The sequence below is a fragment of the Dokdonia sp. Asnod2-E02 genome, from assembly GCF_045063915.1.
GTDB lineage: Bacteria > Bacteroidota > Bacteroidia > Flavobacteriales > Flavobacteriaceae > Dokdonia.
The window spans coordinates 1,540,304-1,655,414 of sequence record NZ_JBEFNX010000005.1 but is presented as its reverse complement, the minus strand read 5'-3'; the positions used below and the strand labels follow the sequence as shown (position 1 = coordinate 1,655,414).

The following is a 115,111-nucleotide window of genomic DNA, read 5'->3' as shown; positions in this document are numbered from 1 at the left end:
AAATGCTACCGTAAGAGCCATCTTTGAGGGAGAGGTAACTTCTATACAAGACGCAAAGGGAGCAAACATTGCTATTATCATAAGGCACGGTGATTATCTTACCACCTATTTTAATCTTAAAAATATTAAAGTAAAACTGGGTCAAAAAGTAACTCTTAAACAGCTACTAGGTGAAGTCTCTCGTAATGCATTTACAGGCAAGAGCATTCTTAAATTTAGGGTAAGTAAAAACCAGACCAAGCTCAACCCTACACAATGGATAAGTAGACGATAGCTGCTGGTTTACGCTTTCGCGAAAGCGTACTTCTAAGTATCATTTGGCATTTCATTTATAATTTTTTGTAATAAGCTTAACACAAGCGAGTTACATAAGTTTTAAATTTAGGGCTATGAAACATCTTATCCTCTTGCTCTTAATTTTATTCGCTTCAATTATTAGTGCTCAAAACACCACAACCACGGCAGAACCTCGTTTTTCTCTAAACGCAATAGGTGCGCTACCTAGTAATGTAGGAGAACCCAATAAAGAATTTTATGATCAAACACGCACGCTACTTGTGGGGACATCTTTAGGTTATAAGTCTAGCTTACAGGGTGGGATATCAAGGTCACGTGTAGGTAATGACGAGGTGGTCGAGTTTCCTCTTATTTTTAGATATCAAGCCACAAAGGGTATAAGTGCATACCTGGGTGTACAAGGGCAAGTAGTGAGAGGGCTTGACACCAGCGGGCTTATGTTTACAGAGTTTGCCCCTACTATGGGAATAGATGTGCAATTTACACCAGAGTGGGATGCAGGTATTCAGTTTATGGCACCCGTATATCAAAATAGTGCTGCGCCTGCAGTAAGCTACGAGCTATCGCACCCTATTAGATTAAGAACAGGTATAAAATTTTAGTGTTTTCTAGGCTTGTAAACTTTAGCACAACCATAACACTTTTTAATACAGTCTTATTACAATAGACATCTCATTGTGAGTAAATTAGTGGTGAACTTAAAAAGAAAGATTATGAACTCGACAGAATTAGAAGGAAAGTGGAATCAAGTAAAAGGAGATTTCAAACAGAAATATGGTAAGCATTTTGATAATGATGAGACCTTTGCAGATGGAAAGATGGATGAGGTTCTAGGCCGTATTCAAGAAAAAACAGGAAAAACAAAAGAGGCTATTAAAGAAGAAATAGAAAAGTGGTAATAGCCCATAGATACAAATAAAAAAAGCCTCCATTATGGAGGCTTTTTTATGTTATATAAATAATGCTTTGAGCTCTGTTGCTTCTGCAGGTTTCATCTTGCCTGCAAGCACAAGTGATAGTTGTTTACGGCGTAAGGCTGCATCATAACGCTGTTTCTCAAGATCAGATTCTGGTACAACTTGAGGTACTGGTACAGGCTGTCCTTGCTCATCTACTGCCACAAAGGTGTAAATCGCCTCGTTTGCTTGCGTTTTAAGGCCGCTCTCGCGATCTTCTATCCATACATCTATAATGACTTCCATAGATGTTTTAAATGCTCTAGAAATCTTTGCTTCTACAGTAACAACGCTCCCTAGAGCAATCATTCTATTAAAAGCTACGTGATTTACAGATGCTGTAACAACGATACGACGTGAGTGACGTCTTGCAGCAATACTAGCTGCTCTATCCATACGAGCAAGTAGCTCACCTCCAAAAAGATTACCCAGTGGGTTAGTCTCACTTGGCAGTACAAGATCTGTAAGTATTGTTTTTGAGTCGCTTGGTGTGCGTGAATCCATAGATATTCAATTTTGGCGCAAAGGTACACCAAAGTAGAAAAGGGAAACAGTAAAATGTATAAAGAGTATTAATCGATACTTTGTACAAGTAACCAAGCATCTTGATTATCTGTCTTGCGTATTGCTCTAAGTTCTGAAAGTGCTTCTTGAGAGTCTGTAAAGCTTCCGTATACTACTTGATGCAGTCCATACTTGTTAGTCCCTATGGTACGAGCTTTATATCCTTTTTCTGTAAGCTGGTCTACACGCTTCTGGGCATTTTCTTCCATACGGAAGGCGCCCGCTACAATGTGATAATTACCTGCAGGCTTTGTAAGTGACAGCTGTATAGCTGGTAAAGGATTAGGGATAACAAAAGTCGCTTCTTGTATCTTATCTTCTAGCTGCTCTCTTGCTTGCTCTTGTGCCACATAGTTATGCTCTTTTACATCTTGAACATAGTTAAAGCTAGCCGCTCCAAGAACGCCAAAGGCGATAACCGCTGCTGCTGCATACTTAAGCCAAGAGTTACTTGCCTTACGTTCTGGTGTAAAAGCAATAGGTGTTGTCTCCTCAAGTGCAGTAACTTCTTCTTTATAAACTTCTCGCATAATCTCTGGCGAGGTAAAAGAAGATAGACCAAAAGAATCTGTAAGATAGTTGAGGTGATATGATGGCTCAAACTGTAATCTACTCTCTGTGTCTAGAGATAGTGTACCTATGTTTGTAAGCGTTTGTGACTCTCCCTTATGCAGGTTGTCATAAAGAAAGCGCACGTAGGTTTTAATACGATTACTCGCCTCACTATGAGGAATCATCTCTGTCTTTGCAATATAGTTTGCCAGTAAACCATCACTGTCTGTAAGTTGTGCATTAAATGACAATTTCTTTTTAGGCGGATAAAAAGCGTGTGTAGTGGCGTGTATTTGCGCACTTTGGATTTGAGTCAAAAAAGCCCCAAAACCTGGTAAAATTACACACTCATATCTGTATAAAAGGTCACTTATGTATTGGTCTAACTGCATAACTCAAAAATAGTCAAAATGTCTAGTCACGCAACAAGGCGAGATATATTTTATTAACAGATATAATAGTTGTTACTTAGTAGCCTCAATTTCAAGCATTAATGACAGAAAAAGAATTACTCGCACTTCTTACCTTACAATACACACCAAATCTGGGTGATGGTTCTATAAAAAAACTGCTTCAGCACTTTGGTTCGGCTACGGCGGTTTTAGAACAGAAAAAGAGCACATTGCTTAAGATAGATGGCATAGGTGAGCATAAACTTAAAGCTTTTGGTAATGAGGAGTATCACGCTTTCGCGAAAGCGGAATTAAAATTCATACAAGATAACAACATAAACGTCTGTGCATTTACAGATGAGCAATACCCACAACGCCTTAAACACTGTCTAGATGGACCAGTGCTGCTATTTTCTAGAGGAAACATAAACTGGAATAATAGAAGAATTATAAGCATTGTAGGGACTAGAAAGATTACCACCTATGGGGAGCATTTTATAAAAAAGCTCATTAAAGATTTGGCTCCCTTAAATCCGCTTATTATCTCTGGCTTTGCTTATGGGGTAGATATTACCACACATAAAGCGTGTATTGAGCACGGATTGCAAAATGTAGGTGTACTGGCTCACGGGCTTAATCAAATTTACCCCAAGGTGCACGCTAAGTATATGAGCGATGTAGAGGCAAATGGTGGTTTTGTTACAGACTTCTGGAGTAAGAGCAGTTTTGTACATACTAACTTCTTACAGCGCAACCGTATTATTGCTGGGCTGTCTGAGGCGACTATCGTTATAGAATCTGCAGAGAAAGGAGGTTCTCTTGTGACTGCAGACTTTGCAAATGGATATAATCGAGACGTGTTTGCGGTACCGGGCAGGGCAGAAGATAAGCAGAGCTTAGGTTGTAATAATCTCATAAAACAGCAGCGAGCAAATCTTATGACTAGTGCTGCAGATCTTATTTATATACTGGGCTGGAAACTAGAGCAAGAACAAGCTCCCGTGATCCAAAAACAACTTTTTGTAGAACTTACAGATGAAGAAAAACTGGTATGGCGCTTCTTAAAAGACAATGGCAAAGAGCTTATGGACATCATCGCTCTTAATTGTAAATTGCCCACTTACAAGATTGCAAGCATCTTATTACAAATGGAATTAAAAGCAGTAATAAGGCCTCTCCCTGGGAAACTCTTTGAAATTATCTAGTAACATAATATATTTAAGTAGCTGATTTTGAGTTAATTGAATTTTTGGCACGTGGTTTGAATACTGTTAAGGGAATCCAAAAACAAACAGTATGAAAACGATCAAACATTTTATTGCAGTAGCGCTCGTCGCCATTTTGTTTACTTCGTGTTATACAGAGGCGATTGTAGAAGTAGATCCATATGTAGAGGTTAATAATGGACCTACACTTAATCAAGTATTAACAGATTATGAGATTTGGTATGTAGATATAGATGCCTCATCTGGAAATATAGTTGTACCATTTTTACAAAAGGCATTTACAGTTTCTTTTAGAGGAGGAAATATTTTTGCAAATAATAACCTTTCTGGTTTAGGGTACAATGGAGCCGGGTTTGGGATAGATGTAGGTAGCTATGATACCTTTGGTTTTGAGCTAGATGCTTATCACGATTTAGATGGAGACTACAGCTTTGACGTACGCCAGTTATCTGGTAATGAGATAGAATTATATCACCCGTCTACAGGAGCGAGATATATACTGGTAGGTTACCAGCGCAACACCTTTGACTATGACTTAGTGTTTTACAATAACATACACTACTTCTTACAAGAGTTTGAGGCTTGGGAAAAAATATATACGAGTCAAGAAGGTGAGATTAATCCTTTTGATAATGAGAACTACTTACAGTTTTTACCAGCAGGGGTTTCTGGCAACTTTAGAAGCTCTGAAGATGGTAATGGTACACCAGTAAATAATATATACTGGGACTATGATGGGATTTATGATGTAGATGATGTACCTGGTGATTTTTACCTAAAAACTTTAACACTAGATTATAATTTTCCAGACAATGAGTTCTTTGACCTTACCGTTATAGATGACGAGACCATAGAGTTATATCAAGTAACTACAGGTACTACCTATCAGTTTAGAGGTAGAGGGTATATAGAGTTTAGAACCTCAGAAGATGGGAAGTCTAAAACCTTACCTAAGTTACGTAAGAAGACATCAGAAATTAAAAAAGAAATAGAAGCGCTCAAGGCGAAAAAAGCAAAAGCGTTAAAATAAAAAGGAGCACTGTACAACCACAGTGTGACGCATAAAGATTTTTTGGTTGGTTATTTAGTTGGAAAACCCTTACCTAAGTGTTACTTAGCGTAAGGGTTTTCTGTTTTAAGAAAGCATTATTTCTATAGATATAATGCATAAAAATGAAGACTAATGTACTAGAAGATTATTATTGCCAAACTCCTCTTAACAATACCGTATAAACACCTACTTTTTTGTAAATTGACTACACAATAAAAACACTAACTAAAAATTATAATTATGGGATTATTTTCATTTATTAAAAATGCCGGAGCAAAAGTATTCGGAATAGGAAAAACAGAAGAAGAAGAGGCGGCAGAAGCAGCAGCGGTAGCTGAAGAAAAGATTGCAATGGAAAATGCAAAAGCAGCAAGTAATATGGCAGAAACTATTAGTGACCTTGGTCTAGATGTAGATGATCTAGATATATCTATAGATGGTGATGTAGCTGTTGTTGCAGGTAGTGCACACGACCAAGCTACTAAAGAAAAGGTAATCCTTGTAGTAGGAAACTCTACAGGTATTGCAACGGTAGACGATAGACTTACTGTAGAGAACCCAGAGCCAGAAGCTCGTTTTTATACTGTAGAAAAAGGAGATTCTTTAAGTAAGATCTCAAAAGCGATGTACGGAGACCCAATGAAGTACCCACAAATTTTTGAAGCAAATAAGCCTATGCTTAAAGACGTAGATTTAATTTATCCAGGTCAAGTATTACGTATTCCTCACTTAGAGAAATAAAAGAAAGCGCTCAAGCGCGATTATAGACTAATTAAAAGAACAAATATGAAGGGCGATAGTCTGGAATGTTTGTTCTTTTTTTATGTAATAAATTCATCTAGTTTAATGAACCAAAAATGTTCAGAACCTCTTTGCTCATATTCATTAAGACTAACACCCAGAATACCACAGCGAGCCCTGCAAAGAATTTTGCTTTACCCAGGTGAGCATTATGAGGTTCTTTTCGAGCCTTGACGTACTTTATAATTGTAAAGACACTGGAAACAATAAATATTGCCGTGGCAAAACCTGTTAAAAAATCAGGTAAGTCATTACTTGATTTAATAACTCTGTTTAATATAAAATATACTAGGAAAGACACAACCATCATAAGCCCGTAGTAAGTGGCTTCTTTTGCATTTTGGTCGGTGAGATCTCTTTTAGGCATCAGGATTATCTATAAAAACTCATCTCGTCTATGAAGGTGTAAACTTCTGGAGGAAGTAGTGGTCGTATGTTTTTATCCTCCTTAATCGCCTTACGTATCATTGTAGATGAAATCTCCATTATAGGAGCGTCTACTTTGTGAATCTTTGGGTGATTATCAAACTGTGTTTCAACCGTACCTTCAGAGATTCTAGGGTATACATAGATGTCGTGACGCTCAAGAATAACTTCATAATTTTTCCACTTATGAAGGCTTTTAAGGTTGTCCTCACCCATTATTAAACAAAACTCGTGCTGAGGATACTTTTCTTCTAGATGAGCTAGCGTGAATACCGTATAGTTAGGCTGTGGTAAGTCAAACTCAATATTACTTGGCTCGATTTTATCATAATGCTCTACAGCCTCCATTACCATCTGGTAACGATGGTGATTGTTAAGAAGACTACTCTTCTTCTTAAAAGGGTTGTGAGGCGTGATAACCATCCAGATTTTATCTAGATCACTATACTCTGCCATATGATTTGCAATAGCAAGATGCCCTATGTGTATAGGGTTAAAAGTTCCAAAGTATAGACCTATTTTCAAGGGATAGTAAGTTTTGAGTTATTTCTTTTGGAGCGGGTTTGTGTCAAAGGCAATTCCGTCCCAACCGTATTTGATAAAATTTCTAATATTTTGGTGATCTGTACCCTTTGGGTTTTGTAACACATCTTCTCTGTAATATGCGCCAAAACATTGTAGCGTATCGCTTTTACTTAGTCCTTGCTCTTGTGCAAATGCAAAGAGCTTACAAGAGCCATTGTTCTCACCTGCGTCATTATGAATGTCACCATTCTTAAAAGAGCTAGGCGTAAAAGTATATAGCGCTTCTATAACAGCTATTGTATCTGTAAACTCAATCTCAGTAGGTGAGGTAGCAAGTTTGGTCTTAAAATCTTGTAATGTCATTGCGCTATTATTTTACAAAATCGGTAACAAGTGTAACCGCCTCTTTGAGAGCTTTTTCTAGATTATCATTGAGAATAATATGATCAAATTGTGGTGCCGTAGCAAGCTCAACAGAGGCTTTTGCAACACGCATATTGATTTTATCTTCACTTTCTGTACTACGTTTTTTAAGACGTATTTTAAGCTCATCTACACTAGGTGGTTTTACAAAAACGGCAAGTGTCTTATCTGGAAATTTTTTCTTTATGCGTAAACCGCCTACTACGTCTATATCAAATATAACGTGCTTACCCATCGCCCAGATACGTTGTACTTCTTTCCAGAGTGTACCGTAAAAGTTGTCACGATAGACCTCTTCCCATTCTAGAAAGTCGTCTGCTTTGATATGGTTTTTAAACTCCTTAAGAGAGATAAAGTAATAATCTGTGCCGTGTACTTCTGTGCCACGAGGTTCTCTACTAGTTGCAGAGATACTAAACTCTAGATTGAGCTCTGGTTGACCCAAGAGATGTCTTACAATTGTTGTTTTACCACTACCAGAAGGCGCCGAAAAAACAATGAGTTTCCCCGTGTGATTTAGTTCTTGTGCGTCAGGTTGTTTTCCCATTAGAGTACGTTTAATACTTGCTCTTTTATTTTTTCTAGCTCATCCTTCATTTGCACCACTAGCTGTTGCATAGGTGCATAATTAGATTTTGAGCCTATGGTATTAATCTCACGACCTATTTCTTGACCTATAAAGCCCAGTTTTTTACCGTTAGAGTTATCAGATTCTAGTGCTTCTGTAAAGTAATCTAGGTGATTTTTAAGACGTACCTTTTCTTCTGTGATATCGTATTTCTCTAGGTAATAAATAAGCTCTTGCTCAAACCTATTTTCGTCAAGATTAACCTTGAGATCTGCAACGGCTTTCTCCAGACGTACCTTTACATCTGCAAGACGATCTTTATCAAGAGTGATAACTTCATCTAGTAAACGCTGTAGATTTTTAATGCGCAGTTCAAACTCAGTCTTGAGAGAGTTACCCTCATCTAGTCTGTAAGCGTTTATCTCTTTAAGCGCACCTTCTAGATTAGTAACAATGGCTTTGTACTCATTTTCATCCAGTTCTTCACGTTCAGTTTTGAGAGCATCTGGAAGTCTCACAGCCATTTTAAGTAGCTCTATCTCGCTAGGCTCACCAGCAACAGCGTTTGACAGCTGTTTCATATAGGTGTTTACAACAGATTCATTAATCGCTGTATTGGTGTTTTCGCCAGTGCTTTCTATGTAGAGACCTACATCTATCTTACCACGTTCTAGAGCTTTTGCCACCATATTGCGTAGTGCGAGTTCCTTCTCACGATATGTAGAAGGGATACGTGCATTGAGATCAAGGTTTTTGCTGTTAAGCGATTTGATCTCGATAGTAATCTTTTTTCCGGGAAGCTGTACGACACTCTTCCCAAAACCAGTCATTGATTTTATCATAGCGCAAAGATAATGGTTCAGTAAGTAATGAAAAATTAAGAATGACTGTGGTTTTTTACGCTTTCGCGAAAGCGTAATCACACCCTATTTTACTTTTTCTTGCATATAAGAGCGCACCTGGTAGTTAGCCAGCACAACATATGCTACTAATGCTATATAACCACCGTATGCGGCATAAGGGCTTTCTAAAAAGAGAAGACAGCTACAAATTGCAAAAAGTGCAATGGTGCCTATCCCGTACTTTTGAGCAAGAAAGGAGTATGCTTTATCCCAAGTGGCCTGATCTCTCATCCACCATTCTGGAGCTTTTGATAAAAAAGGATTACCCAGCGATGGCGGAAAGTAACGTGTATTTATAAATAATGCCAGACTTATGAGTGCTGGGGCAAATGTTGTAAGGAGTGCAGGGAAGTTCATTAATCTAATTTACGTAACCAAATATTTCTATACCCTACACCACTCATATCGCCGTGATCTTGCAGTACAATTGGGCCGTCACCGTGAGCATTGTTTTTTGGAAAACCTATGTACTCTGTACTTCCTTTGATCTCGTAGTGATCTTGGATGAGTACACCATTTAAAAATACGGTGATTGTAGCAGCTTTTGTTTTTTTACCTGCAGCATTAAACGCTGGCGCGTGAAAAACAATGTCATAGCTGTTCCACTCTCCAGTAGGCTTTGCAGCCATAACGTCTGGAGCTTTTTGCTTATAAATAGAGCCTACCATACCGTTTACATAGGTGTCATTATCATTGTTGTTTAAGATTTGTACTTCGTATAAGCCTTGAAAAAACACACCACTATTACTTCTGTTTTGGTTAGTCTGTGTGTTGTTTGGGTCACTGCGCCATTCTAGGTGTAATTGCACACTCCCGAAGTCTTCTTTGGTCACAATATCTCCCGTTTTATCTTTTACGGTCATACTGCCGTCTTGATTAATCGTCCACTTAGGAGCGCCGCCGTCGTTTTTACTTTTCCAAGCGTTGAGGTTTGTGCCGTCAAACAATACTACAGCATCACTAGGGATACCGGTCTGCCCGTTTATAGCAACCTTTGCAGGTTTTGGACCCCATACTTCTGTTTGTTCTGGTTTTGTAGGTTCGTCACCCACATTTCCTGAGCCACACGATGTAATGGTTAGTGCTGTTGCGATAATTCCTAAATGGTATAATTTCATAATCTATAATTCTTTTATTGTAATGTTGCGGTACCATACTTTATCTCCGTGATCTTGGAGACCTATGTGACCTTCTTGATATTTACCAAAGCCTTTCCAGTCTGCAAACTTAGTCTTTGCAACCATAGCATCCCACTCTTCGCCATTTACGGGGAAGGTATATGCTTCTTTACCGTTAAGGCTTACTTTACCTAGATTGCTATCGTGATTGATATAAAGCGTCACTTTGTTCCACTCGCCAGCGGGATTGATCATACCGTCTGCAGGTTTTATCATATCATAAAGAGATCCTGCTTTGTGCGTTCCATTTGCCACCTTTGCATCTGGGTGACGCTCGTCATCTAGCACTTGTATCTCTGGGCCAGTTTCATACGCTTCTTTAAACTCTGGTGATTCTTTTACACCCCAAAAGATGCCACTGTTACCACCTTCAGAAACTTTCCACTCTAGATTGAGTTCAAAGTTTTTATAGGTGTTTTTTGTAATGATGTTTTTACCACCTTCTTCACCCGGTGCAAATGCCATTGCTCCATCTTCTATGGTCCAGTTGTCGTGCATACCGTCTGTACCATATCCTTTCCAAGCGTTGAGGTTAGAGCCGTCAAAAAGAACAACTTTATCACTAGGCTCTGCAATTTTTTTGCCGCCTATGGAGAAGGTGTTGCCTTCTCCGCTCCTAATGTCTACAACCGTGGTTTTAGTTTTGTTTTTACAAGCAAGTGTAATTAAAGCTATTGCTGCGATATAGATTGTTCTTTTCATAATAGTGTTTTAAAGTCCAAGTATCTTCTTCAACTGCTCTTTGTCGATATCCTCACCTGCAAAATCATCAAAGCGTTTTTGTGTAGCCTCAATAATATGTGAAGCGATAAAAGGTGCGCCTTCTCTAGCTCCTTGCTCAGGACTTTTTACACAACATTCCCACTCCATCACTGCCCAAACGTCACAACCGTATTCTGTGAGTTTTGTAAAAATAGTTTTAAAGTCTATCTGTCCATCTCCCGGAGAGCGGTAACGCCCAGCGCGATCTTGCCAGTCACTATAACCGCCAAAAGTACCACGCTTCCCATCTGGTTTAAACTCAGAATCTTTTACGTGAAAGGCCTTTATAAACTCGTGATAGTGGTCTATGTATGCGATATAATCGAGTTGCTGTAGTACAAAGTGACTTGGATCATATAAAATATTACAACGCTTGTGATTACCTGTAGCTTCTAGAAAACGCTCAAAAGTCACTCCGTCGTGAAGATCTTCACCGGGATGAATCTCATAAGCCACATCTACACCACACTCATCATAAGTATTGAGTATAGGTAACCAGCGTTTGGCTAGTTCTTCAAACCCCATCTCAACAAGTCCAGCAGGACGTTGTGGCCAAGGGTGCATTGTATGCCAAAGCAGCGAACCACTAAACGTCGCACTCACATCAAGACCTAGATGTTTACTTGCGTGTGCTGCGCTTATTACTTGCTTGCGAGCCCACTCAGTACGCTTCTTTGGATTGTTTTTACAATCGTCTGGAGCAAAATTATCAAACATCAAGTCATAAGCAGGATGTACTGCAACCAGTTGCCCTTGTAGGTGTGTAGAGAGCTCTGTAATCTCAAGCCCATAGTCATTTACTTTACCCTTAAGCTCATCACAGTAAGTTTTACTCTCTCCAGCTGTGGTGAGGTCAATTAATCGGTTTTCCCAAGTTGGTATTTGTATTCCTTTATACCCAAGGTCTGCTGCCCATTTACACAATCCGTCTAGTGAATTAAATGGTGCTTTGTCATCCATAAACTGGGCGAGAAATACTGCGGGTCCTTTTATTGTTTTCATTGGATATATTTTTTTCATTCTCGCAAAGGCGAGAATCTTTTTAGTTGTTGTTTTTTACGCTTTCGCGAAAGCGCACTTATACTACTCTAGGTCTACCCACACATTCCCATCACGATGAGATTGTACGGCTTTCTCTATAAAATTCATTCCTCGTACACCATCTGTCATCCCCGGAAACTCGCCCGAATTGTAGTCTTCTCCACGTATTGCCTTTGCAACACCTTTATAGATATTACCCATCGCGTCAAAAATTCCTTCTGGGTGTCCCGGAGGTAATTTTGTGCCGTCTAGCGATAGCGCACTGTTATAAGCGTGGCCTGGTTTAAGCACGCGCATAGGTTGTCCATCTTCTAGTAAATAGAGATAGTTAGGGTTTTCTTGCTCCCACTTGAGACCTGCTTTTGTACCATAAACAGCTACGGTAAAGTTGTTCTCCTCACCTGTTGCTATTTGACTAGATCGCAATACACCTTTTGTGTATTCATCTAGCCGTAGTAATACGGTGCCGTCTATATCCATCTCATTATCTGCATACAGATGGTTGAGGTCTGCAAGTACAGATTTAATTTTTTTGCCAGTTACAAACTCTAGCATCTGGTAAGCGTGAACGCCTATATCGCCAAGACAGCAAGAAATTCCCGATTTTTCAGGCATCAAACGCCAGGTGCTATTGCGTTGCTCTTTGTCGTGTATGAGGTTATTAATCCAGCCTTGATAATACTGCGCGTCTACTTTTTGTATCTCGCCTAGTTCTCCATTTGCTATCATTTCCCTCATTTGGCGAACCATAGGGTAGCCTGTGTAGGTATGCGTAAGTCCAAAGACGTTGCCATTCTTCTTTTGAATAGCCTCAAGCTCTAGCGCCTCTGCGTGCGTCATTGTCATAGGCTTCTCACAAATCACGTTAAAGCCAGCTTCTAGAAGCTGTTTTGCCATCGGGAAGTGTAAAAAGTTAGGCGTTAGTATAGATACTACTCGCATACGCTGGTCTGCTGGGAGTGCTGTTTCCTTTTCTACAAGCTCCGTTAGATCTTTATAAATACGATCTGTCGGGATGCCTATTTGAGTAGCAAATTCTTTGCTTACCTCAATATCTGGGTTAAAAGAACCACCTACTAGCTGGTATGCGTCAAACATACTTGCCGCTACGCGGTGTAACACACCTATTAAACTATCTCCGCCGCCACCTAAGACGCCCCATCTTATTTTATTGCTCATTGTGTTGTGTTTTTATTTTTTAATTATATCAAGTAAATATGCTTTTCTAAGAAAAGTCCGCCCTTTAGGGTAGGGGAAAGACTTTTTAAGACTTTGCTACTACTCCGTATATTCAATTTTCTCACTCTTAAATAACAGTGCAAAAATCACAAATACTGCTGCTGCAAAAATCGCTGGGAATACCCATACTGAGTTCCAGTCGTGACCTTCACCTATAATGTTTGCGTCTGTGATCTGACCAGCAATGTAAAAGCCTATTAACATCCCTACACCGTAAGTAGCAAGTGTGATAAGTCCTTGAGCGGCACTTTTAATTTTTGGTCCAGCTTTGCTGTCTGTATAAATTTGTCCAGACACAAAGAAAAAGTCATAACAAATTCCGTGTAAAACAATACCTGTAATAACCATAAAGAATAAATCTCCCGTGTTACCATAAGCGAACAGTAAGTAGCGCAATGTCCAGGCGAGCATCCCTACAAGGATGGTTTTCTTAAACCCAAATTTCTTAAAGAAAAATGGTAGCAAGAGCATAAATATTATTTCAGATGCTTGACCTAAGCCGGTAAATGCTGTCGAATCATCTACGCCAGATTCTAATAGAAATGGGCTTAAATTTTGATAATAAAAAGCAAGCGGGATACAGATCAGTACTGAAGAAATAAAGAAGACTAAAAAATTTCTGTCTTTCAAGAGACCTATAGCTTGTAAGCCTAGTATGTCAGATATTGAAGCCTTTTCTCCTTTACTACTTGGCGGAGTTTTAGGAAGTGTGAAACTAAAAACTCCTAGTACTGCAGAAGCAATAGCAGTCATAATAAATGTGTTAGAAAGCATACCATTTGCAGCATTTACGGGCGAATCCCAAGAAAAAGCAAAACTGATTAACGATGTTGCTAGAATCCATCCCACAGTTCCCCATACGCGAATGAATGGAAAGTCCTTTGATGGGTCTTTCATCTGGTTAAATGCAACCGAGTTTACTAGCGCCAGTGTAGGCATATAAGCAATCATATACCCTAAAACATATGGATAGAAAACAGCCGAGTCTGTTGCTTGTGACATCAAATACATAAGTACGGCACCTATAATATGTAATACTCCCAGAATGCGCTCTGCATTAAAAAATCGATCTGCAATAAGACCTATAATAAATGGTGCTATAATGGCTCCCCAAGATTGTGTGGAAAAGGCTTGAGCTATCTCAGCCCCTTCAGCTTTCAGGTTATTCCCCATAAAAGAACCTAAGGTTACAAACCAGCCTCCCCAGATAAAAAACTCGAGAAACATCATTAGGGATAATTGAAACTTAGTCGTTGATTTCATATTGCTTATTTAAGATTGTCTATTGATTTTTGAACTAGTGCTTTAGTAAGAGCGATACCTTCTTTTGGATCTTCTAGTGGTCCTTCATATTCTGTACCCACATATCCTTCAAAACCACTATCGGCAACGATTTGCATTAATCGTTGATAGTCTAATTTTGTCTCATTACCATTTTCATCAAAGTTATATGACTTTGCAGACACTCCTTTTGCATAAGGCATCATTTCTTCTATTCCTTTATAAGTGTCATATTCTAAAACACAAGGCGCACCCCAACGTTCTCCACCTTCACGTTTTACACAAAAGTTTCCAAAATCTGGTAAGACACCTACTGTTTCCATATTAACCTCTTTCATCACAGCAACAAGCTTTTCTCCATCACTAGACCATCCTCCGTGGTTTTCTATAATTACGTTTACGCCTACTTCTTTACCGTAAGCTCCTAGTTCTTTAAGAGATGCTACAGATAGTGCGTGCCATTTTACAGGATCTAGCTCTCCAAAGAGATTTGCCCTTACCGAGTGTGCTCCCATAAGTTTTGCAGCATCCATCCATATTTTGTGATTTGCAATAGCTTCTTCTAGTTTTTTAGGATCTGGATCTGCTAGTTCACCAGCGTGATCCACCATAATAAGAACGTTATCCATTCCTGCAGCATTTGCCTTAGTATTAAGGTCGTTTGCAAGTTTCATTACACGTTCTTTGTAATCTGTCCCTACTTCAGCAACAGATGGATATAATTGTGTCACATATTCTACTCCGGTAAAACCAAGATCTTTGGCAATTTGCGGGAATTCCATCGGGTCCATAGTACCGTCTTGAAACGGTTTGTGAAGAGACCATTGAGCGAGGGAATGTTTGTAAGAGGGCATATTTTCTTTAGAAACTTCTTTTTCCGCTTTCGCGAAAGCGGAATTCTCCTCTTTTTTTACCTCTTCTTTACAAGAAATAAGTACAAAAGCGCATAAAAAAGCGCCTAACAAATAATTTTTCATAAGATGAATTTTAAATAAGACTAGAACTATAACGTTTTCGCCTGTCATTTACTGTTAAATCTAGTGTTTGACTAAGGTAGTCTTTTTTAGATATTCACAAAAAACAACTTAAAATTTATATATTTGGTAACCTATATCCCAATAAATTTTCATTAATACATTTTATGGTGAATACAGCTAACGAAAACGAAATGTACGACGCAATCGTCGTAGGCTCAGGAATCTCCGGAGGATGGGCAGCAAAAGAATTATGTGAAAACGGTATGAAAACACTCATTTTAGAGCGTGGTCGTATGGTAAAGCACATTGATGATTATCCTACAATGCACAACGACCCTTGGGACAATAAATTTAAGGGTAGTAATCCTCGCGATATTGAAGCTCGTTATGAGAAACAAGCGCGCACAGGTTACGTACATCAGGCAGATAGTCGTCACTTTTTTGTAGATGACGTAGATCACCCGTACAATGAGACAAAACGTTTTGACTGGATACGTGGGTACCACGTAGGAGGGCGTTCTATTATGTGGGGAAGACAGAGTTATAGACTGTCTGATATAGATTTTGAAGCAAATAAAAAAGAAGGCATAGCTGTAGACTGGCCAGTACGTTACAAAGATATCTCACCTTGGTATGATAAGGTAGAGGAGTATATCTCTGTATCTGGAGAAAAACTAGGTCTTGATGTATTACCAGACGGAAAGTTTTCTCCTCCTATGGAGCTTAACTGTGTAGAAGAGGTTCTTAAAAAGAATATGGCCGAAAATTATAAAGACGGTCGTCTTCTTACTATAGGTCGTGTGGCGCATATCACAGGTTCAAAAACCTATGATGGTCGTTCTGCTTGCCAGTTTAGAAATCGCTGTATGAGAGGATGTCCTTTTGGAGGATATTTCTCAAGTAACTCATCTACACTTCCAGCTGCAGAGCGTACAGGAAATATGACATTACGTCCATTTTCTATCGTAACAGAAGTTATATATGATGATGCTACCGGTAAGGCTACCGGAGTTAAGGTGATTGATCAAGAAACAAATGAAAAGTTAGAGTTTAAATCTAAAGTCGTTTTCCTTTGTGCATCTGCTATAGCATCTGCAAGTATACTTATGCAATCTAAGAGTGACCGTTTCCCTAATGGTATGGGTAATGACTCTGGAGAGCTAGGGCACAACTTAATGGATCACCACTTTAAAGCGGGAGCTACTGCAAAGTGGGATGGAGATCTAGATAAATATTATAAAGGACGTCGCCCTAACGGGATTTACATACCTCGTTTTAGAAATATAGGAGGAGTAACAGACCAAAAAACCTTTAAGCGTGGTTACGGTTATCAAGGGGGTGCTGGTCGTGGTGATTATCAACCTCAAATTGCAGAGGCAGGATATGGCGCAGGACTTAAAAAAGCAATTCAAGAACCAGGAGGATGGACAATAGGTCTTATGGGCTTTGGAGAGTGTCTTCCTTACCACGAGAATAAAATGACCCTAGATTATAATGATCTTGATAAATGGGGATTACCTAAGGTAAACTTTGATGCAGAGTGGAAAGAAAACGAGTGGGAAATGCGTAAGGATATGATTGCAAGTGCAAAAGATATGCTTAAAAATGCCGGCTTTAAAGATATCCAGACTATGGATGACCCAAGTGCACCAGGTAACGGAATACACGAGATGGGAACCGCACGTATGGGTCGTGACCCAAAAACATCTGTTTGTAACGGTAATAACCAGCTACACGCAGTACCTAATGTATATGTGACAGATGGAGCGTTTATGACCTCTGCAAGTTGTGTAAACCCATCACTTACTTATATGGCTTTTAGTGCACGTGCTGCAAATCACGCTGCCGCTCAAATTAAAAAAGAAGCATAAGATGAAAAGAAGACAATTAATAAAAAACTTAGGATTAGGTGGAGTGGCGCTCGTTGCAACACCTACAGTATTAAGCCTATTACAAAGCTGTAAAGCAGACGGGCCAGTTTTTGAACCTGTGTTTATTAATAACTCACAAGGTAAAGCGCTTCGTCATATTGTAGATCTTATCATCCCGTCAGACCAGGCGATACCAGGAGCTGTAGATGTAGGTGTGCATAAATTTATAGATAGCTACTGGAATGAAGTAATTACTTTAGAAAATCAAGCCCAACTTAAAGGAGGTTTTGATGCGCTAGAAAATAGATTGCAAGATGCAACTGGTAAAACTTTTGAAGATGCAGAGGCCGAAGATTATGACAAGCTACTAGCCAAATATCTAAATGCTTCAAAAGAACAAGAAGAGGTCTTTAATAAAAGTCTAGGAGAGTATTACCAAGCATACCAGAGAGACAAGACGGTAAAGGTAGATCCAGATGCTGGTGCTTTTAGTTTACTACAAAACGTAAGAGGTATGACTATCTGGGGGTGGAAAACTTCAGAAGAGATAGGAGAAAATGTACTTGCTTATGAACCTATACCAGGACAGCAAATAGGTTGCTTGCCAGTAGAGGAAGCAACAGGAGGAAAAGCATACTCACTGTAATTATATGGACAGAAGAAAATTTATACAAAAAGGAGCTCTTACGGGTTCCTTTTTAGGTTTAGGGACCGTAGGTATACACGCTATGGATGCGGTTGTGAGTGATATCGCTTTCGCGAAAGCGGAAAAAGAACCCCACACTTTTAATCTTAATTATGCCCCGCACATAGGGATGTTTAAAGAGCTCGCTGGCGAAAATGTTATTGATCAGCTCAACTTTATGGCAGATCAAGGCTTTACCGCCTTTGAAGATAATGAGATGCGCAATCGCCCCATTGCCGAACAAGAAGCAATAGCAGAGGTGATGCGTAGGCGTGGTCTTACTATGGGCGTTTTTGTGGCTCATAAAATACACTGGACAAAGCCAAACCTAGCGAGCGGAAAACAAGAATGGCGTGACGAGTTTCTGGCAGATATTAAGAGCTCTATTGAGGTAGCAAAACGTGTAAATGCAAAATGGATGACCGTGGTACCTGGTCACGTAGACTTGCGTCAGAATATTGATTTTCAAACTGCAAACGTAGTAGAGAGCCTTAGACAAGCAAGCGCCTTACTAGAACCACACGGCATTGTGATGGTGCTAGAGCCACTCAATTTTAGAAATCACCCAGGACTCTTTTTATCTAAGTCACCACAAGCATATCAAATTTGTAAAGCTGTAAACAGTCCGTCGTGCAAGATTCTTTTTGACATCTACCATCAGCAAATTCAAGAAGGAAACTTAATCCCAAACATTGAGCAGTGCTGGGACGAGATTGCTTATTTCCAGATAGGGGATAACCCAGGACGTAATGAGCCTACCTCTGGTGAGATTAACTACAAAAATGTATTTAAATACATACACAGTCGTGGTTTCAAAGGAGTTTTAGGAATGGAACACGGTAACAGTAAAGAAGGAAAAGAGGGCGAGCAGCGTGTAATAGATGCGTATGTGGAGAGTGATGGGTTTTTGTAAATCTGTATATTTAATAATAATACAATCAGAATCTCTTCGTTTGATAACGGAGTGTGTAGGATTTACTACTTTTACTCAAAACCCTAGCAAATGAGTTCATCTTTTGAAAAATACCAGAAAAGACGATTAATTACCTCCTATTTTTCGGTGGTGATTAGTATTGCTTTGGTTCTTTTTCTGTTGGGAATTTTGGGGTTACTAGTCCTTAATACCAAGAAGGTAGCAGATTATTTTAAAGAGACTATTGCCGTAGGTGTTTACTTTAAAGACACTGCAAAAGATGTGGAGATGAAACAGCTAGAGAAAACACTTTCTCTTGCAGCGTACACAAAATCTATAAAATTTGTTTCAAAGGAAGAGGCTGCGGCAGCTCATAGTGAAGCCTTGGGAGAAAACTTTGTAGATTACCTTGGGGAGAACCCGCTTCAAAATAGTATAGACTTATACCTTAATGCAGATTATGTATCTGCAGAGAAGGTAGAAGAAATAGCAAACGAGATTGCATCAAAAGACTTTGTAGAAGAAGTAACTTATGATAAACCTCTCATATCATTACTTAACGATAATATCAAAAAAATAAGCCTGTGGATACTTATTATCTCTGGCATATTTACGTTTATCGCTGTGCTACTTATCAATAGCTCTATACGACTATCTGTGTATGCAAAGCGTTTTACAATAAAGACAATGCAAATGGTAGGTGCGACAAAACGTTTTATAAGACGTCCCTTTGTATGGAAGAGTGTGCGCCTCGGGATTATAGGCGCGCTTATCGCTATAGCAGGTATGGCAGGAGTGCTGTATTATGCAAATAAGGCATTCCCGCAACTCACATTACTAGATGACCCGCTCATACTAGGAGCATTATTTGGAGGTGTGTTTTTAATGGGAATACTCATTACTTGGTTTAGTACCTTTCTGGCAACACAACGTTTCTTAAATTTGCGCACAGACGAGCTATACTACTAGCCGAATTACTAGATGTATTATGGGAGAACAAAAACGTAAAGAAGTATCAAAACAAACTACCGAATTTATATTTGGGAAAAAAAATTTTACGTGGATGCTTATAGGCCTTGGAGTTATAGCCTTAGGTTTTATACTTATGTCTGGAGGAGGTAGTGATGACCCTAATGTGTTTAACCCAGAGATTTACTCTTGGAGACGCATACGTCTTGCCCCAGCAGTAATACTTATAGGTTTTGGTATAGAAGTATATGCCATCTTATTAAATCCTAATAAAGGTAAGTAACACTTGCCGCTTGTAACTACAGTTTTATCTTTGCCCTATGAATAATCTTGACGCATTTATCCTTGGTGTCATTCAAGGACTCACTGAGTTTTTACCTGTTTCATCTAGTGGGCACCTCGAGCTAGGTAAAGCTATACTAGGAGATACTTCTGTACCAGAAGAGAGCCTTATGTTTACCGTAGTGGTACATTTTGCAACAGCACTTTCTACCATTGTAGTCTTTAGAAAAGATATCATAGAAATTTTAAGCGGATTGTTTTCATTCAAGTGGAATGAAGAAACACAATTTTCGGCAAAAATCGTTTTGTCTATGATACCTGCAGTTATTGTAGGGCTCTTTTTTGAGGAGCAACTAGAAGCACTTTTTGGTGGAAATATTATGCTTGTAGGCTGTATGCTGCTTGTGACAGCTGTACTACTATACTTTGCAGATAGAGCAAAAGACACTCAAAAGAATGTAACTTTTTCTAATGCATTTATAATTGGCGTTTCTCAAGCAGTTGCTATGATACCTGGTATCTCACGAAGTGGAGCGACTATATCTACCTCTGTATTACTGGGTAATGATAAGAGTAAGGCAGCACGTTTTTCATTTTTAATGGTGATTCCACTTATTTTTGGAAAAATTGCAAAGGACCTTATGGACGGAGCAATTACGACTCAAACGGGTAATGTCTCTGTACTAGTGATAGGTTTTATATCTGCCTTTGTTGCAGGACTTATAGCTTGCACCTGGATGATAAAACTTGTGAAGAAAAGTAAACTCTCTTGGTTTGCTATATACTGCCTCATTGTAGGAGTTATTGCGATAGGTTTCTCACTTTATAACTAAGTCTATGTCTAAGATAACGAACCTTACAGATCAAGATTTTAGAGATGGCCAAGTGCTTATTTTTGACAAGCCTCTTGAGTGGACCTCCTTCCAGCTAGTAAACAAAGTGCGCTGGCTTATACGTAAGAACCGAAACATAAAAAAAATCAAAGTAGGGCACGCAGGCACACTAGACCCGCTCGCTACAGGTCTTATGATTATCTGTACAGGTAAGTTTACAAAGCGTCTACACGAGTTTATGGGTCAGGAGAAGGAATATACTGGCACCATCATTCTAGGTGGCACCACGCCTAGTTATGACCTGGAGACAGCCATAGATAAAGAATACCCTACCGAGCATATCACTGAGGAGGATATATACGCTTTCGCGAAAGCGTACCAAGGAAAAATAATGCAACGTCCACCTGTATTTTCTGCACTAAAAAAAGAAGGGAAGCGTCTGTATGAATTTGCAAGAGCAGGTGAGGAAGTAGAAATCCCGAAGCGAGAGATACACATCTCATCTTTTGAAATTACGCGTATTGAAATGCCCGAAGTAGATTTTAAAGTAAGCTGCAGTAAAGGTACTTATATACGATCACTGGCGTTTGATTTTGGAGAAGGACTTAAAAGTGGTGCCCATCTTACGGCGCTTAGAAGAACCAAAATAGGCGATTATAGCGTAGATAATGCACACCTACTAGATGACTTTATAAGAGAGATTACGCAAAGCACTCCTGCCGATATCTAGAGGCGCGTCACCTACGAGCCATAACTTATGGCTTATTTTTTGTAACTTTTAAATACCTATGAAATTATCCCCATCTGATAAGGCACTACTTATTACCGTTTTTGGAGCGAGTTTTCTAGTGCTTGTATTTTTCTTTTTGGGAGTAAAACCGTATCAGGGTGAGATAGCAGAGGAGTTTATAGAAATACCGGTTATTACTCAAAATCCAGAAGAACCGGAGGAAGAAACCAAAACACCTGTACAGCAAAGAACTCGTCTGTCTAATCAAGCACACAACTCAAGTGAATTATCTAAAGCGCTGCAAGAAGAGGACGAGATAAGAAAGGCAATTGCACAGCGCCAGCAAAGCAGTGTTGAAAATCTTAATGAGCGCACAAATAATCAACTCAATGCCCTGCAAGAGGCTAGAGAAGCTGCTCTAGAAGAAAAGAAGAAAGAAGTACAAGCTGCAATAGAGGCAAGGGAGGATGCTAGAGGTATTAAGAAAAAGAGCGCTTACAGACAGAGTACTGTTTCTTATAACTTAGTAGGTCGTACAGCTATTGCTTTACCTAATCCCGTGTATACTTGTGACGCTTTTGGCAAGGTGGTCATAAATATTACTGTAAATGATAAGGGGGTTATTGTAAAGAAAACTTTTAATAAAAATGCTTCTTCAAGTGCAAATGGATGCCTTATAGACCAGGCTATGAAATATTTAAACAGAGCGTACTTTGATAAAGGAACAAAAGCCACACAGCTAGGCAGTGTGACTTTTGATTTTCAAGGATAAGCTTATAATCTATTTTAATAGATGAAGTAAATCTTCTACCGTGTTCTGGCCTTTGTCTTTATTATACCACACTTGTAAATCTTGTTTAAACTCTGGTGTGAGTTTACCGTGAGCTTCTTTATAATCATTTACCATTTTTGTAGCTTCAGATGGACGTGGTCCCCAGTCTCCAAGTACTTCTTGAGTTTCATTGTCAAAGGCAATAAGTCTTGGGATAGACCGACCACCGTTGTATAAAAAGCGATCCATAAGCTCAAGATTTTCATCTCTTAGAATGACCTTAAAATCAATGTTAGGGTTGAGGTCTGCAAACTTTTGCATTACGGGCATTGTTTGAGCCGCGTCACCACACCAGCTTTCTGTTAGTACAAGCCAAGTAGTTTTATTGTCATATTGCTTTATTGCGTTTTGAGCCTCTTCAGACAGTTTTATAGTCTTATCTAGACGCTTCATACGTTTGTGATTGAGCATTGTATAGTTGTGCAATGCCTCTGTGACTTCTGGACCTGTATTTGTACCTTCTAGGGCGTGAGTTTCTGTAAGTACTCTATAATCTTGGTAAGAGATTGCCTCAGAGAGACTTTCTGTTACTAGTTGTGCTGTTGTTTTTTGCATAGTTTCCATAGCCATTATGTCGCAGGCTTTACTACAAACTTACTATCTTTCGAGTTAGAAAAACAAATTGTAACCGTATGGAAAAACATAGATGTGGCTGGTGTGTGGGTGATGACCTATATGAGGCTTATCACGATAACGAGTGGGGAACTCCGCTTAGAGATGAAGATTTACTGTTTGAGTTTTTGGTTCTTGAGACTTTTCAAGCGGGATTGAGCTGGATTACAATTTTAAAAAAGAGAGAAAACTTTAGAGTTGCCTTTGATAATTTTGACTACAAGCGTATTGCCGCTTATAAGGAAGATAAAATACAATCACTCTTGCAAGATGCTGGCATAATAAGAAACAAGCTAAAAGTACGTGGTACGGTTACAAATGCAAGGCAGTTTATGGAGATCCAAAAGGAATACGGCAGTTTTTCAAAATACCTATGGGATTATGTAAATAATACACCCATACAAAATCACAGGAATGATTATAAAGAATGCCCAGCAAATACGCCTCTAAGTGATAAAATATCTAAAGATCTAAAAAAGCGAGGCTTCAAGTTTGTGGGAAGTACCATTATCTATGCCTTTATGCAGGCCATAGGGATGGTAAATGATCACGATGTAAACTGTTTTAGGTACGAGATGGTACAAGAGTAGTAAAACAACTATTTAAGATATTCTAAAAAGGTTTCTCTAGGTATTTCGGCGGCGCCTAGGCTTGCGAGGTGGTCTGTGTACATCTGGCAGTCTATGAGCTTGTATCCGTTTTTAGTAAGCTTTCGCGAAAGCGTAATAAATCCCACTTTACTAGCATTACTCACAGTGGCAAACATACTTTCGCCACAAAAAACACCCTTATCTTGCAAGTCTATGCCGTACAGACCTCCTACGAGTTTGTCTTCATACCAGACTTCTACAGAGATGGCATAGCCTAGCTGGTGAAGTCTTAGGTAAGCCTCTACGACGTCATTTGTAATCCAGGTTCCTTGCTGTCCATCTCTTTTAATGCGTTTACAGGCGAGTATAACTTCTAGAAAATTTTGATTATAAGTAACTTTAAAAGGGTTGTCGCGCAGTAGTTTGCGCATAGATTTTGATACGTGTACATCTTGCGGAGCCACTACCATTCTAGGGTCTGGTGTCCACCATAAAATGGGTTGCCCCTCATTATACCAAGGAAAAATACCAGATCTATAGGCAAGTAATAACCAGTCTGGGGTAAGATCACCACCTACCATAAGGAGACCCTCTTCGTCTGCCAGATTGTGGTCTGGAAACCAAGGTTCATTAGAAAACATATGGTGATCTGGTAGTGGTAGCACAATCTAATTTAATAGGTAGGGCAAAGATAACTATGCCTTATTACTATTAAACGCTTGTATGTGGTCAAAATTCTTTCTAGTGTATAAAATATATAAAAGTGCAGGGATGGTGTATATAATTGCAACGAGCGCTACTTGTGTGAGATTTTCTAGTAAAAGATAGCTTGTAACAAGCATTAGGCATCCCGTAATTGCTGCTTCTATAATGGCGCTTGAGACACGTTTTGGAGTACTGGCACGTTCACACGACTTGCATATGGGTTTATTTAACTCATTTACAGGGTGTTTACTGCTAGTGTTACTAGCTGTAAAATTCTTATAGCAATTTTGACACAGGTGATAGACTTTCATAGCTTTAAAGTAAAAAACCCAAATCAATTGAGTTGATTTGGGTTTTAAATTGTTGCTAGTAAGCACTTTATCGGCCTAAAATGGTAGATCGTCGTGGTCGTCGCTATTAAGATTTGTTGCAGGTTCAAAAGAGTCTGCAGGAGGCATAGGAGGTAATGGTTGTCCTCCACCAGCATTTGCTGCTGCAAGATTCTCTATGCGCCATCCTTGTATTGAGTTAAAATATTTTGTTTCTCCCTGTGGGTTTACCCACTCACGACCTCTTAGGTTAATGCTTATTTTTACATTTTGACCTACAGAGTAGTTATTAAGTAAGTCTGTTTTATCTTGTACAAACTCCACCATTATGTGCTGTGGATACTGCTCTTCTGTTGTGACAACAATCTCTCTCTTTCTAAACCCATTACTCCCAAAAGTTTGAGTCTCACCTATCATTTTTACTTTTCCTTGTACTTCCATCGTGTTCAATTATTAGGGTGTAAATCTATGAAAATTCTAACGTTTTGCGAGTAGAATCTTCCACGCGTTATTCACATTTTTTTGAGCCAATAATTCTTGCGCTTTTTTGTGTATCACAAGGTCATCGCCTGTTTTTACTAGTTCCTTTATATGTGCATCACTTGCTATAAATGTGTCTATTTGTGCCTGGGTAGGGAGTTGCTCTACATTACCCAGCATCCCGAGGTCATTACCAGTAAGTATGTCGCTCAGGCGTATGTTTTCTGGAATTTGATCTACGCCTATTCCTGTTTTTGCAATAGGTTTTGGCACTTCAAAAAGCCCTTCTTTTGCACGGCTATACCAGTTTGCGCCCATACGTGATACTTGATCTATTTTAAGTGGGTCTATGGCACCAGCGTCTGTAAGAATGGTTTTATCTATATGCATTTTAAGAATCTCGCATATCACGAGGTTACCGGCACCACCTTGATCACCCAGCGCTTTTACCTCGATTACCTTACACTCAAACTGCACTGGAGATTCTGCCACGCGAGGAGGTGTTACCGTTTCTGAGGCAAGCTCTGTAAGACCAGCTTTTACAAATTCATTTACGCCCTTTGCATAAGCTGTACTTGCGAGCGACATTTGCTGTACCATTGCATAGTTTACCATATTTACCGTACACTCTGCAACCTCTAGCACGTTATCTAGCGTATTTTTTGTGGTATTATCTCTCCCACTACGAGAAGGAGAGTACACAAGTATGGGAGGATTTGCCCCAAAGACATTAAAAAAACTAAAAGGAGCCAGATTTACTTTACCATCCTTATCTATAGTACTTGCAAATGCTATGGGACGTGGCCCCACGGTCCCTGTAAGGTGACCAAATAACTCAGAAACAGGAATATCTTTTGGATCTATAGTAAGCATATAATTTCTTTTAAAATGTAAGGTTCAAAAATACCAAATCTTATAGGGTCTATTACGCTTTCGCGAAAGCTTAACACAAAACAATAGATACGAACTAATCATAAGTGGCGAATAATGCACCCGTAGGATTAGGGGTAAAAACCCTAAGTAATATGCGCCATTATAGCTACATACTAATCTGTTTATGGTTGCATATTTGTGCTGTAGTAATCATTAAATAAAAACAATTATGAAATCGCAAACAGAAGAATGGGGACTTCTAGAGCAAATATGCCAAGATGAAGAATTTGACGTGTCATTTTTTTCTATTGAGTTTCCAGATGGTAGCTCCTATGAGTATCAGAATTAGAAAATCAAAAAATCTTAAGTTTGAATTAGCCTTTGCTTAGGCACTTTAAAACCGGCTATTGTTTGGGGGAACAATAGCCGGTTTTTTGTAACATTTTGTATCTTCAAGCCACCAATAGTTAAAACAACACAACCTATGGATATTTTTAGCAAGATTAAAGAGAAGCTCAGCAACGAGTTTATAGATATTGTAGAGTGGCTAGACTACACAGATGACACGATTGCACACCGTTTTGAACGTTATCAAAACGAGATTAAAAACGGTGCAAAGCTCATTGTACGTGAAGGACAGACAGCTGTATTTGTAAACGAGGGCCAACTTGCAGATGTTTTTACACCAGGTACATATGACCTTACAACGCAAAACTTACCCATTCTTTCAACCCTAAAAGGGTGGAAATATGGCTTTAACTCTCCATTTAAAGCAGAAGTTTATTTTGTAAACACACACTTATTTACAGATGAGAAGTGGGGGACTAAAAACCCTATAACATTAAGTGATGACCGTTTTGGACTAGTTGAGATTCGCGCTTTTGGAACTTATGCCTTTAAAATTGCAGATGCTGGGAAGTTTATTGTAGACATCGTAGGGACAGATAATAACTTTACAAATTTTGAAATTAATGAGCATCTTAAAAGTCTCATTGCTACTAGATTTACAGATACGGTAGGAGAAGCAAATCTCCCTATAGAGCTCTATGCGGCAAATACTTCAGAGCTTTCTGAGACGTGCCAAGAGGTGATGAAGCCAGAGTTTATGTCTGTGGGTATTTCTCTTGAGAAGTTTTACATCGAGAATGTATCGATGCCAGAAGACCTCAAGAAAGAAATATTTGAATATAGCCGTTTGGATAAAATAGACCTAGATAAACTTACTAAGTTCAAAACTGCCAAAGCTATAGAAGCTGCAGCAGCAAATGAAGGCGGTACAGCAGGTGCAGGAATGGGAATGGGAATGGGCTTTGTACTCGCACAACAAATGGGAGGAATGATGTCTCCACAAATGGGAGGACAACAACAAGCACAACCACAAATGAATCAAGGTGGAATGATGCCGCCACCTATGCCAGCAGCAGTACAATATTTTTATGCAGTAAACGGTGCACAACAAGGACCCGTAGGTATAGATCAGCTCAAGGCTTTATTTGCAAACCGCACTATCAATAAAGAGAGCCTTGTATGGAAGCAAGGTATGGCTGGATGGACAGCATTGCAGGAGGTAGAGGAGCTTAAGTCGTTTTTAGGAGGTAACACACCGCCGCCACTGCCGGTTTAAAAATTTTACAATGTAATAGCCTATGTGCGCTTTCGCGAAAGCGTAATTACTCTATGCCTATATGGAAGAAAACCCCATACATAAAACCGAACTCAAAAAGGCCTGCATAAATTGCGGGGCAGAGCTCAAGTATAAGCCAGGTACCACAGCCATCACTTGTGAGTATTGCGGTCATAAAGAAGAGATATCACTAGCCACGAGCAAGTTTGAAGAGCTAGAGCTGTATCCATACCTAGAAAGTATGGGTGATCAAAAAAACAGCGAAGAGATCTCTATGTTGCATTGCAAAAACTGTGGAGCAAACCAGCACGTAGAAGAAAACTATAAATCCCTACACTGCGTGTATTGCAGTATGCCACTCATACTTGAAGATGCCCGCAAGGAAGACTGGATATTACCAGGAGCTGTATTGCCATTTCAGATAGATCAGAGTGCCTCTTTTACTATTTTTAAAAAGTGGGTAAACGGTCTCTGGTGGGCGCCTAATAAACTTAAGAAAGCCTCACTAGATCCTCAGTTTACAAAGGGGCTGTACTTGCCTTATTGGACCTTTGATGCACAGCTTGCTGCAAACTATACGGGACAGCGTGGTGAGTATTATTATGAGACACAAACCTATCGCGATAGTGATGGTAATAGAAAGAGCAGGCAGGTGCGTAAAACAAGATGGTATCCCGCCTCTGGTCACGTGTCTGGATTTGTAGATGACACGCTCATAAAAGCATCAAAACAACGCGCTGGTAGAGTTCCCTCTAAAATTGCACGCTGGGATCTTAAAAAGCTACAACCCTTCAATAGCGGATTTTTATCTGGTTTTGTGACAGAAAAGTATACTATTCCTCTTAAAGATGGTCATACCAAGTCACGTGAGACGGCAAAGCAAATCGCCACAAGCTGGGCTGCTGGAGATATAGGAGGCGACACGCAGCGAGTAACTTCTATAAATATGAAGCTGGCAGAGGAAACCTTTAAGCACATTTTATTACCCGTTTATGTGAGCTCATATCGTTACAATGGTAAGGAGTATAACTTCTTTGTAAACGGTGAGACAGGCGCGCTTTCTGGTAAAAGACCTTATTCGTTCTGGAAAATATTTTTTGCCATACTTGCTGCACTTATTATTATAGGTATGATTGTGGTTTTTGCTCAGGGAGCGGGATAGTTTTTGTGTTGTAAATCTTTGTTAAACGCAATGTTATAAGGTGTTAATGCCGCTTTCGCGAAAGCGGAATACTTATATCTTTAAATAAAAAAGGACAATGAAATTTACAAGAAGCGCAAGCGCACACTGGGAAGGAAGCGGAAAAGAAGGAAAAGGAACAATCTCTACCGAAAGTACGGTACTAGATAAAGCACAATATGCCTTTGGGACTCGATTTGAAGACGGAGTGGGTACAAATCCAGAGGAACTTATAGGAGCAGCACATTCTGGATGTTATACAATGCAACTTAGTTTTTTACTCAATGAAGAAGACTACGTGGCAGATGCTCTAGATACAAGTGCAGAAGTAACTTTTGAAGATGGGGAGATTACAAAAATTCACCTCACCACAAAAGGTAAGGTTCCAAATATCTCAACCGAAGAATTTGAAAAAATAGCAACTAAGGCAAAAGAAGTGTGCCCGTTATCTAAGCTTATGAAAGCCGAGATTACCCTAGATGCAACACTAGAGTAACAAATATTTTATAAATGTAAAAGCCCTCAAAACCTAAGGTTTTGAGGGCTTTTTTTATGGTGGTTGTTTGAGTATGTATTCCTTCCATTATAAAATAGCAGTCTACATTCGCTTTTAAGAAAACCCCAAGGTATTATTTGGCAGTTATTTAAAAAAAATAATGCTACTACATAGTGTTTGAAACAACTCACAAGATTGTTAGTTTTGAACATACTAATCACATAATTAAATAGAATGATCAAAAAACGAATTACTTTACTATTAATGCTTGTAACTGCTATGAATTTACTTGCACAAGATGTCTATGAGCTAGCAGATGTGTCACAGGCAGATTTTGAAAACTTTACCCTTTCATCCTTAGAGTTTGCAGATGTTGATAATGACTCAGACGTAGACTTACTCATAATGGGTAGAAATGTAGACTTTATAAACGTCGCAAATCTCTATATTAATGATGGAGAAGGAAATTACTCCTTAGACCAGGGGTCAAATATAGAAGGGCTGTCATCTGGCGACCTATCTTTTGGTGATATTGATAATGACAATGATCTAGATTTAATTGTTACGGGAAGAAATACAAATATGACAAGAAGAACAGAGTTATATCTCAATGATGGGAGTGGAGTTTTTACTGTTCAAAGTCAAGTACAATTTGAATCTGTCGCAGGTTCTAAAGTTGAGTTAGGAGATTTAAATAACGACGGTCTTTTAGATGTTGTATTAATAGGTTTTACTGGTTCAGAAGCCCAAACCAATGTTTATTTGAATACTGGAAACGCTACATTTACAGAAGTCTCAACTATTTTTGAAGATGTTTTTTTAGGTGATATTGCCATTTTTGATGCAGATAATGATACAGATAATGATGTACTCATTACAGGAAGCGGAAATAGTAATAATAGAGTGTCTGAGTTATATCTTAATAATGGAGATGGCACCTTTATTGAGTCTTCAAATTCTCTAACAGGATCTATATCCTCTTCTGTGGCAGTAGCAGACATTGATAGTGATAATGACTTTGATATTATCATATCTGGTTTATCATTAGTAAATGGCTTGCAGGAGCCATCTACTACCTTATATATAAATAATGGGATGGGTGAATACACTGCCTCTACTCAATCATTTATAAATGTAGGTAGAGGAAATGTTGTTTTTGAAGATATTGATAACGATCAAGATCTAGATATCTTTATATCTGGAGTTGACGAAGATGATGCAATTATTTATAGTTTTTACCTTAATGATGGTCTAGGGGTTTATGCGCCGTTTGTAGATTCTAATATACTAGCAGTAAGAGAGGGTTCTTTAGATTTTGCAGATGTAAATGGTGATGGAACACAAGATATAGCAATTACGGGGAAATCAAGTGAAGATATAGAAAGCTCAAGGCTTTACATAAATCAGGAAATGCTAGGGGTCACTAATGTCGAAAGTAATGCGTTATCTGTTTATCCAAACCCAAGCAATGGGCGATTTACAATTAATATAGACAAACCTGTAGGACAGATTGAAATCTTTGAAATTTCTGGAAAGCTTATGCTTCGAGATAATGAAGTCAATGATAAGTTTTTGAATGTAAATCTAGCCTCTGGTATTTACCTTATAAAAGCTATGACAATTGATGGTGAGCAATATGTTTCAAAAATTATTATAGAGTAAATTTTATTTTTTCGCGTAATTTAAAATTTGACATTGTAACATAAAAAGAGCCACTTCAGTAATGAAGTGGCTCTTTTAGTAGTGGTTTTATAAAAAGCTTTGTCTATTATAATTAAGCTTTACCGTAATCGTGCTCGTCTTGCCATTTTTTAAGCTCTGCCCACTTTCCTAGAGCGGCCATTTCGGCTTGCATAGGCCAGGTGCCTGGACGATGTATTTCAAAGCGTTTACCACCAGAGTTAAGAACCTCTTGACACTTCTCTACAGAAGTGCTTGCAAGTGCTGCCCACGTTTTGATATCGTGATTGTGAAAGAGCTCAGATATTTTTGGACCTATTCCTTCTACAATAGTAAGATCATCTTCTTTTATTCTTTTCTTACCATACACACCTTTTGCCGCTGCTGCATCAAATGGTACACCTATGATACCTATAGACGGTGATGGTGCACTCGTATTTGTATTTGCAATAACGGTCTCGCTTGTCGCTGCACCAGCTGCAAATGAGCTTGCCATACTTGCAGTGGTACTGGCTGCTGCTGGAGCCGCTGGTGGAGGTGTAGCCTTAAGCTTTGTTCTACACGCCTCAAGGTCTGCTTCTAGTGAAGCTGTTTTCTTTCTACACGCCTCAAGATCTGCCTTGTAATCGTGCGTGTTAATAGTAGTTTGTTGTTCATTTTCATTACTAGTCCATTTACGTAAATAGTAACCTAGTAGTCCGCATACTACTCCGGCTATAAGTGGCCAGATCCAGCAATCTATAATTGAAAAATCCATATGTATATTTTTTATGAGTTAGTTTATAGTTATTACGGCGCGTCTGTTTTGAGCGCGACCTTCTTCTGTATCATTTGTTGCAATAGGGTTACGTTCTCCCTTTGAAACAGTTTTGATTTTTGTGCCTGCAATCCCATTGTTTTGAAGGTATTGCTTACCAAATTCTGCACGCTCAAGTCCTAGTCTATCATTTGTAGCCATACTACCTTGACTGTCTGTGTGCCCTTCTACCGTAATGCTAGATCCTTCTACCTTATCAAGATAACGTGTAATGTCTCCTAGTTTTTTACGCTGTTGCGCGTTGAGGTTTACAGAAGCCTCTGAGTAGTCAAAATAAATTACTAGCGGGTCTGCCTTAATAGCTTCAGCCATATTTGCAAGGTCTTCTTGCGCTTTGGCCTCATCTTCGGCGGCTTGTGCGTAGAGATTGTATGAAACAGGTCCTCTATAAATATCTCCATCTGGAACTAATTCTTCGCGTAACTCACCATAGGTGTTAATGCGACTTGAAGAGATACCTTGATCTACAAAGTAATTTTTTACAGCAGTGGCACGTGCAAGACCTAGGTTTGCATAAGCCGAGTTGTTTACTTCATCACTGTCATAATAGCCTGTAATATTGACCATTTTATTGTCATTACCTTCTGCATCAAAATAGCCTTTAAGCTTTGCAATACCATTGTTTACATCTCCTGTTACAGGAGTAATGATGGCAAAGTCTGAACTATTAAAATTAAAATTGTCGTTGCTTGTAAAAGCAAAGTTTCCGTCTGTGCCTCTTAAATTGAAGCCCATTGAGGTGGCCGCTGTGGCAGCAGCTACTGCGTTTTGATCATCTACTGTTGTTTCTTGCTTATCTGTAGTAGAAGCAGCGCTTGCGCCGGCTCCACAACAAAAAATCCAAGCCAAAATCATACAAATGATAATCGTAAGTAGCATACCAAGTAGGTATCCTGATTTCTTACTCATATTGGTTAGGTTTAAATGGTTCGTGTGACTTAAAGTTAGTTAAAATTTTAACATAACAGCATTTTATGCATTGATTGTTAGAGATTTATGTATTTCCTCGACGATTTTAATGGGTTTGTCGAGCATTTTTAGGAGTTCAATCCTTGTAAAACACATTGTTTAGTGTGTTTTGCTGATTTTCAAATGTTTACAAAAATATAACGTCATAGGCTGTAAGTGGCAAGCCCTTATCTTAGTAAAATTACGGTGGAATGAGATTACGCTTTCGCGAAAGCGTAAAAAGAAAGAATTATCTACTTCTCATAGCTAGAAGCCCAAAAACGGGACCTATAGCGAGAAGTGGTAAGACATACATAAGAGGTATAAAGGTCTGTAATAACACAAGTGTCTGTATACTTATGATGGTAATAGCAAACCCTATACAATTTACCATTGTTAAAGCGGTACCTTTTACAGATGGGGCTGCTCGCTGGGCTACGAGTGTAGAAAAAAGCGGCGAGTCTGCAATGACGACCATACCCCAAAAAATGAGAAACGCAATGACAACTGGGTAATATGACGTGCTTAATAACAACGGCGCTATAAGGCAGCACATACCAGACAAGAGTAAAAAGAGTTTTGCCATTTTTTGAACTCCTACTTTTTGTGATAGATATCCACCAGCTATACAAGCAATGGAGCCGGCACCTATAATTATAAATGAATACAAGCTTACAGATAAGCTCGTTTCTGGATGTTGTTTTAGATAGATGATGAGAATGGCAGGAACCAGGGTCCAGAAGGTGTATAATTCCCACATATGACCTATATATCCTAGTGCGGCCTTATTAAAATTAGGATCTTTAAATATATCTTTTAGCTGTTTAAAGCTTAAGGCGCTTCCGGCCTTTCTGTATGGTCCGTCTGGCACCAGTAATTGTAATAAAACCCCGCCAAATACTGCAGTACAAGAGGTAATAATCATCACGGTTTGCCAAGAGATGCTAGATAGCACATCGCCCAGCAGGTGAGGAAAAGCGGTACCTAGCACAAGAGCACCTACTAGATATCCCAGCGAGCGACCCAGTCCTTTGTCAAAATAATCTGCTGCTATTTTCATCCCTACAGGATATATTCCGGCTAGAAAAAAACCGGTGAGAAATCGAAATAAGAGCAGTGTAGAGAGCGTGTTACCTTGCCAAATCATAGCAAGGTTAAATAAAGCGCCCGTGGTCGCACAAACTAGAAATACTCTAGAAGGAGAGAATCTGTCTGCAATGGCAAAAATGGCAAATAGAAGCGTACCTACTATAAACCCTAGCTGTACAGCAGTTGTAAGATGTGCTACGGCATTTTGATTAAGATAAAAATCACTTATGAGCCCAGGCATCACCGCATTACCAGAAAACCATAATGACGTCCCACAAAATTGTGCAAAAACAATGGTAGGTAAAATATGTCGTGCCGGCTTCAAATGTGATCTCGTAATTAATGTGGTAGAAAGATAGCTTTTTTGTGCGGGTGACGCTTTCGCGAAAGCATAAAAAAACCGCTCCTATAAAAGAAACGGTTTTTAATAATTATAAAGAGTATAATCTATAAATCAAACTTGATACCCTGTGCAAGCGGAAGCTCTGTGGTATAGTTTATTGTGTTAGTTTGTCTTCTCATATATACTTTCCAAGCATCAGATCCAGACTCGCGTCCTCCACCTGTATCTTTCTCACCTCCAAAGGCTCCACCTATCTCTGCACCAGAAGTACCTATATTTACATTTGCAATACCACAGTCTGATCCTGCCGCGCTTAAGAAACGCTCTGCCTCACGTAAGTTATTAGTCATAATTGCAGAAGATAGACCTTGTGCTACACCATTTTGTAACTCTAGTGCATCTATAACGTCTCCAGTATATTTTAATAAGTATAAAACAGGAGCAAATGTCTCGTGCTGTACAATCTCATACTCATTACTAGCCTCTGCTATTGCTGGTTTTACATAGCAACCGCTCTCATAACCTTCACCTGTAAGAACACCACCTTCTACAATGATGTTACCACCTTCTGCTACCACACGCTCTAGGGCGTTATTATAATTTGCAACAGCATCTGTATCTATAAGTGGCCCTACGTGGTTGTTTTCATCTAGTGGGTTACCTATGCGTAGTTGCCCATATGCTTTTACAATAGCATCTTTTACCGTATCATACACACTCTCGTGTATGATAAGACGACGTGTAGATGTACATCTTTGTCCTGCAGTACCTACCGCTCCAAAAACGGCACCTATAACGGTCATCTTAATATCTGCGTCTGGTGTCACAATGATAGCATTGTTACCTCCTAGTTCAAGTAGCGATGTACCAAGACGCTCTCCTACAGTAGCAGATACAATCTTACCCATACGTGTAGATCCAGTAGCAGATACTAGAGGTACACGCTTATCTGTAGTCATCATTTCTCCTACTTTGTAATCTCCATTTATAAGACAAGAGATACCTTCTGGCATATCATTTGCCTTGAGCACCTCTGCGATAATGTTTTGACAAGCAACACCACAAAGCGGTGTTTTTTCTGATGGTTTCCATACACATACATCACCACATACCCAAGCAAGAGCCGTGTTCCAAGCCCATACTGCTACAGGAAAGTTAAAGGCAGATATAATACCTACCACACCTAGTGGGTGGTATTGCTCATACATTCTGTGACCTGGTCTTTCTGAGTGCATTGTAAGACCGTGTAACTGGCGTGATAGCCCCACCGCAAAGTCACAGATGTCTATCATCTCTTGTACTTCACCTAGACCTTCTTGATATGATTTACCCATCTCATAAGAAACAAGTTTTCCTAATGGTTCTTTTACCTCACGTAGCTTGTTACCAAACTGACGTACAAGTTCTCCACGAGCAGGAGCGGGCATTGTTCTAAAATCTTTAAACGCCGCTGTAGCTGCACTCATTACGGTCTCATAATCTTCTTTTGTAGTGGTTTTTACTTTACCTATAAGTTGACCATCTACTGGTGAGTGTGATTCAATAATCTCACCGTTACCAAAGTTTTTTTGACCCGTTGAGGTTCCTTCGTTTATGGCAGAAAGTCCGAGGATTTTCATCGCTTCGTCCATTCCAAAATCTTTTGCTACTGTGCTCATCGTTTTTTTATGAATAACTGAGATAAGAAAACCAGTAAAGTTGCCTTACTCAAGGGTTAATTTCTATTTATACTTCTCAAACATATATGAGAAGTCTATGTGAGTCAAATCTAAGAATAATTCAAAGGTTTCCATAAAAAAGGGTGTATAATTAAATACACCCTAAAAATTATTCTGTTTTTTTATCAATCTGCTGTAAAACGTTCATCTACTTCCATCGCCGTACCGCAGTTGTTGCACGTTCTAAGCTCTTCACTATTATAGAAGTCCTTAAAATGTGACTGGAAGTCTTTTTCTACATCGTGAAGTTTAAAGTATACCTCGTGTAGTTTGTTATTACAATTATCACAGTACCATAAAAGACCATCTGTTCCTTCTAGGTCTAGTCTTTTACGTTCTACTACGAGTCCTATTGAGTTGTCGTGGCGCACTGGCGAGTGCGGTACCCCGGCTGGGTGTAAGTACATATCACCCGGACCTAGTTTCATCGTGCGCTTTACACCTTCGTCTTGTACGTGTACCTCAATGTGTCCTTCTAGTTGAAAAAAAAGTTCTTCGGTCTCATTATAATGATAGTCTTTTCTGGCATTTGGTCCACCTACAATCATAACAATGTAGTCACCAGCATCTTTGTAAAGATTTTTATTACCTACGGGTGGTTTAAGAAGATCTCTATTTTCTTCTATCCATTTATTTAAATTAAAGGGAGGTGCTATGGCCATATGTTTCTTATTTATTTACTATAAAAGTACAAAAAGTAGTACGCTTTCGCGAAAGCGTAAAAAAAACATCCCCACCTACTATAGCAGGTGGGGATGATAATCAAAACAGATTTGGGGATTGTTTGGTTATCTAAAGAATAGTTGTGTGTAATAAGGTACACCCATTTCATTTTTTACGATACCTATACCTGTATGTGTGTAGTCACCTTCTAGTGCTTGTTTGTGTGATGGACTTCCTAACCAACCTTGTACAACAGACTCTGCATCCATATATCCATAAGCGACATTCTCACTTACTATATGTGCACCGTTATTTTGTAAACTCGCCGAACGTGCATAAAAATTATCGTGGCTAGGCTCGCTCTGTATAACCATATAGTTAGAGTGACCTAAAGCAAGATCTTCAGAGTAGTTGTGCCATTGCAACTCACTAAGGCCTAATGTTGCCCTATGTGCATTTAAGACAGCTAGCACTTCGAGCGCTAGTTCGGTGTCGTTTTCAACCTCGATTGGTGCTTCAAGGTTTGTTGTGAGTTCTTCTGACTCATTAATTGGATCGGTACTGCAAGAGCAGATAAGTAGCATAGCTGCAATAAAGCAGAGACTTTGGTTAATCAGTTTCATAATTTGGGGTTATGATTTATGACTGCAAGATAATAACTTTTTGCACTTAATCGTACACTTTGTGTATTTAATCGATGAAATACACAAAAAATGTAGTTTTTTTAAAATTTTACAAGTAGGAAGTATCTGTATTGTTCGCTTTTGGTACGTTCAAATGCTTCTTTCTCCTTATATTAGACCTATATATTTTAAGTAAAACCTTATGAAAAAGTTAGTTACGCTTGTTATGTTGTCTTTAATTGTATGTTCTTGCGATATGCCTGTTAAAGAAAAAGAAGATAAGATTAGTGCATCATCTATACCTGCAGATCAAAAGTTTGGTCTTGTTATACACGGAGGTGCGGGTACTATTCTTAAAAAAAATATGACAGACTCTCTTGAAAGTGCATATCGAGCAAAACTTGATGAAGCCACAAGAGCTGGTCATAAGGTGCTCTCAGATGGAGGCACGAGTATGGAGGCGGTGACGGCAGCTATTAATATTATGGAAGATAGCCCACTTTTTAACGCAGGAAAGGGTGCTGTATTTACACACGATGGTACAAATGAGCTAGATGCTAGCGTTATGGATGGTAATACCCTTAATGCGGGAGCCATCTCTGGTGTGACTACTGTAAAAAACCCCATTGACCTTGCGGTAGCAGTAATGAACAAGTCTGAGCACGTGATGCTTAGTGCAAAAGGAGCAGAGCAGTTTGCAGCAGAGCAAGGACTTGAGATAGTAGACCCTTCTTATTTTTATACAGAGAGAAGGTATAAATCGCTTCAAAAAATAATAGATAAAGAAAAAACGCAACTCGATCACGATCTAGATAAAAAGGTGACTTATATGGATCCTTTTATAAAGGATAGTAAATATGGAACTGTAGGTTGTGCAGCACTAGATAAGTATGGTAATCTCGCAGCAGGTACCTCTACAGGAGGAATGACTAATAAAAGGTATAACCGCATAGGAGATGCACCTATTATAGGAGCAGGTACATATGCAAATAATGCAAGTTGTGCGGTAAGTAGTACTGGATGGGGAGAGTTCTTTATGCGTGGTATGGTAGCACACGATATTGCTGCTATTATGGAGTATAAGGAAGTTACATTACAAGAAGCGGCAGAAGAGGTAATCCAGAAAAAGCTCACAGATCTAGGCGGTACGGGAGGAATTGTCTCTATAGATCGAGACGGCAATGTGGCAATGGAGTTTAATACAGCAGGTATGTACCGTGCACATATGAATGCCGCAGGAGAGATAGATATAAAAATTTATAAGAACAACTAGTATGGATAGAACGTGTCCAGAATGTGGAGATAAAATTATAGGTAGAGCAGATAAGAAGTATTGTAGTTCTTCTTGTCGCAACGCTCGTAACAACAGCCAGAATAAGGACTCAAAAAATATGATGCGCAACATAAATAACCGGTTGCGCAAAAACTATCGTATACTAGAAAAACTCAACCCTGAGGAAAAGACAAAAACCACTAAGGCAAAACTAAACGCAGCGGGTTTTGACTTTAATTATTTTACAAGTATCTACACGACTAAAGCAGGTACTGTATACTACTTTATATATGACCAGGGATATTTACCGCTAGATGGCGACTTTTATGCACTCGTAAAAAGAAAGAATTAATATGAAAATCTACGCCGAAACTAAGAACCTAATCCTTAGGGAGATTGTCATAGAAGATACGGGGGATATGTATCGCTTAGATAGCGACCCCCTTGTACATAAATATCTAGGTAATAAACCTATAAGCTGTATGGGTAAAGCAAGAGCATATGTAGATTACATACGTATGCAGTATGAAACTTACGGCATAGGCCGCTGGGCTGCTATAGAAAAATCTACAGGTGACTGGATAGGGTGGACCGGCTTAAAAATGAATTTTGAAAACGAGATGAACGGTCATACAGATTTTTATGACATAGGTTATCGCTTTATGCCACAATACTGGGGCAAGGGCTATGCAACAGAGTCATCTATCGCCGCTAGAGATTACTTTTTTGAAAACTTCACTGGCAAAAAACTGTGCGGTATGGCAGAGCTGGGCAACGGTGCTTCTTGCCGTGTACTAGAAAAAATAGGACTAGAGCGCAAAGATAATTTTATCTACGAGCCAGAAAATATAGAGCTGGCCTGGTTTGAAAAAACAATGTAATCTATTTCCAAGTCTGACCATTAAGTTCTAAAGCAGCTTTAAGGACATCCTTCTGGCTTATCTGGCCTACTAGTTTACCATTTTCTACTATAGGGAAGCGTCTATGTTTTGATTCCAAAAATTTATTTGCCGCATCAAAAACATTCATATTACCATCTATAGTATCTACATTAGATACCATATGATTGCTTACTTTCATATTATCCATAGGCATATTATAATATCTACTCTCTGAGATTTGTTTCATACAGTCGCCTTCAGAAATTATCCCTAGCAGTTCATTTTGTTCATTTACCACGGGACCACCAGATATTTTATGCTTTATAAGACTATTCATTACCTCAAGAACAGATTGATCTGGAGAGAAGGTAATGAGTTTACGGCTCATATAATCACTTACTTTTATATCTGTTGAGGTGCTCTTTACCTCTTTTGCACGTTTACCTATAAAACTTTTAATCGCCATAACTATCTGATTTTGTTGTCTTAAAGTTAGTGATTTATATTTAATAAGTTGTTTTACGCTTTCGCGAAAGCGTACTCCAAACCTATAAATTTGTATTTTACAACCACCAAACCAAAAGCAAATGAAACGCCTTAAACATTTCTTCTCATTTTTTGTACTTCTTTTTTTAGTGTGGTTTAGTTTTAAATCGCTTATACCAGACACCGCTTCTTCTGGAGATGTCCCGCTTTCTGAGTTCTCTACAGAACGTGCAATGAGCCAACTTAAAGTAATCTCTCAAAAACCACATTATGTAGGGTCACCTGCACACGCAGAAGTGCGTGGGTATATTATAGACGAGCTTGAGAAATTAGGTCTTGAGCCTGCTGTGCAAGAGGGATATGTACTAGACTCTTGGTGGGGGTCGAGTACCTTAGTAAAGCCAAAAAATATAGTGGCACGTTATAAAGGAAACGGTACGGGTAAGGCAGTATTGTTAATGTCCCATTACGATAGTGCTCCCCATAGTAAGTCTCACGGGGCGAGCGATGCAGGGTCTGGAGTGGTGACTGTGTTAGAAAGTTTAAGAGCCTATCTAGCAGCTGGAGTTGAGCCAGAAAATGATATTATCGTGCTATTTACAGACTCTGAAGAGTTAGGTCTAGACGGCGCTACGCTATTTGTAAAAGAACACCCTTGGGCAAAAGACGTGGGTATTGCCTTAAACTTTGAAGCTAGAGGCTCTTCTGGGCCTTCTAATATGATTGTGGAGACTAATGGGGGTAATGAAAATCTCATTAAAGAGTTTGAGAAGGCTGGACTTGAGTATCCCGTAGCTACATCATTAATGTATAGTATATATAAAATGCTACCTAATGATACAGATTCTACAGTGTTGCGTGAAGATGGTGATATACCAGGTTTTTTCTTTGCTTTTATAGACAGTCATTATAATTATCATACGGTAAATGATACTGTAGATAATCTTGACCCGCGCACACTTGAGCATCAAGGACAGTACTTACTGCCGCTTATTAAGCATTTTGCTCAAGTAGATTTATCGACCATAAAATCTACTCAAGATCGAGTTTACTTTGATACACCTTTATTCACTTTTGCATCCTATCCTTTTGCGTGGGTGTTACCTATGTCTATCATCGCACTCGTAATTTTCATACTCTTACTTTTTAAAGGTTTTAGAGATAAGAAATTAAGTGGTAGGGCTGTAGGACGAGGATTTTTAGCACTTATTATTTCTTTGGGCTGTTCATTATTGTCATTGCAAATTTTTGCTTGGTTAATGCCGTCATTATATCCTCAGTATAATGATATGTTACCGGTGTTTATATATAACGGTCACTGGTATACCATTGCTTTTGTAGTAATGTCTCTTGCGTTTAGTTTTGGTTTTTACAGTCGCTTATGTAAGCTAGAACACACCCCAAGTACCTACGTTGCACCACTTACATTGTGGGTGATTATCAATATTCTTGTTGCTGTATATTTAAAAGGAGCAGGCTTTTTTGTTATTCCATTATTATTTGGTCTTGTTGCCTTTTTTGTAATGATTAAGCAAAAGAAACCAAGCGTTATTTTAATGCTTCTTTTAGTCGCACCAGGAGTATTTGTTTTTTCACCATTAGTACAATTCTTTCCAGTAGGTTTAGGACCATCTGCATACTGGATCTCTATACTTTTTACAGTATTAGTATTTGGTTTATCATTACCAGTAATAGGCTATTATAAGAGCAAGCGCTTTTTAGGGTATATAGGTTTAATACTTACGTTTGTATTTTTAGGAGTAGCACACGCAAAGTCTGATTACACAGAAGATAGGCAAAAACCTAATAGTTTATTGTATTACCATAAGGAGGGTGATGCAAAGGCATACTGGGTAACGTATGACGATTATATAGACAGTTGGGTAGAAGGCTATCTAGGTAACGCGCCTAACGCTGCTAGTGATTATATAGCAAATGCTTCTGGTAGTAAGTACAATACCTCTTTTAGCTATGCAAAGGAAACCTCTGTTATAAATCTTGAAGAAACTATCATTATCAAAGAAAAGGATGAGGTTGTAGATGGGAATAGAGAGGTAACACTGAGCATAAGACCACAGAGAGCGATAAATAGAATACGCCTCTTTGCAGATAAGGATACACCTTTTAAAATGCTATCTTATAATAAGAAGGTGTACAAGCCAGATAGCACAGAGACCTTATATAAAAAACGTAGAACAAATGCGCTGTTAAGTTATTATATGGGTGAAGGTGAAGAGCTAGAATTTAGCTTTACAATACCAGCAGGAGTAGATCCAAAAATAAGTTTTAGAGAATACTCTTTTGACTTACTTGAGCATCCTAAATTTACTGTCTCAACAAGACCAAAGACAATGATGCCAAAACCCTTTGTAGTAAACGATGCAATTATACAAGAACGCGTCATAAACGTAGATGAACTAGCCTTTGCTACTCCTCAAAACGACACATTGCAACTACAAGAATAATAAGTGCCTTTTAATACAACCTCTCTATATATGAGGAAAGCTTATGAATAAAAGAATAACAATAGCAGGACTAGGGTGGTTAGGACAACCGCTTGCATCTCGTCTCAAACTTTTTGGATATCAAGTAAAAGGTAGCGTCACAGATACAGAGAAGGCAAAAGCACTTACAAAAAGTGGCATTACAGCTTATCCAGTCGTTATAGCAGAGGCTGGTGTGTCTGGACTTGTAGACACCTTGCTGGTTGACACGGATGTGCTTATGATAATGATTCCGCCGGGACTGCGTAGAAATACTGGAGCAAATTATGCGCTTAAAATGGCTCACTTTTTACATCAAGTAGAGCAATCACAAATAGAAAAAGTCATCCTAGTAAGCAGTACCTCTGTATATGATGACTCACAGGGTGTAGTTACAGAAAAAATCGCGCCTAGACCTGAGACTAACGCCGGTAAGCAATTACACGATGTAGAGCAAATTTTCTTTAATAACAGTGCATTTAAGACTACAGTCGTGCGCTTTGGAGGGCTTTTTGGAGGTAACAGGAATCCTGTTAAGTTTCTCGCTGGTCGTAAGGGGCTTACTAATGGTAAGGCTCCCGTAAATATGATTCATAGAGATGATTGTATAGGTATTTTAATGGCTATTGTAAAGCAAGACGCCTTTGGCCATATTATAAATGCCGTTGCGCCTAGCCACCCATCAAAAAAGGCATACTATACACAGCAAGCACAAGAACTAGGCCTTGAGCCTCCAGAATACATAGAGGAGGATACAGCTACTTTTAAAGAGGTAAATAGTGTGGTTGTAAAACCTCTTTTGAACTATGAGTTTCAAGTTGAGTTATAAGTTTTTGTAGCCATTAAATAGTTTAAGTACGCTTTCGCGAAAGCATAAAAAAAACCGTCCCTATTTGAGACGGTTTTTTAAGTTTATAAAGCGTTTAGATTACCAAATACGCACTCTATCTTCTGGAGCTAGGTAATTTGCATCTCCTTCTTTTATATCAAATGCTTCATAAAAAGCATCTACATTAAGTAAAGGTTGTACAGCACGTACCATACCTGGAGAGTGTGGGTCTGTCTTGATTTGTGTTCTTAAAGCTTCATCACGACTCTTAGTTCTCCATACGGTTGCCCAAGACATAAAGAAACGTTGTTCTGGCGTAAAGCCGTCTATGTTTTCTGGACGTCCATTTTCTGCATAGTATTTCTGAAGACCATCATAAGCACCTAGTACGCCTCCTAGATCACCTATATTTTCACCTAGTGTAAACTTACCGTTTACAAAAACACTGTCTAGTACTTCTACATTGCTATATTGTTCTGCAAGTGCATTACCACGTTTTGTGAATGCCTCAAGATCTGACTCTGTCCACCAGTTTTTAAGATTACCCTCTGCATCAAAACGTGCTCCACTATCATCAAAAGCGTGTGAGATTTCGTGACCTATTACGGCACCTATACCTCCATAATTTACAGCCTCATCTGCCGTGTAATTGTAAAATGGTGGCTGTAATATTGCGGCAGGAAAAACAATCTCGTTGTTAAGTGGGTTAAAGTATGCATTAACCGTTTGTGGTGACATTCCCCACTTAGATTTATCTACAGGTTCACCTATATCTTCATAATTTTTAAGCTGCCCCCATTTACCTACGGCTGTCATATTTTCAAAATACGTCTTATCTGCAGATACTTCCATTGTAGAGTAATCTTCCCACTTGTCTGGATATGCGATTTTAACGGTGAATTTGTCAAGCTTCTCGATTGCTTTTTCTTTAGTTTCTGCTCCCATCCAGTCTAGATTTTGGATACGATTTTTATAAGCATCAATAACGTTTGCAATCATTGTTTCTGCCTTTGCTTTTGCCTCTGGCGGAAACTTTGCATCTACATATAGCTGCCCTAGAGCTTCTCCTACAGTACCGTTTACAGTTGCAAGCGCACGCTCATCTGCTGGGCGTTGCTTTTTTGCACCGCTTAAATATTTACTGTAAAACTCCCAGTTTGCTTTTTCAATATCCGTGCTTAGTCTACCAGATGCACTATTAAAGGTATCCCAGCGCACAAGCGTTTTTATATCTTCAATAGATGTGTTATTTAAAAACTTGTCTAAGGCAGTAGTATACTTAAGCTGTGTTACCGTAAGCGTGTCAAATTCTTTTTTGATACCTAGGTCTTTAATCATCTTTTTAAGATCTACAGATGTAAGCATTGCATCTGCCTCATCTACAGAACGTGGATTGTTAAAGTTACGAGCATCGCGACTTTCTACCTTGTCTAGTCGTGGTATTGCTAGTGCAGTTTCCATCTTAAGGATTTTTTCTGCGGCTGCTGTAGCATCTGCTTCAGAGTCACCTAGCTTTTGTAACATTCTTGCGATGTGCTTTTTGTACTCTACACGTATTTCTTTAGACTTACTGTCTTCTAAGATGTAATAATCACGGTCTGGAAGTCCTAAACCATTTGCGCCTAGATAAACAGTGTTCATAGAACTGTCATTAAGATCTGCTCCTGCGCCTATACTTAAAAATGGAGAAGATACTGCAGGGTTTGTAGCAAGTACGGTTTGTAACTCTGCGAGGTTTGTTACAGCGGCAATATCATCTAGTGCTGGTTGTAATGGTTTTAATCCGGCTTCATTTCGCGCAAGCGTATCTAACTTTGTATTAAAGATTGCGAGAGCTTTTGCTTGATCTGTACCTGCAGTGTACTTTCCACTTTTTTCTGCTTCATCAAGTATAGCAAGAACATCTGCATCTGTAGATTTACGTAGTACAGAAAAGCCTCCCCAGCTTGTACGATCATCAGGTATCTCTGTGTTTTTCATCCAAGACCCGTTTACGTACTTGTAAAAGTCTTGATTAGGAGTTACAGAGGTATCCATATTTTCAAGTACAATACCTGGGATTTCTTCTGTTTTGGCTTCATCTTTTGAGCCATCTGTTTTACAACTTGCCATAGCAAGTGCGCAAGAGGCTACAATTGCAGCCGATTTATAAAGTTTCATAGTGTTATGAGTGTTTGAAATTATATTTGAATAAGACGTTATTAATTTTAGATTGTTACAAAGTTAATAAAACAAAAAGCCCTCTTTTGAAGAGGGCTTGATTAATTAGTTGCGTATCAGCTTTTTGGTTATTTGCTTTGTGCCTGTATTGAGTTTTAGTAAATATAAACCGGTGGCAAATGAGCTCATATCTAATGGATAGGCAGTCTCACCTGCAGCGGTTGTAATAGGTTTTACAACTACCTTACCTAAGATGTCATAAACTTCTATAGTAAGCGGAGTTCCTTGAGACCAATTAATATTAAAAATACCGTTAGATGGGTTTGGGTGTATACTAAGCCCTGAAACCGTTACCTCATCTATAGCAAGTGGGTCAAGACCTATATGTAAATCATCTAAGAGTACCCCTTCTCTCACAGTGTTTTGATCAGAGTGGAAAACAAATCTAAAGATCATACTGGTCTCTGCGGCAAAGGCGGTAAGGTCATAGCTATACTCGTTAAGAGAGGTGTCATTGTCACCTGTCCACTGTGCTCCTGGGCAGTTAAAGCAATTGTTACCAGGTAATGTGTCACTGTTATACCAGTTAGAATCATTTGCAGTTCCTAATATATTCCAAGTAACGCCATTATCTACGGTATACTCCATATACATTATATCCCAATCATTTTCTAGCTCAAAAGCCATTTTGAAAGAGATTTGAGGAACGTCTAGTGCAGAAATATCATAACATTTAGTAGTTAAAAACTCTTTGATATTATCACCGTGATCACCGCTTAGATTAGTAGCATATACATTCTCTCCAGATGCTGCTTGGTTTAGAGCTGGGCCTGTAGGGATTCCTCTTTGCCAAGTTGTACTTGATGTATCACAATTACCTCCGTTGCTGTTTTCAGTTAGTATAAGAAGGGTGTCTTCTTCTGATTCAAAATCATTTATAAGATCGCCTTCACCTACTGCATTTACAGCTAGAGTTGTTCTTGAGTCATTATTATCAATTAACTGATCACCATCTAGTATAACCTCTGCGACCAGTTCATACGTACCAGTAGGAAGTCCCAGCACAGGTAACTCAACAGTGGTAGATTCTTGAGATGCGAGCGACCCAGACCAATCTATTGTGTTTGAGATACCGCCAGCCATATAGTTTATAGTTGCAGCTGTAATCACATCTGTACCGCTATTTATAAGAGTAAGCTCTGTAGGGATTTCTTCACAAGAGAGTGCTTGATTACCTAGAGGAACAAGTGAGGTGGTTGCTATGTCTAGCGCTATAGGCTCTGTATCTATGTTAGTCTGCCAGATACCACGACCGTAGGTTGCTGCAGTTAGAATTCCATTTGATTCATTAATATCTAAGTCACGTACAGCAGTATTAGGTAATCCATTATCAAAGGTTTCCCAGTCGTTTGTAATATCATCATACCTCCATACCCCTAGTGCGGTACCTAAGTAAAGTGGATTTTCAGAGTGCACATTTTGGTGTTTAATTACAAGTTTTGGTACTTCTGGTAATGACCCAGTAATTTCAGTTGCAACAATATCTGCTCCTGTAATTGTACCTTGATATACTCTACCTGAAGTTCCAGCAGTTACGATATATATTGTAGAGCTATCTCCATATTTCACTTCAAGTGAAGAGATGTTATTTGAAAAATTAGTCACGAAATCAAAATTCTCGCCACTGTCAGAACTTTTGTATAGTTGATTATCAACTGCGACATACATTATCTCTGCATTATTTGGATCTGTTTCAAGGTGGTCAATACGAGTCCCAAATGATGACGAACGTTGAACCCAACTATTTGAACAAAAATCTAGCTCGTATACACTAGTATATCCTGCATATAGCTTACTGTCTTTTGCAAAGGCAAGAGGCGTTATCCAGTTACCAGTTTCTGGCGAGTTGAAAGCTCCTGCTAGTGATGCTCCACCATTGTTTGAAAAATATGGTCCACCACCACTTTGTATAAATCCATATACTCTACTTGGGTCATTTGGATCAAATACATTTTCCATTCCATCTGCTCCGTAGTAGTTTTGCCATTGCTCATTAAGGCGAGCATAACCTCCGTTATCTTGTAATCCTCCAGAAATAAGAGAGGCATCTGTTGCAGCTACATCTATTCTATAAAATTGTCCTATTGCTAGACCGTCTGTAATACTTGTAAAACTAGCGCCACCATCTGTAGATGTATAAATACCACCATCACTACCGCAATAAAGTGTCCCGTTTATAAAGCGCAAATTATGAATATCTGCGTGAGTATATGCAGCTTGATTAGGAGAATCCCAACTGTTTAATTGAGTGAAGTTTGCACCACCATTAGTAGATTTCCACACGTTGAGTATTCCTGTATAAATTTCATCTTCATTTGTGTCTGAAACTGCAAAAGCCATATCAAACCAGGCCTGCGTACTCTGGAAAATATCTTGACTTCCAGTAAAAGTCTCTACAAATGTATCAGCACTGTCTGTAGATTTAAATATAGAACCAGACCCAAAACCAGTGTCAGATTTAAATACATATAACACTTCTGGATTTGCTGGGGTTACATCTAGTACGAGTCTGGCAGCTCCCGTTATGACGCCAGCAGATACATTTGTCCAAGTCTCACCTGCATCTGTAGATCTATAAACTCTATTTGTAGTAGCAGCATATACTATATCAGAGCTTCCTGGTTTTACTTTTAAATCATCAAAGTTACCTGTGATTTTATTTTCCCAATTGAGGCCGCTGTCTATCGTTTTATATACACCCTCACTAGTTGCTAGCCATAGTGTCTTATTATCTGCAGGATCAAAGTAAATCTCATTCATTGTTAAAGGAGAATTACTTTCATTAAGACCTGTGGTGTTCCAAGTAACACCTCCATCTGTAGATTTCATAACACCTACACTTGTAGAGTCACCGGCATCATCATCACCAGTTGCAATGTATATGATATTACTATCGGTAGGATCAATAGTAATTCCAGACACTCCTATTTGTGGTAATTGATCTGTAAGAGGTGTCCACGTGGCACCTGTGTCTGTAGACTTCCAGATACCTCCAGCTGGAGCACCTATATAAATAACAGCAGGGTTTGTTGGGTCTACAGCCATCGCGTTTACACGACCTTGACCAGCAGACCAAGAGCCTGTGTTAGTATGTGTAAGTGGCCCTATATTTACCCAGTCACTATCATCTGCTTGCGCAGCACGTGAAGAGCTGTTTACTTCTTGCCATACATCCCACAGTTGTTTTTGAGACATTACGGTACCATCATCATTAAGATAATTTTGATGAAAGGATTCCCATCTTTTGAAAGGTTTGTAACCGCTTCCTTTTACGGTCTCATCTTTATCTTCCCAGTATAGCTCAAAAGCATTTACAATTTCTTCAAAAGTAGGTTCTGTAATTCGGTTAGGATTGTTAAAAGTTTCCATCCAAGGGGCAGATGTACCTATCTGAGCGACAGATACTCCCGTGACTAGGCAGAAGCCTAGTAGTAGTAGTTTTTTCATTGTAGTTTTATTAGGCAATAAATATAATACAGGAATTGTATTCTACACAATTATTCACTTATAAAACAGCTAAAAAACTTAAAAAATATCAGTAAAAGGATTAAAACACTGCGGTTTTGGCAATAAGCAGGTGGTTTGATTAGTCTTTTTTGCGCATCTTCTTGATGTAAAGACTGTCCCATTCTTTTTTACTTTGTGTAAGCTCTGCTACATTTCCATTGGGCACAGCAATAGAGAGTACATAGTGCTGTATCTTCCAGCTGCCATCTACTTTTTTTAGAATACCTGAGCCTCTACATACACCCATTTGTGTATCTAGATGTTCATCAAACCAAGCGGTATTTTGAGAGGTGTCATCTAGATATATATTTCTATTTATTGAAGCAAATGACCAGGCACGACCTTTGTCAAAATGAGGTTTTGAGTAACTTTTAAAGGCTTTTACATCCCAGATCTCTGTAGCATCTGTACCTATAAAAATGGCAGTATCTGTCATTAAAGCAAAGTAGGCTTCAAAATCTGCATTAGCCGCAGCTTGATGCCAGGCATCAAGAGTACCTTCTATGGTTTTTTTTGTTGTGTTTTTTTCTTGTCCAAGTAGGACAGTAGTCATACTTAAAAAAGCAATAAGAATTATATGTAGTTTCATAGATACTAGTATTATTGAGGCTCATTTTCTTCTTCTAGCTCCTCATCTGGCTGTTCCTTTTCAAGCTTTATTTCTTCTAGTAGATCTTCAAAGCTTGTATTAAAAGCCTCATTAAGTTGTAGGTTGAGGTCTTGATATGCATTAATGAGGTCTCCTATTTGTTGTGAGAGTGTTACAGCATTAGGTTCATTTAAGAAGGCTTCATTTTTAAGAACCTTTACTTTTGTCTCGATTGTTATAAGCCGCGCCCGTATAGCATTAGATAATGTTTCTTGAGGAGCAACTTGCACCTCTGCCTCTTCTGCCTCTTCCTTTGCTACATAAAGGTTATCAAATCTCTTTATTTCTTTTTTGAGTACACCTAGTGTAGGGACTTGTAAACTATCTATAGCAGCCGATAGATCTCTATATAATGGCCAGTTTGCCACCCCTTCTCTTGCTTGTGGTGTGAGTCCTATTTTCGGCTTTAGATTTGTAGGTTTTGCAATAGATAAAGTATCCCTTGCATCTATTTTATCTGTGGTGGTATACTCTTGAGGAGTTTGTTTTTCGTCACAAGCACTTATAGCGAGAACAAAAAGAAATAATAATACAACAGATAAAAATCTCATAACTTAAATACTAAGGACATAACAAAAGTAGGGCAAATGCATATATGCGAGCAATAATTATGACTAAGTTTGTCTACGCTTTCGCGAAAGCGTACTTCAAAACACACACATATGAAATCTAGAATACTCATTATAGGAGCTTGCGGCCAGATAGGGACTGAGCTTACACTTACATTAAGAAACAGATTTGGTGCAGATAAGGTTGTTGCCAGTGATATACGCGAGGGTAATGAAGATATAATGGGCGAGGGCCACTTTGAACTACTTGATGCCACAGACCTTGCCGCTGTAGAAGATGTTATTTTTAGATATAAAGTAGATACAGTTTATTTAATGGCAGCAATGCTTAGCGCTATTGCAGAGCGTTTTCCTGCAAAGGCGTGGCATCTCAATATGACTTCTCTCTTTAACGTGCTTAATCTAGCAAAAGACAAAAAAATAAAAAAAGTGTTCTGGCCGTCTAGTATAGCTGTTTTTGGAGAAACTACACCTGCACAAGATACGCCACAACTTACCGTTATGGAGCCATCTACCGTATACGGGATTTCAAAACAAACAGGAGAGCGCTGGTGTGAGTATTATCATAATAAATATGACGTAGATGTACGTAGTATACGTTACCCAGGCCTTATAAGTTATACAACAGAGCCAGGAGGTGGTACGACAGACTATGCTGTAGACATCTATCATAGAGCTTTAAAACACGGCCAGTACCGTAGCTTCCTTAATAAAGGAACAATATTACCTATGATGTATATGGATGATGCCATAAGGGCAACCATAGGTATTATGGATGCGCCAAAAAAGAATATAAAAGTACGCTCATCATATAATCTAGCTGGAGTAAGTTATGCTCCAGAAGATGTTGCAGCAAGTATACAAAAGGTAATACCTAACTTTGAGATAAGCTATGAGCCAGACTTTAGACAAGCCATTGCAGACTCGTGGCCAGAGTCTATAGATGACAGTGTTGCGCGCAAAGATTGGGGCTGGGAACATAAATTTGACCTAGATGCCATCACAAAAATAATGCTCGATAATCTAGAAGAAAGATATAAATAAGCACACTTACGTGAAAAAGAGAGACCTCCCCACAAAAGATTGTCCCGTTTGTAAACGTCCATTTACCTGGCGTAAAAAGTGGGAGAAAAACTGGGCTGAGGTCATTTATTGCAGCGAGCGCTGCCGAAGAAATAAAAACAGTGCGTAGAGAACAGCTCTTACAAGAACTATCATTTAAGGCCTCAAAGAGTAGTGGCCCAGGAGGGCAGCACGCAAATAAAACAAGTTCTAGAGTAGAGTTGAGCTGGTCCTTACCAGAAACCCTTGCCTTTACAGAAGAAGAAATAGTACGCCTTACTGATAAGCTTGCTCACAGACTCACTAAGGAAGGAGTGCTGCAGCTTGCTTCACAAGCGTCACGTAGCCAGCATAAAAATAAAGAGGATGTCATAAAGCGCTTTTTCTCTTTGCTAGAGGTTGCCATACAAGTACCCAAAGTGAGAAAGAAGAAACGGCCTTCTAAACTTGCCAAGCTAAAACGACTTAAAGCCAAAAAGGAACAGTCAGAAAAAAAGGCAAATCGCAAGCGCCCAGAGTTTTAGAAGAGCTGATGTGGAAGAATAAAAAGCCCCGTAAACAATACGTTTACAGGGCTTTTTATTTTATAATAGTGTAGATTACTCTACAATAAATTTTCCTTTCATAAGTCCTGAGTGCCCTGGGAAGCTACATATAAAATCATAGGTTCCAGCCTCTGGCGCAGTAAAGGTTACAGTAGTAGACTGCCCACCACCTATCATCTTAGTATGAGCAATGATTTGATCTTCATTTGCAATCCAGTCACCAGCTTCACCAGTTGCTGCCGCTGCTGCCGAAAATTCAGGAATAGATGTACCTGGCTTAAGTAGTACAAAGTTGTGACCCATTATTTTTTTGCCAATTTTTCCTGTATGACGAAAAGTAAGAGTCACTTCTTGACCAGCTTTAACTTTAAGTTCGCTCTTGTCATATTTCATCTGGTCATTTCCTGCAAGTGCAAGATTTACAGATTTTCCGTCATCCTTTTTGGTTGTCTTTTTTGAGCCTATTTTTACTGATTCTTTTTCAGTTTTTTTCTCTTCGCCGCCGCAGCTTATCATAAGTCCTGCAAGTGCAAGAGCAGCTATAATTCCTTTAAATTTCATAGTAGTTCAGTTTAGTTTAAGTTTCTAAAGATAATCAACAACAGCTTTTTACTCAATATAATTTTTAAAAAAGTCAAAGGTTCGTAGCTCATTGTAATAATAATCACCTTTCATATAAAAGCCTACGTGACCTCCGTGATCTGGCATTTCTAAATGTAAGATGTCAGACTGTTTTGCTTGTTCTATAGGGTAGCAGTCACCGTGTAAAAAACTATCATTTTTCGCATTAAGGATAAGAGTAGGTACTTTAATGTTTTTTATAAACTGAGCGCTACTCGCCTTTGCATAGTAATCTAGTGCATCTTTAAACCCGTGAGCCGGCGCCGTGTATATGTCATCAAAAGATTGTAAGCTATCAATTTTTTTATAAGACTGCCTACTCATTTTCTCAGGAAAGCGAGACATTTTTTTTCGATACTTTGCACGCAAGTGTACTAAAAAAGAGGTGCGATAAATGATGTTTTCTTTTTTTGATAATTGCTCAAGTGACATACGTAAATCTGCCGGTACACCTATGCAGGAGGCTACTTTAACTTCTGTAGGAATATTTTTATGCTCTCCAAGATATTTTAAAACAGCATTACCTCCTAAGCTCACACCGTAGAGACCTATTTTTGTATAATTACGCTCAATAAGCGTCTGTATAACAAATGCAATATCACCTGTGTCACCACTATGATAAGACCGGTAGAGTCTATTTTGCACTCCACTACAACCTCTTAAATTTACGGCAACCACATCGTACCCATTTGCACTCAATATTTTTGCAGTCCCAAGCATATATGGGCGTTGCGCATCACCTTCTAAGCCGTGCATTAATACTGCAACCTTTTTAGTCTTAGATGCAATTATTGCTTGTGTCCAGTCTATATCTATAAAGTCACCATCGGGAAGTTCTAAACGCTCTCTAGACTGTTTAACTCCGTTTACTCTTCTAATTTTTGCAGAGTAAATGGTAGAAAAATGAGCATCTTTAAAGAGTCCGCTTGCGCGAAAATTTGATGAAACTATAGGCATTTAGGGTATGTAGCTTTATATATTTAATATTTTGTAGTACAACATACTACTATCACAAAATTACATAATTATGAGAGGCTAAGACCTATGTATAGTTATTCTGTAAAAGCTTATTAAGATATTTTTATCGAAAACTACTGTACCTCAAAGAAGCGATTATTGTAATTTTACTCAAAGACAGTATTGTCATAAAACTAATTTAACCAGAACAATTTATATATGTACACAAAAGAATTTGATATACGATGGAGTGATATTGATGCAAATCGTCACCTAGCAAACTCAGCTTACGTAAATTTTATGTCTCATACACGTATGGGATTTATGATTGAGAATGGACTAAGCCAGAAGGAAATGGTACAACATAATATAGGTCCTGTAATTTTTCACGAGCAAATATTCTTTTTTAAAGAAGCCTTTCAAGGTAGACCTATCACCGTGACCTTTGAGTTAGGAGGAGCTAGTGAGGATGGTATGTTCTTTAAATTTGTACATAACTTTTACGACTATAAAGGGAGAAACCTTGCTCGCGGAAGTATGCAAGGAGCCTGGATAGATCTTACTACGCGTAAAACTATTGGCCTGCCAGAGGCATTAATGCCTATGCTCGCAAACGCTCCCAAAACACCAGATTATAAAGTATTAACAAAAGAAGATATGAGATCTCACGGGCAGGCGCCTAGAGATAGAGAGTAATAAAAAAAATTATAGGAGCAGTATCATACTGCTCCTATAATTATACTGCTATTGTCCAGGCATATCATAAAAGAATTGCTCTTGAACAATCTTTCCATCCTTTACTTGATATACTGCTATTTCTGAAGATGTACTGCGCTGTCCACTAGGCTTATGTGTAGTATCCATATCAAATCTAACAGAAAACCAGTTTTCTGCCACTGTAGGCTCACTTACAGTAGTGCTATGCACGTCAAAAGTGTTTTCCCACCATTCTCCTTTTTTTCCTACGGCTTCCATACCTTCAGATCTTGAGTGTTCTGCCCACGATGGTTCTAAACTCACAATATTTGGGCTATAAAGCTCTTTGTAACATCTATCATACTCGCCATTATTGCACCACTTTACTAAGTTATTTGCGATTTCTTGTGTTTTCATAATATATTGATTGTTAGGTTGTTCCTGTAAATATAGCGACCATATTAGTAAAATGAGCAAGAAAACACAGGCTAAAACTCATATTGAATGTTAAATTTTTAACATAATTTATTATCTTGAGAGAAATTTATAAGACAGACAACTATATATAATAGTTTGTTTTTTGAACTAGTTACTAGTTACTAGTTCTTAAATGGAGTATGTTGTTTGTATTCTGTCATTTTAATCTGACGCACAAAAGGTTTAAATAACATATTTGCAACTGTACGGCGGTGTTTTATATAACATCTAAGCTGTTCTGGCGTTGCACCTAGAGTACTTTTAATTTCAGATGCTGTTCTGCCTAAGTTGATTTCTTTCACCCCTAATGAGAGGCCTTGTCTTATATAATCATTAAGCATTCTTTGGTAGATGGCATCTGTTTTATTAAAATCATAATCAAGCCCAATAAAATGTGCTTCTAGCACATCATTCACAATAAAAGCTGTTGAGAAGCCTACAAGCTCTCCATCTTTACTGTAAGCAGTAAACCTTACTTGATCCTTAAAGGCCTCTTTAAGTAACGCATATGTCTCGATAGCTATAGGAACAGTATTAAAAACAGCTTTAGACACTACGTTGTTATAAAGGCCTTGTAGCTTGTGTATGTTGTCTCTTATTTGTGTTGCTGTAAATGATGTACTAATAAGATGTTTACTTAACGTATCTGCACGATTTACTTTTACTCTATATTTTGATTTGAGTGAAGCTTTATAGGTTTCAAAATCTTGCCACCTCACGGCAAGTCTCATATTAGGCTCTACCGTAAAAGATTGAAAGTGTTCTTTCTCAGCAATGCTGGCAGAGGCATCTTCTTGGGCATTAAAATCTTTAAGAAAAAAGATGCGTGGTTTTTTTGGTGTGGAGAGCTTTTTTAGCTTTCGCGAAAGCGTATTATAAATTTTTCTTTTATCGATTCCAGTTTTTACATAGAGGCCATATGCTCCACTCAGAAAGATGTTTCCACATACTAGTATATGTGTTTTCTTACCGCTCAAATAGCACTGTAAGCTACGAGCTAGTTGCTGGGTGAGAGGAAGCTTTTCTGTAGCAGTCTCAAGAGAGATATCTATAGCTTGAGTTATGGCAAGCGCTACTGGCTTGTTGTCAAGGGCGATGATGAGATAGGTGTAGGTGATGAGCTTGTTTGCTCTCTCAAATGCCTGTAAAAAGGGTTTTGAAAAATAGACAGTTTCTTCACAATCAAGCGCTTTAAATACTCGATTATCTATATCGTTTATACTGCTGTAAGTTGTACAGGTGTAGTTAGGCACTTTGTTTTTTTCTTTTGGTACTTAAATATACGCCTAAGAAAATGAGTGATGCCGCTATAATGCGTATTGTGGTAAGAGAATCTGCTCCTAGTATGATAGCTACGAGTGTTGCGATAAGTGGTTGCAGATAGATAAAGGCTCCTATCGTAGAAGGTTTGAGCTGTCGCAGGGCAAATACATTAAATAAGTATGTTAAGTATGTGGTGCCTATTACTACAAACAGCATTACACCTATAACCGAAGGTGGTAAAGTAGACCACTGTACTTCGAGAAATTGAGGTAAGGCAATGGGTGCGTTTGTAAATACCGCTATTAAGAAAAACCATTTCATAAGTGTGACCGAGGCATATTTGGCCGTGAGTGGTTTTACTAAAATTAGATAGACGGAGTAGGCAATGGCATTAATTATAAATAGCGTGTTACCTAGAGGTATATTGGGCGCATTAGCTTGAGTTTTTGCGCCAAATAATATAAGAATAAGAGCCCCTACTAGGCCTATAGCAATACCAGCCCCTTTGAGCCAAGTGATTTTTTCTTTTAAAAATAAAGCCGATAGAATAAGAAGGATAACTGGAGATAGGGTGATGACCACACTACTGTTTATAGGAGTAGACAGATGTAACCCCTTAAAAAACATAAGCATATTAATAGTCATCCCAAAAAGAGCACAAAGTATAATGCGCCACCAGTCTTTACGGTCAATCTTTTCTGAGGGTAAAAACAAGCTTGTAATCCAGAATAGTATCGCTGCGCCTAACACTCTAAGCATAATGAACCCATATGCCTCAATATAGGTGGGCATAAGATCTTTTGCCAGCGTGTGATTTACACCATATATAAAACTAGCGCCAAAGGCAGCAAGAAATGCGAGATGACGCTTGCTCATAATAAACTATGCTTTTGAAAATGCCTCAACAGCAGCAGCAACAACCTTCTTGCTATTACCTACAAATATTTGATTGTCTACAATCATAACCGGGCGCTTTAAAAAAGTATAGTGTTCAAGTATAAGGTTTTTAAAATCTTCTTCAGAGAGAGATTGCTCATTAAGACCACGTTTACGGTAGAGTTGCGCTCGTTTACTAAAAAGCGACTCATAACTACCGCTCATTTCTTTCATAGCCACAACTTGCTCTTCTGTAAGAGGTTCGGTTTTAATGTCTTGTAATATAACGTCACTAGACGGGTTTATTTCAGAAATAATGCGCTGGCAAGTATTGCAAGTAGCTAAGTGTATGATTTTTTTCAAAATATGGTGACTTATTAAATTACTTTACAAAATTACCATCTAACTTATCTAAAATGAATTATTTTTAGACAAAAATTACACAATATGACCTATACTTTTGATATCTGTCTTAAAAGCAGACAACTCTTAGAACGCTTTATAAAAAGTCATACTACAGAGGAGCTTAACACGATTCCAGAAGGTTTTAATAATAACATTATATGGAATATAGGTCATAGCATCGCCACGCAGCAACTTCTTACATACGGGCTGTCTGGGCTTAAACCTAGGCTTGATATGGCATTTATAGATCGCTATAGAAAAGGTACAAAGCCAGAAGGGCTAGTTACTCAAGAAGAAGTGGCACAAATGCATACACTCTTGTTTACAACACTAGCAGAGTTACAAGAAGATTATGAAGCTGGGCTTTTTAAAGACTTTAAAGAATACACATTATCTACTACGGGCGGTACACTTACTAACGTCGCAGAAGCTCTGGAATTTAATAATTATCACGAAGGCTTACACTTAGGGTGCGTTATACAGTTGTCAAAACTTCTTAAAAAGTAAGATAACTTTCCGCTTCGTTCCAAGGTATAGTAACCACCATATTTTCCGAATATAATGCGTCTACCTCTGCATAATTAAGAATAACACCGTCTTCGGTAAATCCTATTTCTTGTAGGTTTTCATTAAATGTAAGTACATTAAATAAATGCTCTTGCTGCGGGTATTCTTTTGTGAAGTACGCTTTCGCGAAAGCGTAAAAATCTTCTGTAAATAGTGCTTCTTTAGATAATAGCTCTCCGTTTTGTGGATTTAGGTTGAGGTAGTTTGCTGTGTCATACCCACTTGCGCCACCAGAAAATTGATAGGTATAGTGCACAATAGAGAGTAAATTATTAGTCCCATATGAGAGGGCTGTTTCTATTTGAATTTCGTGAGCATCAGAGAGCTCAGTAGTTTCGGGGTATGAAATTTGAGACTCATTAATATATAAGTCTATAGCATCTGTTATGCTAAGGTCTGGCACTTTAGAAGCATTATACAAAGTGGAAGTTGTCTTATCAAGAATCCACTTATTTGCAATGTCTTTTACTGTCTCTGGTGAAGAGAAAGTAATAATCTCAATATCTATATCTGGACAGGGTTGCGCGGCGCATATGTTTATATCACTAGTTGTATAGTGAGTGCTGTTTGTTTCATAAACAATTTCTTTCTCACAACTTACAGTGGTGATGAAAAGAATAATAAGCAGCAGGGGAGCCAGATGTTTTTTCATTAGATAAAAGTAGGGTTAAGGCTCCAATAAAAAAAGGCTACTCATATATATGAGTAGCCTTTTAAAAATTTTTAGCTTATAAAGCTTATTGCTTGATAAACTTGTAAGTTCCTGTTTGACCTTCTGCAGTTACTTGTACTAAGTAAGCGCCAGATTTTAAATCTGATACGTTTATAGCGTCAGAAAGAGCATCAATTCTTTGGTTTACTACTACTTGACCTAGTAAGTTCATTACTTTAACACTAGAGATTGTAGAAGCTGCTGTTACATTTAAAACGTCAGCCGCAGGGTTTGGAAACATTGAGAATCCGTTTATAGTATTTGATTCTGTAGATAGTGTTCCATCTATAGAAAAGGTATCTACACCTGCTCCCCAGGCCCAAGCCCCTTCGTCATCATATGTAAATCTTACTTGAAAAGCATCGTTTATAAATGAAGTAACATCTATTGCAGACTCCATTGTAGGTGCGATATCCGCATCATCATATAATGCAATCTCTTGCCACTCTGCTCCATCCCAAACATCTACTTTAAGAAAACCATCGCCTAAAAAGTCTTGTAAAGAATACTCATAAGTAACAGATGCATCTGCATATCCTGTTAAGTCTATGGCAGGAGAAATAAGTTCTCCACCCCCTACACTTGCAGTACCTGCACCATCATCATCAAAAATAGCTGCATTTGAAGTAAAAGGATCTCCTGTAGGCATAGCTGGACTACCAAAAGCCCATTCTGCAGTACCACCTATAATGTTTGATGTCCATCCGTCAGGTAACGTATCACCTTCAAAATCCTCTGTTTGGATTTGAGCATAGCTCGTTGTTGCAAATACCATAGAGGCAATAAAAAGAGTAATTTTTTTCATACTAAAATTGTTTAAGGTTACTAATGTGTTAAATATAAGTTATTTAATTAGCCAGAATATTTTATGGGAGTATAAATTTGTTTTTTTTCGTTAAAGAGCATTATTCTTAGCCTTATTTGTGGACAAAAACCTACAAAAAACAAATTAACAAACGTTAGTGTGTTAAATCATTAGGTATTTAATAATTTTTCGAAGCGCTCAGTAGGGTTGTTTTTTACTATAGTTAAGTAGCTTTGCAAGGTGCAAAAATCTACTTATGAAATTTAACACAAAAACGATACACGGTAACCAGCAACCAGATGCAGCTTATGGATCTGTTATGCCACCCATTTACCAAACCTCTACTTATGCTCAAGAGTCACCAGGTGATCATAAGGGATATGCCTACAGTAGATCTGCAAACCCTACACGTCACGCACTTGAGAAATCTCTTGCAAGTATAGAAAATGGAGCATTTGGTATGGCATTTGCCTCTGGTATGGCTGCGATAGATGCGGTAATGAAACTACTTAAACCAGGTAACGAGGTTATCACTACAAATGATATTTATGGCGGTTCTTTTCGCTTATTTACTAGAATATTTGAGGGATATGGTGTCGTTTTTCATTTTGTAGATATGAGTGATATTCAAAATATCAAAACTAGTATCACAAAAAACACAAGAATGATCTGGATGGAGTCTCCTACAAACCCGATGATGAACATTTTTGATATACAAGCCGTTGCGAAACTTGCAAATCAAAATAACATACTCCTTGCCGTAGATAATACGTTTGCAACTCCATACCTTCAGACTCCTCTGGATCTGGGGGCGCATATTGTGATGCATAGCGCTACAAAATATATAGGAGGCCACAGTGATCTAGTAATGGGAGCGCTCATTGTAAATGAAAAGACGCTCGCAGAAAAGCTTTACTTTATACAAAATGCATCTGGCGCTATATGCGGTCCTCAAGACGCTTTTCTTGCGCTGCGAGGTATTAAAACGCTGCACGTTCGTATGGAGAGACATTGTCAAAATGGGCGTGCAATTGCCCATTATCTTAAAAATCATTCTAAAGTAGAAAACGTTTACTGGCCAGGTTTTGAAGACCACCCTAGCCATTATATTGCTACGAGACAAATGAAAGATTTTGGAGGGATGTTATCATTTTCTACCTATGGAGATAGTACAGAAGATGCACTTAAGGTTATAAAAAAATTAAAAATCTTTACCCTAGCCGAAAGTCTTGGAGGGGTTGAGAGTCTAGCCGGTCACCCAGCCACAATGACGCACGCTGCAATACCTAAAGAAGATAGGCTAAAAATAGGCTTAACAGATTCTTTAATACGACTAAGTGTGGGGATAGAAGATGTAGATGATTTAATAGAAGATCTTGAGCAGGCTCTTGGGTAGTATTCCGCTTTCGCGAAAGCGTAACTCTCCACCTTATTAGCATTTTAATCTAGGTAATAGATATACCCTACATTTATCCAGAATATCCAGTCGTTTACTCTGTTTACAGGTCTTGGGTCTGGATTAAGTCCATCTACCCAGTTTGATGTGTAGTAGTGCCATCTCAAATCTATATTAAGATCACTTAATATACCTAGTTTATAACGAGTACCTACACTCCAAGTGATTGCCCAAGTATCACCCACACGGGTATCTATACCTGTGCCCATTTGCCCTTCACCTACATTAAAGCCTTCTATAATAGCAGGACCCGTATCTGTAGGGTCTGATGTAAAAGGATTGAGTACTTGTCCAAATATATTACCATCCTCGCGTAGTGAAGTTGTAGCACTAGGATTAAAGGAAACAAAATGAGCTCCTACACTTACATATGGAGCAAACTTATAGGCTCCTGCAGAGAAGTCACGTATGCTCATAGGGAAGTATTCTAGTTGTGAGCCTATCTCCAGTACTTGAGTTCTACCTGTATGTGCACGTAGTCGCATACCTCCAAAATCGTTATCACTCGCCTCTGGGCCAAAGTTGTCTAAGTTTGTTATGTGGAAGTCTATCTCATTTCTTACTTTAAAATGATCATTAAAGTAGGTGTACTTTGAGTAACAGTTACAGTCTGCTTGGTAAGCAAAGTTTAGGTAGTGCACTATCCCCACGCCAAAGCCCACATTACCAAGATTGGTCTCAACATTACTGCGCTCACCATAGTCAGATTGAAACGCAACGGGACCGGCTATAACGCCAAGCTCGTGTGAAAACCCAAACTGAGCATTTAAGCTCTGCTGTGTGATCACCATTAATAATAATGCCAGCAGTAGGTACTTGGCTCTCATAAGTAGGTAATTAGGTGAGCAAATATATGAAAATATGTCAAACATCGAGTTTTTTGAGTTAAATTGATATTTGTAGTAGGTATAATCTTACAAGTGTGTATATTTAATTACGATATTCTAAAAAAAACACGCTAAAAATCAAGGATAATGTATATTTGTAGCTCTAACAGAACAATGTTTAAAGCATTGTCATAATAGATACCTTTTATGTCAGACAGCATTAAAAAATTTGTCGATTATGTTGCTCAGAGCAACCCAAATGAACCAGAATTTATGCAGGCAGTCCACGAAGTGGCAGAAACTGTAATTCCTTTTATAGAAAAAAATCCAAAGTACCAGGGTAAGAAACTCTTAGAGCGTATGGTTGAGCCAGAGCGCACTATTATGTTTAGAGTGCCTTGGACAGATGACTCTGGAGAGATTCAAGTAAATAGAGGATATCGTGTAGAGTTTAACAGCGCTATAGGCCCGTATAAAGGAGGACTTCGTTTTCACCCTTCTGTCAACTTGAGTATCCTTAAGTTTTTAGGGTTTGAGCAAGTGTTTAAAAACAGCCTTACTACATTACCTATGGGTGGTGGTAAAGGAGGATCTGACTTTAACCCAAAAGGGAAGTCAGATGCAGAGGTAATGCGTTTTTGCCAGAGCTTTATGAGCGAGCTAGCTCGTCACATAGGCCCTAATACAGACGTACCTGCTGGAGATATAGGAGTAGGCGGTCGTGAGATAGGCTATATGTTTGGACAGTACAAGAGACTTCGTAATGAGTTTACAGGAGTACTTACAGGTAAAGGACTTACTTATGGAGGTTCTTTAATGCGTCCAGAAGCTACCGGTTATGGTGATGTATACTTTGCACAAAGTATGCTTAAGACTAAAGGTGAAACTTTTGAAGGTAAAGCAGTAGCAGTTTCTGGATCTGGAAACGTTGCTCAATATGCTACAGAGAAAGTTACTCAACTAGGTGGTAAAGTAGTGACTATGTCAGACTCTGGAGGTTACATTTATGATAAAGATGGTATAGATGCAGATAAGCTTGCGTTTATTATGGATCTTAAAAATGTAAAACGTGGTCGTATAAGCGAGTATGTAGATACATACACAAGCGCAGAGTACCACGAGGGACAAAGACCTTGGTCTACTAAGGTAGATGTTGCACTTCCTTGTGCTACACAAAATGAACTTAATGGAGATGAGGCAAAAACACTGGTAGATAACGGATGTATATGCGTTGCCGAAGGTGCAAATATGCCTTGTACGCCAGAAGCTATAGAAGTTTTCCATAATGCAAAAATTCTTTTCTCACCTGGAAAAGCATCAAACGCAGGAGGTGTTGCGACATCTGGACTAGAAATGTCTCAAAACAGTTTACGTTTTAACTGGACTGCAGAAGAGGTAGATCAAAAACTTCACAAGATTATGCTAGACATACACGAAGCGTGTGTAGAGTATGGAAAAGATGAAGACGGTTATGTAGACTACGTAAAAGGAGCAAACGTTGCCGGATTTGTAAAGGTGGCAGATGCTATGCTAGCTCAAGGAGTAGTATAGTAAGTCACACACATAATATTATATTACAATCAGACAGCTCAGGCTGTCTGATTTTTTTATGGGTAGTATTACGCTTTCGCGAAAGCGTAATCAGAATACCTAACTATCTTATGCATTACCTCGCTCCATTTCTGTGCTCAAAGCAATAATTGTACATTTGATCGTTTTATACAAATAAACAGTTACCGGTAGTGAAGACGCGTTTTTTCTTATTGATTCTTCTCACATCATTTACAGTGATGTCGCAAGACTTTTCAGAAAACTGGACAGCACATTACTCTTATAACCGAGTGTCTGATATGACCTCTGGTAATGATAGAGTATACGTGGCCTCAGAAAATGCGGTTTTTATATATAATACACTTGACGAGTCTATAGAGACTAGAACCACCGTAAATGGTCTTTCTGGTAATGTAATATCTGCTATTTATTATAGTGAAGGTTTTGACACACTCTTTATAGGGTATGAAAATGGTGTTATAGATGTTGTAGTGGGAAATAGCACAGATGTTCTTACTGTGGTAGATATTTTTAATAAACCTGCTATCCCACCAGACCGTAAGCGCATTAATCATTTTGAAGAGTATAATGGCTTTGTTTATATATCCTCTAGTTTTGGTATTTCCTTATTTGAGCTTAGTCAGTTAGAGTTTGACGATTCTTATTTTATAGGCAATGGTGGTGGCTTACTAGATATAGGTAGTGTAGCCATACAAGAGCCATACATCTATGCCGCATCTATAGACGGGGGTGTGCGTAGAGCGCTTGTTGCAAATGATAATATTATAGATTTTAATAACTGGGAGACTATACGTACTGGATCTTACCAGGAGATTGTAAGTTTTAATAATGACCTTTACTTACAAGAAGACAACCAGATTCTTATCTCTCAAGATGGGGTAGATTATAGCATTTTTGAATCATACCCAGAGACGGTAATAGACATTAGGCCTAATGAAGATTTCTTATCTGTAACATATAACGCTACCGTCTTGCTTTATGATGAAAATCAAAATCTATCACAAACCTATGGTGTGATAGAAGGTTTTACAACAAGATATACCACTACATTAACACTTCAAGGGGAAATCTTTGTTGGGACACTGGGTTCTGGTGTGGCGCGATTTTCTAGTGATAATATTTCTGATGTAACAAGGCTACTTCCTAATGGTCCGCTAGAAAATGAACATTTTGATGTAGCAGCAAGTGCTGGAAACGTTTGGTCTGTTTTTGGAGATTTTGATGTTTCATACAATCCTTTCCCACTCAAAACACAGGGAATAAGTAGATATGAGGAGGGCTTGGGGTGGAGTTTTATAAACCCTGGAGATCTTTTTGGGGCGACAAATTTTGTGCACGTCGCTGTAAACCCCTTAGACCCATCACAGGTGTATGCAAGTTCTTTTAATGGAGGTCTAGTGGAGGTGCTAGATGCAACGCCTAGTATTTTATATGATGAAAATAATAGTTCGCTATCTCCTGTTTCATCAACTACAGATGATGTACGTGTAAACGGAGGAGCGTTTGATGCAGAAGGTAATTTCTGGGTGACTAATGCAAGATCACCGTTAGGCTTGCATAGGGTAAGTCCAGCAGGACAATTTTCTTCTTTTAACACAGAGGAGATTCTAGCCGGAAGTGATGCAAATCTTGATGCCCTTGCAATAGGTCTTGATGGCGTTGTGTTTTTTGGGACAGATACCAGAGGTGTGATTGCTTATAATCCCGCTACTAATGAGTTTGCAAGACTTGCGGGAGAAGATGGAGCAGCAAATTTACCTATAGATGATATACGCTCGCTAGCAATAGATAGAAACGGGGCCTTATGGATTGGAACACGATTAGGTCTTAGAGTACTATTTGGCCCATCACAAATTTTTGAAAACCCTCAGATAAGCGCAAATGCAATTATATTTTTAGAGGATGGTCTAGCTCAAGAATTGCTTAATGACCAAGTGATAACAGATATCATTGTAGATGGAGCAAATAATAAGTGGCTAGCCACTGCAGACTCTGGTGTGTTTTACGTGAGTCCTAATGGTCAAGAAACCATTTTTCACTTCACCACAGATAACTCACCACTGCCGTCTAACACGGTACAATCTGTTGCGATAGACCCAGAGACGGGGAGTGTTTACTTTGGTACCGTAAGAGGTATGGTATCTTTTGATGGTACTTCTACCGCTCCTGCAGATAATCTGGAGAATGTACTTATATATCCTAACCCAGTGAGACCAGGCTTTAATGGTAACGTGCGTATAGAAGGACTTACCGCTCGTACCAATGTAAAAATTACAGACCTAGTAGGTAACCTCGTTTATGAAGAAAATACCACAGGTGGCAGCATAGAGTGGGATACAACAGCCTTTGGCCGTCATAAGGTGGCTTCTGGGGTATACTTATTACTCATTACTGGCCCTCCAGAAGAAATGCAAGAGACTACCATAGAAAAAGTAATGATCATACGATAATGCTAGTAAAAACAGAAGCTATTGTATTCTCTGCGCTCAAGTATGGTGAGGCAGATCTTATTGTAAAGGCTTTTACAAAAAGCAGCGGTGTCAAGTCGTACCTACTCAGAAATATTCTTAAATCCAAAAAAGGAAAGCTACGTGTAGCAATGTTTCAGCCGCTCACGCATCTGGAGATAGAGGCAAACCATAAAGACAAGGGAACCCTCGAGAGTATAAGAGAAGCAAAAGTCATCACTCATTATACGAGCCTGCACACGCAGGTGTCAAAGAGTGCTATCGTTTTTTTTATATCAGATATGCTGCGATCTTCTGTGCAAGAGGAAGAAGAAAATCCTCCACTATTTGAGTTTCTGGTTGCCTCAAGCTTATGGCTAGATTTACATAGTGATATTGCAAATTTTCATCTACTATTTTTAGTGAAGTTAAGCGGTTATCTAGGCTTCTATCCAGATGATAGTGAGGCACATCACCTGTATTTTAATTTACTAGATGGTTATTTTGAGTCTTCAGAGCGCACCTTGTATAGTAGATCTGGAGAAGAAATTGAGTTGTTAAAAAGGTTCTTAGGCATAAATTTTGATGCACTTACACAAATCAAACTAAACCAAAAACAACGCACCTCCTTTCTCAATATACTGTTACAGTATTATGAGTTACATTTGCAAGGTTTTAAGAAACCTCGCTCACTAGCGGTGCTTAACTCAATTTTTAGCTAAATGCGCATACTTTTATCCCTATTTCTGCTGCTGTCTTTTACTTCTTACTCGCAGGTCATTACAGTACTAGATGTAGACACGCGTGAGCCTATAATAGGGGTTGCTATCTTTAATAATGACAAGAGTAAAAGTGCACTCACAGATTTTGATGGTAAGGCAGATGTGACCGCTTTCGCGAAAGCGGAAACCCTTTATTTTCAAGAAGTCGCACATAAGGACGCTCAGTATACAAAAGCACAAATAGCAGCATTTTCTAACCGAATTTTTCTCAAACAAAAGGATAACCAGCTTACAGAAATTGTGCTATCTGCAAGCAAATTTGCACAAAGCCGAAAGAATGTACCTCAGAAAATAGTAGGTCTCACCTCAAAGGATATTACAAGAGCAAACCCGCAAACAGCGGCAGATTTACTAGAGACAAGTGGGTCTGTTTTTGTTCAAAAAAGTCAGCAGGGTGGAGGTAGTCCACTCATACGAGGATTCTCTACAAATAGACTACTCATCACATTAGACGGTGTGAGATTTAATACGGCAATATTTAGAGGAGGAAACGTGCAAAACGTGATATCTATTGATCCTTTTATTATAAACCGTACAGAAGTATTACTAGGTCCAGGTTCTGTAATTTATGGTAGTGACGCTGTAGGTGGAGTGATGAATTTTTATACAAAACAGCCCAAACTATCATTTTCAGATAGCCTTACGGTAACAGGTACAGCTGTAGCCAGAGTAAATACGGCCAATAATGAGAAGACTGGTCACTTTGACATCACACTGGGCAAAAGACAGTGGTCTTTCCTCACAAGTGCTAGTTACTCAGATTATGATAACCAGCGACAAGGGAAGCACGGCCCAGATGATTACCTACGTTCTGAATATGTACAGACTATAGATGGGGTGGATGTAGCTGTCACAAATGATGACCCACTGGTACAAGTAGGCTCTGCTTTTAACTCACTTAATCTAATGCAAAAAGTGAGATATACACCTAATGAAAAGTGGGATTTTAACCTTGGGGTCATTTATGCTGCCACATCAGATTATGATCGTTATGATAGATTAACGAGAAAACGTGATGGCGAATTTAGATCGGCAGAGTGGTTTTATGGCCCACAAAAGTGGTTTATGACTAACCTCCAGGTTAATAAAGAAGGTAATGGTCAGTACTACGATAGAGTGATAGGTACCTTTACTTACCAGAATTCTAAAGAAAGTAGAAATGACCGGGATTTTAACGCGACAGACTTCTTTGAGACAGATGAGAGTGTAGATGCAATATCTGTAGGTTTAGATTTTGTTAAGAAGCTTGAGACTAAGAGAAACAAAATATTTTATGGCTTTGAGTATATACATAACAAAGTACACTCAGATGGTCAAGTAACAGACATTACTACGGGTGACATTGCAAACACAGCGTCTAGATATCCAGATGGCTCTACCTGGCAATCGCTAGCAGCTTATGCCAGTGCACAAATAGAGCTTTCTGATAACACACATTTACAAACGGGATTACGTTATAATCACATCTTACTAGCAGCAGACTTTTCTGATAATAATGAGTTTTTTGCATTTCCTTTTCAAAACGCAGACTTGAGTACGGGTAATCTCACTGGAAGTTTTGGAGTGACTCACGAGGTGTCAAAAAAAGTAAGTGTTAAGGCAAATGTAGGTACAGCTTTTAGAGCACCTAATATAGATGACGTGGGTAAAATTTTTGATAGCGAGCCGGGTTCTGTTGTTGTGCCTAACCCTGATCTTAAATCTGAATATGCCTATAATGGAGAGCTGGGCGTGAGTCTTAATTTTTCTAACGTACTACAGTTTGATGTAAACGGGTATTATACACTGCTGGAAAACGCGCTGGTGCGCCGTGATTTTAATCTTAATGGTGTTACAGAGATAGAGTATCAAGGTGAGACAAGTAATGTGCAAGCTATTCAAAACGCGTCTAAGGCAGAGGTATATGGTGTAGAGATAGGTGCAAATGCAAACCTCACAAAGCATTTAAAGCTCACAAGCCAGTTTAATTACACGAGTGGTGTAGAGCAAGAAGAAGATGGGAGTTATGTGCCTTTTAGACACGTGGCACCACTCTTTGGAAATGGGCATTTAATCTGGGCAAAAGATAAGTGGACACTTGATGCCTCTGTGGCATATAGCGGTAAGTTTGATTTTGATGAGCTTGCTCCTAGCCAGCAAAGTAACTCACACCTTTATGCGCTAGACGGAGATGGTAATCCCTTCTCACCTAGCTGGTATGACTTGAGTATTGCGAGTAGATATGTACTTTCAGATAGTTGGTCTTTTACGGCAAATCTGGAGAATATTACAGACCAGCGATACCGTACGTATTCTTCTGGAATAGCTGCTGCGGGAAGAAATTTAATACTTGCGGCGACTTATAATTTTTAAGGTTACGCTTTCGCGAAAGCGTAAAAAAAACCATTTAACTACTTGCTTTTACCACCTACTATGATGACAATCTCACCCTTAGGAGGTTTGTTTGTATAATGTGCTAGCACCTCTGCTGCGGTACCTCTCACGGTTTCTTCGTGTAGTTTTGTAATCTCTCTAGATACTGAGACAGGTCTATCTTCTCCAAAATATTCTACAAAGTGGCCTAAGGTCTTTACTAGCTTGTGTGGAGACTCATAAATAATCATCGTGCGTGTCTCTTCTTTAAGTGCAAGAAAACGAGTCTGGCGACCTTTTTTTACCGGGAGAAAACCTTCAAAAACAAACTTATCGTTAGGGAAGCCACTATTTACAAGTGCAGGTACAAATGCCGTTGCGCCTGGTAAACAGTCTACCTCTATACCTGCCTCTACACAAGCACGAGTAAGTAAAAAACCAGGGTCAGAAATTGCTGGTGTACCTGCGTCACTTATACAAGCTATGGTCTCTCCGGCTGCAATGCGCTTTACGATAGCATCTACCGTTTTGTGCTCATTATGCATATGGTGACTCATCATCTGGGTGTCTATCTCATAGTACTTGAGTAGTTTACCGCTAGTGCGTGTATCTTCTGCAAGAATAAGATCTGCCTCCTTAAGTATGCGTATGGCACGGAAGGTCATATCTTCAAGATTACCTATGGGCGTGGGTACGAGATAAAGTTTTGACATACCGCAAATTTAGTGATTAATGATAGTTTGTGGCTGTAAAACTAGCGATACATAGGTCTTACCTCTTTACCAAAAAAATACGATGTAAGTACGAGAACCGTTGCGACAAGTGTGAGGGTAATATCTTGGTCTGCATTATAGTGTGCCGCCGCAGCGAGTACAACATCTATAAAAATACCAGCATATGCCCACTCTGTAAGCCAGGAAATACCTCGCCAGAGTACCATTGCAACCCCTGCAATTTTTAATATGGCTAGCGGTATAACAATGTATGTGGGGTAGTTTAAAGATTCAAAAAATCCCTCTACCATTGCTGTATTTCTAAAATACATTTGTGCAGAGTATAACATAATGGCACAAATACCTATGGTAGCAATCCAGTAAATGATACGTTGTGTTTTCATAGCGATTTAATTAAAACGCGCTTCTATAACCTCCATAAACCGCTCCTCTTGTGCTTCTTTGCCTTCCCAGTTATTGTAGTCTGGCTTTACCATCTGTGTAATAAAGTTTCTCGCCTCGCTAGCAGAAGCAAATGTTTCTAGCTGGCTCAACACGCGGTTATAGTCAGACGTACTTCCGGCAAAGAGGTGTTTTATAAAAGAGAGTTTGTCATTAAGACCTATTTTAAGTCCTGTCTTTAAGCGATCATTAAGATTTTTAGGTTTTTCTTCTTCTTTGGGGGTCTCGGTAGTTGTTTCTTTTGGTTCAAATACTGGGGTTTGACCATACTCAGAGCCTATTGTAAAGCTATCATTTTTACCTACAGCAGGTTCTTGAGGGATGATGGAGTCTATCACCTTATCAATATCTGCCGCCTCTGGTGCCATCTCGGGCCACATATCTTTAATTTTTTCTATAACTGGCTCGTGTACCGGTTCTTCATCATTGTATTCTGTTCCATCAGGTCTGTGGTGATCTGTTGTTCCCTTTGCTTCTGCATAGCGTGCTTGATTTTCGGCAAGTATTTGCGCTGGAGTTTTTGCTGGTTCACTTTCTTCAGGTTGAGAAAACAGGTCTTGTTTTTTTGTACCATCTTGTTCTATAGTCTCAAGATTATCTTCTACCTGTTTTAGACCTATAGTAGGCACGCCTGTTTTTTCTAGCTTTTCTGCATAGGCCAGTACGGTTAATTTTTCGTGTAGTTCTCTAGAGGTAGCTGCCAGCTTAGCATAATCTGCTGTGTCACGTAGTTGTAATATTTTGTGTGCTAGGCTTACAAGGTCTGCCTTGATGGATTTCTTCATAACTTTGAGATATGTGGAGTCGGTTTCGACGTAATTTTGATACATTTACCTACTCCTAATCAATGGGATTATTAAAACGAAATTAAACTCGTTTTGGTGTAGAAAAGTACAAAATGTTTCTCGAAAATACAGTAAATCATAAAGAGCAATTTGGCTGGATAGAAGTCATTTGTGGGTCGATGTTCTCTGGTAAAACAGAAGAACTCATCCGTAGGCTCAAGCGCGCGCAGTTTGCAAAACAAAAAGTAGAAATCTTTAAACCTGCGGTAGACGTGCGCTATGATGAAGAAATGGTAGTCTCTCACGACTCAAATGAGATACGATCTACACCTGTACCAGCAGCAGCAAATATTCCTATTCTTGCAGATGATTGTGATGTGGTAGGTATAGATGAAGCACAGTTTTTTGACGATGAGATTGTAAAGGTTTGTAATGATCTTGCAAACCGAGGCATAAGAGTAATCGTTGCTGGACTTGATATGGATTTTAAAGGAAACCCCTTTGGGCCTATGCCTAACCTTATGGCAACAGCAGAGTATGTGACTAAGGTACACGCAGTTTGTACTCGCACAGGTAATCTAGCACAATACAGTTATAGAAAAGCACAGGGGCAAGATATTGTGATGCTGGGTGAGACAGAAGAGTATGAGCCGTTATCTAGAGCTGCATATTATAAGGCAATGCTGCGTGACCGTCTCCGTACGATGGATGTAGATCAACCAGAAGAGATAACACCTTCTTCAAAAGAGGCTCCTCAAGACCCTAGCTAGATGGCTATAACACGTTTAGAAATAGATCTCAGTGCATTAAGACACAACTACGCATATATGCGCAGTAAAGTAACGCCAGGTGTAAAAATGATGGCCGTGGTAAAGGCATTTGCATATGGTAGTGATGCACAAGTGGTTGCTCAAGAGTTAGAAAAACTCAAAGTAGATTACTTTGCGGTGGCATACGTTTCAGAAGGTGTTGCGCTGAGAGATGCAGGAGTTACAACTCCTATTTTAGTACTGCACCCACAACCAGATAATTTTGAAACGCTGCTAGAGCGCTGTTTGGAGCCTAATATTTATAGCAGGAGAATGCTGGAAATGTTTTCCGCTTTCGCGAAAGCAAAAAAGCAAACCGCATACCCCATTCATCTTAAGTTTAATACAGGTCTTAATAGGTTAGGGTTTACAGCAGAAGATGTCCCTTGGATTGTCGATAAAGTACTCAAATCTAAACATCTAAAGGTGAAATCCTTATTCTCACACTTAGCGGCTAGTGAAGATCTTGATGAGCGCGACTTTACTTTACATCAAATTGCCCAGTTTGATGAAATAGCGCAAGAAATAAAGACCCAATTAGGTTATGCACCATTTATGCATATGACCAATACTTCTGGGATTATTAATTATCCCAGTGCTCACTATGATTGTGTGCGCACAGGTATAGGATTGTACGGATATGGTAATACACCAGAAGAGACGGCAAACTTAAAACCAGTTGCTCGTCTTAAGTCTGTAATCTCACAAAAACATATTATCAACCCAGGTGATAGTGTAGGTTATAACAGAGCCCTTGTGGCAAAAGAGAAGATGGTAACCGCTACAATACCTATAGGTCACGCAGATGGTATTTCTAGAGCCTACGGCAATGGCGTGGGTTACGTAACAATTGCGGGAGAGAAAGCTCCTTTTGTTGGGAACGTCTGTATGGATATGATTATGGTAAACGTTACAAACATTGCCTGTGAGGAGGGAGATGATGTAGAGATTTTTGGAACACAAACAGGTGTAGATGCATTATCTCAAGAAGTGCAGTCTATCTCTTACGAATTACTTACAATGGTTGGTCAGCGTGTAAAACGTGTCGTTCTCCGAGACTAGTGTTTTTAACATCAAAAAAATTAACGTTTCTTTAGGCTTTACTTTTTTTGCTTACCTTGCTTAAAAATTAACCTTAAAACAAACTAAAATGTTAAAAGAATTTAAGAATTTTATAATGACGGGTAACGTTGTTGAATTTGCTGTCGCAGTAATCTTAGCAGGGGCTATAGCACTTGTGATTAACGGATTTGTAGGAGATATAATGATGCCTATTATTGGTCACTTTGCAGGTGGTATTGACTTTGCAGATATGAAAGTGGTACTTGATGCAGCAGTTGTAGCAGCAGATGGAACGGTAACTTCACCAGAAAATGCAATTATGTATGGTAAGTGGATCAACGCAATCATAAACTTAATCATTGTAGGATTTGTATTATTTATGATGGTTAAAGCTTACAACAAAACTAAGAAGCCAGTTGTGGAAGAAGCTCCAGCAGATCCAGGACCATCTGAGATTGATTTATTAAAAGAGATCAGAGATTCTCTTAAGAAATAATTACTCGTAGCAACCGCTACACTATTATATTCTAACTTAAACCACCTTGTTTATCTAACAAGGTGGTTTTTTTATGCAATTAAAACAAAGTTTGATGTATTGTTATATATCTAACTAACTTTTAAGATTTCAACGGCTTATAAATCGTTAATGCGTGCTAACTTTGACGTTCTATAAAGTTTTCGCGAAAGCGAAGCTCATTTTTAAAACAACCTCTTTAAAACGATACTATGAAAGTAGCGGTAGTAGGAGCCACCGGGATGGTAGGCCAAGTGATGTTAAAAGTTCTTGCAGAACGTGATTTCCCAATTACAGAGTTAATACCTGTAGCCTCAGAGCGCTCTGTAGGTAAAAAGGTTACTTATAAAAACAAGGAGTACACGATTCACTCTATGGAAGATGCCATTGCCGCAAAGCCGCAAATAGCAATCTTCTCTGCAGGAGGAAACACCTCAAAGGAGTTTGCACCTCAGTTTGCAGAGGTAGGCACAACGGTAATAGATAATAGCTCTGCCTGGAGAATGGACCCTACAAAGAAGCTTGTAGTACCAGAAATAAACGCAACCTCGCTAACTAAAGAAGATAAGATTATTGCAAACCCTAATTGCTCTACCATACAGATGGTGCTAGCAATGTCTCCTTTACATAGAGAGTACGGTATTAAGAGATTAGTCATATCTACTTATCAATCTATTACTGGTACAGGAGTAAAAGCAGTAGAGCAACTAGAAAATGAATATGCGGGTGAAAAAGGTGAGATGGCATACCCATACCCTATACACCGCAACGCCATACCAGCGTGTGATGTTTTTGAAGAAAATGGATACACAAAGGAAGAACTTAAACTGGTAAACGAAACCCAAAAAATACTAGATGATCGCTCTATAGCTGTTACAGCTACTGCAGTACGTATTCCAGTAGTAGGAGGACATAGTGAATCTGTAAATGTAGAGCTGCGTGCGCCTTTTGAAGAGAAGGACATTCGTAAGGTCCTTAATGAAACTTCTGGAGTAACTGTACAAGACAACCCAGATACAAATACGTACCCTATGCCTATTTATGCAGAGGGTAAAAATGATGTTTTTGTAGGTCGTATACGTCGTGATTACTCACAAGAGAATACGGTTAATATGTGGATTGTGTCTGATAACCTTCGTAAGGGAGCAGCAACAAATGCCGTGCAAATAGGTGAGTACCTAGTAGCAAATGGACTAGTGTAAATCTAGCTTTAACATATCTTAGTGTATAAAAAGTCCCTCATCGCGAGGGACTTTTTATATTTGTGATAAATACCTCAAGCATTGAAAAAAATAGACATCACCACCTGGAAACGGAAGAAGCATTTTGAGTTTTTCTCACAATTTGAAGAGCCTTACTTTGGGATTACTTGGCAAGTAGATATGACACTTGCGAAGAAGCGAGCAAAAGAGCAGGGTATCTCACTTTTTGTATACTATCTGCATAAATCTCTTGAGGCGGCTATGGCTATAGAAAACTTTAGATACCGCATTAGGCCTAATGGAGAGGTGGTGTTGCTAAATACTATAAGCGCGAGCGCTACACTTATGAGAGACAATGAGACGTTTGGATTTAGTTACATTCCTTACGATGCAGATATGACGGTTTTTACAAAATCTGTGCAGAGTGAGGTTGAGCGCATCAAAAATACAGACGACCTTTTTCCGGCTATTAATACAGATGATGTGATGCATTGCTCTGCCATACCTTGGATGGATTTTACAGCAATCACACATTCAAGACTCTTTAAGGCAAAAGACAGTGTTCCAAAAATTTCTTACGGCCAGATTACTCAGAAGGAGCCAGGAGTTTACACAATGCCTGTTGCCTTATACGTACACCACGGTCTTATAGATGGTTTGCATCTCTCTAGGTATAAGATCAAATTTCAAGAGCTGCTAGACGGTAAAGAGTAGGTCTTGTAATTAAGTGCTGCTCACTTCGTCTAAGGTTAGGAACAATAAAACCAACCATAATGAAATTAGCACACACAATTATAAGAATAGGCCTAGGACTTATGTTACTTGTCTTTGGTCTCAATAAATTTTTCTGGTTTATGCCAGATTTTGAATTTGGTGATAACATAGGCGCAGCAAATCTTTTTCAGGCATTTACAGATAGTGGTTATATGTGGCCACTTGTAGGAGGGCTTGAAGCGATTATCGGAGTGCTATTTATTACTAAAAAAGCATTTCCTGCGGCATTACTAGCGCTCATACCTATTTCGGTAAATATTGTGCTCTTTCACGCAGTGCTTGATCCGCCTAATATTGCGCCAGCATTACTAGTTGCCATCCTCAATGGTTACTTCATTTATCGCAACTGGTCTTATTACAAAGATTTAGTGTAGGTCGTGCGCACCATAACATATTTATACCCACTTATTTGAGTGGGTTTTTTTATGCTTTCGCGAAAGCGTAATAACTCGTATCTTGAATCTCCATTCAAACACCCACACGTTATGAAAAAACTAGTTCTATTTGCACTGGCTACAACCGCAATAATAAGCTGTAATCAAGACGCCGAAAAACAATCAACATCGATGGCTGTAACTTATACTGAAACAAAAAAAGTAGATACGGTAGATACCTATTTTGGCACAGAAGTGCAGGATCCTTATCGCTGGCTAGAAGACGATCGCAGTGAGGAAACAATGGACTGGGTAAAGCGTGAAAACAACACTACGCAAGACTACCTCAAGAATATTCCTTTTAGAGCAGAGCTTAAAGATAGACTCGCTACTTTATGGAACTATGAGAAAGTAGGTTCACCTTTTAAAGAAGGTGATTATACGTACTTCTATAAAAACGACGGACTCCAAAATCAATATGTAATTTACCGCTACAAAACAGGTGAAGATCCTAGTACAGCTACGGTATTTCTAGATCCAAACACCTTTGCCGAAGACGGTACTATTTCCTTAGGAGGTGCAAGCTTCTCTGAAGATGGATCTATTCTTGCTTATGCCATTTCTGAGGGAGGAAGTGACTGGCGCAAGATTCTGGTAATGGATACTGAGAAAAAAGAAATTGTAGAAGATACCCTAGTAGATGTAAAATTCTCAGGAATGTCTTGGTACAAAAATGAAGGTTTTTATTACTCTAGTTATGATAAGCCTAAGGGTAGCGAACTATCGGCAAAAACAGATCAGCATAAATTATACTATCATAAATTAGGTACTGCACAGTCTACAGATAAGCTCATTTTTGGCGGCACAGCTGCAGAGAAGCATAGATATGTAGGTGGTAGTGTTACAAAAGATAACCGCTACCTGCTTGTGAGCGCTCGTAGCTCTACCTCTGGAGGAAAGTTATTTATGAAAGATCTTACTAAGTCAGGTAGTGACTTTGTAACCATACTTGGTCACGAAGATTCTGATAGCTACGTGATGGAAAACGTAGGAAACAAGCTTTTTATAGCAACTAATCTTGATGCGCCTAATATGCGTGTTGTAACGGTAGATGCATCTAACCCTACACCAGAAAACTGGGTAGATTTTATACCAGAAACAGAAAATGTATTGAGCCCAAGTACTGGAGGAGGATCATTTTTTGCACGTTATATGGTAGATGCAGTTTCAAAGGTAAAACAATATGACTACAGCGGTAAGCTAGTGCGCGATGTAGAGTTACCAGGAGTAGGAAGCGTAGGAGGTTTTGGCGCAGAAAAAGATGAAAAAGAATTGTACTATAGTTTTTCAAACTATAAAACGCCAGGCAGTATTTATAAATACGACATTGCATCTGGTACCTCAGAATTATTTATCAAGCCAGATATAGATTTTGACCCAGAAGCTTACGAGAGCAAGCAGGTGTTTTATAGCTCAAAAGATGGTACGAAGGTGCCTATGATTATCACGTATAAAAAGGGAACTGAGCTCAATGGTAAGAACCCTACTATTTTATATGCTTACGGAGGTTTTAATGTAAGTCTTACACCTAGCTTTAGCATTGCAAATGCTGTGTGGATGGAGCAAGGTGGAGTGTATGCAGTGCCTAACTTAAGAGGTGGTGGTGAGTATGGTAAAAAATGGCACGATGCAGGAACTAAGATGCAAAAGCAAAATGTTTTTGATGATTTTATTGCAGCCGCAGAGTATCTTATTGATAACAAATACACCTCAAAAAAGTACTTAGCAATACGCGGTGGTTCTAACGGAGGTTTACTTGTAGGAGCAACGATGACACAACGTCCAGATCTTATGCAGGTAGCATTACCAGCAGTAGGTGTAATGGATATGTTACGTTACCACACCTTTACAGCTGGTGCAGGATGGGCGTATGATTATGGTACTGCAGAGGATAGTAAAGAAATGTTTGAATACCTCAAAGGGTATTCTCCAGTACACAATGTAAAAGCGGGAACGTCATACCCAGCAACAATGGTTACTACGGGAGATCACGATGATCGTGTAGTACCTGCTCACTCTTTTAAATTTGCGGCAGAGCTTCAAGAAAAGCAAGCAGGAGATGCCCCAGTACTTATACGTATTGAGACAGACGCTGGTCACGGGGCTGGTACGCCAGTAGCAAAAACCATCGAGCAGTATGCAGATATCTTTGGGTTCACATTATATAATATGGGCTACGAGGTACTACCAGAAAAGGTAGGCAACGTGATGAAAAAGTAACTAGCACAATTAAGACATAAAATACAGATGATGAGTAAACCCACATTTGGAGTTATAGGAGGAGGAAGCTGGGCAACCGCTATTGTAAAAATGCTATGTGAAAACCTAGAGACTGTAGGCTGGTATATGCGCAGTAACTATGCACTTGAGCACATCAAACGCGAAGAGCATAACCCAAGTTACCTTAGCTCTGTAGAGTTTAAGCCAGAACAACTTAAGTTAAGTAATGATATAAACGAGATTGTTGCTTATGCAGATGTAGTCATATTTGCAGTGCCATCTGCATTTATAGGTGGTGAGCTAGCAAAGCTCACGGCTTCTTTAGAAAATAAACTCATTATTTCTGCTATAAAAGGTATAATGCCAGAGAGTGGTAAGCTGGTGGGTGATCACTTTCACAATGTATATAACATACCTTTTGAAAATATAGGCGTTATTGCTGGACCTTGTCACGCAGAGGAGGTAGCGCTTGAGCGCTTGTCATATCTTACAATAGCTTGTGCAGATAAAGAAAATGCAAAGCTGGTGGCAAAAAACCTATCTAGTGATTATATAAAATGTACCACTAGTGATGACATTATTGGGATTGAGTATGCTGCTACGCTTAAAAATATTTATGCCATCGCGGCTGGTATTGCACACGGTTTAGGCTACGGAGATAACTTTCAAGCGTTGTTAATGAGTAATGCCATACGTGAGATTAAACGTTATGTAAAACGTGCTCATAAGATGAAGAGAGACATTAATGGCTCTGCTTATTTAGGAGATTTATTGGTGACGGGTTATTCTGTCTTTAGCCGTAACAGAATGTTCGGTAATATGATAGGGAAGGGTTACACGGTAAAAAGCGCACAGATGGAAATGTCTATGATTGCCGAAGGCTATTATGCTGCAAAAAGTGCTTTAGAACTTAATGAGTCTCGCGAAAAACAAGCCAAAATCCCAATTATCGAGGCCGTGCATTGTATTCTCTATAAAGGAAAAGATCCTAAGAAGGTATTTAAAAAGCTTACAGAGAAGCTTAATTAAGTTGTAGTGTTGCGCTTTCGCGAAAGCGTAATAAGTTACACTGCTAGTACACCATCTTTATCCATTACAGGAAGCGCTACGGCGCTTTCTGCTTTTATGGTATGTGCAGGAAACTCAAAACGCTTCTCATACATCTTGTTATCTAGAAAATATGTAACCGAGTAGAAGTTATCAAGCTTAAAGATATCTTCTTGCATAAACTCAATCTTTGCAAACCCCTTTGCTGGTAGCACTTTTATGGTGTGACGCGTGTGCGTGGTCATTTGCTTATCATTATAGCCTTGTACGGTAAGAAGTACCATCTCGAGTGGTGCTAGGCCATCGTTTATGATATATGCATTCCAGTCTAGTGTTTTAAACTCCTCGTGCATTTCTTGCACAGCAGCGATATAAACGTCTTTTACTTCTGGTATGATAATGTCTTTGCGCATAATAGCTCTAATCTGGTCAAGCGCAGTAAAGACCTATTTAATAAAGAAATGATGTTTCCCACGACTGCGCTCGAAGGGATAGTATGACTTTAAAAAGCAGATTTAAACTGCTCTAAGAAACGTGCATCGTTCTCACTAAGCATTCTAATGTCTGAGATCTGGTGTAATAATAGTGCAATACGATCTATACCCATACCAAATGCGAAGCCACTGTACTCTTTTGAATCAATACCACAGTTTTCAAGTACATTAGGATCTACCATACCACAGCCCATAATCTCAAGCCATCCGGTTCCTTTTGTCATTTTGTAATCTGTCTCTGTCTCAAGACCCCAGTATACGTCTACCTCTGCACTAGGCTCTGTAAATGGGAAGTACGATGGACGTAAACGTATTTTACTTTTCCCAAACATCTCTGTAGTGAAGTACTGCAGTGTTTGTTTAAGATCTGCAAATGATACGTCTTTATCTATGTATAATCCTTCTACCTGGTGAAAGAAACAGTGTGAACGACCACTTATAGCCTCGTTACGATATACACGACCTGGAGAGATTGTACGTATAGGTGGTTTGTTATTTTCCATATATCTCACCTGTACAGATGAGGTATGCGTGCGTAATAATACGTCTGGATCTGTTTGTATAAAGAAGGTATCCTGCATATCACGTGCTGGGTGATACTCAGGAAGATTTAAGGCAGTAAAGTTATGCCAGTCATCTTCTATTTCTGGACCTTCAGAAACGTTGAATCCTATGCGAGAAAAAATATCAATAATTTGATTTTTTACAATAGAGATAGGGTGGCGTGCTCCTATTTCAATAGGTTCACCTGGACGTGATAAATCTCCGGTAGCCGTTTCTTCTTCGGCGCCTTCTAGCTTTTCTTTAAGCTCGTTTACTTTTTCAAGAGCACTTGCTTTAAGGGTGTTAATTACCTGTCCATACTCGCGCTTCAGCTCATTAGGCACATTGCGAAAATCTGCCATAAAATCATTCACAAGCCCATTTCTCCCAGAATACTTAATTCTGAACGCCTCTACCTCTTCTAAAGTTTGGGCATTAAAGGCCTTTACTTTTTCAATGTGTTCTTTGATTTTATCTAACATAATGGATGATTTTACCCTCTAAAAGGAAAGCGCAAATTTAAGAATAAAATTGGGGTGTAGCCTTAAAAAGAGCGTGCGAAAATAAACACCCACAAAATCTAAGTTTGCTATTAGTAAGATTTAAGAAATAAGTCCTTTTTCTAAAAAGTACTGCACGATGGCATCCTTCATAAGTATTTGTTGCTCACCAGCTTTAAGTGGTGGTAATGCCTCTAGTACTTTGTAATGTGGCCATCCATCTGGATCATCATAATCGTACTGGTAGTACCCAAAAGGTTCTAGTAAACGGCATATGGCTATATGCATCAAATTCATCTTTTCATCCTTCTTAAAGGTTTTATCTAGTTGCCCTAGCTCTTGTATACCTATGAGGTATATAATGCTGTCTAGATCCATCGCTCCCGTATCTCCCTCTGCAAAGCGGTCTGCTAGTTTTTGTACTACCGCTTCATATCTCTCTTTAAGTTGCTCGTCTCTTGCCATAAATGTGCATCATCGGGAGTTTAGTCCCGCAGTTGTGATCCTATTTTATTAAGAAAATATAGATGGGTCTTACAAGTTAAGATATCCATCAAGTGTAAGATAACAAAGATACAATGCGTAGGTGAGCTACTTGCACAATATCAAAATTCATTAATCTGTAAAAAACTTATCTTAGCCATATGAACACAATAGACATCGTTTTTGGGATCATTTTGATTCTAGGTTTAGTACAAGGGATACGTAAAGGCTTTTTTGTAGAACTTGCCTCACTGGTAGGTCTTATTGCAGGTATTTATGGAGCCATACATTTCTCATATTATGTGGCAGACTGGCTTGTTGAGAAAACGGCGTGGGGAGAGCAAATTATAAAGCTTACCTCATTTGCAATAACATTTGTAATTATTGTTTTGGTTGTTTCGCTCGCAGGAAAACTGCTTACTAAAGTTGCAAATTTTGCAATGCTAGGTATTGTAAATAAGCTACTAGGCGCTGCATTTGCGGTTATAAAATTTGCCTTTTTATTAAGTGTGGTTCTTATGTTTATAGATGCAGCAGACCGCCAGATAAGTCTCATAGGTGATGATAATAAAGAAGAGTCTATTTTATATCCTATCGTACAGCCACTTGCTCCTGCATTACTTCCGGCAATTATAAAAACTGCCAAAGATGAGGATATTTATAACCCAGATAAAGAAAAAGAGCCGACTGAAACAGACGACTCTTCTAGTATTTAGCAATGTTGATAGTTACGCTTTCGCGAAAGCGTAATTACTCCCCACATCATCTATTTAATATCTGTCTTTTACCTGAGTGTTAAGAGAATTGATGCACTCTTCAAAAGTGTCATAAACTTCTGTTTCTGGTATTAACTCAGGGATGATTTTAATACGTTCTAGCATATACTTAGGCTGTTTTCTAAGGCCTACAATATGCACATTAATTCCGCCTTGGTTAAGTTGGAGAATCGTGTCTTCTATCGCATATACACCAGACTGATCTACATAAGGAACACGCCCCATACGCAAGATAACATCTGATGCTGTTGCAGGTATTTGCTTAGTAAGTGCAGAAAAGTCACTCGTATACCCAAAGAATAACGGCCCACGAAGGTGCTTTATAAATACCTCCTCCTTGAGATGATCTGGAAAAATAAGTTCGTCACTCCATAATACTTTATTCTTTTCGGCGGCGCGTAGGTCAAAAACTTTAGACTGTCTAGCGGTAAAGTCACCCATCTTCTTCATAAACATAAGACACGATAACACAAGACCAATTCCTACTGCAGCCACTAGGTCCCACACTACAGATAGCACAAGAACCACAAGCATTATAATCACCTCAGAACTTAGTTTAATAGGACCCATTTTTAAATCCTTAGGAAGGTTAGGGATGGCTTTAAGACCTTTGTAATCCATCACTCCTATACCTACGGTAATAAGTATACCTGCAAGTACTGCTGCTGGTATTTGTGAAGCGATAGGGCCTAGGGCTAGGAGTATAAAAAGGAGTAATACACCAGCAATCATTCCTGATAACTTGGTTTTACCACCAGAGTTAATATTTACTACCGTCCTTATGGTTGCACCTGCTCCAGGAATCCCGCCAAAGAAGGAAGCGATGGTGTTTCCTATACCTTGGCCTATAAGTTCTTTGTTAGGCTTATGTCTAGTCTTTGTCATATTATCTGCTACAACAGAGGTAAGCAGCGAATCTATTGCTCCAAGAAACGAAAGCGATAGTGCCGTGAGTATATATGGAGATATGATGCTAAACTTAAAATCTGTTATGATAGAAAGTTTAGGTACTGGAAACCCACTTGGGATTTCTTGAATTGCTCGGTATTCAAAAGGAGCAACATATGCTACTCCAGACACTACGAGCAGAGCGACAAGCGTACTAGGTACAACGGTTGTTATGCGTTTAAAGCCGTAAATAATAAAAATCGTGGCAAGCGCAAGGGCAAGCTCTATCCAGTTTATGTTCTGCAAGGCACGTCCCATTACTTTAAAAGTACCTACCACCCCAGAAGAAGATGCTTTTGCAAGAGTTACGGCCTCCTTGTAAATGTCTGTATCATCTGTGAGTTTTGCTCTACGTATGGTTTCTTCAAAGTTTTCTAAAACCAGAAGACCTTCACCTGCTTCGTCTTGTAAAATCTTATCGAGCACAATTTCTTGCGCCTGTGGCTTAAAACTATCTACATAACTTTCATCTTGATTAGGATAATACCCTACAGCTGGTAGAAGTTGCGTGATAAGAATCATCACACCTATAGCGGTCATAAATCCAGATACAACAGGGTAGGGGATGTATTTTATGTATTTACCTATGCCCATTACTCCCAGTACAATCTGGAAGAGACCTGCAAGTAAAAATACGGTGAGTATGGCCGGTAGTGCCTTATCTACATCGCCGTCAAAAGTTGCAATGATACCTGCGATAACTACCATACTCACTGCGGTCATAGGAGCAGTAGGTCCCGAGATTTGAGTAGGAGTTCCTCCAAAAAGTGCAGCAAAAAATGCTATAAAAATAGCACCATATAATCCGGCACTTGGCCCAAGTCCAGAAGACACACCAAAGGCGAGTGCTAGTGGTAGAGCTACAATACCTGCTGTAATTCCTCCAAAGGCATCGCCTTTAAGGTGTTTAAAGAAGTTTTTCATAATGGTTAGGTTGGTGTCAAAATAGAAAGTTAATTCTTTGCATAAAAATAGGGTGGCTTCTTAACGGAACCACCCTACTAATTTAACATTTTAGTTTGTATGAAGCGTATACTGTTATGAGTTACGCTTTCGCGAAAGCGGTTTTACTACATAAATGTAACTCTACCGTCAGTTATATCATACATAGCGCCTACAATCTTGATTTCGCCATCTTTTTCCATCTCATTTAAAACAACACTTCTAGATCGGATGTTATCAATAGCAATTTTTACATTTTCACGAGAAACTGTGTCTACAAAGTCTAAGTTTGCAGAGGTTCTCATACTTTCCTCTTTAGGTTCTTTTACAGCTGCTACGGCAGGCTCAATTTTATTAATAAGAGCCGTAAGGTTTCCTAATCTTACGTGGTCACAAGCACCTTTTACAGCACCACAACTTGTGTGTCCTAAAACGACGAGAAGTTTTGTACCTGCTACTTTACAAGCAAACTCCATACTCCCTAGTATATCTTCGTTTATAAAATTTCCTGCAATTCGAATACTAAAGATATCTCCTAGACCTTGATCAAAAACTAACTCTGCAGATACTCTAGAATCTATACAACTTAAGATAGTTGCAAACGGATACTGTCCGTCAGAAGTGTCATTTACTTGCTCTAGTAAATTACGATTTGCTTTTAAATTTTTTAAAAAACGTTCATTTCCTTCTTGTAAAAATTCTAATGCGGTATCAGGCGTCATTTTTGCCTGTGTAATTTTTGTGTGTGCTTTCATAATTTATGCTGTTTTAGGTCTTAGTTTAAAGAATTCAATATAACTAGGTGGGTTCTCTACAATACCACGTTCTGAGATAAGCTTGATATTGATGTTTCGGCTCTTTGCTTTAAGAGCAAAATCTTCTAGTATCTCTATAATATCGTTATCTAAGAATCTCGTTTTACGTACATCTAGTTCAAGGTAAGAGTTTTCTGGAAGGTTGTCAAGCTCCTTTAAGATAGCTCCTTTGTTAAAGAAAGTAACCTCCTCGGCAAGGGTCATTTTCATTTTTTGAGAACCGTTACTTATATCTTCTTTGTTTAAGAAGTGCGAGTTCTTGTAACTCTTGTAAAGCACCACTACGATACCTACGGCAAGACCAAGTCCTATACCCCATAAAAGATCGATAAAGAAGATACCTACTACGGTCACAATAAACGGTACAAATTGTTTCCATCCTGCTTTCCACATTGCTTTAAAGGTAGCTGGTTTTGCAAGTTTATACCCTACAATAAGTAATATAGCCGCAAGTACAGAAAGAGGTATTTTGTTAAGTAAGGTAGGGATTAGAATCACAGAGATTAATAATAAGAAACCGTGTATAATAGCTGCCATCTTTGTCTTACCACCAGACTGTATGTTTGCAGATGATCTTACGATTACTTGTGTTACTGGTAGTCCTCCTATCATACCAGATAAAATGTTACCTGTACCTTGAGCAAGAAGCTCTCTGTTAGTAGGTGTTACTCTTTTTTCTGGATCTAGTTTATCTGTTGCTTCTACACATAGAAGTGTCTCAAGACTCGCAACAAGTGCTATAGTAAATGCTGTTACCCATATAGCTGGGTTTGTAATTGCGCCAAAGTTTGGAAAAGCAAATTGCCCTATAAAGCTGTCTACACTATCTGGTACAGGTACACTCACTAAGTGCTCTGCACTAATAGCATAATCTGTTCCCATTGTGCTTACATAATAGATGATACCAACGGCTACGGCAACAAGAGGTCCTTGTACTAGCTGGAAAAACTTTCCTTTCTTAGAAAGCACATTGCTCCATAAAATAAGAATAGCGAGTGCAATAACTCCTATAAGTGTAGCCCCTATACTTATAGAGCCTGCGATGTTTCCTAGTTCAGATAAGGTGTTTTCTCCATCCATTTGCGAGAAAGCAAAGTCTCCCTCAGGATCTGCATCATACCCAAAAAAGTGAGGAATTTGCTTGAAAATAATAATAATACCTATACCCGTAAGCATTCCCTTAATTACAGAAGATGGAAAGTAATAGCCAATAATCCCTGCTTTTAAGAATCCAAAAACAAGCTGTATCACACCTCCTAATACTACGGCTACCAAGAAGTTTTCATAACCTCCTAGAGCGCCAATAGCAGTAAGTACAATGGCAGCGAGTCCTGCTGCAGGACCACTTACACCTATTTGAGAGCCACTCAAGGCTCCTACTACAATACCTCCTATAATACCGGCGATAAGACCAGAAAATAGTGGTGCGCCACTGGCAAGTGCAATACCAAGACATAGTGGTAAAGCAACAAAAAATACAACGACACTAGCGGGTAAGTCGTTTTTTAAATATTTGAACATAATTAATAAGATAATACCCCTCCATAGTTGGACAAGGCGATGATTTAAAAAGTAATAACGCTTTCGCGAAAAGAGTAATGGATGACATTAACACAAAGTACTCAAAAGATGAAGTAATCTTTATACGTAATCTGGTGGGGGAGAGCTCACATCTTTAATGTGGCCGTAAGAACTGTCTAGGTAGCAATAAAAAGCTAGTACAGGATCATCTGTACGTATAATAGAAAAACTGAGGTCGTCTGTAAGGAACTTCTCATATTCTTCTAGCTCCTTTTTAGACTCACTTTGTTCCTCTTCGATATCTTGAACAATCTCAATAGAGCTGTCTGATTCAAAGAGTGCTATAAATGATGGTCCTATTATAGAGAAGGACATCATAAAGGCGAGTGCATATAAAGAGATTGCCTTAAACAATGATTGTTTTTTTAATTAGTAATAAAACTAGCAATAATTGTGATAACGTGCTTTGTTTTAAAAAAAATAAATAGAATTAAAGTAGACTTACTATAAGTTACTTATAACACCTAGAATAACAAAAGTAGAACAAATAACTACAACGCTCTTACATCTGTCGTAGGAATCCAGCCAGTTTTACCATCTGCTAGTTTTATTTTGTTCCAGTTATCTACTGTTTCAAGAATCATCACCTTAGTTCCTTCGTGTAGTATAAAAGCTTGTGTACTTTTTAAGTTTGGCTCGCTCTTTACTTCAGAAGTTGCAGCAAATACGATAGCTGGGTTGTCTTTAGAAATTTTCGCGAAAGCGTTATAAGCAAACACAAGTGATAAGAGGGCAAGAAGCAAACTTGTCACCGAACTCACAAAAAATAAACGTTTCTTGCCAGAGGCTACAGAAAAGTAGTAGCTTATAAATAGTATTACAAATAAGAATACAAATGCGACTGTAGCATATGCCCAGCCGTCTGTAGTCATAATATTGAGAATGCTGTTAAACCATTTTTGAAGTGTGTTTTCTGGCAATGGTGTTATGGCATCTATCTTCATCTTATCTGCAAATGATGCATTGTTTTTTATGTCACTATCTGCTGGAGCAAGTTGCTTTGCTTTCTCGTAATAGTAAATGCTAGGGGCTACATTATTTAGTTTAAAATGTGCATTTGCAAGGTTATAGTATACGGCGGCGCTTTCTTGATTGCTGTCTAATATCTTTTTATAATCATCTATAGCTTCTTGATACCTGCCCTCTGCATAGTGTGCATTTGCAGTTTCAAAATATTGCTCTGGAGTTTGAGCTATAACAGGTGTAACTGAAAGCATAAGTGCAGTTACCGCGATGTATGTAATCAGGTCTCTCATCTTATAATTGTTTATCTATGGCACTTATAACTCTCACAGCTTTATCATAATCTTGCTGCATTGCCACACTACTGGCTGGGGTATATCTAGCAAACTCGCAACTTTCTAGAAGACTTATAAACTCTATTGTGGTGTTTTGATCTACATCACGTTCTTTAAGTAATCTTGTTATGCGATCTTTAGACATCTCACTGGTTGTGATGTTAAGTTTTGCTTTAAGGTAGTTGTGTAGTGCACGCTCCATTGCGATGTAAAACTCTTTTTGACTACCTAGGTTTTTCTTTGCTGTAGCGAGAAATTTTCTAGCAAGCTTATCTGCCTTGCGTATTCTATTGCCCGCGACATCATTTGCATAAGACTCCTTCTTTTTGCGCACAAGTATAGCTATAGGAATCAATAAAAATGGAAGTAGACTAAGCATCCAAAATAGTGTGCTCTTAAAGAACTTTTCTTGCGTTACTGGTTTAAGGTTTGCAGTTGTCTTTATGTACTGAAATTGATTATTTGAAGCAACGACTTGCTGCTGCTTTGTATCATTAGTGTCAGATATTGCACTTGCAGTGTCTGTAGGTCCATTTTCTACTGTAATCACACGCTCTTGTGAGGTGATACGTTCGTAAGACTTGGTCTTAGGGTTAAAGTACGTAAATGAAAGTGGTGGTATGGGGTAACTGCCCTTAAACTGTGGTACAACTGTATATGTATCTTCCTTAAGGCCGCTCATACCGGCAAGATTAGTACGTATTTTATCGCTATTTTCTGGCTCATATACTTCTAGTGTACTTGGCAAGTTAGGTTTAGGTAATTCAAAAAGTTTGAGATTTCCTCTTCCTTGTACTTGTAACTTGAGCTGAAAAGCCTCTCCTGCATCTAGTGTATCCTTAGTTGAGGTGACTTTAAAGTCAAATTCACCTACAGCACCAGAAAAGTAATCTGGTTTGCCAGCATCTGGTAATGGTTTTACATCTACCGTTCTTATAGGAGCGCTCACTGTAATATTTGCACTTTTACTGAGTATACGTCCAAAGATGTCACGGCGGTTAGTAGGGACACTTACGGCAACACTTAGACTTAAAGGTTCTATCTCTAGCTTTCCTGTTTTTTGAGGGTAGAGCACAGTACGTCTTAAGATAACATAGCGATAGTCTTCTCCTTTATACTTGCCTTCATAAATTTTAAACTGCTTCTCGTCTGCGCTTTGACTCCAGAAGTCTGCAAACTTTGGTGAGTCAAGCTCGCGCCAGTTATTTACACTTGTCTCTTTTGAGACATAAAGCTTGTAAACAATAGTAAATGCTTCATTAAGATAAGGGCTGTTTTTTGAAACCTCTGCCACGAGATGTACTTTTTCTTTTGCCAGATAAGTAGGGTCATTTGGGTCTTTTGGGACCTCTACAGCGGCAGTAACCGTAACTGGTACAGGTGGTGATTTATAGACTTGACCCCCTACTGTTATTTCTGCCTGGCCTATCTCAAGGTTACCACGCTTAGTGGGTGATAATACATAAGAATATGTTTTTGAAAAACTACTCTTACCATTTACCCACTGCCTGCTTGTAGTCTGGCTAGGACCACCTACCACGCTAAAACCTTCAAAACTAGGAGCTCTAAAATTATCTCCATCTTGGTTCATTATAAAATCTACACGTAAACGCTCATTTACACCTAGTCTATTCTTGCTCAACTTTGCATTGAACTGAACGTCTTGCGCAAATAAAACTGTCCCTATGAGTAGAAACAGGTAAACTATGTTTGATTTCATCTTCATTACCAGTCTTTCTCCGTTTTTACTTTTGCACCTTTTACCTTCTGTGCATTTATCTTTTCTTGGGTTTTTTTCTCTTGGTCCTGCATCGCTTTTAGTAAACTTTGCACTTGTTGAGGCGATAATTGCCCTTGCTTAGGTTGCGGTGGTGGTTGTTTTTTATCTTCTTCACCCTCGCCACCATCTTGCTTTTTGTCTTTGTCTTTAGGGTCTCCTTTATCATCTTCTTTCTGCTCTCCCTCGTCTTCTTTTTCTTCGCCCTTATCGTCTGTTTCTTCCTTGTCGCCGTCTTCTCCCTCTTTTTTATCTCCTTCTCCTTTGTCGTCTTTTTTATTTTCGTCTTTGTCCTGGTTTTCGTCTTGGTTTTCTTGGTCGTCATTATCGCTACCACCACCGCCATTGTTTTCCTTTTCTTTTTTGGCAAGTTGTAAATTATAGCGTGTTTCTTCGTCTGTAGGATCTGCGCGTAGGGCATTTTTATAGGCTTCTACAGCTCCATCCCATTGCTCTTGTTGAAAGAGTGCATTACCTAGGTTGTGATATGCTTTGTGCTTTTCTTTTTTAGTTTGGGCTACAGCTGCTGCTCTTGCCAGCGCGCTTGTGCTTTCTTCCCACTTTTTGTTTTTGTAATAGTTGTTTCCTGCATTATATTTTGCGGGTACACTCTCTGGTGTGAGTGAGATGGCTGCTCTTAGATTTGATTCCGCTTTCGCGAAAGCGTCAAAATCTACAACGCCACCTTCTTGGTTTATCATTGCTTCTGTGCCTTCTAGAATATACTCTCTAGCCTCACCCGCCAGCGGATTTTCAAGTGTCTTTCCTTCTTTTGCTTTTTCTTGAGCTATGGCAGTAAAAGCTAGTGTGGCAAGCGCCAGTGTAAGTAACTTTTTCATTGCTTAGTTATCATTAAAAAGGTTTAACTTTTTGAGCCAATTAGTCTTACGGTCTAATAGAAATATATCTAAAAACAAGAACAGTAATCCTGCGCCTAAAAACCATTGAAACTGATCTTTAAAATCTGCAAACTGCTTGGCTTCAAATTCTTTTTTGTCCATACCATTGAGCAAATTCTGTACCGTTTCTACCACTGTGGCAGTGCTGTTACCGTCTATATACTCACCATTAGCCTGCTCTGCAATAGCCTTAAGAGTAGCCTCGTCTAGACGTGTGATTACGGTCTCTCCGTTTTGATCTTTCTTATAAGATTGTACAATGCCATTGCGCTTAAGAGGTATGCGGCCACCTTCGGTTTTACCTACGCCTATGGTAAAAATGCGTATACCTTCTTTATTTGCTTGTTCTGCTAGGCTCGATGCTTCTCCCACGTGATCTTCTCCATCTGATATGATAAACAGCACACGATTAGTTTGCTCGTCATCATTATAGTAGGTTTTTGCAAGTTCTATAGCTTCTCCTATGGCCGTACCCTGGCTAGAGAGCATATCTGTATTCATCTGGCTTAAAAATAGCTTAGCACTACTGTAATCTGTCGTGATAGGTAGTTGTGGGTATGCACTTCCTGCATAGGCTATAATCCCTATACGGTCGCTACCCAGACTGTTGATGATTTGAGTAACTAGTTGTTTTGATTTTTCAATTCTATTAGGCGCTATATCTTCTGCTAGCATAGATTTTGAAACGTCTATGGCAAACACCACATCTACTCCCTCGCGCTTTACGGTCTCAAGTTTAGTACCCATTTTTGGGTTAACAAGACCTACAACTAAAAATGCAATGGCAATACAGATCGTAAGGACCTTAAGACCTGGCTTAAAATAAGACCTGTCTGGGCTTAATTTTTTAAGAAGATTTGCGCTTGCAAATTTCTTTTGAGCACTGCGCTGCCAGATTAATACCCCCATATATAAGAGTATCACCGCAGGTATAGCGAGCAGTAACCAAAACCATATTTTTTCTTCTAATAGATACATAGGTGCCTTTTACAAAAGCATATATTATTTATACAAAACTCTTAAAAACAGTATACTTTAATAATAACTCAATCATAAGTAACAATCCTGCTAGTAAAACTAGAGGCCTGTACTTTTCCTCATAATTTGTATACTTAAACTCTTCTACATCGGTACGTTCAAGTTTATCTATCTCGTCATAGATTTCTTGAAGTTTCTTGTTGTTAGTCGCTCTAAAATATTGACCTCCTGTGGTTTCGGCGATTTCTTCTAGTAGCTCTTCATCTATAGTAACTTGTATGTTTTCATACACAAATGTACCGTTAGGGTTACGAGCATAAGGTGATAGTGCCGTACCGTTTGTACCCATCCCGATGGTGTATACTTTAATGCCAAACTCTTGAGCGAGCTCTGCTGCGATACGTGGGTCTATCTGTCCTGCATTATTCTCACCATCTGTCATTAATATGATAACCTTGCTTAATGCTTTGCTGTCTTTAATGCGGTTTACACCCGTTGCTAGCCCCATACCTATAGCGGTTCCACCTTCTATAATGCTGTTGTACTGTATGCCTTTAAGCGCACTTAGTACAATACTCTTATCACTCGTGATAGGTGTTTTTGTAAAACTCTCACCTGCATACTCTACTAGTCCTATACGATCGTTAGGACGGCCATTTATAAAACTTGAGGCTACTTTTTTAAGTGCTTCCAGTCTATTAGGACGTAAATCTTTTGCCAGCATACTGGCAGATACGTCTATCGCGATTACGATATCTATACCTTTTGTGGTTTTAGTCTTAGTAGATACCTCTACATTACGAGGTCTAGCGAGTGCCACTATAATAAGACTAAGAGCCGCTAGTCTCAAAATAAATAGAAGCGGTCTGAGTTTAGGTAAAATGCTAGTGCTCGTTTTAAAACCTTTAATGCTAGATATTTTTACCGCAGGTGTTTGCTTCTTGCGTTTCCATAAGTACCAAGCGATTGCCACTGGCAGTGCAAGAAACAACCAGAAAAACTCAGGATTTGAAAATTCAAAATTGCTTAGCATTACTTCTTTTCTTCTTTTGCTTGCAGTTCTACACTTTGCATCACGCGCTCTGCGATTTGTTTACCATAAGGATCTTCATCGTGCCAGCTTATAAATAATTGCTGGATCACACTTTCTGACTGAAAGGTTAAAAATGCATACTCACCAGAGTCCATCATTTCCTTTTCTTCGTCTATAATTTGTGTTCCTTTTCCAAAGGTTTTAAGACCTTCAGCACCATTAGGCGTTTTGAACTTTTCATTCTTAACCACATCTGCAGAGAAGCCGTTTTGCTCAAACATCGCAAGTTGATTTGCAATGAGCTGCTCTACTTTCACTTCGGCGTTTTCTGGAAATTTGAATTGAAATACGAGTATAGAAACATTTGCCGGTACTGTAGACCACGCAAATGAGGTTGCCTCCATTTGCCCTTGCGCCTCTGGAGGTAATGCCACTTCTTGTCTTGTAAGAACCTTTGGTGTACTCACAATCATAGATGGCGCTCCATACTCACTGGTAATCCAAGTACCTTCGGCAAGCTCACGGGTCATATTTCCGAAGACAAAATCTTTAACCTCACTATACCCCTTAACAACTATACCTACGGTGGTTGCTACAAGTAAGATGGCCAGAACACCACCTATTGCGGTAAGCCATAGTTTTCTTTTACGCTTTCGCGAAAGCGCTTCTCTATAATCCTCCTGCTTCATAAGTTCTTCTACAGTAGGAGGTGGGAGTGCTTCTTTAGTTTCTTTTACTATTTCTTCTACACTAAGACGGTCTGCTTGCGCCTTACCTTCTGGCGGATTTACACGTGCAAATTTTATAAGGTCTGCACGTTTAAAAATATCTTTAAGCTTTACAATAGTCTCCCTGCTGAAGTCAATGTGACCACTGTCGCGCTCCATCTCAAGACGGGCAATGAGCTCATCTGTTGTGCTTTCCATAGCACGATCATATACCTTCTCATCATAGTAGCGACGTATGGCATCTGTAAGTACAGTGTAGTACTCTTTATATTTTGCTTGAGCGATATAGTCTTCTTGATCTAGTGCGTTGAGTGTTGCAATAGCTTGCTCAAAAGGAGGCACATATTTTTCTGCCTCTTTTTGTTTTTTATGACGACGTAGTAAGAACCATAAAAATAAGGCAATGGCAATAAGTACTGGGATGATCCATAACAGGTACTTCCACCACTTGCTATAGTCTCTAGGTAACTCTATAATAGGTTTAATATCATAAAGACCTTGGTTTACAGTGTCTAGTACAACATTGTTTACTTCTACTAGAAAAGTATCTGTCTCTACAGTTTTAGTCCCTATGATTATTTTTTGCTTTGGGATGACATAGCGACCACTATCAAACTGTGTTAAACCATATCTCTTTATAAGCTTTACTCTTGCAGATGTTGAGCTTGCGGTGTCAATCTTATAACTTTCTATAACCTCAAGAGGGTTAAAAGTTTGGCCCTCTGGAAAAACTACCGCCTCACCATCATTTGCAAGAACTTCAATCTTGTAATTAATTTGTTGCCCTATAAGAATGCTTGTAGAATCTATGGTGGCACGCACATCATCTTGAGCTTGAGACGATGCGGCAAAAAGAAAGCAAATCAAGAAAAACACAAACAAGGCAGACTTAGATATGCCAGCTGTATTAAAGTTATGTTGTCTTGAGGTATTCATTAGGTATTTCTCTTTGGGGTTTTTATCACTACTAGCCACGTCTTTTAAAATATCCGAGTAGCTTTTTTACATAGCTTTCATCTGTACGTACATCTATAACACCGGCACCACTGCGCTTAAAGGTTTCTTTAAAGTAAGCAACACGCTCTTTATAGTATACCTCATAGTTTGTTCTTATCTTTTTTGAACTTGTGTTGATAAGTGCTAGTTCGCCAGTTTCTTCATCTTCCATTTGTACAATACCTAGGCTAGGTATTTTTTCTTCTCGCTGGTCATAAATACGTATACCTGTAATGTCGTGCTTATTTGCAGCAATTTTCATTGTTTGCTCATAGCCGTCTGTAATAAAGTCTGAAAGCACAAAAACAATGGCTTTCTTTTTCATCACATTACTAAGGTACTTTATGGCTTGTGCAAGGTCTGTCTTTTTTGAACTAGGTTTAAACTCTAGTAGCTCACGTATGATGCGTAGTACGTGAGACTTTCCTTTTTTAGGAGGTATAAATAGCTCTATCTCATCTGTAAAAAGGATGAGACCTATTTTGTCATTATTCTGCATTGCACTAAAGGCGAGTGTTGCCGCAATTTCAGTAACAATTTCATTTTTGAACTGCTTGTCTGTTCCAAAAAACTCAGATCCAGACACATCTGCCACGAGCATCATTGTGAGCTCTCGCTCTTCTTCAAAAACTTTAATGTACGGCTCACTGTAACGTGCTGTCACGTTCCAGTCTATATTACGCACATCATCACCAAACTGATACTGGCGCACCTCAGAAAAAGTCATACCACGACCCTTAAAGGTAGAGTGATATTCTCCACCAAAAATGTGATCAGACAGCCTACGTGTCTTGATCTCGATCTTGCGTACTTTTTTAAGAAGTTCTTTTGTATCCAATTCTTTTTGGGACTATAATTTATCGCATAGTAACTGTTCTCACTGTTTTATGAGACTGTCTATGGTACTTCTATCTGGTTTACAATTTTGTTTATGATATCTACAGAGGTAATATTTTCTGCCTCTGCTTCATAGGTAATACCTATACGGTGGCGCAGTATATCGTGTACAACGGCACGTACATCTTCTGGTATAACATAACCACGACGTTTGATAAATGCATAACACTTTGCAGCTGTTGCAAGGTTAATACTACCACGAGGCGATGCCCCAAAGTTTATAAGAGGTTTTAAATCTGCCAGGCCATAATTTTCTGGGTAACGCGTTGCAAAGATGATATCAAGAATATACTTCTCAATTTTTTCATCCATATACACTTCTTTTACCGCCTCTTGAGCTCTTATAATTTGCTCTACAGATACTACAGGATTTACTTTTTCATAAGAACCCTTTAAGTTCTGGCGTATGATGAGTTGCTCATCTTCCAGTTTTGGGTAATCTATCACTGTTTTAAGCATAAAACGGTCTACCTGTGCTTCTGGTAGTGGGTACGTTCCTTCTTGCTCTACAGGGTTTTGTGTTGCCATTACTAAAAATGGCTTGTCTAGTTTAAAAGTTTCATCACCTATGGTAACCTGCTTTTCTTGCATTGCCTCTAGTAGGGCAGATTGCACTTTTGCCGGAGCACGGTTTATCTCATCTGCAAGAACGAAGTTTGCAAAAATAGGTCCCTTCTTGATACTAAAGTCTGCAAGCTTCATATTATAAATAAGCGTTCCCACTACATCTGCAGGTAGTAAGTCTGGTGTAAACTGTATACGAGAGAAAGAGCCGTGTACAGCTTGTGATAAGGTGTTTATGGCTAGCGTTTTTGCAAGACCAGGCACCCCTTCTAGAAGAATGTGACCACGACCCAAAAGACCTATGAGCAATCGCTCAATCATATGCTTTTGACCCACAATTACTTTATTCATCTCCATTGTAAGAACCTCTACAAAGGCACTCTCACGCTCAATTTTTTCATTGATTGCCTGTATGTCAATCGATGTAGTATTTTCTTCCATAATTCTTTATTCTAGTAAGCAGAAACTTCTAACGTCGCAAAGTCTCATTTTATTCCTAAAAATCTTGTTAACATTTGGTTAAAAAATATTGAAAATAAAGGGCTTCGCACACATTTCTGTAGTTTTAGAACAACTACTTTTAATAAAACCAAATTTAAAAACTACAGATGCAATTTTCAAGAATAATTCAAGGCTGTATGACCTGGGGCGTTTGGGGCAAGCAATTTAATGAACGCCAAATGGTTGAGACCATACATCACTGCCTCGAGCAAGGTATTACCACCTTTGACCACGCAGATATTTACGGAGATTATACGACAGAGGGTGAGTGGGGTAGCGCTTTCGCGAAAGCGAACATCCCTAGAGAAACCGTACAAATTATAAGCAAGTGCGGTATCCAGATGATGGGTGACAACAGGCCAGAAAACACTATAAAACATTACCAGTACGACAAAGATTACATCATAGCCAGCGCCGAAAGGTCTCTTAAAGAGCTACAAACAGAGTATCTTGATTTATTCTTATTACATAGACCAAGTCCCCTGCTTGCTCCAGATGAGGTAGCGGCAGCTGTGAGCCAGTTAAAAGAACAGGGCAAGATTAAAAACTTTGGACTTTCTAACTTTACGGCTTCACAAACAGCACTTGTGGCATCACGTGTAGCAGTGAGTGCAAACCAGCTCGAAATCTCCATAACAGAGCGCAGCGCCCTAGATGATGGGAGTCTAGACTATATGATGACTAATGGGATCACACCTATGAGTTGGAGTCCGCTGGGATCTGTTTTTAGAGAAGGGACACCGCAGAGTGATCGCATTAAAAAAGCGCTAGAGCCGTTATGCGAAAAGTACAATGCCACACAAGATCAATTATTACTAGCCTGGTTGCTCAAGCACCCAGCGGGTATACACCCAGTTATAGGGACCACAACTGCGAGCCGCATTACAAATGCTGTACTGGCAGAAAAAATAGCATTAAGCCTTAAAGATTGGTTTACCATCTTAGAAGCTAGCGTAGGAGAAGAAGTAGCATAAAGAAAATATTATGAAAACAGCACTTATAACCGGAGCCACCAGTGGTATAGGTAAAGCAACAGCCACTCGATTTGCACAAGAAGGGATACATCTCATTCTTTGCGGTCGTCGTGAGGAGGTATTAAAGGAACTACAAAATGAGCTTGGTAAGCACGTGCCTGTGCACACACTTACATTTGATGTACGTAACAATAAAGATGTTACCACTGCGATAGAAAGTCTGCCAGAAGATTTTAATACCATAGATATCTTAATTAACAATGCAGGTAATGCCCACGGTCTGGACCCTATACAAAATGGCTCTATAGATGACTGGGATGCAATGCTCGACATTAATGTAAAAGGATTGCTGTATGTGAGTAAAGCAATTATCCCACAGATGACAGCGCGTAAGAGAGGTCATATCATAAATATAGGCTCTACAGCTGGAAAAGAAGTGTATCCTAATGGCAATGTATACTGTGCAAGTAAGCACGCTGTAGATGCTATAAACCAAGGAATGCGTCTAGATCTTAATAAGCATAACGTACGTGTGGGAGCCATAAATCCGGGGATGGTAGAAACAGATTTTAGTAAAGTACGTTTTAAAAATGATGAGGATCGAGCAGATAAGGTGTATCAAGGTTTTGACTGCCTACAACCAGAAGACATTGCAGACATTATACACTTTACAGTCACCAGACCCTATCACGTAAACATTGCAGATCTCGTCGTGCTCTCCACAGCACAAGCAAGCTCTACGATAGTTAATAGAAATGACTAGAATATAACAATGCACAGAGCACGATGATTAATAAACGACTTCTTGTAAAAAATCTTCTCGCTCACAATGACGAGAACAGTTTTTATGACAAGAAGCGTAAGATTGACATTAGCAATAAAGAGGGCAAAGCAAAATTTTTAAAACATATCTGTGCGCTGTCCAATAGCAACCCAAAAAACAATTCGTACATCGTTATAGGCGTAGATGATGGCGAAAATGATATTATGGGCGTGCCGTTCTTTGATGATAGTAAGTTGCAAAACCTCATAAACGCATATCTAGATAACCCACCTATTATCTCTTATGAGAACATACCATTTCCTAACCTCCCGGCAGATAAGGTGGTGGGACTTGTAACCATTAGAGCACAAGATAAACTTACAGCTTTGCGTCGCAATATTTGGAAATACTGGGGAGGTACAGTCTTTTTTAGAGATGGCAGTATCTCTATGCCTAAGGTCTTTAAGTCTGATATAGTAGATGTAAATAGTGACATTGTTGCTGCAATAGAGAGACACGCAAAAAATAGTATTAAACTCACACTAGACGGTGTGATGGATTTTGTAAATCATCGTCATAAAGATAGGGACAGCACTTATAAAGTCTTTAAAGAGCAGTTTGTACTGTGCTGGGCAGGAGTAAAAAAAGTGGTTAAGGGTGAGACTTATTACTCAAGAGTAGATATAGAGCTTATTAATGAGCAGGTAAAATTATTTTACTCTTCGCTGGACGAGGTTTCAATTACCTATGATGAAGATTGTTTTAAAATTTTAGAGTATGTGCATCTCGGGGTACAAGAGCAGTTTAAATATTATCCACTAGAAGAGGTTGAGATACGCTTTCGCGAAAGCGGAACCTACACCATTCATACAAATTTGGTGTTTGAGCCACCTAAGGTAGATAGAAAGACGTTGTATCATATTTTTAATAATAACAATGTTATTTTTTACAAGCTTAAACGTGGTATAGCGCTCAATCAAGGTGAGTGGAAGGATTTATATAATCTATCAAATACGTATCTAATTTGTTACCTAAACGGTTTTGATAGTGCAATGCAAAAACTAGTAGAGCTCAAACCTTTTATGAAAAAGATAAGAGGTGGTGCCTACGGTAGATATCGCGAGACAATGCGTATTTTGAGAAAGGTGAGGTATGAATAAAGTATAAAAGAAGTACAGTTACGATTTATGAGAACATTAATTTTTGGAGATATACACGGTGGTTTACGTGCCCTAGAGCAAGCTATGGAGAGGGCAAAGGTTACAGTAGAAGATCATCTCATTTTTTTAGGTGATTATGTAGATGGATGGAGCGAGAGTGCAGAGGTTATAGATAAGCTTATGGAGCTTCAAAAATCAAATAAAACAACCTTTATACGAGGCAATCACGATGATCTCGTACAGCAGTGGCTAGAGGGTAAAGAGATGTCGCCTAAGTGGCTACAGCACGGGGGACAAAGCACTATAGACTCTTACAGTCGTAGGTCTAAAGAAGAGATCAAGACGCATCTGGATTTTTACAAAACGTTTAAAGACTATCATATAGATGAGCATAATAGAATGTTTTGTCACGCAGGATTTCAGAACCTTAACGGGCCTGAGCACGAGTGGCACACCACAGTTTTCTTTTGGGATAGAACTTTATGGGAAATGGTATGTGCTATGCGAGATGATATAGCAGAGAGTGATGCTTTATACCCTAAGCGCTTAAAGCTTTTTACTGAGATATTTATAGGGCATACGCCTACTACTCGTATTAATAAAACAACGCCTGTAAATAAAGCTAACGTGTGGAATCTAGACACAGGAGCCGCTTTTAAAGGACCGCTTACCGTAATGGATGTGCATACTAAGGAGTACTGGCAGAGTGACCCATTACCAACTTTATATCCCAATGAAAATGGTAGAAATTAACTACTAGCATATCCTAAAGATGCGGTCATTTTTTTAATAGATATTGAGCGTGTTTTATAAAATAGTTGGTTTTTGAATTGTCTGTATCTTTAACCCAAATAGCATTGTATGAATTTTAGCGCACAGCCGCATATTGCGAGATGGTTTATCATCATCTCATCGCTTATCATTACCACACTCATCTTGTGGAATGTGTCGCTATTTTTTGATCAACTTAAAGATGCAGAGCAGTCTAAGGTAGAGATTTATGCTGCCGCAATGAGAGCCCTTGCAAATACAAGTGAGGTTGACCTAGAAAGTCGTAATAGAGATACCCGCATATTATCTAACGAGCTTACCTCTTTACAAAGCCTTATCATAAGTGATAATAGAACTATCCCATTATTACTGTATCAACTGGAGGCAGATACTTTTGTGCCTCAAAATATTCCAGATGAAGATAAGCTCTCGCAAGAAGATTTAAGACAGCTTGCCGAAGAGTATGCACTGGTAAATGAACCTATTGCTATCACCTTTGATGGCGTAGAGGAGCAAACACTATATTATGGCAACTCTCCTATTATAAACCAGATCAAGTACTTTCCTATTGCGCTTATCGTGATAGTTATTCTCTTTATAGCCTTAATTTACTTTTACTATCTCACCTCAAAAGCGGGTTCTCAAAACTTACTATGGGCTGGTATGGCAAAAGAAACAGCACACCAGATAGGGACACCACTCTCATCACTGGTAGGATGGACAGAAATTCTCAAAACAGAAAATGTAGATCCAGACTATATTGCAGAGATGACTAAGGATATTAATAGGCTTGAGACTATTACAAATCGTTTTAGTAAAATAGGCTCCGTACCAGATCTTAAAAGAGTAGACCTCATTGCAGAGACGCAAGAGGCTTATGATTATTTAAGCAAGCGCAGCTCAAAACTTATCACCTTTACACTAGACATCCCACAAGGGCAACTACCAGTAATGCTTAATAAAGAACTATATGGCTGGACATTTGAAAATCTCATAAAAAATGCCATAGATGCGATGAAGGGTAAAGGTGCGTTAACCATTACTATCACTCGTGATACACGCTTTGCGATTGTTCAAATTACAGATACGGGTAAAGGCATTGCTAAGTCTAAGTTTAATAAAATCTTTGAACCAGGTTTTACCACAAAAAAAAGAGGGTGGGGACTAGGCCTATCACTCGCAAGACGTATCATAGAAGAGTATCACGATGGCCGCATTAAAGTACTGGAGTCTGAGGTTAATAAAGGAACAACAATGCAAATAGCTTTACGTCTCGCATAATGAGTAATCGAATAAAAAACGTAGCAGAAGAGATCATAAGTGATGAGTGGGCAACGCTAAAAAAAGTAACCTACAGTTATCAAAACCAAGACCAATCTTGGAGCGATGTAAAGCGCGAGGTATATGACAGAGGCCACGGAGCCTGTGCCTTGCTTTATAATGTAAAAAAGCAAACGGTCATTCTCATAAAACAGTTTAGACTACCTGCATATCTTGCTGGAGACAATGGTTTTTTAACAGAAGTGCCTGCCGGTATTATAGAAGACGAGGCGCCAGAGCAAGCCATTATACGTGAGATAGAGGAGGAGACCGGTTATGTTATACCAGCACTTACTAGTGTGGGTGATATTTTTACCTCTCCTGGAGCGGTAACAGAGCGCATTTTTCTATTTGTAGCACCTTATGATGATGCTCAAAAAGTAACGGATGGTGGCGGTCTAGATAGTGAAAACGAAGATATTGAGGTGGTTGAGTACGCTTTCGCGAAAGCGTTACAAGACGTAAAAAAAGGTGTTATTAAAGATGCCAAAACAATTATCTTATTACAGCACCTGGCACTCTCTGGTGTGATGAAAACATCCAATTTGTAACGTGCAAGCGTATCACATTTATGAAAACAACTTATAAAACCATACATACGGCTGCCTTGCAGTGCAACTGCCCAGAATGTTATAGTAATAGTGGCTTAGAGTTAAGCTTTAAACAGGAGTGGAAAGATACTTTCTGGTCAAAAAAGGCAACAGATGTCGTGAGAGAAGAGTTGGTTTGTAAACATTGCGATTTTCCTATCTACCCCGTAAGCTGGACCGAAGATATTGAGCGCCTTTATGAGTACCATAATAAGCTTGCCAAAAAGGAAACGTATAAAAAATTAAAAGCCCAAACCTATATTATAGGACTTGGACTTTTAGTTATTTTATGTGTTGTTATTTATGGAGTAATAACATATTACTAGTAGTATTCTATAAAGCTTTCTTTATATCACTTATAAGCTCCTTAAATTTATCATCTGTAAGAGATACTTTCTTTTCAAATCTTATGTCATCCATATCTTGTAGCGGGATGAGGTGTACGTGCACGTGTGGTACTTCAAGACCTATGACAGATACGCCTACACGTTTACAAGGCACTGCCTTCTCTAGAGCGATTGCTACCTTGCGAGAAAAACGCATCAGGTCAAGATACTCTTGTTCCTCTAGGTCAAAAATCTTGTTAACCTCTTTTTTAGGGATACAAAGGGTGTGACCTTTTGCATTAGGATTTATATCTAGTATTGCGATATGCTTATCATCCTCTGCAACAATGTGGCCGGGGATTTCTCGGTTTATGATTTTTGTAAAAATGCTTGACATATGTAGAAATTGAAATTGAAATTGAAATTGAAACTGAAACTGAGCTTGAAACTGAACTTGAAATTGAACTTGAACTTGAACTCGAAACCGAAATAGAACTTGAATCTATAACTGAAACTAATCTTGAAACTTGTACAGTATTCTTAATTACTATTTTTAATCCTAGTGACGATAATTCTTATGAGTTGGTCGTTTTCATCTCTTAGCGTGTTGAGGCTATTTTCAGGTAATATATTTGCTTTTACTTGAATGTTGAGATTTCGCAAACTTTCTCTAAGTTCTTTTAAACATATTCTGAGCTTATGAATCTTATCCTTAGCGGTTCCAGCTCCTAAAGCTTCTCCATAGTTGAGAGCAGAAGAGCAAGAAGAACGTATGAGTTGCTTGGCTAGATATTCTCCGGCAAATGATGAAGGCTTATTGTTGTAAAGTATAATAATCGCAGCAGCAAAATCTTCCAGTCGCTCACTTAAATCGAAAGTTTTGTCGCTCATACTATAATTATTTAGCCAACTTCATTTTGTAACTTCAATTTCGAGTTCAACTTAGTTCGTTAGTCTCTAGTGATTGATACTACGTCAAATTTCATTATTCCGCTAGGCACTTGTATTTCGGCAACGTCACCTACTTCTTTGCCTAGAAGCCCTTTACCTATAGGTGAGTCTACAGAGATAAGTCCTTTCTTGATGTCGGCTTCATTTTGAGCTACTAGTTTGTAGGTCATTGTCGCGCCGTTAGTCTGGTTTTTAATTTTTACGGTAGAGTGTACTAGCACCTTTGAGGTGTCTAGTTGAGACTCGTCTATAATGCGCGCGTTTGAGGCAAGTTCCTCCAGTTTTGAGATGCGCATTTCTAGCATTCCTTGTGCTTCTTTGGCAGCATCATATTCGGCATTTTCACTCAGATCTCCCTTGTCACGTGCATCTGCAATATCTTGTGATGCCTTAGGGCGCTCTACATCACGTAGGTGATTAAGTTCGTCTTTAAGTTTTTTAAGTCCTTCTGGGGTATAGTAATTTACCTTGCTCATAATAGATCCGGTTTTTAGTATAATTAGTATTAAAATGATGTGTCAATCTCTCAAACACAAAAAAAGTCCCTCTTCGGGACGTGCCTTACGAATATACGAAATATTTTAAATCCTTTCTCGTTTTATAGTACCTTGCGAGCTTTATAGGATTAAAATTACGCTTTCGCGAAAGCGTATCAAAAACAATATTATGCGTCACATTTGTGCTTTACTTTTTGCTCTAGTTCTTATTACTTCTTGTTCTGAAAGTGATGATGGCGGCCAGCGCAATCCCTTCTTGCTAGATGTAAATTTTTCTACACAACTTAGTGCGATACAGGTGCTCGATCTTGAGATACCTAGTAACCCTATTTATGTGTCTAATGGTGGTTTGAGAGGTTTTTTTGTAATTAACACCGGTAGTGGTCTTATTGCCTGGGAAGCATCAGACCCTAACCACGCTCCAAACGACTGCTCTAGAATGGTGATAAACGGTATAAACGTTTTCTGCCAGTGTGATGATGCGCATAGTTATAACTTATTTACAGGGCAGTCTAATGATGAGGTGTTGCCCTACACGATGCTCAATTACAGAGTAAATGAATCTGGAGGAACGATTACCGTGTTTAATTAAATGAAAAGAAGCCATCTTAACAAGATGGCTTCTTTTGTTACAAAGTGTATTACAGTCCCCCAACTGCTACAAATTGTTGATTATTTGACACTTAAAGTAAGCTAAAAAAACATAAATTCAAAATTTAGTTTTAAAACTTCATCGTAGCACCTACTAGAAAGTTAATCCCAGCCTGTGGATAAAAGCCTGCTCCCTCTATAGTTGTGATCTCATTTGGTACAGAAAAATCATCATCATAGGTAAAGAAGTAACCGTTTGATACATATTCAATATCAAATATGTTATTTACTAGCGCGTTAAACACGATAGACTTAAATACCGGGATATCTTTAAGCTCATAAGTAACATTTAAGTCATTTGTAAAGTAGCTATCTAGTTTAGAAGTCTCACTGTCTATATTACCTAAGTATTGCTCACCTACATATTTAGATAAAAGGCTTATTCTAAAGTTTTGTGCTGGCTTGTAAGAAATGGTGTTACCGGCAACTAGATTAGGCGAGTATGAGATGTCTGTATTACCTAGGTTAGTAAGCACACCGTCTCTCTCAAAAAAGAAATCTCTGTTTTTATTTGTGCTTATTGCAACATTAGGCTGTACTGTAATTTTATCTGTTATAGAGATTGCCGCGTCTATCTCAATACCGGCTCTAAAGCTCTCTCCACTATTTGCACGTATAGGTGCTCCTACGTCATCTAGCGCTCCAGTAAGCACCAACTGGTCACGGTAACCCATATAGTATCCGTTTACATTAAGGCTTACCTTTTCTGTATTATGACGCCACCCTAACTCCCAGTCGTTAAGGCGCTCGGGACGTGGTGCTCCGTTTTCAAAATCTGTACGGTTAGGCTCTCTGTTTGCTCTAGCAAAAGATGCATACAGCTGGTTGTTATCATTTACCTTATAAGAAAGCCCCGCTTTTGGGTTAAAGAAACTATAATCTTCATCTACAATAAATTCGGCAATGTCAGAGTTAATCCCGTCTGTTGTGTATGAGATAAAACGTTGCTGTAAGTCAAGGTAACCACTCCATTTTGAGTTGAAACGGTAGTTCGCTTTCGCGAAAGCAGAAAACTCCTTCTTCTTACCCGTTCCAAAATAGTAATCATCACCTAGCTCACTATCGCTAGCAAAACGCGCCCAAATCACTTCGCCAAAATGGTCACCGTCATATACACTTCCGTATAATCCTCCTACAAAGTCTAGGCTTGTGTCCTTATAATTTACCGTAGCATTTGCCACATAAAAGTCATTATCTAGCCAGCGACGTCTTATAATATCTGAGGTCTCTACCGTCTCATCACCTATAACTACAGGAGCAATGCTGTAAAATGCAAGATCTTCATCTTCTTTATATTCTTCAAAGAAGCCGCGACCATACGTGTAGTTAAGGCTAAGCTGTGTACTCCAGTTGTTATCATAACGCTGGTTCCAGTGTAGCTGGTAGTGATCTTGCTTGTAATTATCTACTTGATTATCGTGAAAACGCGTTACACCATTCTCATCTGTAAATTGACCAGCTGGGTTAAACGTTCTATCTTCTGCAAGTGTCTCTGCGTCTATGCCAAACCAAGATTGATACGTTACCTCAGATCCTGCAAAGTTAACTAACTTAATAAGCGTGTTATCATCTGTATAAGCTGCTTGTAAAAAGTAAGACTTAAGGTCTGAAGATGCTCTATCTATATATCCATCAGACTTTATTTGTGATAATCTTCCTGATATCTCTATATGATCATTAAGTAACCCTGTGCTAAACTTCACATTGTGACGACGTGTTGCAAAAGATCCAAATGAGTTAGAAATCTCACCATAAGCCTCCTTAGAAATAGCATCTGTAAGAATGTTAAGACTTGCTCCAAAGGCTCCAGGTCCGTTTGTAGAAGAACCTACACCACGCTGTAACTGTAAACTCTCTACAGAAGAGCTAAAGTCTTGAAGGTTTACAAAAAACGTAGTTGCGCTCTCTGCATCATTATAAGGGATACCATTTATAGTTACATTGATACCTTGGTTACCAGTACCACGTACTCTAAAACCTGTATACCCTATTCCCGCACCAGCATCTGATGTGGTGACAACACTAGGTAAAAAGTTAAGCTGTGTAGCGATGTCTTGACCTAAGTTACGCTGGGCGATTTGTGCCTTTGTAAGGTTAGAGTGCGTGATAGGTGAGTCTGCTTTTACTCTTACAGAGCGTACCAGTACTTCATCTAGCGACTCCACTTTTGTGGTGTCAATAACAGTAGTTTGTTGGGCAGCAGCAGTGATTGCTGCAAGTGCCATCATACTTAATAGGATCTTTTTCATCCGTAATTAGTTTGGTTACGAATACAAAGGGCAAATATTCCTTAAATGTTAGTATAAAACATACCTGTGCTGTGCGCACATATTGAAGAGGGTGTGTTATAAAAGCACGTCTCAAGAGTAGTGTTACCTTCATAAAACTACGCAGTTGTAGTTTTAGTAAGATCTCTTTCTCATTCCTAAACAGCATTACCTGTTCTAGGTTCAATGGGTATAATCTCAGCTTATTTAAAAGCACCCCTTTGAGATGCCGCAAAGATATACTAGAGTTTTTGATTATCAAGCATACTATGCGAGTAAATTTTTATGCTCATTTTGAGTGAGAAATATAGAAAGGTTATGAGTTAATAATTAGCCTTGCCTGTACTTTGTATAAATCCCTACCTTCGTTTATAATGTCTATACTAGAAAACATAATAAGGGCTGCTCAGTATAAAGAGCAATTGCTCGCCATACTTATAGATCCAGATAAGTTTGAGGTGGATGGTGATGAGAAGAGTAGCGCTTTCGCGAAAGCGTACTTAAAAAAAATCCCCGCGCAAACTACACATCTGTTTATAGGCGGTAGTACAGATCACAACCACAAAACAGAAAAAGTAGTACAACTCCTCAAAGCCGAAACAGATTTGCCAGTAATATTATTTCCGGGAGATTACAGACAAGTTACTCCAGAGGCAGATGCGCTACTGTTTTTATCACTACTCTCTGGTGATAATCCGGAGTTTTTAATAGGGCAGCAAGTAAAAGCAGCACGAGTAGTGCAACAAAGTAATCTTGAAGTCATACCTACGGGTTACCTTCTTATAGATGGCGGGTCGCAAACGGCAGTTGAGAGAGTGAGTAATACGCAACCACTATCTCAAGATCAACCAGAAACTATTATAGCGACTGCTCTAGCTGGACAATATCTGGGCAAAAAACTACTATATCTAGAGGCGGGAAGCGGAGCAAGAAGTGCAGTACAGCCTCATATTATAACATCAGTTTGTGAGGCGATTACCATACCCATAATTGTAGGTGGGGGCATACGTACAGAGCGTGCTATGCAAGCGGCTTTTACCGCTGGAGCTACGATGGTAGTGATAGGCACGGCTTTTGAAGATAACACCTGGAATAACTAACGGTTTAAAACCACTACATTTGTTTATATGAAAGTTTTCTTCTTAGCCATAGTACTTACATTAACTGCGGTTGTAAATAGCCAGACTACCTTTGTTAAAGATGCAGTTACAAAGACGCCGGTTTCTTTTGCAACTATCTCTTTTGGAGATGGGCGAGGTACATTTGCTGGAGAAGAGGGAGAGTTTAGATTTGAGGCGTCTAAGTATAAAGACATTGACAGTCTTTACATTTCGGCAATAGGTTTTGAGAGTAAAGCAGTTGCTACAGAGGGACTGGTTTCTCAAGTATTCTTGCAGCCTGCAGCAAGCCAGCTAGAGGAAGTGGTTCTCACTTCAGAAAAAAAAGGAAAGTATAAAAAGAAAAAGCTTAAAGAAACTACACACATCAACTATTATAATAGTTGGCTTCCTACAGTAGAAAGTGAGGTGGCTGTGTTTTTTGAAAGGCAAGAGGGTAAGTCTACAAAAGTGGCGCAACTCTGGCTGCCTATTAACTCAGAAAAGGAGTTTCGTAAAAAGGGTAATATGAAGTTTTCTACTCTTTTTAGAATTCAGTTTTATAAAAATGATAACGGACTACCTGGTGATGCTATGGTACACGATGATATCGTTTTTCGCGTAAGCGAGCAAGATGATGAGATGTATGAATTAGACATTTCAAAATTCCAAATCTTTATTCCTAAAGGTGGGTTATATGCATCTTTACAAGTACTAGGCTATGCAGACCCTCAAGGAAAATTGATACAGACTAAAAAATATAATGAGATAGAAACGCCTAGAGGTATACAAAAGGTGTCTATCACTTTTAGACCGCTGTTGCCTTTTACAAATGATCTTCCTGCGCAAAAGACATTTGTAAGAAGGGTGTTTTTTAATAATAAAAAATGGCAAGTGTTTGATAAATCTTATAACGAGAATTCTGCACTAGTAAAGACAGGTCACGTAAACTATGGGATGGGAGCACTTTTGCACGTCTATAATAAATAAGAAATTATGAATATATCTGTAGACCTTACTTTTAGTCCTTTGCAGGATGATTATGAAGGGCATATTATAAATTTTATAAAAAGGCTACGTGACTCAGGTCTCACCGTTATAGAAAACCCTCTTGCGACGCAGGTTTATGGTGATTATGATGAGGTGATGGGGCTTCTCACTGTAGAGATGAAGCGCAGTTTTAAAGAAGTGGGTATAGGCCTCTTTTACATAAAAATGGTAAAAACAGATCGCTCAGACTATGTCGCAGATTTTTGATTTCCTCTTTGGGCAATATGCGAGTTATGATACACTAGATATCGTATTAGAGTTACTTGCCTCTGTATTTACAATAGCATCGGTTATTTATTCAAAAAAGAATAATGTTCTGGTCTTTCCTACGGGGATGATTTGTACAGCCATTTTTGTGTATTTATTACTCAAATGGGGCTTGCTAGGTGATATGATGATTAATGCATATTACTTTATTATGAGTGTATATGGCTGGTATATTTGGACCAGAACGGTAGATGGTACAGCGGTTACACCTATTACCACTACCTCAAAAAAAGAACACATTATCTCTGTGGGTATTTTTATAGCCGCGGCGGTATTTACATATGTGGTATACATCACTTTTGATAAAATTTCACACTGGACATCATATATAGATATGATTACGACAGGCATTTTCTTTGTAGGGATGTGGCTTATGGCAAAGCGTAAGATAGAAAACTGGATATACTGGATTATAGGTGATATCATCACTGTGCCCTTATATTTTTATAAAGGTTTAACCTTTAGTAGTATCTTGTATTTTGCATTAACAATTATTGCCGTTTTCGGTTATTTAGAATGGAAGAAAAACTTAGACAAGTCCCTAGCAGTTGTATAAGAGTATGTCTTTTTGGACCAGAGAGTAGTGGGAAAAGTACGCTTTCGCGAAAGCTATCAGAGCATTACAACGCTCCCCTGGTAGAAGAATTTGCCCGAGAATATTTACAAGAACTTTGGGATAAGGAGCAGAAAATCTGTAGACCCAAAGATTTACTTCCCATAGCTGCTGGACAGATGGATTTAGAAAATAAAGCAGCCGCAAGCACAGATAGGCTTATCATTTGTGATACAGATTTACTTACTACAAAGGTCTATAGTGAAGCATATTATGATGGGTGGTGCCCAGAATTATTAGAGAAAGTAGCGTTAGAGAATCAATATGATTTGTATCTTTTAACCTACATAGATACACCTTGGGAAGAAGATGATCTACGAGATAGACCAGACCGGCGGTTAGAAATGTTTAAAGCTTTTGAAAGCGCTTTGATAAAATATAACAGACCCTACATTTTAATGAAGGGAGGGGTACAAGAACGAGTGACTAAGGCAACTCAGGTAATTAACACACTATTAGTTTGAAAATAACAGAAGAAGATAAAAAGCAACTGGACCAAAGAGGCATTGCACTAGAGCAAGTACAGAGTCAGTTTGAGAGTCTAACCAAAGGAATTCCTTTTGCAGATTTAAGGGATGCCGCCACAGATGGAAATGGAATACTCATCTTATCTTCAGATCAAGAAAAAGCACTTGTAGAAAAATTTGATCAATCTAGTAGTAACCTCGAGTTATTAAAGTTTACACCAGCCTCTGGTGCGGCAACTAGAATGTTTAAATTTCTCTTTCAGTTTTATGATGATTACAATCCCGTAGAGGGTTCAATAAATGCTTACATTAATAAGAAAGGAGTTCCAGAACTACGCTTATTTTTTGTGGGATTAGATAGCTTCCCTTTTTATAAAAAGGTGCGTAAGCGCATTAAGAAGAGATACAGTGATGGAGAATCACTAGATATAGATGTAAATAGACTGCGGTTTATAAAAATATTGCTCAATGAAGATGAGCTTAATTTTGGAAACAAACCTAAAGGCTTATTCCCATTCCACAGGTATAAAAAAAATATTGCTACAGCTTTTGAGGAACACCTATTTGAAGGCGCATCTTATGCGGCAAAAGATGGAGTAGCGCGTTTGCACTTTACAATCTCTGAGGCACATTTAGAACGTTTTCAAAAACAGTTTGAAAAACGTAAGGACTACGTACAAGAAAAAACTGCTACTTCTTTTGACATTTCATACTCATTTCAATCTCCAGCTACAGATACTGTTGCACTAGCAAGTAATGGAGAATTGCTTAGGGATAAAGAAGGACAACTAGTCTTTAGACCTGGTGGTCACGGAGCACTTATAAACAACCTTAATGAGCAAGATGCAGATGTTATTTTTATAAAAAACATAGATAACGTAGTTGTAAGCAAGTATCGTAAGAAGGTTGCTCAATGTAAAAAGATGCTCGCAGGTAAGTTGCTTGAAATACAAGAACAATCTTTTGCCTACTTGCATAAACTAGATGATGCCGAAGTTATAAATGAGCAAGTTATTTTAGAGATTGCTACATTTCTACAAAATGAACTTTTTATAAAGGTTGCGTCAGATTTTGAGCGATACTCGCCTACCTATCAAGTGGAGTACTTGAGAGAGCTTCTAGACAGGCCAATGCGCGTTTGTGGTATGGTAAAAAATGAAGGAGAACCAGGTGGCGGTCCGTTTTGGGTTCGTCACGAAAATGGGAAGGAATGTCTCCAGATTGTAGAGAGTGTACAAATCAACCCTGGTGATAACGCACAGCAACAAATTGTTACAAATGCTACTCACTTCAATCCAGTAGATATTGTTTGCGGAGTAAAAAATTACAAAGGTGAGAAATATGACCTTCTCAAATTTGTAGACTATAAAGCCGGATTCATAGCTTCAAAAAGTTACGAGGGACAGAAAATAAAAGCACTTGAGCACCCCGGTCTTTGGAACGGAGGAATGGCACACTGGAATACCATCTTTATTGAGGTACCCCTCTTAACGTTCAATCCTGTAAAAACGGTAAATGATCTCCTTAAACCAGCTCACCAGGTTAGGTAAAATGTTGTTTATTACGCTTTCGCGAAAGCGAACCACTCAATCTTAATGCTAATGTTGTATGATGAGGTTAAAATTTGTTTAATCTTTTTAATAAAACAATAAACAATAGTATCTTTATTCTAAAATTAGGATATGGATACCGCATTGGTATGGTTTAGAAATAATCTTAGAGTTCAAGATAACGCGTCACTTACGGCGGCTATTGCTACCGGTAAAAGAGTTGTCGGTGTTTATTATTTTGATCCTCGTCATTATGAGGAGGGTGATTTTGGTTTTAAAAAGACCGAAAAATATAGAGCTAAGTTTCTTATTGAAACAATAGAAAATCTAAAAGCAAATCTAGATAAGCTCAATATCACATTGCTAGTTTATAACCACAAGCCCGAAGAGCATATAACCTCTGTAGTCGAAAGTTATAAAGTAACTAGCCTGCATTCTCAAAAAGAGTGGACGGCAGAAGAGGTTAAAGTTACAAACGCTGTAGAGCGCGCAATACCTGAAGTAAGTCACGAGCTGGTGTATGATCAGTTTCTATTTCACCCAGATGATATTCCCTTCAATACCATAACAGAGGTTCCTAAAATTTTTACACAGTTTAGAAAAAAGTGCGAGAAAGAAAGTAATGTGAGACCTATCTTCAAAGAGCTTACGGCACTACCGCAAGAAAATATCTTAACTACCGTAACTCCTATACCTACACTAGAAGACTTAAGATTAGACACCTTTGTAAAAGATCACCGCACAGCATTCCCTTGGGAAGGTGGAGAAGATGCTGCTTGGGCTCGTCTTAATGACTATTTCTGGACCACACAAAAGCTTGCATACTACAAGAAAACCCGTAACGGTCTCATAGGTGAAGGTTATAGCTCTAAGCTCTCAGCCTGGCTTGCAAATGGCTCCATATCTACAAGGCAGATTTATTGGGAGGTAAAAAGATTTGAAAAAGAAGTCAAAAAAAATCAAGACACCTACTGGCTCATATTTGAGCTTATATGGAGAGATTATTTTAAGTACGTCTCTCTTAAACACGGTGATAACATTTTTAAAATAGGAGGTATTCTCAATAAAGAATACGACTGGAAGCATAACAATAAAGCCCAACGCGAGTGGATTAATGGGAATACAAAATATGATTTTGTAAATGCAAATATGATTGAGCTCAAAGAAACTGGCTGGATGTCTAACCGCGGTCGTCAAAATGTTGCTAGCTTTTGGGCAAAAGAACAAGAGCAAGACTGGCGTGTAGGCGCAGCATATTTTGAAAGTATACTCATAGATTATGATGTACACAGCAACTGGGGTAACTGGATGTATAATGCTGGGGTAGGTAACGACCCTCGTGACCGTAAATTTAACATCAAGAGGCAGCAAGATATGTATGATGGAAGCGGGAAATATGTCAGACTATGGACGCAGGAAGAACTTTTTTAAATGAAAAAATTACGACTTATACTAGGTGACCAGCTCAATCATAAACACTCTTGGTATCAAGAGCAGGACGATGAGGTGGTGTACTTTATGGCAGAAATGCGCCAAGAAACAGACTATGTAAAACATCATATTCAAAAGGTGGTTGCCTTTTTTATGGCTATGCGCGAGTTTGCAAGCTGGCTACAAGAGCGAGGTCATAAGATCGTTTATTACCAGCTAGATGATGCTCGTAACACACAAAGTCTTACAGAAAATCTTGAACAGCTTATAGCCCAGTATGATATTGAGCAGTTTGAGTATCAGTTACCAGACGAGTATAGACTGGATGAGTTATTAGTACGCTTTCGCGAAAGCGTAAACATTCCCGTACAATCTTGCGACACAGAGCATTTTATGAGTTCGCGCACAGATTTGCAAGAGTTCTTTAAAGGGAAGAAGCAATTTACAATGGAATACTTCTACCGTATGATGCGCAAGAGGTATGACATTATGATGATAAATGACAAAGATCCAGAAGGCGGAAAGTGGAATTTTGACCACAGTAACCGCAATAAGTGGAAGGGTGAGACCCTCATCCCACACGAGCGTGGTTTTAGAAAAGATGCACGAGAGATTGTTGAGCTACTAGAAAAAGAAGGAGTAAAAACCATAGGCCGCGTTACCGAAAAACACTTTAACTGGCCCACTAGTAGAGCAGATGGACTTTCTGTGTTGAGATATTTTTGTGAGAACCTGTTGGTGCATTTTGGCGATTATCAGGACGCTATGGATCCAGACCAAGCATATCTGTATCATAGTAGATTGAGCTTTGCGATGAATAGTAAACTCCTAGATCCTCAAGAAGTAATTGAAACGGTTATAGACTACTGGAGAGACCATAGCGATGATATTTCTATAAGTCAAGTAGAGGGATTTGTAAGACAGATATTAGGCTGGCGAGAGTATATGAGAGGAATGTACTGGATGCAAATGCCAGAATTTGCAACCGTAAACAAGCTAGAAAATACTAATGAATTACCAGACTTTTACTGGACGGGTAAAACTAAGATGAACTGCTTGAGCTGCAGTATAAATAATAGTCTTGATAATGCCTATGCACACCACATACAGCGACTTATGGTGACTGGTAACTATGCACTGCTTACAATGTGTGATCCATCACAGGTAGATGAGTGGTATTTGGGTATTTACATAGATGCAATAGAGTGGGTAGAAATTACAAACACAAGAGGAATGTCACAATGGGCAGATGGCGGAAAGATTGCTACAAAACCCTATGTGTCAAGCGGTAGTTATATTAATAAAATGTCTAATTATTGTAAGGGTTGTCATTACAAAGTGAGTAAGAAAACAGGAGAAGATGCCTGCCCTTTCAACGCTTTGTATTGGAATTTCTTAAGTGAGAAGCGTGCACATTTTGAAAACAATAATAGAATGAATATGATGCTTAGCCTTCTTGATAAAATGGATAAGAAGACCTTGCAAGCACACCAAGAACGAGCGCAAGATATTATAGAGCATCCAGAGAATTATTGAGTAATAGTAAACCACATATCACCGTACACTGGTTTAAAAGAGACCTAAGATTACAAGATAACGAAAACTTGTGGCAGGCACTTCAACATAGTGAACCTGTAATATTGCTATATATCTTTGAACCTTCTTTGCTAAATGATGAGCATTATAGTGAGCGACATTTTAATTTTATAAAAGAATCACTTCAGGATTTACAAAACAGGTTAGAAAATTATGGCAGCAAGATACTTGTTGTTCAAGATGAAGTGATACCCGTGTTTAAAAAATTACAGCAGCATTACACTATAAAGCGGGTTTATTCTCACGTTGAAACTGGGATTCGAAAAACTTATGATAGAGATATTGCATTTAAGGTCTACCAGCAGTCTCAAGACATACGATGGATACAATTTATAAATAATGGAGTAAGGCGCAGTTTAAGCAACAGAGTAGGCTGGGTACAAGGTTGGGAATGGTGGATGAGTGAGCCACAACGCATTTTTGTGCCGCAATGCGGAGACCTTGTTACAAAGAAAGAAATAGGGGTTCTTGAGCAGTATTTTGAGTGCATCTCTTTACAAACACCAAGAGATACAGTATTTCAAAAAGGAGGCACTACAATGGGACTGCGTTATTATGATAGCTTTTTGAAGGACAGAATCAAAAATTATAACGCTCATATCTCAAAACCCTTGCTAGCTAGAAAGAGTTGTAGTCGCTTGTCTCCATATATAGCTTGGGGTAATCTGTCGGTGCGCGAGGTATGGCAGCGAGCAAAAAAGTTGCGACAAGACTCACCTTATAAAAGACAGATAGATGGTTTTACCTCGCGCCTTAGGTGGTCTGCCCATTTTATACAGAAGTTTGAGATGGAAGATACAATGGAGTTTGTAAGTGTAAATAGAGGCTTCCATAGCTTAAAGAAGAAGTCTAACCCAGTCTATGCAAAGGCTTGGCAAGAGGGTAAAACGGGTTACCCGCTAGTAGATGCCTGTATGCGATGCCTTGTAGAAACGGGTTATCTCAATTTTAGAATGAGAGCGCTTACGTTGTCATTTTTTACACACAACTTGTGGCAACCCTGGCAAGATGCCTCAGCATTTCTTGCGAGGCAATTTTTAGATTTTGAGCCAGGTATACACTACCCGCAAATACAAATGCAAGCTGGGGAAACCGGTATTAATATGTTGCGTATTTATAACCCTGTAAAAAACAGTTATGAACACGACCCAGAAGGAGAGTTTATAAAAAAGTGGATTCCAGAACTACGCGATGTACCGCTATCATACATACACGAACCGTGGACGATGAGCCTCCTCGAGCAGCAGTTTTGTAATACAACCATAGGTAAGGACTACCCGCAACCTATTGTAAATATAAAAGAGACCCAAAAATATGCTACAGATACAATGTGGAAATACAAAGAGCGTCCGGCTGTAAAGCAAGATGCTGTGCGCATTTTAAAACGACATACCTTAGTAGATAGACAGGTATGGGATTAATAATAGATTACAAAAAAGAAGAAATATGAAAGAGTTTACAGATAGACAGTTAGATCGTATTATCGAGATGGCCTGGGAAGATCGCACTACTTTTGATGCGATTCAATTTCAGTTTGGAATAAGTGAGCGTGAGGTTATAGATATTATGCGCCGTGAGATGAAACCTTCTAGTTTTAGAATGTGGCGCGCACGTGTGCAGGGTAGAAGTA

At 38.8% G+C, this 115,111-nt stretch carries 122 protein-coding genes and 1 riboswitch (2 of these 123 cut by a window edge); of the genes, 61 read left to right on the top strand and 61 right to left on the bottom strand.

The genetic code is table 11. The annotated features are described in order from the left end of the window. From ACJJVM_RS07535 to ACJJVM_RS07525, 3 genes are all read left to right on the top strand, one after another. Positions 1-274: the final stretch of a murein hydrolase activator EnvC family protein gene (locus ACJJVM_RS07535; protein ID WP_405211271.1), read on the top strand. 959 nt of this gene lie to the left of the window's left edge; the window shows 274 of its 1,233 coding nt (coding positions 960-1,233); its start codon lies beyond the left edge, outside the window; its stop codon occupies positions 272-274. 115 nt (positions 275-389) lie between these two features. Further along, the gene (locus tag ACJJVM_RS07530) at positions 390-899 is read left to right on the top strand and encodes a hypothetical protein (RefSeq protein WP_405211270.1); all 510 of its coding nucleotides are present in this window, start codon (positions 390-392) and stop codon (positions 897-899) included. A 111-nt stretch (positions 900-1,010) separates the two neighbouring features. Next, entirely contained in the window at positions 1,011-1,196 is a 186-nt protein-coding gene (locus tag ACJJVM_RS07525) for a CsbD family protein (RefSeq protein WP_038598248.1), read from the top strand. 51 nt (positions 1,197-1,247) lie between these two features. Here the strand turns inward: ACJJVM_RS07525 and ACJJVM_RS07520 are convergent, their stop codons facing one another. Both ACJJVM_RS07520 and ACJJVM_RS07515 read right to left on the bottom strand, forming a co-directional pair. Then, positions 1,248-1,757, bottom strand: coding sequence for an acyl-CoA thioesterase (locus ACJJVM_RS07520; protein WP_035326344.1), 510 nt, complete (start codon positions 1,755-1,757; stop codon positions 1,248-1,250). A 68-nt stretch (positions 1,758-1,825) separates the two neighbouring features. Next, the gene (locus tag ACJJVM_RS07515; protein WP_299149268.1) at positions 1,826-2,761 is read right to left on the bottom strand and encodes an SPOR domain-containing protein; all 936 of its coding nucleotides are present in this window, start codon (positions 2,759-2,761) and stop codon (positions 1,826-1,828) included. A 101-nt stretch (positions 2,762-2,862) separates the two neighbouring features. Between ACJJVM_RS07515 and dprA the strand changes: the two genes are divergently transcribed. The 3 genes from dprA (at position 2,863) to lysM (ending at position 5,779) form a co-directional block, all read left to right on the top strand. Beyond that, positions 2,863-3,966, top strand: a complete 1,104-nt coding sequence (gene dprA / locus ACJJVM_RS07510; RefSeq protein WP_405211269.1) for a DNA-processing protein DprA — start codon at positions 2,863-2,865, stop codon at positions 3,964-3,966. 91 nt (positions 3,967-4,057) lie between these two features. After that, positions 4,058-5,017 (top strand): nicotinic acid mononucleotide adenyltransferase, encoded by a 960-nt coding sequence (locus tag ACJJVM_RS07505; protein WP_298349893.1) that lies wholly within the window; start codon positions 4,058-4,060, stop codon positions 5,015-5,017. A 261-nt stretch (positions 5,018-5,278) separates the two neighbouring features. Continuing rightward, positions 5,279-5,779, top strand: coding sequence for a peptidoglycan-binding protein LysM (gene lysM, locus ACJJVM_RS07500; protein WP_035326359.1), 501 nt, complete (start codon positions 5,279-5,281; stop codon positions 5,777-5,779). A gap of 97 nt (positions 5,780-5,876) precedes the next feature. Here lysM and ACJJVM_RS07495 read toward each other — a convergent pair whose 3' ends face one another. The 12 genes from ACJJVM_RS07495 to ACJJVM_RS07440 all read right to left on the bottom strand — a co-directional run bounded on the left by ACJJVM_RS07495 (position 5,877) and on the right by ACJJVM_RS07440 (position 15,161). After that, complete coding sequence (locus ACJJVM_RS07495) at positions 5,877-6,206, bottom strand: hypothetical protein (RefSeq protein WP_405211268.1); 330 nt, start codon at positions 6,204-6,206, stop codon at positions 5,877-5,879. A gap of 5 nt (positions 6,207-6,211) precedes the next feature. Then, on the bottom strand, positions 6,212-6,790 hold the full coding sequence (nadD, locus tag ACJJVM_RS07490) for a nicotinate (nicotinamide) nucleotide adenylyltransferase (RefSeq protein WP_405211267.1): 579 nt from the start codon (positions 6,788-6,790) through the stop codon (positions 6,212-6,214). 18 nt (positions 6,791-6,808) lie between these two features. Continuing rightward, positions 6,809-7,153 carry a HopJ type III effector protein gene (locus tag ACJJVM_RS07485; RefSeq protein WP_405211266.1) on the bottom strand — a complete coding sequence of 115 codons (345 nt, stop codon included), beginning with the start codon at positions 7,151-7,153 and terminating at the stop codon, positions 6,809-6,811. A 7-nt stretch (positions 7,154-7,160) separates the two neighbouring features. Beyond that, a complete protein-coding gene (gmk, locus tag ACJJVM_RS07480; RefSeq protein WP_035335184.1) occupies positions 7,161-7,760 on the bottom strand; it encodes a guanylate kinase in 600 nt (199 codons plus the stop codon). Further along, entirely contained in the window at positions 7,760-8,623 is an 864-nt protein-coding gene (locus tag ACJJVM_RS07475) for a YicC/YloC family endoribonuclease (RefSeq protein WP_035326365.1), read from the bottom strand. The genes gmk and ACJJVM_RS07475 overlap by 1 nt, the downstream gene beginning before the upstream one ends. Positions 8,624-8,707: 84 nt before the next feature. Then, complete coding sequence (locus ACJJVM_RS07470; RefSeq protein ID WP_035326367.1) at positions 8,708-9,040, bottom strand: hypothetical protein; 333 nt, start codon at positions 9,038-9,040, stop codon at positions 8,708-8,710. Next, positions 9,040-9,801, bottom strand: a complete 762-nt coding sequence (locus ACJJVM_RS07465; RefSeq protein WP_405211265.1) for a DUF1080 domain-containing protein — start codon at positions 9,799-9,801, stop codon at positions 9,040-9,042. The genes ACJJVM_RS07470 and ACJJVM_RS07465 overlap by 1 nt, the downstream gene beginning before the upstream one ends. Before the next feature lie 3 nt (positions 9,802-9,804). Then, positions 9,805-10,563: a DUF1080 domain-containing protein gene (locus ACJJVM_RS07460; protein WP_405211264.1), complete on the bottom strand. Its 759-nt coding sequence runs from the start codon at positions 10,561-10,563 to the stop codon at positions 9,805-9,807. Between the two features lie 9 nt (positions 10,564-10,572). Beyond that, positions 10,573-11,625: a sugar phosphate isomerase/epimerase gene (locus ACJJVM_RS07455; protein WP_035335192.1), complete on the bottom strand. Its 1,053-nt coding sequence runs from the start codon at positions 11,623-11,625 to the stop codon at positions 10,573-10,575. Between the two features lie 81 nt (positions 11,626-11,706). Continuing rightward, positions 11,707-12,843 carry a Gfo/Idh/MocA family protein gene (locus ACJJVM_RS07450; RefSeq protein WP_405211263.1) on the bottom strand — a complete coding sequence of 379 codons (1,137 nt, stop codon included), beginning with the start codon at positions 12,841-12,843 and terminating at the stop codon, positions 11,707-11,709. Between the two features lie 99 nt (positions 12,844-12,942). Next, on the bottom strand, positions 12,943-14,166 hold the full coding sequence (locus ACJJVM_RS07445; RefSeq protein ID WP_396597626.1) for a nucleoside permease: 1,224 nt from the start codon (positions 14,164-14,166) through the stop codon (positions 12,943-12,945). Positions 14,167-14,171: 5 nt separating this feature from the next. Further along, positions 14,172-15,161, bottom strand: coding sequence for a sugar phosphate isomerase/epimerase family protein (locus ACJJVM_RS07440; RefSeq protein WP_405211262.1), 990 nt, complete (start codon positions 15,159-15,161; stop codon positions 14,172-14,174). Positions 15,162-15,352: 191 nt separating this feature from the next. Here ACJJVM_RS07440 and ACJJVM_RS07435 point away from each other — a divergent pair, with 191 nt between their 5' ends. From ACJJVM_RS07435 to ACJJVM_RS07400, 8 genes are all read left to right on the top strand, one after another. Then, a complete protein-coding gene (locus tag ACJJVM_RS07435) occupies positions 15,353-17,032 on the top strand; it encodes a GMC oxidoreductase (protein WP_405211261.1) in 1,680 nt (559 codons plus the stop codon). A 1-nt stretch (position 17,033) separates the two neighbouring features. Next, complete coding sequence (locus ACJJVM_RS07430) at positions 17,034-17,678, top strand: gluconate 2-dehydrogenase subunit 3 family protein (RefSeq protein ID WP_298349919.1); 645 nt, start codon at positions 17,034-17,036, stop codon at positions 17,676-17,678. Positions 17,679-17,682: 4 nt separating this feature from the next. Further along, complete coding sequence (locus tag ACJJVM_RS07425) at positions 17,683-18,630, top strand: hydroxypyruvate isomerase family protein (RefSeq protein WP_405211260.1); 948 nt, start codon at positions 17,683-17,685, stop codon at positions 18,628-18,630. Positions 18,631-18,720: 90 nt separating this feature from the next. Further along, the gene (locus ACJJVM_RS07420; protein WP_405211259.1) at positions 18,721-19,599 is read left to right on the top strand and encodes a cell division protein FtsX; all 879 of its coding nucleotides are present in this window, start codon (positions 18,721-18,723) and stop codon (positions 19,597-19,599) included. Between the two features lie 19 nt (positions 19,600-19,618). Next, complete coding sequence (locus ACJJVM_RS07415; protein WP_035326394.1) at positions 19,619-19,882, top strand: DUF3098 domain-containing protein; 264 nt, start codon at positions 19,619-19,621, stop codon at positions 19,880-19,882. 37 nt (positions 19,883-19,919) lie between these two features. Continuing rightward, positions 19,920-20,714, top strand: a complete 795-nt coding sequence (uppP, locus tag ACJJVM_RS07410; RefSeq protein WP_035326397.1) for an undecaprenyl-diphosphatase UppP — start codon at positions 19,920-19,922, stop codon at positions 20,712-20,714. Between the two features lie 4 nt (positions 20,715-20,718). Next, a complete protein-coding gene (gene truB, locus ACJJVM_RS07405; protein ID WP_405211258.1) occupies positions 20,719-21,444 on the top strand; it encodes a tRNA pseudouridine(55) synthase TruB in 726 nt (241 codons plus the stop codon). 58 nt (positions 21,445-21,502) lie between these two features. Further along, complete coding sequence (locus ACJJVM_RS07400) at positions 21,503-22,216, top strand: hypothetical protein (RefSeq protein WP_405211257.1); 714 nt, start codon at positions 21,503-21,505, stop codon at positions 22,214-22,216. Positions 22,217-22,225: 9 nt separating this feature from the next. Here the strand turns inward: ACJJVM_RS07400 and ACJJVM_RS07395 are convergent, their stop codons facing one another. Continuing rightward, positions 22,226-22,840 carry a thioredoxin family protein gene (locus ACJJVM_RS07395; protein WP_405211256.1) on the bottom strand — a complete coding sequence of 205 codons (615 nt, stop codon included), beginning with the start codon at positions 22,838-22,840 and terminating at the stop codon, positions 22,226-22,228. A 68-nt stretch (positions 22,841-22,908) separates the two neighbouring features. On the opposite strand from ACJJVM_RS07395, the gene ACJJVM_RS07390 reads away from it, so the two are divergent. Continuing rightward, on the top strand, positions 22,909-23,478 hold the full coding sequence (locus ACJJVM_RS07390) for a DNA-3-methyladenine glycosylase I (RefSeq protein ID WP_405211255.1): 570 nt from the start codon (positions 22,909-22,911) through the stop codon (positions 23,476-23,478). A gap of 8 nt (positions 23,479-23,486) precedes the next feature. On the opposite strand, the gene aat is transcribed toward ACJJVM_RS07390, so the two are convergent. The 4 genes from aat to ACJJVM_RS07370 all read right to left on the bottom strand — a co-directional run bounded on the left by aat (position 23,487) and on the right by ACJJVM_RS07370 (position 25,865). Continuing rightward, entirely contained in the window at positions 23,487-24,119 is a 633-nt protein-coding gene (aat, locus tag ACJJVM_RS07385; RefSeq protein ID WP_405212183.1) for a leucyl/phenylalanyl-tRNA--protein transferase, read from the bottom strand. A gap of 54 nt (positions 24,120-24,173) precedes the next feature. Then, entirely contained in the window at positions 24,174-24,494 is a 321-nt protein-coding gene (locus tag ACJJVM_RS07380; RefSeq protein ID WP_405211254.1) for a hypothetical protein, read from the bottom strand. Positions 24,495-24,569: 75 nt separating this feature from the next. Further along, on the bottom strand, positions 24,570-24,953 hold the full coding sequence (locus ACJJVM_RS07375; RefSeq protein ID WP_035326409.1) for a DUF3127 domain-containing protein: 384 nt from the start codon (positions 24,951-24,953) through the stop codon (positions 24,570-24,572). A 36-nt stretch (positions 24,954-24,989) separates the two neighbouring features. Beyond that, complete coding sequence (locus ACJJVM_RS07370) at positions 24,990-25,865, bottom strand: flavin reductase family protein (protein WP_405211253.1); 876 nt, start codon at positions 25,863-25,865, stop codon at positions 24,990-24,992. 484 nt (positions 25,866-26,349) lie between these two features. Here ACJJVM_RS07370 and ACJJVM_RS07365 point away from each other — a divergent pair, with 484 nt between their 5' ends. The 4 genes from ACJJVM_RS07365 (at position 26,350) to ACJJVM_RS07350 (ending at position 30,827) form a co-directional block, all read left to right on the top strand. Next, a complete protein-coding gene (locus ACJJVM_RS07365) occupies positions 26,350-27,489 on the top strand; it encodes an SPFH domain-containing protein (protein WP_298349943.1) in 1,140 nt (379 codons plus the stop codon). A 61-nt stretch (positions 27,490-27,550) separates the two neighbouring features. Beyond that, positions 27,551-28,651 carry a DNA helicase PriA gene (locus ACJJVM_RS07360; RefSeq protein ID WP_405211252.1) on the top strand — a complete coding sequence of 367 codons (1,101 nt, stop codon included), beginning with the start codon at positions 27,551-27,553 and terminating at the stop codon, positions 28,649-28,651. Positions 28,652-28,748: 97 nt separating this feature from the next. Continuing rightward, on the top strand, positions 28,749-29,165 hold the full coding sequence (locus tag ACJJVM_RS07355; RefSeq protein WP_405211251.1) for an OsmC family protein: 417 nt from the start codon (positions 28,749-28,751) through the stop codon (positions 29,163-29,165). Positions 29,166-29,399: 234 nt separating this feature from the next. Then, positions 29,400-30,827 carry an FG-GAP-like repeat-containing protein gene (locus ACJJVM_RS07350; protein ID WP_405211250.1) on the top strand — a complete coding sequence of 476 codons (1,428 nt, stop codon included), beginning with the start codon at positions 29,400-29,402 and terminating at the stop codon, positions 30,825-30,827. Positions 30,828-30,939: 112 nt separating this feature from the next. Here ACJJVM_RS07350 and ACJJVM_RS07345 read toward each other — a convergent pair whose 3' ends face one another. The 6 genes from ACJJVM_RS07345 to ACJJVM_RS07320 all read right to left on the bottom strand — a co-directional run bounded on the left by ACJJVM_RS07345 (position 30,940) and on the right by ACJJVM_RS07320 (position 37,046). After that, positions 30,940-31,602 carry a hypothetical protein gene (locus ACJJVM_RS07345; RefSeq protein WP_405211249.1) on the bottom strand — a complete coding sequence of 221 codons (663 nt, stop codon included), beginning with the start codon at positions 31,600-31,602 and terminating at the stop codon, positions 30,940-30,942. Between the two features lie 18 nt (positions 31,603-31,620). Further along, on the bottom strand, positions 31,621-32,571 hold the full coding sequence (locus ACJJVM_RS07340) for an OmpA family protein (protein ID WP_405211248.1): 951 nt from the start codon (positions 32,569-32,571) through the stop codon (positions 31,621-31,623). A 289-nt stretch (positions 32,572-32,860) separates the two neighbouring features. Then, the gene (locus ACJJVM_RS07335) at positions 32,861-34,024 is read right to left on the bottom strand and encodes a nitrate/nitrite transporter (RefSeq protein ID WP_405211247.1); all 1,164 of its coding nucleotides are present in this window, start codon (positions 34,022-34,024) and stop codon (positions 32,861-32,863) included. Positions 34,025-34,146: 122 nt separating this feature from the next. Further along, positions 34,147-35,700 (bottom strand): aldehyde dehydrogenase family protein, encoded by a 1,554-nt coding sequence (locus ACJJVM_RS07330; protein WP_299149217.1) that lies wholly within the window; start codon positions 35,698-35,700, stop codon positions 34,147-34,149. A gap of 185 nt (positions 35,701-35,885) precedes the next feature. Then, a complete protein-coding gene (locus ACJJVM_RS07325; RefSeq protein ID WP_405211246.1) occupies positions 35,886-36,422 on the bottom strand; it encodes a 3-hydroxyanthranilate 3,4-dioxygenase in 537 nt (178 codons plus the stop codon). A gap of 126 nt (positions 36,423-36,548) precedes the next feature. Continuing rightward, complete coding sequence (locus ACJJVM_RS07320) at positions 36,549-37,046, bottom strand: CAP domain-containing protein (RefSeq protein WP_298349959.1); 498 nt, start codon at positions 37,044-37,046, stop codon at positions 36,549-36,551. A 202-nt stretch (positions 37,047-37,248) separates the two neighbouring features. On the opposite strand from ACJJVM_RS07320, the gene ACJJVM_RS07315 reads away from it, so the two are divergent. From ACJJVM_RS07315 to ACJJVM_RS07305, 3 genes are read left to right on the top strand one after another with little or no spacing between them, the layout of a single operon-like run. Further along, on the top strand, positions 37,249-38,319 hold the full coding sequence (locus ACJJVM_RS07315) for an isoaspartyl peptidase/L-asparaginase family protein (protein WP_298349961.1): 1,071 nt from the start codon (positions 37,249-37,251) through the stop codon (positions 38,317-38,319). Between the two features lies 1 nt (position 38,320). Next, the gene (locus ACJJVM_RS07310; protein WP_298349963.1) at positions 38,321-38,671 is read left to right on the top strand and encodes a hypothetical protein; all 351 of its coding nucleotides are present in this window, start codon (positions 38,321-38,323) and stop codon (positions 38,669-38,671) included. A gap of 1 nt (position 38,672) precedes the next feature. After that, positions 38,673-39,200: a GNAT family N-acetyltransferase gene (locus tag ACJJVM_RS07305; protein ID WP_299149211.1), complete on the top strand. Its 528-nt coding sequence runs from the start codon at positions 38,673-38,675 to the stop codon at positions 39,198-39,200. 1 nt (position 39,201) lies between these two features. On the opposite strand, the gene ACJJVM_RS07300 is transcribed toward ACJJVM_RS07305, so the two are convergent. Next, positions 39,202-39,666 carry a CBS domain-containing protein gene (locus tag ACJJVM_RS07300; protein ID WP_298349967.1) on the bottom strand — a complete coding sequence of 155 codons (465 nt, stop codon included), beginning with the start codon at positions 39,664-39,666 and terminating at the stop codon, positions 39,202-39,204. 121 nt (positions 39,667-39,787) lie between these two features. On the opposite strand from ACJJVM_RS07300, the gene ACJJVM_RS07295 reads away from it, so the two are divergent. Both ACJJVM_RS07295 and ACJJVM_RS07290 read left to right on the top strand, forming a co-directional pair. Next, positions 39,788-42,151, top strand: coding sequence for a M28 family peptidase (locus ACJJVM_RS07295; RefSeq protein ID WP_405211245.1), 2,364 nt, complete (start codon positions 39,788-39,790; stop codon positions 42,149-42,151). Positions 42,152-42,194: 43 nt separating this feature from the next. Continuing rightward, positions 42,195-42,998 (top strand): NAD(P)H-binding protein, encoded by an 804-nt coding sequence (locus ACJJVM_RS07290; RefSeq protein WP_405211244.1) that lies wholly within the window; start codon positions 42,195-42,197, stop codon positions 42,996-42,998. A 99-nt stretch (positions 42,999-43,097) separates the two neighbouring features. On the opposite strand, the gene ACJJVM_RS07285 is transcribed toward ACJJVM_RS07290, so the two are convergent. The 4 genes from ACJJVM_RS07285 to ACJJVM_RS07270 all read right to left on the bottom strand — a co-directional run bounded on the left by ACJJVM_RS07285 (position 43,098) and on the right by ACJJVM_RS07270 (position 49,925). Beyond that, positions 43,098-45,158 (bottom strand): M13 family metallopeptidase, encoded by a 2,061-nt coding sequence (locus ACJJVM_RS07285; protein WP_405211243.1) that lies wholly within the window; start codon positions 45,156-45,158, stop codon positions 43,098-43,100. Between the two features lie 105 nt (positions 45,159-45,263). Continuing rightward, positions 45,264-48,665 (bottom strand): T9SS type A sorting domain-containing protein, encoded by a 3,402-nt coding sequence (locus ACJJVM_RS07280; protein WP_405211242.1) that lies wholly within the window; start codon positions 48,663-48,665, stop codon positions 45,264-45,266. Between the two features lie 139 nt (positions 48,666-48,804). Then, a complete protein-coding gene (locus tag ACJJVM_RS07275) occupies positions 48,805-49,314 on the bottom strand; it encodes a nuclear transport factor 2 family protein (protein WP_405211241.1) in 510 nt (169 codons plus the stop codon). Positions 49,315-49,325: 11 nt separating this feature from the next. Then, entirely contained in the window at positions 49,326-49,925 is a 600-nt protein-coding gene (locus ACJJVM_RS07270) for a hypothetical protein (RefSeq protein ID WP_405211240.1), read from the bottom strand. A gap of 111 nt (positions 49,926-50,036) precedes the next feature. On the opposite strand from ACJJVM_RS07270, the gene ACJJVM_RS07265 reads away from it, so the two are divergent. The 3 genes from ACJJVM_RS07265 to arfB are packed head-to-tail and all read left to right on the top strand — an operon-like array spanning position 50,037 to position 51,529. Beyond that, a complete protein-coding gene (locus tag ACJJVM_RS07265) occupies positions 50,037-50,987 on the top strand; it encodes an NAD-dependent epimerase/dehydratase family protein (protein WP_298349982.1) in 951 nt (316 codons plus the stop codon). A 10-nt stretch (positions 50,988-50,997) separates the two neighbouring features. After that, the gene (locus ACJJVM_RS07260; RefSeq protein WP_084811657.1) at positions 50,998-51,135 is read left to right on the top strand and encodes a DUF2256 domain-containing protein; all 138 of its coding nucleotides are present in this window, start codon (positions 50,998-51,000) and stop codon (positions 51,133-51,135) included. Beyond that, the gene (gene arfB, locus ACJJVM_RS07255; protein WP_405211239.1) at positions 51,128-51,529 is read left to right on the top strand and encodes an alternative ribosome rescue aminoacyl-tRNA hydrolase ArfB; all 402 of its coding nucleotides are present in this window, start codon (positions 51,128-51,130) and stop codon (positions 51,527-51,529) included. The genes ACJJVM_RS07260 and arfB overlap by 8 nt, the downstream gene beginning before the upstream one ends. A gap of 75 nt (positions 51,530-51,604) precedes the next feature. Here arfB and azu read toward each other — a convergent pair whose 3' ends face one another. Then, entirely contained in the window at positions 51,605-52,111 is a 507-nt protein-coding gene (gene azu, locus ACJJVM_RS07250; protein ID WP_298349988.1) for an azurin, read from the bottom strand. Between the two features lie 48 nt (positions 52,112-52,159). Further along, positions 52,160-53,128, bottom strand: coding sequence for a YheT family hydrolase (locus tag ACJJVM_RS07245; protein ID WP_405211238.1), 969 nt, complete (start codon positions 53,126-53,128; stop codon positions 52,160-52,162). 219 nt (positions 53,129-53,347) lie between these two features. Between ACJJVM_RS07245 and ACJJVM_RS07240 the strand changes: the two genes are divergently transcribed. After that, on the top strand, positions 53,348-53,824 hold the full coding sequence (locus tag ACJJVM_RS07240) for an acyl-CoA thioesterase (RefSeq protein WP_405211237.1): 477 nt from the start codon (positions 53,348-53,350) through the stop codon (positions 53,822-53,824). A gap of 48 nt (positions 53,825-53,872) precedes the next feature. Here the strand turns inward: ACJJVM_RS07240 and ACJJVM_RS07235 are convergent, their stop codons facing one another. From ACJJVM_RS07235 to ACJJVM_RS07220, 4 genes are all read right to left on the bottom strand, one after another. Then, the gene (locus ACJJVM_RS07235) at positions 53,873-54,241 is read right to left on the bottom strand and encodes a nuclear transport factor 2 family protein (RefSeq protein WP_298349994.1); all 369 of its coding nucleotides are present in this window, start codon (positions 54,239-54,241) and stop codon (positions 53,873-53,875) included. 182 nt (positions 54,242-54,423) lie between these two features. Beyond that, the gene (locus ACJJVM_RS07230; RefSeq protein ID WP_405211236.1) at positions 54,424-55,554 is read right to left on the bottom strand and encodes a GNAT family N-acetyltransferase; all 1,131 of its coding nucleotides are present in this window, start codon (positions 55,552-55,554) and stop codon (positions 54,424-54,426) included. Continuing rightward, the gene (locus tag ACJJVM_RS07225; protein ID WP_405211235.1) at positions 55,547-56,440 is read right to left on the bottom strand and encodes a DMT family transporter; all 894 of its coding nucleotides are present in this window, start codon (positions 56,438-56,440) and stop codon (positions 55,547-55,549) included. The genes ACJJVM_RS07230 and ACJJVM_RS07225 overlap by 8 nt, the downstream gene beginning before the upstream one ends. Before the next feature lie 6 nt (positions 56,441-56,446). Then, a complete protein-coding gene (locus tag ACJJVM_RS07220) occupies positions 56,447-56,803 on the bottom strand; it encodes an arsenate reductase family protein (protein ID WP_298349999.1) in 357 nt (118 codons plus the stop codon). Positions 56,804-56,887: 84 nt separating this feature from the next. Between ACJJVM_RS07220 and ACJJVM_RS07215 the strand changes: the two genes are divergently transcribed. Continuing rightward, a complete protein-coding gene (locus tag ACJJVM_RS07215) occupies positions 56,888-57,352 on the top strand; it encodes a DinB family protein (protein ID WP_405211234.1) in 465 nt (154 codons plus the stop codon). On the opposite strand, the gene ACJJVM_RS07210 is transcribed toward ACJJVM_RS07215, so the two are convergent. Both ACJJVM_RS07210 and ACJJVM_RS07205 read right to left on the bottom strand, forming a co-directional pair. Beyond that, positions 57,342-58,064 (bottom strand): hypothetical protein, encoded by a 723-nt coding sequence (locus tag ACJJVM_RS07210; protein ID WP_298350003.1) that lies wholly within the window; start codon positions 58,062-58,064, stop codon positions 57,342-57,344. The two genes, ACJJVM_RS07215 and ACJJVM_RS07210, sit on opposite strands and share 11 nt — an antisense overlap. Before the next feature lie 85 nt (positions 58,065-58,149). Next, a complete protein-coding gene (locus ACJJVM_RS07205; RefSeq protein ID WP_405211233.1) occupies positions 58,150-58,929 on the bottom strand; it encodes a T9SS type A sorting domain-containing protein in 780 nt (259 codons plus the stop codon). A 256-nt stretch (positions 58,930-59,185) separates the two neighbouring features. On the opposite strand from ACJJVM_RS07205, the gene ACJJVM_RS07200 reads away from it, so the two are divergent. Further along, positions 59,186-60,325, top strand: a complete 1,140-nt coding sequence (locus ACJJVM_RS07200; protein ID WP_405211232.1) for a cystathionine gamma-synthase — start codon at positions 59,186-59,188, stop codon at positions 60,323-60,325. A gap of 44 nt (positions 60,326-60,369) precedes the next feature. On the opposite strand, the gene ACJJVM_RS07195 is transcribed toward ACJJVM_RS07200, so the two are convergent. After that, positions 60,370-61,212 (bottom strand): THC0290_0291 family protein, encoded by an 843-nt coding sequence (locus tag ACJJVM_RS07195; protein WP_405212182.1) that lies wholly within the window; start codon positions 61,210-61,212, stop codon positions 60,370-60,372. Between the two features lie 207 nt (positions 61,213-61,419). Here ACJJVM_RS07195 and gdhA point away from each other — a divergent pair, with 207 nt between their 5' ends. The 4 genes from gdhA to ACJJVM_RS07175 all read left to right on the top strand — a co-directional run bounded on the left by gdhA (position 61,420) and on the right by ACJJVM_RS07175 (position 68,365). After that, positions 61,420-62,763, top strand: a complete 1,344-nt coding sequence (gdhA, locus tag ACJJVM_RS07190) for an NADP-specific glutamate dehydrogenase (RefSeq protein WP_035326496.1) — start codon at positions 61,420-61,422, stop codon at positions 62,761-62,763. Between the two features lie 191 nt (positions 62,764-62,954). Further along, on the top strand, positions 62,955-65,234 hold the full coding sequence (locus tag ACJJVM_RS07185) for a two-component regulator propeller domain-containing protein (protein WP_405211231.1): 2,280 nt from the start codon (positions 62,955-62,957) through the stop codon (positions 65,232-65,234). Continuing rightward, positions 65,234-65,953, top strand: a complete 720-nt coding sequence (recO, locus tag ACJJVM_RS07180) for a DNA repair protein RecO (protein WP_405211230.1) — start codon at positions 65,234-65,236, stop codon at positions 65,951-65,953. The genes ACJJVM_RS07185 and recO overlap by 1 nt, the downstream gene beginning before the upstream one ends. After that, complete coding sequence (locus tag ACJJVM_RS07175) at positions 65,954-68,365, top strand: TonB-dependent receptor plug domain-containing protein (protein WP_405211229.1); 2,412 nt, start codon at positions 65,954-65,956, stop codon at positions 68,363-68,365. Between the two features lie 38 nt (positions 68,366-68,403). Here the strand turns inward: ACJJVM_RS07175 and rsmI are convergent, their stop codons facing one another. Genes rsmI through ACJJVM_RS07160 form a run of 3 tightly spaced genes read right to left on the bottom strand, consistent with a single transcriptional unit; the run spans position 68,404 to position 70,325 of the window. Next, positions 68,404-69,078 (bottom strand): 16S rRNA (cytidine(1402)-2'-O)-methyltransferase, encoded by a 675-nt coding sequence (gene rsmI / locus ACJJVM_RS07170; RefSeq protein ID WP_299149170.1) that lies wholly within the window; start codon positions 69,076-69,078, stop codon positions 68,404-68,406. A gap of 41 nt (positions 69,079-69,119) precedes the next feature. Next, a complete protein-coding gene (locus ACJJVM_RS07165; protein WP_405211228.1) occupies positions 69,120-69,482 on the bottom strand; it encodes a DoxX family protein in 363 nt (120 codons plus the stop codon). 6 nt (positions 69,483-69,488) lie between these two features. Further along, positions 69,489-70,325, bottom strand: coding sequence for a hypothetical protein (locus tag ACJJVM_RS07160; protein WP_405211227.1), 837 nt, complete (start codon positions 70,323-70,325; stop codon positions 69,489-69,491). 113 nt (positions 70,326-70,438) lie between these two features. On the opposite strand from ACJJVM_RS07160, the gene ACJJVM_RS07155 reads away from it, so the two are divergent. The 8 genes from ACJJVM_RS07155 (at position 70,439) to ACJJVM_RS07120 (ending at position 78,369) form a co-directional block, all read left to right on the top strand. Next, positions 70,439-71,095: a thymidine kinase gene (locus ACJJVM_RS07155; RefSeq protein WP_038598409.1), complete on the top strand. Its 657-nt coding sequence runs from the start codon at positions 70,439-70,441 to the stop codon at positions 71,093-71,095. Then, entirely contained in the window at positions 71,096-72,196 is a 1,101-nt protein-coding gene (alr, locus tag ACJJVM_RS07150; protein ID WP_405211226.1) for an alanine racemase, read from the top strand. It begins immediately after the preceding gene. An 88-nt stretch (positions 72,197-72,284) separates the two neighbouring features. Next, on the top strand, positions 72,285-72,692 hold the full coding sequence (gene mscL, locus ACJJVM_RS07145; RefSeq protein WP_298350029.1) for a large conductance mechanosensitive channel protein MscL: 408 nt from the start codon (positions 72,285-72,287) through the stop codon (positions 72,690-72,692). Positions 72,693-72,922: 230 nt separating this feature from the next. Then, complete coding sequence (locus ACJJVM_RS07140) at positions 72,923-73,912, top strand: aspartate-semialdehyde dehydrogenase (protein ID WP_405211225.1); 990 nt, start codon at positions 72,923-72,925, stop codon at positions 73,910-73,912. 81 nt (positions 73,913-73,993) lie between these two features. Then, the gene (locus tag ACJJVM_RS07135) at positions 73,994-74,626 is read left to right on the top strand and encodes a CatA-like O-acetyltransferase (protein ID WP_405211224.1); all 633 of its coding nucleotides are present in this window, start codon (positions 73,994-73,996) and stop codon (positions 74,624-74,626) included. Between the two features lie 59 nt (positions 74,627-74,685). Continuing rightward, the gene (locus ACJJVM_RS07130; RefSeq protein WP_405211223.1) at positions 74,686-75,060 is read left to right on the top strand and encodes a DoxX family membrane protein; all 375 of its coding nucleotides are present in this window, start codon (positions 74,686-74,688) and stop codon (positions 75,058-75,060) included. A 111-nt stretch (positions 75,061-75,171) separates the two neighbouring features. Beyond that, positions 75,172-77,340 carry a prolyl oligopeptidase family protein gene (locus ACJJVM_RS07125; protein ID WP_405211222.1) on the top strand — a complete coding sequence of 723 codons (2,169 nt, stop codon included), beginning with the start codon at positions 75,172-75,174 and terminating at the stop codon, positions 77,338-77,340. A gap of 30 nt (positions 77,341-77,370) precedes the next feature. Then, the gene (locus tag ACJJVM_RS07120) at positions 77,371-78,369 is read left to right on the top strand and encodes an NAD(P)H-dependent glycerol-3-phosphate dehydrogenase (RefSeq protein WP_152023918.1); all 999 of its coding nucleotides are present in this window, start codon (positions 77,371-77,373) and stop codon (positions 78,367-78,369) included. Positions 78,370-78,404: 35 nt separating this feature from the next. Here the strand turns inward: ACJJVM_RS07120 and ACJJVM_RS07115 are convergent, their stop codons facing one another. From ACJJVM_RS07115 to ACJJVM_RS07105, 3 genes are all read right to left on the bottom strand, one after another. After that, the gene (locus tag ACJJVM_RS07115; protein ID WP_035335296.1) at positions 78,405-78,800 is read right to left on the bottom strand and encodes a hypothetical protein; all 396 of its coding nucleotides are present in this window, start codon (positions 78,798-78,800) and stop codon (positions 78,405-78,407) included. Between the two features lie 89 nt (positions 78,801-78,889). Next, positions 78,890-79,906, bottom strand: coding sequence for a phenylalanine--tRNA ligase subunit alpha (pheS, locus tag ACJJVM_RS07110; RefSeq protein ID WP_405211221.1), 1,017 nt, complete (start codon positions 79,904-79,906; stop codon positions 78,890-78,892). A gap of 120 nt (positions 79,907-80,026) precedes the next feature. Further along, positions 80,027-80,389 (bottom strand): hypothetical protein, encoded by a 363-nt coding sequence (locus ACJJVM_RS07105; protein ID WP_035335302.1) that lies wholly within the window; start codon positions 80,387-80,389, stop codon positions 80,027-80,029. Between the two features lie 179 nt (positions 80,390-80,568). Between ACJJVM_RS07105 and ACJJVM_RS07100 the strand changes: the two genes are divergently transcribed. Beyond that, positions 80,569-81,123: a CvpA family protein gene (locus ACJJVM_RS07100; protein ID WP_035326543.1), complete on the top strand. Its 555-nt coding sequence runs from the start codon at positions 80,569-80,571 to the stop codon at positions 81,121-81,123. Positions 81,124-81,177: 54 nt separating this feature from the next. Here ACJJVM_RS07100 and ACJJVM_RS07095 read toward each other — a convergent pair whose 3' ends face one another. The 12 genes from ACJJVM_RS07095 to ACJJVM_RS07040 form a co-directional block, all read right to left on the bottom strand. Further along, complete coding sequence (locus tag ACJJVM_RS07095; protein WP_298350046.1) at positions 81,178-83,055, bottom strand: SulP family inorganic anion transporter; 1,878 nt, start codon at positions 83,053-83,055, stop codon at positions 81,178-81,180. 146 nt (positions 83,056-83,201) lie between these two features. Beyond that, the gene (locus tag ACJJVM_RS07090) at positions 83,202-83,828 is read right to left on the bottom strand and encodes a carbonic anhydrase family protein (RefSeq protein ID WP_035335307.1); all 627 of its coding nucleotides are present in this window, start codon (positions 83,826-83,828) and stop codon (positions 83,202-83,204) included. A gap of 3 nt (positions 83,829-83,831) precedes the next feature. Continuing rightward, positions 83,832-85,409 carry a SulP family inorganic anion transporter gene (locus ACJJVM_RS07085; protein WP_405211220.1) on the bottom strand — a complete coding sequence of 526 codons (1,578 nt, stop codon included), beginning with the start codon at positions 85,407-85,409 and terminating at the stop codon, positions 83,832-83,834. A gap of 120 nt (positions 85,410-85,529) precedes the next feature. Continuing rightward, the gene (locus tag ACJJVM_RS07080) at positions 85,530-85,823 is read right to left on the bottom strand and encodes a hypothetical protein (protein WP_038598449.1); all 294 of its coding nucleotides are present in this window, start codon (positions 85,821-85,823) and stop codon (positions 85,530-85,532) included. Positions 85,824-85,960: 137 nt separating this feature from the next. Then, on the bottom strand, positions 85,961-86,725 hold the full coding sequence (locus ACJJVM_RS07075) for a tetratricopeptide repeat protein (RefSeq protein WP_405211219.1): 765 nt from the start codon (positions 86,723-86,725) through the stop codon (positions 85,961-85,963). Position 86,726: 1 nt separating this feature from the next. Beyond that, a complete protein-coding gene (locus ACJJVM_RS07070; protein ID WP_405211218.1) occupies positions 86,727-88,493 on the bottom strand; it encodes a BatD family protein in 1,767 nt (588 codons plus the stop codon). Continuing rightward, positions 88,493-89,383, bottom strand: a complete 891-nt coding sequence (locus ACJJVM_RS07065) for a tetratricopeptide repeat protein (protein WP_035326599.1) — start codon at positions 89,381-89,383, stop codon at positions 88,493-88,495. Before ACJJVM_RS07065 ends, ACJJVM_RS07070 begins: the two co-directional genes overlap by 1 nt. Before the next feature lie 3 nt (positions 89,384-89,386). Further along, entirely contained in the window at positions 89,387-90,421 is a 1,035-nt protein-coding gene (locus ACJJVM_RS07060; protein WP_405211217.1) for a vWA domain-containing protein, read from the bottom strand. A gap of 28 nt (positions 90,422-90,449) precedes the next feature. After that, positions 90,450-91,454 (bottom strand): VWA domain-containing protein, encoded by a 1,005-nt coding sequence (locus ACJJVM_RS07055; protein WP_298350062.1) that lies wholly within the window; start codon positions 91,452-91,454, stop codon positions 90,450-90,452. Continuing rightward, positions 91,454-93,118: a hypothetical protein gene (locus ACJJVM_RS07050; RefSeq protein WP_405211216.1), complete on the bottom strand. Its 1,665-nt coding sequence runs from the start codon at positions 93,116-93,118 to the stop codon at positions 91,454-91,456. Before ACJJVM_RS07050 ends, ACJJVM_RS07055 begins: the two co-directional genes overlap by 1 nt. Before the next feature lie 31 nt (positions 93,119-93,149). Next, positions 93,150-94,016, bottom strand: coding sequence for a DUF58 domain-containing protein (locus tag ACJJVM_RS07045; protein WP_038598469.1), 867 nt, complete (start codon positions 94,014-94,016; stop codon positions 93,150-93,152). A gap of 59 nt (positions 94,017-94,075) precedes the next feature. Then, on the bottom strand, positions 94,076-95,080 hold the full coding sequence (locus ACJJVM_RS07040; protein WP_038598472.1) for a MoxR family ATPase: 1,005 nt from the start codon (positions 95,078-95,080) through the stop codon (positions 94,076-94,078). A 167-nt stretch (positions 95,081-95,247) separates the two neighbouring features. On the opposite strand from ACJJVM_RS07040, the gene ACJJVM_RS07035 reads away from it, so the two are divergent. From ACJJVM_RS07035 to ACJJVM_RS07005, 7 genes are all read left to right on the top strand, one after another. Then, positions 95,248-96,114, top strand: a complete 867-nt coding sequence (locus tag ACJJVM_RS07035) for an aldo/keto reductase family oxidoreductase (protein WP_405211215.1) — start codon at positions 95,248-95,250, stop codon at positions 96,112-96,114. A 10-nt stretch (positions 96,115-96,124) separates the two neighbouring features. Further along, complete coding sequence (locus tag ACJJVM_RS07030; RefSeq protein WP_405211214.1) at positions 96,125-96,877, top strand: SDR family NAD(P)-dependent oxidoreductase; 753 nt, start codon at positions 96,125-96,127, stop codon at positions 96,875-96,877. Between the two features lie 23 nt (positions 96,878-96,900). Continuing rightward, positions 96,901-98,037, top strand: a complete 1,137-nt coding sequence (locus tag ACJJVM_RS07025) for an ATP-binding protein (RefSeq protein WP_405203114.1) — start codon at positions 96,901-96,903, stop codon at positions 98,035-98,037. Between the two features lie 27 nt (positions 98,038-98,064). Next, positions 98,065-98,790, top strand: a complete 726-nt coding sequence (locus ACJJVM_RS07020) for a metallophosphoesterase (protein WP_298350075.1) — start codon at positions 98,065-98,067, stop codon at positions 98,788-98,790. 108 nt (positions 98,791-98,898) lie between these two features. After that, positions 98,899-100,089: a sensor histidine kinase gene (locus ACJJVM_RS07015; protein WP_405211213.1), complete on the top strand. Its 1,191-nt coding sequence runs from the start codon at positions 98,899-98,901 to the stop codon at positions 100,087-100,089. Next, positions 100,089-100,679: an NUDIX domain-containing protein gene (locus ACJJVM_RS07010; RefSeq protein WP_298350079.1), complete on the top strand. Its 591-nt coding sequence runs from the start codon at positions 100,089-100,091 to the stop codon at positions 100,677-100,679. Before ACJJVM_RS07015 ends, ACJJVM_RS07010 begins: the two co-directional genes overlap by 1 nt. Positions 100,680-100,699: 20 nt before the next feature. Beyond that, a complete protein-coding gene (locus ACJJVM_RS07005) occupies positions 100,700-101,044 on the top strand; it encodes a hypothetical protein (protein ID WP_298350080.1) in 345 nt (114 codons plus the stop codon). Positions 101,045-101,051: 7 nt separating this feature from the next. On the opposite strand, the gene ACJJVM_RS07000 is transcribed toward ACJJVM_RS07005, so the two are convergent. The 3 genes from ACJJVM_RS07000 to greA form a co-directional block, all read right to left on the bottom strand. Beyond that, positions 101,052-101,441 (bottom strand): HIT family protein, encoded by a 390-nt coding sequence (locus tag ACJJVM_RS07000; RefSeq protein ID WP_298350082.1) that lies wholly within the window; start codon positions 101,439-101,441, stop codon positions 101,052-101,054. A gap of 143 nt (positions 101,442-101,584) precedes the next feature. After that, the gene (locus tag ACJJVM_RS06995; protein ID WP_405211212.1) at positions 101,585-101,935 is read right to left on the bottom strand and encodes a four helix bundle protein; all 351 of its coding nucleotides are present in this window, start codon (positions 101,933-101,935) and stop codon (positions 101,585-101,587) included. A 59-nt stretch (positions 101,936-101,994) separates the two neighbouring features. Continuing rightward, positions 101,995-102,471, bottom strand: a complete 477-nt coding sequence (gene greA, locus ACJJVM_RS06990; RefSeq protein WP_298350089.1) for a transcription elongation factor GreA — start codon at positions 102,469-102,471, stop codon at positions 101,995-101,997. A 190-nt stretch (positions 102,472-102,661) separates the two neighbouring features. On the opposite strand from greA, the gene ACJJVM_RS06985 reads away from it, so the two are divergent. Beyond that, a complete protein-coding gene (locus ACJJVM_RS06985; protein WP_052084216.1) occupies positions 102,662-103,084 on the top strand; it encodes a hypothetical protein in 423 nt (140 codons plus the stop codon). A gap of 130 nt (positions 103,085-103,214) precedes the next feature. Here the strand turns inward: ACJJVM_RS06985 and ACJJVM_RS06980 are convergent, their stop codons facing one another. Then, a complete protein-coding gene (locus tag ACJJVM_RS06980; protein WP_405211211.1) occupies positions 103,215-105,392 on the bottom strand; it encodes a TonB-dependent receptor in 2,178 nt (725 codons plus the stop codon). A gap of 156 nt (positions 105,393-105,548) precedes the next feature. Then, positions 105,549-105,642: riboswitch (TPP riboswitch) on the bottom strand. Positions 105,643-105,784: 142 nt separating this feature from the next. Between ACJJVM_RS06980 and ACJJVM_RS06975 the strand changes: the two genes are divergently transcribed. The 10 genes from ACJJVM_RS06975 to ACJJVM_RS06930 all read left to right on the top strand — a co-directional run. Then, complete coding sequence (locus ACJJVM_RS06975; protein ID WP_405211210.1) at positions 105,785-106,510, top strand: geranylgeranylglyceryl/heptaprenylglyceryl phosphate synthase; 726 nt, start codon at positions 105,785-105,787, stop codon at positions 106,508-106,510. A gap of 27 nt (positions 106,511-106,537) precedes the next feature. Next, entirely contained in the window at positions 106,538-107,497 is a 960-nt protein-coding gene (locus ACJJVM_RS06970; protein ID WP_405211209.1) for a carboxypeptidase-like regulatory domain-containing protein, read from the top strand. A gap of 6 nt (positions 107,498-107,503) precedes the next feature. Then, positions 107,504-107,764: a hypothetical protein gene (locus tag ACJJVM_RS06965; protein WP_298350100.1), complete on the top strand. Its 261-nt coding sequence runs from the start codon at positions 107,504-107,506 to the stop codon at positions 107,762-107,764. Then, positions 107,748-108,380 (top strand): nicotinamide riboside transporter PnuC, encoded by a 633-nt coding sequence (pnuC, locus tag ACJJVM_RS06960; RefSeq protein WP_299149116.1) that lies wholly within the window; start codon positions 107,748-107,750, stop codon positions 108,378-108,380. Before ACJJVM_RS06965 ends, pnuC begins: the two co-directional genes overlap by 17 nt. Next, entirely contained in the window at positions 108,341-108,901 is a 561-nt protein-coding gene (locus ACJJVM_RS06955; protein WP_405211208.1) for an AAA family ATPase, read from the top strand. The genes pnuC and ACJJVM_RS06955 overlap by 40 nt, the downstream gene beginning before the upstream one ends. Continuing rightward, positions 108,898-110,454, top strand: a complete 1,557-nt coding sequence (locus ACJJVM_RS06950; RefSeq protein ID WP_405211207.1) for a DUF4301 family protein — start codon at positions 108,898-108,900, stop codon at positions 110,452-110,454. Before ACJJVM_RS06955 ends, ACJJVM_RS06950 begins: the two co-directional genes overlap by 4 nt. 132 nt (positions 110,455-110,586) lie before the next feature. Further along, complete coding sequence (locus tag ACJJVM_RS06945) at positions 110,587-111,885, top strand: DASH family cryptochrome (RefSeq protein WP_405211206.1); 1,299 nt, start codon at positions 110,587-110,589, stop codon at positions 111,883-111,885. After that, entirely contained in the window at positions 111,886-113,421 is a 1,536-nt protein-coding gene (locus ACJJVM_RS06940; protein WP_405211205.1) for a cryptochrome/photolyase family protein, read from the top strand. After that, positions 113,418-114,902, top strand: a complete 1,485-nt coding sequence (locus tag ACJJVM_RS06935) for a cryptochrome/deoxyribodipyrimidine photo-lyase family protein (RefSeq protein WP_298350111.1) — start codon at positions 113,418-113,420, stop codon at positions 114,900-114,902. Before ACJJVM_RS06940 ends, ACJJVM_RS06935 begins: the two co-directional genes overlap by 4 nt. A gap of 25 nt (positions 114,903-114,927) precedes the next feature. Continuing rightward, positions 114,928-115,111, top strand: the 5' portion of a protein-coding gene (locus ACJJVM_RS06930) for a TIGR03643 family protein (protein ID WP_038601158.1). It continues 101 nt past the right edge of the window; only the first 184 of its 285 coding nucleotides appear in the window; it begins with the start codon at positions 114,928-114,930; the stop codon falls past the right edge of the window.

Bases quoted from the DNA above. Each gene is read 5' to 3' on its own strand.
- ACJJVM_RS07245 (WP_405211238.1), bottom strand. From the start codon at position 53,128: ATGCCTATAGTTTCATCAAATTTTCGCGCAAGCGGACTCTTTAAAGAT.
- ACJJVM_RS07435 (WP_405211261.1), top strand. From the start codon at position 15,353: ATGTACGACGCAATCGTCGTAGGCTCAGGAATCTCCGGAGGATGGGCA.
- ACJJVM_RS07515 (WP_299149268.1), bottom strand. From the start codon at position 2,761: ATGCAGTTAGACCAATACATAAGTGACCTTTTATACAGATATGAGTGT.
- ACJJVM_RS07465 (WP_405211265.1), bottom strand. From the start codon at position 9,801: ATGAAATTATACCATTTAGGAATTATCGCAACAGCACTAACCATTACA.
- recO (WP_405211230.1), top strand. From the start codon at position 65,234: ATGCTAGTAAAAACAGAAGCTATTGTATTCTCTGCGCTCAAGTATGGT.
- ACJJVM_RS07320 (WP_298349959.1), bottom strand. From the start codon at position 37,046: ATGAAACTGATTAACCAAAGTCTCTGCTTTATTGCAGCTATGCTACTT.
- ACJJVM_RS07525 (WP_038598248.1), top strand. From the start codon at position 1,011: ATGAACTCGACAGAATTAGAAGGAAAGTGGAATCAAGTAAAAGGAGAT.
- ACJJVM_RS07400 (WP_405211257.1), top strand. From the start codon at position 21,503: ATGAAATTATCCCCATCTGATAAGGCACTACTTATTACCGTTTTTGGA.
- ACJJVM_RS07090 (WP_035335307.1), bottom strand. From the start codon at position 83,828: ATGAAAGCACACACAAAAATTACACAGGCAAAAATGACGCCTGATACC.
- ACJJVM_RS07160 (WP_405211227.1), bottom strand. From the start codon at position 70,325: ATGAAGAAATCCATCAAGGCAGACCTTGTAAGCCTAGCACACAAAATA.
- ACJJVM_RS07100 (WP_035326543.1), top strand. From the start codon at position 80,569: ATGAACACAATAGACATCGTTTTTGGGATCATTTTGATTCTAGGTTTA.
- ACJJVM_RS07240 (WP_405211237.1), top strand. From the start codon at position 53,348: ATGTACACAAAAGAATTTGATATACGATGGAGTGATATTGATGCAAAT.
- ACJJVM_RS07325 (WP_405211246.1), bottom strand. From the start codon at position 36,422: ATGGCCATAGCACCTCCCTTTAATTTAAATAAATGGATAGAAGAAAAT.
- ACJJVM_RS07495 (WP_405211268.1), bottom strand. From the start codon at position 6,206: ATGCCTAAAAGAGATCTCACCGACCAAAATGCAAAAGAAGCCACTTAC.
- ACJJVM_RS07065 (WP_035326599.1), bottom strand. From the start codon at position 89,383: ATGAAAAAGTTACTTACACTGGCGCTTGCCACACTAGCTTTTACTGCC.
- ACJJVM_RS07445 (WP_396597626.1), bottom strand. From the start codon at position 14,166: ATGAAATCAACGACTAAGTTTCAATTATCCCTAATGATGTTTCTCGAG.
- ACJJVM_RS07365 (WP_298349943.1), top strand. From the start codon at position 26,350: ATGGATATTTTTAGCAAGATTAAAGAGAAGCTCAGCAACGAGTTTATA.
- ACJJVM_RS07040 (WP_038598472.1), bottom strand. From the start codon at position 95,080: ATGGAAGAAAATACTACATCGATTGACATACAGGCAATCAATGAAAAA.
- greA (WP_298350089.1), bottom strand. From the start codon at position 102,471: ATGAGCAAGGTAAATTACTATACCCCAGAAGGACTTAAAAAACTTAAA.
- ACJJVM_RS07215 (WP_405211234.1), top strand. From the start codon at position 56,888: ATGACCTATACTTTTGATATCTGTCTTAAAAGCAGACAACTCTTAGAA.
- ACJJVM_RS07430 (WP_298349919.1), top strand. From the start codon at position 17,034: ATGAAAAGAAGACAATTAATAAAAAACTTAGGATTAGGTGGAGTGGCG.
- ACJJVM_RS07380 (WP_405211254.1), bottom strand. From the start codon at position 24,494: ATGAAAGTCTATCACCTGTGTCAAAATTGCTATAAGAATTTTACAGCT.
- ACJJVM_RS07055 (WP_298350062.1), bottom strand. From the start codon at position 91,454: ATGCTAAGCAATTTTGAATTTTCAAATCCTGAGTTTTTCTGGTTGTTT.
- ACJJVM_RS07295 (WP_405211245.1), top strand. From the start codon at position 39,788: ATGAAACGCCTTAAACATTTCTTCTCATTTTTTGTACTTCTTTTTTTA.
- ACJJVM_RS07505 (WP_298349893.1), top strand. From the start codon at position 4,058: ATGAAAACGATCAAACATTTTATTGCAGTAGCGCTCGTCGCCATTTTG.
- ACJJVM_RS07115 (WP_035335296.1), bottom strand. From the start codon at position 78,800: ATGCGCAAAGACATTATCATACCAGAAGTAAAAGACGTTTATATCGCT.
- ACJJVM_RS07375 (WP_035326409.1), bottom strand. From the start codon at position 24,953: ATGGAAGTACAAGGAAAAGTAAAAATGATAGGTGAGACTCAAACTTTT.
- ACJJVM_RS07315 (WP_298349961.1), top strand. From the start codon at position 37,249: ATGAAAAAGTTAGTTACGCTTGTTATGTTGTCTTTAATTGTATGTTCT.
- ACJJVM_RS07060 (WP_405211217.1), bottom strand. From the start codon at position 90,421: ATGTATCTATTAGAAGAAAAAATATGGTTTTGGTTACTGCTCGCTATA.
- aat (WP_405212183.1), bottom strand. From the start codon at position 24,119: ATGTTTTCTAATGAACCTTGGTTTCCAGACCACAATCTGGCAGACGAA.
- dprA (WP_405211269.1), top strand. From the start codon at position 2,863: ATGACAGAAAAAGAATTACTCGCACTTCTTACCTTACAATACACACCA.
- ACJJVM_RS07035 (WP_405211215.1), top strand. From the start codon at position 95,248: ATGCAATTTTCAAGAATAATTCAAGGCTGTATGACCTGGGGCGTTTGG.
- ACJJVM_RS07140 (WP_405211225.1), top strand. From the start codon at position 72,923: ATGAAAGTAGCGGTAGTAGGAGCCACCGGGATGGTAGGCCAAGTGATG.
- ACJJVM_RS07175 (WP_405211229.1), top strand. From the start codon at position 65,954: ATGCGCATACTTTTATCCCTATTTCTGCTGCTGTCTTTTACTTCTTAC.
- ACJJVM_RS07425 (WP_405211260.1), top strand. From the start codon at position 17,683: ATGGACAGAAGAAAATTTATACAAAAAGGAGCTCTTACGGGTTCCTTT.
- ACJJVM_RS07125 (WP_405211222.1), top strand. From the start codon at position 75,172: ATGAAAAAACTAGTTCTATTTGCACTGGCTACAACCGCAATAATAAGC.
- ACJJVM_RS07105 (WP_035335302.1), bottom strand. From the start codon at position 80,389: ATGGCAAGAGACGAGCAACTTAAAGAGAGATATGAAGCGGTAGTACAA.
- ACJJVM_RS07010 (WP_298350079.1), top strand. From the start codon at position 100,089: ATGAGTAATCGAATAAAAAACGTAGCAGAAGAGATCATAAGTGATGAG.
- ACJJVM_RS07450 (WP_405211263.1), bottom strand. From the start codon at position 12,843: ATGAGCAATAAAATAAGATGGGGCGTCTTAGGTGGCGGCGGAGATAGT.
- ACJJVM_RS07300 (WP_298349967.1), bottom strand. From the start codon at position 39,666: ATGGCGATTAAAAGTTTTATAGGTAAACGTGCAAAAGAGGTAAAGAGC.
- ACJJVM_RS07165 (WP_405211228.1), bottom strand. From the start codon at position 69,482: ATGAAAACACAACGTATCATTTACTGGATTGCTACCATAGGTATTTGT.
- ACJJVM_RS07020 (WP_298350075.1), top strand. From the start codon at position 98,065: ATGAGAACATTAATTTTTGGAGATATACACGGTGGTTTACGTGCCCTA.
- ACJJVM_RS06975 (WP_405211210.1), top strand. From the start codon at position 105,785: ATGTCTATACTAGAAAACATAATAAGGGCTGCTCAGTATAAAGAGCAA.
- ACJJVM_RS07225 (WP_405211235.1), bottom strand. From the start codon at position 56,440: ATGAGCAAGCGTCATCTCGCATTTCTTGCTGCCTTTGGCGCTAGTTTT.
- ACJJVM_RS07440 (WP_405211262.1), bottom strand. From the start codon at position 15,161: ATGAAAAATTATTTGTTAGGCGCTTTTTTATGCGCTTTTGTACTTATT.
- truB (WP_405211258.1), top strand. From the start codon at position 20,719: ATGTCTAAGATAACGAACCTTACAGATCAAGATTTTAGAGATGGCCAA.
- ACJJVM_RS07395 (WP_405211256.1), bottom strand. From the start codon at position 22,840: ATGGAAACTATGCAAAAAACAACAGCACAACTAGTAACAGAAAGTCTC.
- ACJJVM_RS06955 (WP_405211208.1), top strand. From the start codon at position 108,341: ATGGAAGAAAAACTTAGACAAGTCCCTAGCAGTTGTATAAGAGTATGT.
- ACJJVM_RS07360 (WP_405211252.1), top strand. From the start codon at position 27,551: ATGGAAGAAAACCCCATACATAAAACCGAACTCAAAAAGGCCTGCATA.
- ACJJVM_RS06945 (WP_405211206.1), top strand. From the start codon at position 110,587: ATGGATACCGCATTGGTATGGTTTAGAAATAATCTTAGAGTTCAAGAT.
- ACJJVM_RS07305 (WP_299149211.1), top strand. From the start codon at position 38,673: ATGAAAATCTACGCCGAAACTAAGAACCTAATCCTTAGGGAGATTGTC.
- ACJJVM_RS07275 (WP_405211241.1), bottom strand. From the start codon at position 49,314: ATGAAACTACATATAATTCTTATTGCTTTTTTAAGTATGACTACTGTC.
- ACJJVM_RS07005 (WP_298350080.1), top strand. From the start codon at position 100,700: ATGAAAACAACTTATAAAACCATACATACGGCTGCCTTGCAGTGCAAC.
- ACJJVM_RS07155 (WP_038598409.1), top strand. From the start codon at position 70,439: ATGTTTCTCGAAAATACAGTAAATCATAAAGAGCAATTTGGCTGGATA.
- ACJJVM_RS07280 (WP_405211242.1), bottom strand. From the start codon at position 48,665: ATGAAAAAACTACTACTACTAGGCTTCTGCCTAGTCACGGGAGTATCT.
- ACJJVM_RS06940 (WP_405211205.1), top strand. From the start codon at position 111,886: ATGAAAAAATTACGACTTATACTAGGTGACCAGCTCAATCATAAACAC.
- ACJJVM_RS07130 (WP_405211223.1), top strand. From the start codon at position 74,686: ATGAAATTAGCACACACAATTATAAGAATAGGCCTAGGACTTATGTTA.
- ACJJVM_RS07270 (WP_405211240.1), bottom strand. From the start codon at position 49,925: ATGAGATTTTTATCTGTTGTATTATTATTTCTTTTTGTTCTCGCTATA.
- ACJJVM_RS07470 (WP_035326367.1), bottom strand. From the start codon at position 9,040: ATGAACTTCCCTGCACTCCTTACAACATTTGCCCCAGCACTCATAAGT.
- ACJJVM_RS07355 (WP_405211251.1), top strand. From the start codon at position 28,749: ATGAAATTTACAAGAAGCGCAAGCGCACACTGGGAAGGAAGCGGAAAA.
- ACJJVM_RS07015 (WP_405211213.1), top strand. From the start codon at position 98,899: ATGAATTTTAGCGCACAGCCGCATATTGCGAGATGGTTTATCATCATC.
- ACJJVM_RS07095 (WP_298350046.1), bottom strand. From the start codon at position 83,055: ATGAAAAACTTCTTTAAACACCTTAAAGGCGATGCCTTTGGAGGAATT.
- ACJJVM_RS07310 (WP_298349963.1), top strand. From the start codon at position 38,321: ATGGATAGAACGTGTCCAGAATGTGGAGATAAAATTATAGGTAGAGCA.
- ACJJVM_RS07265 (WP_298349982.1), top strand. From the start codon at position 50,037: ATGAAATCTAGAATACTCATTATAGGAGCTTGCGGCCAGATAGGGACT.
- ACJJVM_RS07030 (WP_405211214.1), top strand. From the start codon at position 96,125: ATGAAAACAGCACTTATAACCGGAGCCACCAGTGGTATAGGTAAAGCA.
- azu (WP_298349988.1), bottom strand. From the start codon at position 52,111: ATGAAATTTAAAGGAATTATAGCTGCTCTTGCACTTGCAGGACTTATG.
- gdhA (WP_035326496.1), top strand. From the start codon at position 61,420: ATGTCAGACAGCATTAAAAAATTTGTCGATTATGTTGCTCAGAGCAAC.
- ACJJVM_RS06985 (WP_052084216.1), top strand. From the start codon at position 102,662: ATGCGTCACATTTGTGCTTTACTTTTTGCTCTAGTTCTTATTACTTCT.
- ACJJVM_RS07050 (WP_405211216.1), bottom strand. From the start codon at position 93,118: ATGAATACCTCAAGACAACATAACTTTAATACAGCTGGCATATCTAAG.
- ACJJVM_RS07390 (WP_405211255.1), top strand. From the start codon at position 22,909: ATGGAAAAACATAGATGTGGCTGGTGTGTGGGTGATGACCTATATGAG.
- ACJJVM_RS07025 (WP_405203114.1), top strand. From the start codon at position 96,901: ATGATTAATAAACGACTTCTTGTAAAAAATCTTCTCGCTCACAATGAC.
- ACJJVM_RS07455 (WP_035335192.1), bottom strand. From the start codon at position 11,625: ATGAAAACAATAAAAGGACCCGCAGTATTTCTCGCCCAGTTTATGGAT.
- ACJJVM_RS06980 (WP_405211211.1), bottom strand. From the start codon at position 105,392: ATGAAAAAGATCCTATTAAGTATGATGGCACTTGCAGCAATCACTGCT.
- ACJJVM_RS07485 (WP_405211266.1), bottom strand. From the start codon at position 7,153: ATGACATTACAAGATTTTAAGACCAAACTTGCTACCTCACCTACTGAG.
- pnuC (WP_299149116.1), top strand. From the start codon at position 107,748: ATGTCGCAGATTTTTGATTTCCTCTTTGGGCAATATGCGAGTTATGAT.
- pheS (WP_405211221.1), bottom strand. From the start codon at position 79,906: ATGTTAGATAAAATCAAAGAACACATTGAAAAAGTAAAGGCCTTTAAT.
- ACJJVM_RS07340 (WP_405211248.1), bottom strand. From the start codon at position 32,571: ATGAGTAAGAAATCAGGATACCTACTTGGTATGCTACTTACGATTATC.
- ACJJVM_RS07000 (WP_298350082.1), bottom strand. From the start codon at position 101,441: ATGTCAAGCATTTTTACAAAAATCATAAACCGAGAAATCCCCGGCCAC.
- ACJJVM_RS07345 (WP_405211249.1), bottom strand. From the start codon at position 31,602: ATGGATTTTTCAATTATAGATTGCTGGATCTGGCCACTTATAGCCGGA.
- ACJJVM_RS06970 (WP_405211209.1), top strand. From the start codon at position 106,538: ATGAAAGTTTTCTTCTTAGCCATAGTACTTACATTAACTGCGGTTGTA.
- mscL (WP_298350029.1), top strand. From the start codon at position 72,285: ATGTTAAAAGAATTTAAGAATTTTATAATGACGGGTAACGTTGTTGAA.
- ACJJVM_RS07370 (WP_405211253.1), bottom strand. From the start codon at position 25,865: ATGCTTACTATAGATCCAAAAGATATTCCTGTTTCTGAGTTATTTGGT.
- ACJJVM_RS07330 (WP_299149217.1), bottom strand. From the start codon at position 35,700: ATGAGCACAGTAGCAAAAGATTTTGGAATGGACGAAGCGATGAAAATC.
- ACJJVM_RS07075 (WP_405211219.1), bottom strand. From the start codon at position 86,725: ATGAGAGACCTGATTACATACATCGCGGTAACTGCACTTATGCTTTCA.
- ACJJVM_RS07475 (WP_035326365.1), bottom strand. From the start codon at position 8,623: ATGATAAAATCAATGACTGGTTTTGGGAAGAGTGTCGTACAGCTTCCC.
- gmk (WP_035335184.1), bottom strand. From the start codon at position 7,760: ATGGGAAAACAACCTGACGCACAAGAACTAAATCACACGGGGAAACTC.
- rsmI (WP_299149170.1), bottom strand. From the start codon at position 69,078: ATGTCAAAACTTTATCTCGTACCCACGCCCATAGGTAATCTTGAAGAT.
- ACJJVM_RS07200 (WP_405211232.1), top strand. From the start codon at position 59,186: ATGAAATTTAACACAAAAACGATACACGGTAACCAGCAACCAGATGCA.
- ACJJVM_RS07460 (WP_405211264.1), bottom strand. From the start codon at position 10,563: ATGAAAAGAACAATCTATATCGCAGCAATAGCTTTAATTACACTTGCT.
- ACJJVM_RS07530 (WP_405211270.1), top strand. From the start codon at position 390: ATGAAACATCTTATCCTCTTGCTCTTAATTTTATTCGCTTCAATTATT.
- lysM (WP_035326359.1), top strand. From the start codon at position 5,279: ATGGGATTATTTTCATTTATTAAAAATGCCGGAGCAAAAGTATTCGGA.
- uppP (WP_035326397.1), top strand. From the start codon at position 19,920: ATGAATAATCTTGACGCATTTATCCTTGGTGTCATTCAAGGACTCACT.
- ACJJVM_RS07205 (WP_405211233.1), bottom strand. From the start codon at position 58,929: ATGAAAAAAATTACTCTTTTTATTGCCTCTATGGTATTTGCAACAACG.
- ACJJVM_RS07520 (WP_035326344.1), bottom strand. From the start codon at position 1,757: ATGGATTCACGCACACCAAGCGACTCAAAAACAATACTTACAGATCTT.
- ACJJVM_RS07285 (WP_405211243.1), bottom strand. From the start codon at position 45,158: ATGAAACTTTATAAATCGGCTGCAATTGTAGCCTCTTGCGCACTTGCT.
- alr (WP_405211226.1), top strand. From the start codon at position 71,096: ATGGCTATAACACGTTTAGAAATAGATCTCAGTGCATTAAGACACAAC.
- ACJJVM_RS07120 (WP_152023918.1), top strand. From the start codon at position 77,371: ATGAGTAAACCCACATTTGGAGTTATAGGAGGAGGAAGCTGGGCAACC.
- ACJJVM_RS07290 (WP_405211244.1), top strand. From the start codon at position 42,195: ATGAATAAAAGAATAACAATAGCAGGACTAGGGTGGTTAGGACAACCG.
- ACJJVM_RS06995 (WP_405211212.1), bottom strand. From the start codon at position 101,935: ATGAGCGACAAAACTTTCGATTTAAGTGAGCGACTGGAAGATTTTGCT.
- ACJJVM_RS07210 (WP_298350003.1), bottom strand. From the start codon at position 58,064: ATGAAAAAACATCTGGCTCCCCTGCTGCTTATTATTCTTTTCATCACC.
- ACJJVM_RS07350 (WP_405211250.1), top strand. From the start codon at position 29,400: ATGATCAAAAAACGAATTACTTTACTATTAATGCTTGTAACTGCTATG.
- ACJJVM_RS07070 (WP_405211218.1), bottom strand. From the start codon at position 88,493: ATGAAGATGAAATCAAACATAGTTTACCTGTTTCTACTCATAGGGACA.
- ACJJVM_RS07415 (WP_035326394.1), top strand. From the start codon at position 19,619: ATGGGAGAACAAAAACGTAAAGAAGTATCAAAACAAACTACCGAATTT.
- ACJJVM_RS07195 (WP_405212182.1), bottom strand. From the start codon at position 61,212: ATGAGAGCCAAGTACCTACTGCTGGCATTATTATTAATGGTGATCACA.
- ACJJVM_RS07085 (WP_405211220.1), bottom strand. From the start codon at position 85,409: ATGTTCAAATATTTAAAAAACGACTTACCCGCTAGTGTCGTTGTATTT.
- ACJJVM_RS07420 (WP_405211259.1), top strand. From the start codon at position 18,721: ATGAGTTCATCTTTTGAAAAATACCAGAAAAGACGATTAATTACCTCC.
- ACJJVM_RS06965 (WP_298350100.1), top strand. From the start codon at position 107,504: ATGAATATATCTGTAGACCTTACTTTTAGTCCTTTGCAGGATGATTAT.
- ACJJVM_RS07235 (WP_298349994.1), bottom strand. From the start codon at position 54,241: ATGAAAACACAAGAAATCGCAAATAACTTAGTAAAGTGGTGCAATAAT.